This window comes from Methylophaga thiooxydans DMS010 (assembly GCF_000156355.1).
GTDB classification, from domain to species: Bacteria; Pseudomonadota; Gammaproteobacteria; order Nitrosococcales; family Methylophagaceae; genus Methylophaga; species Methylophaga thiooxydans.
The window spans coordinates 36,467-151,809 of record NZ_GG657883.1 but is presented as its reverse complement, the minus strand read 5'-3'; the positions used below and the strand labels follow the sequence as shown (position 1 = coordinate 151,809).

113 protein-coding genes and 3 tRNA genes (1 of these 116 cut by a window edge) are annotated in these 115,343 nt (G+C 45.4%); 51 read left to right on the top strand and 65 right to left on the bottom strand.

Translation table 11 applies throughout. From position 1 onward, the window contains the following. Positions 1 to 1,233, bottom strand: partial view of an EAL domain-containing protein gene (locus MDMS009_RS00980; protein WP_154646935.1) — the 5' portion only. The gene continues 1,104 nt to the left of window position 1, outside the view; 1,233 of the gene's 2,337 nt are visible here — the first part of the coding sequence; its start codon is at positions 1,231 to 1,233; the stop codon falls past the left edge of the window. 202 nt (positions 1,234 to 1,435) lie between these two features. Here MDMS009_RS00980 and MDMS009_RS00975 point away from each other — a divergent pair, with 202 nt between their 5' ends. From MDMS009_RS00975 to MDMS009_RS00955, 5 genes are all read left to right on the top strand, one after another. Then, on the top strand, positions 1,436 to 1,990 hold the full coding sequence (locus MDMS009_RS00975; RefSeq protein ID WP_008289977.1) for a glycine zipper 2TM domain-containing protein: 555 nt from the start codon (positions 1,436 to 1,438) through the stop codon (positions 1,988 to 1,990). A gap of 12 nt (positions 1,991 to 2,002) precedes the next feature. Further along, complete coding sequence (locus MDMS009_RS00970) at positions 2,003 to 2,407, top strand: c-type cytochrome (protein ID WP_008290014.1); 405 nt, start codon at positions 2,003 to 2,005, stop codon at positions 2,405 to 2,407. Between the two features lie 85 nt (positions 2,408 to 2,492). Then, the gene (locus tag MDMS009_RS00965; RefSeq protein ID WP_036313402.1) at positions 2,493 to 2,783 is read left to right on the top strand and encodes a PepSY domain-containing protein; all 291 of its coding nucleotides are present in this window, start codon (positions 2,493 to 2,495) and stop codon (positions 2,781 to 2,783) included. Between the two features lie 6 nt (positions 2,784 to 2,789). Next, a complete protein-coding gene (locus MDMS009_RS00960; protein ID WP_008290115.1) occupies positions 2,790 to 3,473 on the top strand; it encodes a response regulator transcription factor in 684 nt (227 codons plus the stop codon). After that, positions 3,430 to 4,812 (top strand): ATP-binding protein, encoded by a 1,383-nt coding sequence (locus MDMS009_RS00955; RefSeq protein WP_237700443.1) that lies wholly within the window; start codon positions 3,430 to 3,432, stop codon positions 4,810 to 4,812. The genes MDMS009_RS00960 and MDMS009_RS00955 overlap by 44 nt, the downstream gene beginning before the upstream one ends. On the opposite strand, the gene yjgA is transcribed toward MDMS009_RS00955, so the two are convergent. The 5 genes from yjgA to MDMS009_RS00930 are packed head-to-tail and all read right to left on the bottom strand — an operon-like array spanning position 4,809 to position 9,572. Next, positions 4,809 to 5,333, bottom strand: coding sequence for a ribosome biogenesis factor YjgA (yjgA, locus tag MDMS009_RS00950; RefSeq protein ID WP_008289871.1), 525 nt, complete (start codon positions 5,331 to 5,333; stop codon positions 4,809 to 4,811). The genes MDMS009_RS00955 and yjgA overlap by 4 nt on opposite strands. Before the next feature lies 1 nt (position 5,334). Next, a complete protein-coding gene (locus MDMS009_RS00945) occupies positions 5,335 to 5,751 on the bottom strand; it encodes a secondary thiamine-phosphate synthase enzyme YjbQ (protein ID WP_008289938.1) in 417 nt (138 codons plus the stop codon). Further along, positions 5,751 to 6,794: an anthranilate phosphoribosyltransferase gene (locus MDMS009_RS00940; RefSeq protein WP_008290072.1), complete on the bottom strand. Its 1,044-nt coding sequence runs from the start codon at positions 6,792 to 6,794 to the stop codon at positions 5,751 to 5,753. The genes MDMS009_RS00945 and MDMS009_RS00940 overlap by 1 nt, the downstream gene beginning before the upstream one ends. Further along, positions 6,794 to 8,815 carry an NAD-dependent DNA ligase LigA gene (gene ligA / locus MDMS009_RS00935; protein WP_008290065.1) on the bottom strand — a complete coding sequence of 674 codons (2,022 nt, stop codon included), beginning with the start codon at positions 8,813 to 8,815 and terminating at the stop codon, positions 6,794 to 6,796. The genes MDMS009_RS00940 and ligA overlap by 1 nt, the downstream gene beginning before the upstream one ends. After that, the gene (locus tag MDMS009_RS00930) at positions 8,799 to 9,572 is read right to left on the bottom strand and encodes a cell division protein ZipA (protein ID WP_008289956.1); all 774 of its coding nucleotides are present in this window, start codon (positions 9,570 to 9,572) and stop codon (positions 8,799 to 8,801) included. Before MDMS009_RS00930 ends, ligA begins: the two co-directional genes overlap by 17 nt. A 59-nt stretch (positions 9,573 to 9,631) precedes the next feature. On the opposite strand from MDMS009_RS00930, the gene queF reads away from it, so the two are divergent. Together queF and cysZ are read left to right on the top strand one after the other, a co-directional pair. After that, positions 9,632 to 10,021: a preQ(1) synthase gene (gene queF, locus MDMS009_RS00925; RefSeq protein ID WP_008290012.1), complete on the top strand. Its 390-nt coding sequence runs from the start codon at positions 9,632 to 9,634 to the stop codon at positions 10,019 to 10,021. Between the two features lie 107 nt (positions 10,022 to 10,128). After that, positions 10,129 to 10,863: a sulfate transporter CysZ gene (gene cysZ, locus MDMS009_RS00920; RefSeq protein ID WP_008289975.1), complete on the top strand. Its 735-nt coding sequence runs from the start codon at positions 10,129 to 10,131 to the stop codon at positions 10,861 to 10,863. A 13-nt stretch (positions 10,864 to 10,876) separates the two neighbouring features. On the opposite strand, the gene MDMS009_RS00915 is transcribed toward cysZ, so the two are convergent. From MDMS009_RS00915 to MDMS009_RS00890, 7 genes are all read right to left on the bottom strand, one after another. Further along, positions 10,877 to 11,077, bottom strand: coding sequence for a (2Fe-2S)-binding protein (locus MDMS009_RS00915; protein ID WP_008290029.1), 201 nt, complete (start codon positions 11,075 to 11,077; stop codon positions 10,877 to 10,879). A gap of 126 nt (positions 11,078 to 11,203) precedes the next feature. After that, positions 11,204 to 11,353 carry a DUF3096 domain-containing protein gene (locus MDMS009_RS15980; protein WP_008290033.1) on the bottom strand — a complete coding sequence of 50 codons (150 nt, stop codon included), beginning with the start codon at positions 11,351 to 11,353 and terminating at the stop codon, positions 11,204 to 11,206. Positions 11,354 to 11,489: 136 nt separating this feature from the next. Continuing rightward, entirely contained in the window at positions 11,490 to 12,032 is a 543-nt protein-coding gene (locus tag MDMS009_RS00910) for a cytochrome b (protein WP_008290091.1), read from the bottom strand. 39 nt (positions 12,033 to 12,071) lie between these two features. After that, positions 12,072 to 12,623: a hypothetical protein gene (locus MDMS009_RS00905; protein ID WP_008289842.1), complete on the bottom strand. Its 552-nt coding sequence runs from the start codon at positions 12,621 to 12,623 to the stop codon at positions 12,072 to 12,074. Between the two features lie 656 nt (positions 12,624 to 13,279). Further along, positions 13,280 to 13,609, bottom strand: coding sequence for a DMT family transporter (locus MDMS009_RS00900; RefSeq protein ID WP_008289963.1), 330 nt, complete (start codon positions 13,607 to 13,609; stop codon positions 13,280 to 13,282). A 408-nt stretch (positions 13,610 to 14,017) separates the two neighbouring features. Continuing rightward, complete coding sequence (locus MDMS009_RS16645; RefSeq protein WP_052298132.1) at positions 14,018 to 14,308, bottom strand: GNAT family N-acetyltransferase; 291 nt, start codon at positions 14,306 to 14,308, stop codon at positions 14,018 to 14,020. 38 nt (positions 14,309 to 14,346) lie between these two features. Further along, positions 14,347 to 14,841 (bottom strand): hypothetical protein, encoded by a 495-nt coding sequence (locus tag MDMS009_RS00890; RefSeq protein ID WP_008289961.1) that lies wholly within the window; start codon positions 14,839 to 14,841, stop codon positions 14,347 to 14,349. Positions 14,842 to 15,220: 379 nt separating this feature from the next. On the opposite strand from MDMS009_RS00890, the gene MDMS009_RS00885 reads away from it, so the two are divergent. The 4 genes from MDMS009_RS00885 to MDMS009_RS00870 all read left to right on the top strand — a co-directional run bounded on the left by MDMS009_RS00885 (position 15,221) and on the right by MDMS009_RS00870 (position 18,033). Continuing rightward, positions 15,221 to 15,715: a hypothetical protein gene (locus MDMS009_RS00885; protein ID WP_008290112.1), complete on the top strand. Its 495-nt coding sequence runs from the start codon at positions 15,221 to 15,223 to the stop codon at positions 15,713 to 15,715. Further along, positions 15,715 to 16,002, top strand: coding sequence for a hypothetical protein (locus tag MDMS009_RS00880; protein ID WP_043887697.1), 288 nt, complete (start codon positions 15,715 to 15,717; stop codon positions 16,000 to 16,002). Before MDMS009_RS00885 ends, MDMS009_RS00880 begins: the two co-directional genes overlap by 1 nt. A gap of 107 nt (positions 16,003 to 16,109) precedes the next feature. Further along, positions 16,110 to 17,231 carry a hypothetical protein gene (locus tag MDMS009_RS00875; RefSeq protein ID WP_043887695.1) on the top strand — a complete coding sequence of 374 codons (1,122 nt, stop codon included), beginning with the start codon at positions 16,110 to 16,112 and terminating at the stop codon, positions 17,229 to 17,231. 58 nt (positions 17,232 to 17,289) lie between these two features. Then, a complete protein-coding gene (locus MDMS009_RS00870) occupies positions 17,290 to 18,033 on the top strand; it encodes a hypothetical protein (protein WP_043887693.1) in 744 nt (247 codons plus the stop codon). On the opposite strand, the gene MDMS009_RS00865 is transcribed toward MDMS009_RS00870, so the two are convergent. Further along, positions 18,017 to 18,286 carry a hypothetical protein gene (locus MDMS009_RS00865; RefSeq protein WP_237700442.1) on the bottom strand — a complete coding sequence of 90 codons (270 nt, stop codon included), beginning with the start codon at positions 18,284 to 18,286 and terminating at the stop codon, positions 18,017 to 18,019. The genes MDMS009_RS00870 and MDMS009_RS00865 overlap by 17 nt on opposite strands. A gap of 253 nt (positions 18,287 to 18,539) precedes the next feature. Here MDMS009_RS00865 and MDMS009_RS00860 point away from each other — a divergent pair, with 253 nt between their 5' ends. Next, a complete protein-coding gene (locus MDMS009_RS00860) occupies positions 18,540 to 19,247 on the top strand; it encodes an SDR family NAD(P)-dependent oxidoreductase (protein WP_008289911.1) in 708 nt (235 codons plus the stop codon). 440 nt (positions 19,248 to 19,687) lie between these two features. On the opposite strand, the gene MDMS009_RS00855 is transcribed toward MDMS009_RS00860, so the two are convergent. The 6 genes from MDMS009_RS00855 to MDMS009_RS00825 all read right to left on the bottom strand — a co-directional run bounded on the left by MDMS009_RS00855 (position 19,688) and on the right by MDMS009_RS00825 (position 26,979). Then, positions 19,688 to 20,728, bottom strand: a complete 1,041-nt coding sequence (locus MDMS009_RS00855; protein ID WP_008290046.1) for a YHYH protein — start codon at positions 20,726 to 20,728, stop codon at positions 19,688 to 19,690. A gap of 108 nt (positions 20,729 to 20,836) precedes the next feature. Continuing rightward, positions 20,837 to 21,397, bottom strand: coding sequence for a dihydrofolate reductase family protein (locus MDMS009_RS00850; protein WP_008290104.1), 561 nt, complete (start codon positions 21,395 to 21,397; stop codon positions 20,837 to 20,839). A 540-nt stretch (positions 21,398 to 21,937) separates the two neighbouring features. After that, entirely contained in the window at positions 21,938 to 22,663 is a 726-nt protein-coding gene (locus tag MDMS009_RS00840) for a hypothetical protein (RefSeq protein ID WP_052298138.1), read from the bottom strand. A gap of 86 nt (positions 22,664 to 22,749) precedes the next feature. Then, positions 22,750 to 24,537 (bottom strand): ATP-binding protein, encoded by a 1,788-nt coding sequence (locus tag MDMS009_RS00835; RefSeq protein WP_008290060.1) that lies wholly within the window; start codon positions 24,535 to 24,537, stop codon positions 22,750 to 22,752. Between the two features lie 136 nt (positions 24,538 to 24,673). Then, on the bottom strand, positions 24,674 to 25,363 hold the full coding sequence (locus tag MDMS009_RS00830; RefSeq protein ID WP_008289922.1) for a hypothetical protein: 690 nt from the start codon (positions 25,361 to 25,363) through the stop codon (positions 24,674 to 24,676). Positions 25,364 to 25,794: 431 nt separating this feature from the next. Next, positions 25,795 to 26,979: a pyridoxal phosphate-dependent aminotransferase gene (locus MDMS009_RS00825; protein ID WP_008289980.1), complete on the bottom strand. Its 1,185-nt coding sequence runs from the start codon at positions 26,977 to 26,979 to the stop codon at positions 25,795 to 25,797. Between the two features lie 470 nt (positions 26,980 to 27,449). On the opposite strand from MDMS009_RS00825, the gene dksA reads away from it, so the two are divergent. Further along, a complete protein-coding gene (dksA, locus tag MDMS009_RS00820; protein WP_008290108.1) occupies positions 27,450 to 27,872 on the top strand; it encodes an RNA polymerase-binding protein DksA in 423 nt (140 codons plus the stop codon). Positions 27,873 to 27,967: 95 nt separating this feature from the next. Here dksA and MDMS009_RS00815 read toward each other — a convergent pair whose 3' ends face one another. The 3 genes from MDMS009_RS00815 to MDMS009_RS00805 form a co-directional block, all read right to left on the bottom strand. Beyond that, positions 27,968 to 32,011: a translocation/assembly module TamB domain-containing protein gene (locus MDMS009_RS00815; protein ID WP_008290000.1), complete on the bottom strand. Its 4,044-nt coding sequence runs from the start codon at positions 32,009 to 32,011 to the stop codon at positions 27,968 to 27,970. Continuing rightward, positions 32,011 to 33,759: an autotransporter assembly complex protein TamA gene (locus MDMS009_RS00810; RefSeq protein ID WP_008289873.1), complete on the bottom strand. Its 1,749-nt coding sequence runs from the start codon at positions 33,757 to 33,759 to the stop codon at positions 32,011 to 32,013. The genes MDMS009_RS00815 and MDMS009_RS00810 overlap by 1 nt, the downstream gene beginning before the upstream one ends. 86 nt (positions 33,760 to 33,845) lie before the next feature. Further along, positions 33,846 to 34,763: an AraC family transcriptional regulator gene (locus tag MDMS009_RS00805; RefSeq protein ID WP_008290038.1), complete on the bottom strand. Its 918-nt coding sequence runs from the start codon at positions 34,761 to 34,763 to the stop codon at positions 33,846 to 33,848. A gap of 154 nt (positions 34,764 to 34,917) precedes the next feature. On the opposite strand from MDMS009_RS00805, the gene exaC reads away from it, so the two are divergent. The 4 genes from exaC to MDMS009_RS00785 all read left to right on the top strand — a co-directional run bounded on the left by exaC (position 34,918) and on the right by MDMS009_RS00785 (position 39,372). Continuing rightward, a complete protein-coding gene (gene exaC / locus MDMS009_RS00800; RefSeq protein WP_008289941.1) occupies positions 34,918 to 36,438 on the top strand; it encodes an acetaldehyde dehydrogenase ExaC in 1,521 nt (506 codons plus the stop codon). A 134-nt stretch (positions 36,439 to 36,572) separates the two neighbouring features. Continuing rightward, positions 36,573 to 38,537: an acetate--CoA ligase gene (acs, locus tag MDMS009_RS00795; RefSeq protein ID WP_008289988.1), complete on the top strand. Its 1,965-nt coding sequence runs from the start codon at positions 36,573 to 36,575 to the stop codon at positions 38,535 to 38,537. Continuing rightward, positions 38,537 to 38,938: an RNA-binding S4 domain-containing protein gene (locus MDMS009_RS00790; RefSeq protein WP_008290073.1), complete on the top strand. Its 402-nt coding sequence runs from the start codon at positions 38,537 to 38,539 to the stop codon at positions 38,936 to 38,938. Before acs ends, MDMS009_RS00790 begins: the two co-directional genes overlap by 1 nt. Before the next feature lie 2 nt (positions 38,939 to 38,940). Continuing rightward, positions 38,941 to 39,372 carry a MazG nucleotide pyrophosphohydrolase domain-containing protein gene (locus tag MDMS009_RS00785; RefSeq protein WP_043887691.1) on the top strand — a complete coding sequence of 144 codons (432 nt, stop codon included), beginning with the start codon at positions 38,941 to 38,943 and terminating at the stop codon, positions 39,370 to 39,372. On the opposite strand, the gene MDMS009_RS00780 is transcribed toward MDMS009_RS00785, so the two are convergent. The 4 genes from MDMS009_RS00780 to MDMS009_RS00770 all read right to left on the bottom strand — a co-directional run bounded on the left by MDMS009_RS00780 (position 39,369) and on the right by MDMS009_RS00770 (position 42,169). After that, on the bottom strand, positions 39,369 to 40,190 hold the full coding sequence (locus MDMS009_RS00780) for a formate dehydrogenase accessory sulfurtransferase FdhD (RefSeq protein ID WP_008289845.1): 822 nt from the start codon (positions 40,188 to 40,190) through the stop codon (positions 39,369 to 39,371). The two genes, MDMS009_RS00785 and MDMS009_RS00780, sit on opposite strands and share 4 nt — an antisense overlap. Beyond that, positions 40,183 to 41,190, bottom strand: coding sequence for a GTP 3',8-cyclase MoaA (moaA, locus tag MDMS009_RS00775; protein ID WP_008290101.1), 1,008 nt, complete (start codon positions 41,188 to 41,190; stop codon positions 40,183 to 40,185). Before moaA ends, MDMS009_RS00780 begins: the two co-directional genes overlap by 8 nt. Before the next feature lie 12 nt (positions 41,191 to 41,202). Continuing rightward, positions 41,203 to 41,427, bottom strand: coding sequence for a YgaP family membrane protein (locus MDMS009_RS15975; protein ID WP_081443573.1), 225 nt, complete (start codon positions 41,425 to 41,427; stop codon positions 41,203 to 41,205). A 70-nt stretch (positions 41,428 to 41,497) separates the two neighbouring features. Next, positions 41,498 to 42,169 (bottom strand): Bax inhibitor-1/YccA family protein, encoded by a 672-nt coding sequence (locus tag MDMS009_RS00770; RefSeq protein WP_008289959.1) that lies wholly within the window; start codon positions 42,167 to 42,169, stop codon positions 41,498 to 41,500. Positions 42,170 to 42,327: 158 nt separating this feature from the next. On the opposite strand from MDMS009_RS00770, the gene MDMS009_RS00765 reads away from it, so the two are divergent. The 3 genes from MDMS009_RS00765 (at position 42,328) to MDMS009_RS00755 (ending at position 43,794) form a co-directional block, all read left to right on the top strand. Next, positions 42,328 to 42,417, top strand: a tRNA-Ser gene (locus tag MDMS009_RS00765). Positions 42,418 to 42,842: 425 nt separating this feature from the next. Beyond that, the gene (locus MDMS009_RS00760) at positions 42,843 to 43,268 is read left to right on the top strand and encodes a hypothetical protein (protein WP_043887690.1); all 426 of its coding nucleotides are present in this window, start codon (positions 42,843 to 42,845) and stop codon (positions 43,266 to 43,268) included. A gap of 139 nt (positions 43,269 to 43,407) precedes the next feature. After that, positions 43,408 to 43,794 carry a hypothetical protein gene (locus tag MDMS009_RS00755; protein WP_081443572.1) on the top strand — a complete coding sequence of 129 codons (387 nt, stop codon included), beginning with the start codon at positions 43,408 to 43,410 and terminating at the stop codon, positions 43,792 to 43,794. On the opposite strand, the gene cmoB is transcribed toward MDMS009_RS00755, so the two are convergent. From cmoB to tsaB, 3 genes are read right to left on the bottom strand one after another with little or no spacing between them, the layout of a single operon-like run. Further along, on the bottom strand, positions 43,791 to 44,762 hold the full coding sequence (gene cmoB / locus MDMS009_RS00750; protein WP_008289970.1) for a tRNA 5-methoxyuridine(34)/uridine 5-oxyacetic acid(34) synthase CmoB: 972 nt from the start codon (positions 44,760 to 44,762) through the stop codon (positions 43,791 to 43,793). The genes MDMS009_RS00755 and cmoB overlap by 4 nt on opposite strands. Further along, positions 44,759 to 45,493 carry a carboxy-S-adenosyl-L-methionine synthase CmoA gene (gene cmoA, locus MDMS009_RS00745; RefSeq protein WP_008289889.1) on the bottom strand — a complete coding sequence of 245 codons (735 nt, stop codon included), beginning with the start codon at positions 45,491 to 45,493 and terminating at the stop codon, positions 44,759 to 44,761. Before cmoA ends, cmoB begins: the two co-directional genes overlap by 4 nt. Next, entirely contained in the window at positions 45,493 to 46,173 is a 681-nt protein-coding gene (gene tsaB / locus MDMS009_RS00740) for a tRNA (adenosine(37)-N6)-threonylcarbamoyltransferase complex dimerization subunit type 1 TsaB (protein WP_008290068.1), read from the bottom strand. The genes cmoA and tsaB overlap by 1 nt, the downstream gene beginning before the upstream one ends. Before the next feature lie 271 nt (positions 46,174 to 46,444). On the opposite strand from tsaB, the gene MDMS009_RS00735 reads away from it, so the two are divergent. Continuing rightward, entirely contained in the window at positions 46,445 to 46,684 is a 240-nt protein-coding gene (locus tag MDMS009_RS00735) for a hypothetical protein (RefSeq protein ID WP_036313510.1), read from the top strand. Here MDMS009_RS00735 and MDMS009_RS00730 read toward each other — a convergent pair whose 3' ends face one another. From MDMS009_RS00730 to MDMS009_RS00705, 6 genes are all read right to left on the bottom strand, one after another. Further along, positions 46,685 to 47,257, bottom strand: a complete 573-nt coding sequence (locus MDMS009_RS00730; RefSeq protein WP_008290032.1) for a YceI family protein — start codon at positions 47,255 to 47,257, stop codon at positions 46,685 to 46,687. Beyond that, complete coding sequence (locus MDMS009_RS00725) at positions 47,254 to 47,817, bottom strand: cytochrome b (protein ID WP_008289899.1); 564 nt, start codon at positions 47,815 to 47,817, stop codon at positions 47,254 to 47,256. The genes MDMS009_RS00730 and MDMS009_RS00725 overlap by 4 nt, the downstream gene beginning before the upstream one ends. Positions 47,818 to 47,896: 79 nt before the next feature. Continuing rightward, positions 47,897 to 50,071 carry a YgiQ family radical SAM protein gene (locus MDMS009_RS00720; protein ID WP_043887689.1) on the bottom strand — a complete coding sequence of 725 codons (2,175 nt, stop codon included), beginning with the start codon at positions 50,069 to 50,071 and terminating at the stop codon, positions 47,897 to 47,899. 78 nt (positions 50,072 to 50,149) lie between these two features. Then, positions 50,150 to 50,740 (bottom strand): L,D-transpeptidase family protein, encoded by a 591-nt coding sequence (locus tag MDMS009_RS00715; RefSeq protein WP_237700441.1) that lies wholly within the window; start codon positions 50,738 to 50,740, stop codon positions 50,150 to 50,152. A 69-nt stretch (positions 50,741 to 50,809) separates the two neighbouring features. Next, a complete protein-coding gene (locus MDMS009_RS00710; RefSeq protein ID WP_008289916.1) occupies positions 50,810 to 51,616 on the bottom strand; it encodes a spermine/spermidine synthase domain-containing protein in 807 nt (268 codons plus the stop codon). Then, on the bottom strand, positions 51,616 to 52,434 hold the full coding sequence (locus tag MDMS009_RS00705; RefSeq protein ID WP_043887688.1) for a DUF3530 family protein: 819 nt from the start codon (positions 52,432 to 52,434) through the stop codon (positions 51,616 to 51,618). Before MDMS009_RS00705 ends, MDMS009_RS00710 begins: the two co-directional genes overlap by 1 nt. A gap of 161 nt (positions 52,435 to 52,595) precedes the next feature. On the opposite strand from MDMS009_RS00705, the gene rpe reads away from it, so the two are divergent. Genes rpe through trpC form a run of 6 tightly spaced genes read left to right on the top strand, consistent with a single transcriptional unit; the run spans position 52,596 to position 57,890 of the window. Then, on the top strand, positions 52,596 to 53,288 hold the full coding sequence (rpe, locus tag MDMS009_RS00700) for a ribulose-phosphate 3-epimerase (protein ID WP_008289904.1): 693 nt from the start codon (positions 52,596 to 52,598) through the stop codon (positions 53,286 to 53,288). Between the two features lie 9 nt (positions 53,289 to 53,297). Then, the gene (locus tag MDMS009_RS00695) at positions 53,298 to 53,966 is read left to right on the top strand and encodes a phosphoglycolate phosphatase (protein WP_008289940.1); all 669 of its coding nucleotides are present in this window, start codon (positions 53,298 to 53,300) and stop codon (positions 53,964 to 53,966) included. Positions 53,967 to 53,975: 9 nt separating this feature from the next. Then, positions 53,976 to 55,472, top strand: a complete 1,497-nt coding sequence (gene trpE, locus MDMS009_RS00690) for an anthranilate synthase component I (RefSeq protein WP_008289960.1) — start codon at positions 53,976 to 53,978, stop codon at positions 55,470 to 55,472. Positions 55,473 to 55,477: 5 nt separating this feature from the next. Further along, positions 55,478 to 56,056 (top strand): anthranilate synthase component II, encoded by a 579-nt coding sequence (locus MDMS009_RS00685; protein ID WP_008290019.1) that lies wholly within the window; start codon positions 55,478 to 55,480, stop codon positions 56,054 to 56,056. A 7-nt stretch (positions 56,057 to 56,063) separates the two neighbouring features. After that, positions 56,064 to 57,077 (top strand): anthranilate phosphoribosyltransferase, encoded by a 1,014-nt coding sequence (gene trpD, locus MDMS009_RS00680; protein ID WP_008290070.1) that lies wholly within the window; start codon positions 56,064 to 56,066, stop codon positions 57,075 to 57,077. A 12-nt stretch (positions 57,078 to 57,089) separates the two neighbouring features. Next, positions 57,090 to 57,890 (top strand): indole-3-glycerol phosphate synthase TrpC, encoded by an 801-nt coding sequence (trpC, locus tag MDMS009_RS00675; protein WP_008290042.1) that lies wholly within the window; start codon positions 57,090 to 57,092, stop codon positions 57,888 to 57,890. On the opposite strand, the gene crp is transcribed toward trpC, so the two are convergent. Beyond that, positions 57,887 to 58,570, bottom strand: a complete 684-nt coding sequence (crp, locus tag MDMS009_RS00670; RefSeq protein WP_008289991.1) for a cAMP-activated global transcriptional regulator CRP — start codon at positions 58,568 to 58,570, stop codon at positions 57,887 to 57,889. The two genes, trpC and crp, sit on opposite strands and share 4 nt — an antisense overlap. A 117-nt stretch (positions 58,571 to 58,687) precedes the next feature. Between crp and MDMS009_RS00665 the strand changes: the two genes are divergently transcribed. The 4 genes from MDMS009_RS00665 to MDMS009_RS00650 are packed head-to-tail and all read left to right on the top strand — an operon-like array spanning position 58,688 to position 61,416. Then, on the top strand, positions 58,688 to 59,107 hold the full coding sequence (locus MDMS009_RS00665) for an OsmC family protein (RefSeq protein ID WP_008290103.1): 420 nt from the start codon (positions 58,688 to 58,690) through the stop codon (positions 59,105 to 59,107). Beyond that, entirely contained in the window at positions 59,097 to 60,737 is a 1,641-nt protein-coding gene (locus tag MDMS009_RS00660; RefSeq protein ID WP_008289987.1) for a DUF885 domain-containing protein, read from the top strand. The genes MDMS009_RS00665 and MDMS009_RS00660 overlap by 11 nt, the downstream gene beginning before the upstream one ends. Continuing rightward, positions 60,737 to 61,129, top strand: coding sequence for a VOC family protein (locus tag MDMS009_RS00655; RefSeq protein WP_036313540.1), 393 nt, complete (start codon positions 60,737 to 60,739; stop codon positions 61,127 to 61,129). Before MDMS009_RS00660 ends, MDMS009_RS00655 begins: the two co-directional genes overlap by 1 nt. 5 nt (positions 61,130 to 61,134) lie before the next feature. Next, a complete protein-coding gene (locus MDMS009_RS00650; protein ID WP_008290001.1) occupies positions 61,135 to 61,416 on the top strand; it encodes a YcgL domain-containing protein in 282 nt (93 codons plus the stop codon). On the opposite strand, the gene mutS is transcribed toward MDMS009_RS00650, so the two are convergent. Beyond that, a complete protein-coding gene (mutS, locus tag MDMS009_RS00645) occupies positions 61,413 to 63,968 on the bottom strand; it encodes a DNA mismatch repair protein MutS (RefSeq protein WP_043887740.1) in 2,556 nt (851 codons plus the stop codon). The genes MDMS009_RS00650 and mutS overlap by 4 nt on opposite strands. A gap of 16 nt (positions 63,969 to 63,984) precedes the next feature. On the opposite strand from mutS, the gene MDMS009_RS00640 reads away from it, so the two are divergent. The 8 genes from MDMS009_RS00640 (at position 63,985) to MDMS009_RS00605 (ending at position 70,542) form a co-directional block, all read left to right on the top strand. Continuing rightward, complete coding sequence (locus tag MDMS009_RS00640) at positions 63,985 to 64,485, top strand: CinA family protein (protein WP_008289867.1); 501 nt, start codon at positions 63,985 to 63,987, stop codon at positions 64,483 to 64,485. A 54-nt stretch (positions 64,486 to 64,539) separates the two neighbouring features. Then, entirely contained in the window at positions 64,540 to 65,583 is a 1,044-nt protein-coding gene (recA, locus tag MDMS009_RS00635; RefSeq protein ID WP_008289995.1) for a recombinase RecA, read from the top strand. Continuing rightward, positions 65,580 to 66,029 (top strand): regulatory protein RecX, encoded by a 450-nt coding sequence (locus tag MDMS009_RS00630; protein WP_043887686.1) that lies wholly within the window; start codon positions 65,580 to 65,582, stop codon positions 66,027 to 66,029. Before recA ends, MDMS009_RS00630 begins: the two co-directional genes overlap by 4 nt. After that, a complete protein-coding gene (gene alaS, locus MDMS009_RS00625; RefSeq protein WP_043887684.1) occupies positions 66,019 to 68,622 on the top strand; it encodes an alanine--tRNA ligase in 2,604 nt (867 codons plus the stop codon). Before MDMS009_RS00630 ends, alaS begins: the two co-directional genes overlap by 11 nt. 2 nt (positions 68,623 to 68,624) lie before the next feature. Then, the gene (locus MDMS009_RS00620; RefSeq protein WP_008290114.1) at positions 68,625 to 69,842 is read left to right on the top strand and encodes an aspartate kinase; all 1,218 of its coding nucleotides are present in this window, start codon (positions 68,625 to 68,627) and stop codon (positions 69,840 to 69,842) included. Positions 69,843 to 70,085: 243 nt separating this feature from the next. Next, positions 70,086 to 70,271 carry a carbon storage regulator CsrA gene (gene csrA, locus MDMS009_RS00615; RefSeq protein WP_008289966.1) on the top strand — a complete coding sequence of 62 codons (186 nt, stop codon included), beginning with the start codon at positions 70,086 to 70,088 and terminating at the stop codon, positions 70,269 to 70,271. A 55-nt stretch (positions 70,272 to 70,326) separates the two neighbouring features. Beyond that, positions 70,327 to 70,416: transfer RNA gene (locus tag MDMS009_RS00610), tRNA-Ser, on the top strand. A gap of 49 nt (positions 70,417 to 70,465) precedes the next feature. Continuing rightward, positions 70,466 to 70,542: transfer RNA gene (locus MDMS009_RS00605), tRNA-Arg, on the top strand. 318 nt (positions 70,543 to 70,860) lie between these two features. On the opposite strand, the gene hisI is transcribed toward MDMS009_RS00605, so the two are convergent. Beyond that, complete coding sequence (gene hisI, locus MDMS009_RS00600) at positions 70,861 to 71,265, bottom strand: phosphoribosyl-AMP cyclohydrolase (RefSeq protein ID WP_043887682.1); 405 nt, start codon at positions 71,263 to 71,265, stop codon at positions 70,861 to 70,863. A gap of 59 nt (positions 71,266 to 71,324) precedes the next feature. Here hisI and MDMS009_RS00595 point away from each other — a divergent pair, with 59 nt between their 5' ends. From MDMS009_RS00595 to MDMS009_RS00570, 6 genes are read left to right on the top strand one after another with little or no spacing between them, the layout of a single operon-like run. Then, positions 71,325 to 71,765: a SufE family protein gene (locus MDMS009_RS00595; protein ID WP_008290074.1), complete on the top strand. Its 441-nt coding sequence runs from the start codon at positions 71,325 to 71,327 to the stop codon at positions 71,763 to 71,765. Then, positions 71,762 to 72,901: an NAD(P)/FAD-dependent oxidoreductase gene (locus MDMS009_RS00590; RefSeq protein ID WP_008290020.1), complete on the top strand. Its 1,140-nt coding sequence runs from the start codon at positions 71,762 to 71,764 to the stop codon at positions 72,899 to 72,901. The genes MDMS009_RS00595 and MDMS009_RS00590 overlap by 4 nt, the downstream gene beginning before the upstream one ends. Then, positions 72,895 to 73,893 (top strand): arsenic resistance protein, encoded by a 999-nt coding sequence (locus MDMS009_RS00585; RefSeq protein ID WP_008289951.1) that lies wholly within the window; start codon positions 72,895 to 72,897, stop codon positions 73,891 to 73,893. Before MDMS009_RS00590 ends, MDMS009_RS00585 begins: the two co-directional genes overlap by 7 nt. Further along, on the top strand, positions 73,890 to 74,450 hold the full coding sequence (locus tag MDMS009_RS00580) for a gamma carbonic anhydrase family protein (RefSeq protein ID WP_008290058.1): 561 nt from the start codon (positions 73,890 to 73,892) through the stop codon (positions 74,448 to 74,450). The genes MDMS009_RS00585 and MDMS009_RS00580 overlap by 4 nt, the downstream gene beginning before the upstream one ends. A 4-nt stretch (positions 74,451 to 74,454) precedes the next feature. Then, positions 74,455 to 76,476 (top strand): threonine--tRNA ligase, encoded by a 2,022-nt coding sequence (gene thrS, locus MDMS009_RS00575; RefSeq protein ID WP_008289907.1) that lies wholly within the window; start codon positions 74,455 to 74,457, stop codon positions 76,474 to 76,476. After that, a complete protein-coding gene (locus tag MDMS009_RS00570; RefSeq protein WP_008289930.1) occupies positions 76,469 to 77,842 on the top strand; it encodes a dihydroorotase in 1,374 nt (457 codons plus the stop codon). Before thrS ends, MDMS009_RS00570 begins: the two co-directional genes overlap by 8 nt. Before the next feature lie 36 nt (positions 77,843 to 77,878). Here the strand turns inward: MDMS009_RS00570 and ydiJ are convergent, their stop codons facing one another. Next, positions 77,879 to 80,962, bottom strand: a complete 3,084-nt coding sequence (gene ydiJ, locus MDMS009_RS00565) for a D-2-hydroxyglutarate dehydrogenase YdiJ (protein WP_237700440.1) — start codon at positions 80,960 to 80,962, stop codon at positions 77,879 to 77,881. Between the two features lie 67 nt (positions 80,963 to 81,029). Between ydiJ and MDMS009_RS00560 the strand changes: the two genes are divergently transcribed. Further along, positions 81,030 to 81,911 (top strand): LysR substrate-binding domain-containing protein, encoded by an 882-nt coding sequence (locus MDMS009_RS00560; RefSeq protein ID WP_008289847.1) that lies wholly within the window; start codon positions 81,030 to 81,032, stop codon positions 81,909 to 81,911. A 219-nt stretch (positions 81,912 to 82,130) separates the two neighbouring features. Here the strand turns inward: MDMS009_RS00560 and MDMS009_RS00555 are convergent, their stop codons facing one another. From MDMS009_RS00555 to amrS, 3 genes are all read right to left on the bottom strand, one after another. Next, positions 82,131 to 82,466, bottom strand: coding sequence for a YegP family protein (locus MDMS009_RS00555; protein ID WP_008289885.1), 336 nt, complete (start codon positions 82,464 to 82,466; stop codon positions 82,131 to 82,133). Positions 82,467 to 82,684: 218 nt separating this feature from the next. Continuing rightward, a complete protein-coding gene (locus MDMS009_RS00550) occupies positions 82,685 to 83,179 on the bottom strand; it encodes a DUF2726 domain-containing protein (RefSeq protein ID WP_237700439.1) in 495 nt (164 codons plus the stop codon). A 103-nt stretch (positions 83,180 to 83,282) separates the two neighbouring features. Then, a complete protein-coding gene (amrS, locus tag MDMS009_RS00545; protein WP_043887678.1) occupies positions 83,283 to 84,380 on the bottom strand; it encodes an AmmeMemoRadiSam system radical SAM enzyme in 1,098 nt (365 codons plus the stop codon). 85 nt (positions 84,381 to 84,465) lie between these two features. On the opposite strand from amrS, the gene amrB reads away from it, so the two are divergent. After that, complete coding sequence (gene amrB / locus MDMS009_RS00540) at positions 84,466 to 85,254, top strand: AmmeMemoRadiSam system protein B (RefSeq protein WP_008290011.1); 789 nt, start codon at positions 84,466 to 84,468, stop codon at positions 85,252 to 85,254. A 1-nt stretch (position 85,255) separates the two neighbouring features. Then, entirely contained in the window at positions 85,256 to 85,807 is a 552-nt protein-coding gene (gene amrA, locus MDMS009_RS00535; RefSeq protein ID WP_193345544.1) for an AmmeMemoRadiSam system protein A, read from the top strand. A 29-nt stretch (positions 85,808 to 85,836) separates the two neighbouring features. On the opposite strand, the gene MDMS009_RS00530 is transcribed toward amrA, so the two are convergent. The 8 genes from MDMS009_RS00530 to MDMS009_RS00495 all read right to left on the bottom strand — a co-directional run bounded on the left by MDMS009_RS00530 (position 85,837) and on the right by MDMS009_RS00495 (position 95,399). Then, positions 85,837 to 86,604: a TIGR01458 family HAD-type hydrolase gene (locus MDMS009_RS00530; RefSeq protein ID WP_008290006.1), complete on the bottom strand. Its 768-nt coding sequence runs from the start codon at positions 86,602 to 86,604 to the stop codon at positions 85,837 to 85,839. Between the two features lie 80 nt (positions 86,605 to 86,684). Beyond that, positions 86,685 to 88,010: a DASH family cryptochrome gene (locus MDMS009_RS00525; RefSeq protein ID WP_008290040.1), complete on the bottom strand. Its 1,326-nt coding sequence runs from the start codon at positions 88,008 to 88,010 to the stop codon at positions 86,685 to 86,687. Between the two features lie 73 nt (positions 88,011 to 88,083). Further along, positions 88,084 to 90,039 carry an amylosucrase gene (locus MDMS009_RS00520; RefSeq protein ID WP_008290111.1) on the bottom strand — a complete coding sequence of 652 codons (1,956 nt, stop codon included), beginning with the start codon at positions 90,037 to 90,039 and terminating at the stop codon, positions 88,084 to 88,086. A gap of 26 nt (positions 90,040 to 90,065) precedes the next feature. Further along, a complete protein-coding gene (locus tag MDMS009_RS00515; protein WP_008289848.1) occupies positions 90,066 to 90,941 on the bottom strand; it encodes a carbohydrate kinase family protein in 876 nt (291 codons plus the stop codon). Further along, entirely contained in the window at positions 90,938 to 91,795 is an 858-nt protein-coding gene (locus MDMS009_RS00510) for an HAD-IIB family hydrolase (RefSeq protein WP_008290106.1), read from the bottom strand. The genes MDMS009_RS00515 and MDMS009_RS00510 overlap by 4 nt, the downstream gene beginning before the upstream one ends. After that, positions 91,792 to 93,945 carry an HAD-IIB family hydrolase gene (locus MDMS009_RS00505; RefSeq protein ID WP_008289892.1) on the bottom strand — a complete coding sequence of 718 codons (2,154 nt, stop codon included), beginning with the start codon at positions 93,943 to 93,945 and terminating at the stop codon, positions 91,792 to 91,794. The genes MDMS009_RS00510 and MDMS009_RS00505 overlap by 4 nt, the downstream gene beginning before the upstream one ends. Positions 93,946 to 94,175: 230 nt before the next feature. After that, positions 94,176 to 94,796 (bottom strand): 2OG-Fe(II) oxygenase, encoded by a 621-nt coding sequence (locus MDMS009_RS00500; protein ID WP_008289998.1) that lies wholly within the window; start codon positions 94,794 to 94,796, stop codon positions 94,176 to 94,178. A gap of 36 nt (positions 94,797 to 94,832) precedes the next feature. Next, positions 94,833 to 95,399: a gamma-glutamylcyclotransferase family protein gene (locus MDMS009_RS00495; RefSeq protein WP_008289923.1), complete on the bottom strand. Its 567-nt coding sequence runs from the start codon at positions 95,397 to 95,399 to the stop codon at positions 94,833 to 94,835. Between the two features lie 148 nt (positions 95,400 to 95,547). Between MDMS009_RS00495 and MDMS009_RS00490 the strand changes: the two genes are divergently transcribed. Then, positions 95,548 to 97,458: a cytochrome c/FTR1 family iron permease gene (locus tag MDMS009_RS00490; RefSeq protein ID WP_154646933.1), complete on the top strand. Its 1,911-nt coding sequence runs from the start codon at positions 95,548 to 95,550 to the stop codon at positions 97,456 to 97,458. 54 nt (positions 97,459 to 97,512) lie between these two features. On the opposite strand, the gene MDMS009_RS00485 is transcribed toward MDMS009_RS00490, so the two are convergent. Both MDMS009_RS00485 and MDMS009_RS00480 read right to left on the bottom strand, forming a co-directional pair. Continuing rightward, positions 97,513 to 99,636 (bottom strand): molybdopterin-containing oxidoreductase family protein, encoded by a 2,124-nt coding sequence (locus tag MDMS009_RS00485; RefSeq protein WP_008290107.1) that lies wholly within the window; start codon positions 99,634 to 99,636, stop codon positions 97,513 to 97,515. Between the two features lie 108 nt (positions 99,637 to 99,744). After that, positions 99,745 to 100,920: a trans-sulfuration enzyme family protein gene (locus MDMS009_RS00480; protein WP_008289929.1), complete on the bottom strand. Its 1,176-nt coding sequence runs from the start codon at positions 100,918 to 100,920 to the stop codon at positions 99,745 to 99,747. Between the two features lie 382 nt (positions 100,921 to 101,302). On the opposite strand from MDMS009_RS00480, the gene MDMS009_RS00475 reads away from it, so the two are divergent. Further along, positions 101,303 to 101,644 (top strand): cupin domain-containing protein, encoded by a 342-nt coding sequence (locus tag MDMS009_RS00475; RefSeq protein ID WP_008289969.1) that lies wholly within the window; start codon positions 101,303 to 101,305, stop codon positions 101,642 to 101,644. Between the two features lie 60 nt (positions 101,645 to 101,704). On the opposite strand, the gene narL is transcribed toward MDMS009_RS00475, so the two are convergent. Both narL and MDMS009_RS00465 read right to left on the bottom strand, forming a co-directional pair. Further along, on the bottom strand, positions 101,705 to 102,343 hold the full coding sequence (gene narL, locus MDMS009_RS00470) for a two-component system response regulator NarL (RefSeq protein WP_008289879.1): 639 nt from the start codon (positions 102,341 to 102,343) through the stop codon (positions 101,705 to 101,707). A 23-nt stretch (positions 102,344 to 102,366) separates the two neighbouring features. Then, the gene (locus MDMS009_RS00465; protein ID WP_043887676.1) at positions 102,367 to 104,187 is read right to left on the bottom strand and encodes a histidine kinase; all 1,821 of its coding nucleotides are present in this window, start codon (positions 104,185 to 104,187) and stop codon (positions 102,367 to 102,369) included. 48 nt (positions 104,188 to 104,235) lie between these two features. Between MDMS009_RS00465 and MDMS009_RS00460 the strand changes: the two genes are divergently transcribed. Beyond that, entirely contained in the window at positions 104,236 to 105,636 is a 1,401-nt protein-coding gene (locus tag MDMS009_RS00460; protein ID WP_008290004.1) for a PAS domain-containing protein, read from the top strand. Between the two features lie 41 nt (positions 105,637 to 105,677). Here the strand turns inward: MDMS009_RS00460 and MDMS009_RS16570 are convergent, their stop codons facing one another. The 10 genes from MDMS009_RS16570 to folE2 form a co-directional block, all read right to left on the bottom strand. Next, a complete protein-coding gene (locus tag MDMS009_RS16570) occupies positions 105,678 to 105,806 on the bottom strand; it encodes a hypothetical protein (protein WP_008289854.1) in 129 nt (42 codons plus the stop codon). Between the two features lie 37 nt (positions 105,807 to 105,843). Next, positions 105,844 to 106,890 carry a heme-dependent oxidative N-demethylase family protein gene (locus tag MDMS009_RS00455; RefSeq protein WP_008289864.1) on the bottom strand — a complete coding sequence of 349 codons (1,047 nt, stop codon included), beginning with the start codon at positions 106,888 to 106,890 and terminating at the stop codon, positions 105,844 to 105,846. Between the two features lie 11 nt (positions 106,891 to 106,901). Continuing rightward, on the bottom strand, positions 106,902 to 107,855 hold the full coding sequence (locus MDMS009_RS00450) for a PDR/VanB family oxidoreductase (RefSeq protein WP_008290084.1): 954 nt from the start codon (positions 107,853 to 107,855) through the stop codon (positions 106,902 to 106,904). Further along, entirely contained in the window at positions 107,852 to 108,454 is a 603-nt protein-coding gene (locus tag MDMS009_RS00445) for a dimethylamine monooxygenase subunit DmmA family protein (RefSeq protein ID WP_043887675.1), read from the bottom strand. Before MDMS009_RS00445 ends, MDMS009_RS00450 begins: the two co-directional genes overlap by 4 nt. A gap of 61 nt (positions 108,455 to 108,515) precedes the next feature. Next, the gene (locus tag MDMS009_RS00440; RefSeq protein ID WP_008290090.1) at positions 108,516 to 109,667 is read right to left on the bottom strand and encodes an aminomethyltransferase family protein; all 1,152 of its coding nucleotides are present in this window, start codon (positions 109,665 to 109,667) and stop codon (positions 108,516 to 108,518) included. A 259-nt stretch (positions 109,668 to 109,926) separates the two neighbouring features. Beyond that, the gene (ribH, locus tag MDMS009_RS00435; protein WP_008290088.1) at positions 109,927 to 110,403 is read right to left on the bottom strand and encodes a 6,7-dimethyl-8-ribityllumazine synthase; all 477 of its coding nucleotides are present in this window, start codon (positions 110,401 to 110,403) and stop codon (positions 109,927 to 109,929) included. A gap of 93 nt (positions 110,404 to 110,496) precedes the next feature. Then, positions 110,497 to 112,203 carry an APC family permease gene (locus tag MDMS009_RS00430; protein WP_237700438.1) on the bottom strand — a complete coding sequence of 569 codons (1,707 nt, stop codon included), beginning with the start codon at positions 112,201 to 112,203 and terminating at the stop codon, positions 110,497 to 110,499. Between the two features lie 101 nt (positions 112,204 to 112,304). Next, positions 112,305 to 112,622: a quaternary ammonium compound efflux SMR transporter SugE gene (gene sugE / locus MDMS009_RS00425; RefSeq protein ID WP_455429477.1), complete on the bottom strand. Its 318-nt coding sequence runs from the start codon at positions 112,620 to 112,622 to the stop codon at positions 112,305 to 112,307. A 221-nt stretch (positions 112,623 to 112,843) separates the two neighbouring features. Then, complete coding sequence (ribBA, locus tag MDMS009_RS00420; protein ID WP_008290102.1) at positions 112,844 to 114,004, bottom strand: bifunctional 3,4-dihydroxy-2-butanone-4-phosphate synthase/GTP cyclohydrolase II; 1,161 nt, start codon at positions 114,002 to 114,004, stop codon at positions 112,844 to 112,846. Between the two features lie 10 nt (positions 114,005 to 114,014). Next, complete coding sequence (folE2, locus tag MDMS009_RS00415) at positions 114,015 to 114,803, bottom strand: GTP cyclohydrolase FolE2 (protein ID WP_008289979.1); 789 nt, start codon at positions 114,801 to 114,803, stop codon at positions 114,015 to 114,017. Positions 114,804 to 115,343 lie beyond the last annotated feature (540 nt).

Here is a 115,343-nt window from a genome sequence, read left to right as displayed (position 1 = left end):
ATCGCCGGCAATATGACCACAGGTATCGTTGATAACTTTAAATTGGTCTAAATCAATAAAACAAAAAATATGCTCTTCTGTAGGCCGGTCATTCACTACTTTTTGTAAATAGGTCTCTAAACTTGAGCGATTGGGTAAACCTGTCAACGTGTCATGTGAGGATTGATGTTTAAGGTCTTCGTGTAGCTTGTGTTGCTGCGTCCGATCTTGTGCCTGCACAACAATATATTCAATGCCTCCGGTTTCGTTACGAACTGAAGATAACGTCGCTTGTAACCAAATAGTATTGCCAGCTTTATTGAAACACCGGCTAGTGGTTGTATATTGATTAATATCGCCGGCCAATAATCGTTCATACTGAGCACTAACCGTAAAGGAATCATCCGGATGCAATAAGTCAGTCATCGTTATGTGCGTTAGTATTTTTTTATCATAACCAAATAATTCGCAAGCCACATTATTTACATCAAGAATAAAAAAGTCTTCGTCCATTATGATCATCGGCACACCCGCTTGCTCAAAGGTGTGCACGAGAAAGGCCTCTTTTTCTCGCAGTTCCTGTAACAAAATCGATTGAGATTTATTAATATCGGTCAGATGAGCAACAAGACTGGCATTCTCGTGGCGTAAAGTAAGACTTTCAAGCAGGCGTTGGTGAAGGGTTTTTGTTAGCAATAGCACGGCAAATAGATAAACCAATGTTGTGAGTGACTCAAGTTGAAACCCAGCCATAGATATAGCGGCTGAAACAGGTAGAACCATCGGAATAACAAAGGCACTGAAGCTTCGCATACTACTCAAATGGGAAAACACAGCACCGGCCGACATGCCACCAATGACAAGTGGAATAATCATTTGCTGATTTAACGTATTACCGCTATCAAATAGCCAACCTAGGCTTCCCCATATCAGACCGCTAACCATCAGAAATGAGGCATATAGGTTTTCGTAAATTTGTGCAGAGGAGCTTGATACTGTTTGCTGAAGTTTTCGTTTTAAACGCACCACAAGCATTAAACGCATGCCACTTATCAGAACTGACATCACTGCCCAGCCCACAATAAAGTTGCCGGGCATAGCAGAATACAGGGCTATTGCAGTGATCAGGCTGATCACAGTATTAGCTATGATTGCTGTCACACCCTGCTGTAACAAAATGTTCAGACGCATGATGTTGACGTTATCAACATCAAGGGCACGGACTTCCTTATTCATGCGAGTGGCTGTGTTCAATTTAACTCCGGTTAAACACGAAACAATGATCCTTATTTGTGAACTTCATCACAGCCAAGCAGTTAATCACAGACCGCCTTTTTAGCCATGTGAGGTAGTTCACACTTTTTAAAATAATCAAAAAAGATTTCAAGCATTCAGTATTGGTTCAGTTTTGCTTTGCTAATGTCTACACAACAGCTAACTATAGAGGAGAGCTGTCATGACAAGCACAATCAAAACCTTAACCGTGTTCAGTAGCTTAATGTTGGCAGCTTCCGCTGCCATGGCTGGTGACCGGCACTATGATAGAGACTATCGTAATTACCAAGCAACTGAAAAGGCGCGTGTCACTCACGTAGAACCGATCTATCGCACTGTGACCATCACAACGCCACAACAAGAGTGCTGGGATGAACCCAGACGGTCACGACGTGATCATCAATCATACACCAGCACAATTGCAGGTGGCATTGTTGGCGGCGTCATTGGTAGCCAATTTGGTGGCGGTAAAGGTAAAACGGCATTAGCCGTAGCTGGTACATTACTGGGGGGCTCAGTGGGACGAGACTGGGAAGCCCAAAACAGAAACTATCAAACAAGTTACGAAGAGCACTGCAGAGTGGTAGAGCGTCAGCATCGTGAACAGCGTATTGATGCCTACGAAGTCAGTTACCGTTATAACGGCAAGCGCTACACTACGGTGATGGATCATCACCCGGGAAAATTTATTCCCGTTGATGTTCATGTCGAACCTCGTCACCGTCGTTATTACTGATCAGGTGTTGTGATGAAACTAAACCGCATTACTTCTACATCCTTATTGTTGTTAGCGGCTGGTCTTATGACCAGCCTGCCAACCTTATCGCAGGAACGCCCCTACACCATCAAAAATGGTAACCAACTTGATGCTGATAGTTACAACGGTTTCAAACTTTACCGTAATTGGTGTGCACGTTGCCATGGTACCTACGGACAAGGTTTAGCAGGACCCGACCTGGCAAAAAGCCTCAACAATATTACTCGAGATGAATTTATGAAGACGGTAGCTCAAGGCAAAGCCGGCTCGATTGGCAGCATGCCGGCTTGGCAATCTAACGCTGCCGTGATGCAAGGTCGTGAACAGATTTATAGCTATCTTAAAGCTCGCGCAAATGGTGATCTCGGCCCCATAAAACCAGAGCTATCCAAATAATGCTTTATCGATTAAACAGAATGGAAACTTGCGTTGACAGCAGATACTGTTATAACTACACGCAGACTAATGTTAAGGTTGACTGATGTTGAAATATAGCTATCTGCTGCTTGCGCTTTGCTTGAGCGTGCCGGTGCAGGCTGATGAACTGCCGCCGTATGAGAATGCCCCAGGTAACAGTATTAATGAAATAGAGTTGCCATTGACGCGACATACTGCAGCAGAATTAGCAAAGGTCGAAACCAATGGAAAAATTCTTTCTGTCGATGAAGAAAGTCGTGATAATAAAGTCATCTTTCGTATCAAGGTCTTGCACAATAATGGCAAAGTTAAAGTTCACCGTATCGATCGTGATACCGGTCATGCAGTTCCCTGAGTAGCTATGCGAGTTTTAGTAATCGAAGATGAAGTTCATTTGCGTGAGCAAATTGAGCAGCAACTCAAGCAGCAAAATCTAACAGTCGATGCTGTCAGCGATGGTGAAGAAGGCTTGTTTATGGGATCTGAATATCCCTATGATGTCGCCATCATCGATCTTGGCCTGCCCAAATTATCAGGCATCGACGTTATCCAACAATTGCGTCAACAAGGCGTGGACTACCCTATTTTGATCCTCACAGCCCGTGGTCGCTGGCAGGATAAAGTAGAAGGGTTAGAATCAGGTGCTGACGATTATCTGGTCAAGCCATTTCATTTTGAAGAGTTACTGGCGCGACTCAACGCACTCTCCCGTCGAGCTTCAGGCTGGGCGAACCCAACCTTATGCTGTGGCCCTATTTGCCTCAATCCAAGTACGCAACAAGTGACCAAACACGATCAAGTCATTGATCTCACCGCCTATGAATACCGTCTTTTGCACTATTTACTGCTGCATGCGGGTGAAGTAATTTCAAAAACAGAGTTGACGGATCATATCTACGAACAAGACCAGGATCGTGATAGCAATGTCATCGAAGTCTTCGTCAAGCGTTTGCGTGGCAAACTTGATCCCGACAAAGCATTAAATCCTATCGAAACCTTGCGTGGCCGCGGATACAGACTCAATCTACCTCGTGAAAGTATTTAATCTGTCCTTATCCACCCGGCTGTTAATTGCCGTCAGTCTGGTGTTAACTGCCTTTCTGGGACTGTCCGCGATCAGTCTGAATAATGCATTTGAAAGCAGTGCTGAATCAGAGCAAAAGAAACGTCTCAAAAACTACATTTACACCTTATTAACAGCGGCTGAACTCAATGAGCAGGGCGAGCTCATTATGTCGAATGATCTCGCTGAGCCTAAGTTCTCTATTCCTAACTCTGGACTTTATGCTCAAATCACCAATGAGAGAAAAATTATCTGGCAATCGCCCTCCGCGCTTGGTCACTTTTTAGTCTTGCCTTTTAACCCCGGCCCATCACAAGAACACTACGCCGTAGTTGATATGGATGCCGGCATTACATTACAAAATTTAGCTTTCGGTATCGTCTGGGAAACAGACACCGGCGAGGAAATTGATTACACCATTAATGTCGCTGAAGATATGAGCACATTACGCGAGCAAACCGCGGGCTTTCAACGCAGCCTGTGGTATTGGCTTGGCGGCACAGGCTTGATGTTATTGATAGCTCAGTGGCTTATTTTACGCTGGAGTTTACGCCCTCTACATGATGCGGCTGTCGACTTACATGCGATTGAAACCGGTGAACACCGTCGCCTTAATGATCAGTACCCCAAAGAGTTAAAGCAGCTCACCAATAACATTAATGCATTACTGGATCATGAAGAATCACGGCGCCTTCGCTATAAGAATTCACTTGCCGATCTTGCTCACAGTCTGAAAACGCCGTTGTCTGTCTTTAGAGGTGAATTAGCAGGTAGCCGAGATTTGAATGAACTCAAGCAGACTGGCTATGAACAGCTAGACCGTATCAGCACCTTAGTAGATTATCAGCTGCAACGGGCTTCTACCGAAGGTAAAAGTAGCCTACTTGCACCGGTGTCATTAGGCGAAATCATTCATAAAATTATCAGTAGTCTAGATAAGGTATATCAAACCAAACACATCCGTTGCCAGTGCGAAATTGAACGCGATGCTTACATCCATGCCGATGAAGGTGATATGTATGAATTGTTAGGTAATTTACTCGAAAATGCCTACAAATATTGTCATTCTCAAGTTCACATTATTGCCCGTAGTGTGAATGACACCATCTTTATTCGTGTGGAGGATGATGGCGCTGGTATTCCCATGCGTGCAGAAGGTTTCGTTATCAAACGCGGTCACCGTATCGATACACAAGCCGAAGGTCAGGGCTTGGGCCTCGCTATTGTTAGCGACATCATCATGGCCTATGAAGGCAATATCAACTTAGAACGCGGGCACCTTGGCGGTGCCAGCTTTGTGATTGAATTACCGCGTCATTAACCTTGCTGTTGTGACTGCAAATAGTGGAATAACTGACGCGCCGCTTTAGGCGGTTTATTTTGCTTGGCTTCACGATCTGCATTTCTGACTAACTGACGCACATGTTGCACGTCAAAGTCCTCAAATTCGGCAATGAGCTCTCCGTAGACAGCATTATCGCCTGCCAGTAAGCGATCACGCCATTGTTCCAATTGGTGAAACTGCTTCACTTGCCCCTGATGCGGCAACTTGAGTAAATCCACGTTACGCCTGATATCGGCATGATCTTCTCGCGCTAAGATGCCACCAATAAAGCCAACTTGACGTTTCAAGGCACCTTTACTCATGCTTTGTGCTTTGGTTATCGCATACAACAAGTCTTCCGATAAACTCAACTTTTCCAAATCTTTTGCTGATAAATCCATTAACTCTTTACCGAGGTCTTTTAATGCGTCAAGTTCACGCTTAACCTGTGATTTACTTTTTTCCAGATCCCACTCTTCTGACCAGTTTTCATCTTGGTCACCTTCAAATTCAGACATATTATTCACCTTGAACTGTCACAATGACGCGACGACGTTGTGGATGGGTACGATGTTCCCACAAATAAATTCCCTGCCAAATCCCTAAATCACACTGACCACCACTGACTGGTATGGTTAGATCTGGATTTGTTAACACCGTTCTGACATGGGCGCTCATATCATCAGGACCTTCGTCCTGATGACGAAACATCGGGTCACCATCTGGCACAATGTGTTGCATAAAGGTTTCAAGATCATGCCTGACATCGGGATCGGCATTTTCACATAGCATTAACGAGGCGCTAGTGTGTTGCACAAAGACATGACAAGTGCCTGTTGAAATACCTGATTCAGCGACCAATTGTTGAACATCTTGGGTGATATTATTAGTGCCACGGCCTTTATTGCTGTAGGTAAGCGTTTGTTGATAAACCATTAATAAATTCCAGAATCAAAATGAGTCTTGGCTTTGCCTGTGTTGATAATCGTCCTCACATGGTCAGCCGCTGCTAGTTGAGAGGCAAACAAGCCTGTGTGCCATAAAGCAATGGCGGCACCAAATACCAAACTGTCATAGGCTGGCCCGGTTTGTCCTGATAAGGCCTGTAAACCTTCTTCAAGAGTACGCTCTGCCGTGACCGTATCATCGACCTTAACACCACGCGTATCTTGCTTGATGCCAAACTGTTGTGGATCAAGCGCACAGGTCAGCATGTCACCATTAATCAATTGGTGATTGTTTGAAATATCACGCAGCGTCGGCACAATACCCCCTTCTAGACCTCTGGCAATAAACGCTGAATCATAACCAAACGCCTCAGCCAGCCAGCCCAGAATCGCAGGATATTCTTTATGCACAAAACCGATAGCTAAATGGGTCCTGCCTTTTGATTTCAGTGGCATCACCATTTTTTCCAAAGTCGCCAGGCTCGGACGTTTGATCATCTGTGTACGCAATGCTTGCAAGGCAAACAATTTCGGGCTCGCTTGAGATTGATCAATATAAGCCCAGCCTGTTTCTGGCTGGTTAATGACCTGTTTGGCAGCAACCACATTCTGGTTAATGTCATACCCGGCTAACGCCAGAACTTGGGCGTGGGTGACACCAAATTTGGGCCCCATTTCAAACACGCCCTGAGAAACAGTCGGTAAACCAGCAGCGGCTAGCACAGCCGGCAAAAACGCAGTAACAGGACAATGACGGTTAAAGCCGTTGTAGGGATCAGCAAAAATAAGTAATTCATCGGTATCGGTTTGCTGTTGCTCCGTCACCGATTGCAGAGCTTGCAAAATCCCCAGATTTTCTTCGTTAGTCTCCCGCTTCATACGCATTGCAATAAAGAAAATGGCAGCCCTGACCGGTTCCGCTTCACCGTTCAAAATTTCTATTGTTGCAGCAAAGGCTTCTTCCTGCGTTAAGTCTTTACTCAAGTGTGGGCCGGTAGCTACTTTTTTGATTGCATCTGCAATTGCTGTCATTATTTTTCCTGTTTTAACCATTCAAGCAGCATTGCTTCATCAACAACACTTATATCCAGCGATGCGGCTTTTGTTAGCTTGGAACCGGCGTCAGCACCCGCGACAACATAATCTGTCTTTTTAGACACGCTACCAGCCACTTTTGCCCCTAAGGCGAGCAACTTTTCTTTGGCCTCACTGCGTGACATTTGCACCAGCGTACCGGTCAACACAATCGTTTTGCCACTCAACGCTGAATCAGAATGACTTTTTTCTTCTTGTGGCCAGCTCACCCCTACGTCAATAAGACGGTTGATGACTTCAAGATTGTGTGGCTGTTGAAAGAAAGTCTCGATGTGATGCGCCACGATGGGTCCGACATCCTCGATCTCCACCAACGCTTCTGAGTCTGCTGCTTTCAATGCATCCAAATCGGCAAAGTGCATGGCTAAAGATCGTGCCGTTGCTTCGCCGACTTCTCGTATACCCAAGGCATATAAAAATCGTGGAAAGCGTGTTTGTTTCGAAGCTTTTATAGCACGCACTAAATTATCAGCTGACTTTTGCCCCATACGTTCCAGACCAGCGAGTTGCTCAACTGTTAACACAAATAAATCAGCCGCATCTTTGATCAATTCGGCATCGACCATTTGTTCTACTAATTTGTCGCCAAGACCATCGACATCTAAGGCTTTGCGTGAGGCAAAATGTTTAATCGCTTCTTTACGCTGGGCAGGACAAAACAAGCCGCCACTACAGCGTGATACCGCTTCGCCCGCTTCTCGCTCTACATCAGAACCACAAACAGGACACTGAGTCGGCATGACAAACTCACGCACGGTGTCAGTGCGTTTACTGAGTATCACTTTAACGACTTCGGGAATAACATCACCGGCGCGACGCACAATGACCTGATCACCGATACGAACGTCTTTACGACGAATTTCATCCTCATTGTGCAAGGTCGCATTACTCACCGTCACGCCACCGACAAAGACCGGCTTAAGTCGCGCAACGGGTGTCAATGCGCCGGTTCTGCCCACTTGGATTTCAATATCCTCAATCGTGGTCATCTCCTCTTGCGCGGGGAATTTATAGGCTATTGCCCAACGTGGGGCTCTCGAAACAAAGCCCAAGCGCTCCTGCAAAGCCGTGTTATCAACTTTTAAGACAACGCCATCAATATCATAGGCAAGACTGTCTCGCCGTTCACCAAGCTGCTCAATATAACGATGACAGGCTTCTAGACCTTCTAGTTTTTTCAATTCTGGTGAGATACGACAGCCCCAGTTGGCAATCATACTCATTGCTTCTGTGTGGCTTGCGGGTCGCGCTGCACCTTCAATATATCCGATACCGTAACAGTAGATTTCCAGAGGACGTGTCGCGGTGATTTTTGAATCTAATTGCCTTAATGACCCTGCCGCCGCATTGCGGGGATTCACAAACACTTTCTTATTATTATCAAGTTGGCTTTGATTTAATCGCTCAAATCCGTCTTTAGGCATAAATATTTCGCCACGAACTTCAACAATCGCAGGTATATTGTCACCGCTAAGCTTTAGTGGAACAGATTTAATTGTGCGTACATTGGCAGTCACATCTTCGCCATAATTGCCATCGCCGCGTGTCGCTGCTTGCACCAAAACACCTTGCTCATAACGAATACTGATTGCTAAACCATCAAGCTTAGGTTCTGCAGCGTAGATTTGTGGTTGATCAGTGTTCAACCAATCACGTACACGCTTATCAAAGGCCGTTAAAGCCTCCTGATCAAACACATTGTCCAGCGATAACATCGGCATCGCGTGTTCGATTTCAGCGAACTTGTCTAATACTTCGCCCCCCACACGCTGGGTCGGCGAGTCAGCTGTTAATAACTCAGGGTGTGTCTGCTCTAATTGTTGAAGCTCACTGAAAAGTCGGTCATATTCAGCATCAGGAACTTCAGGGTTATCAGTCACATAATAGAGATAATTATAGTGATTTATCAGTTCACGCAGCGTCGCAGCACGTTGCTGAACCTCAGTTGAAATAGTCATTCGGAATTTGGTTACTCTCTGCTTGTTCTGCCATTTGGTATTCGAGAATACGTGCTCGCATTGACTCTAATAAAGCATCGCTGACAGGCTCGCGGGTTTCATCACACAACACACCGCCCAGCTCTTCATTCATTCCGCGAGCGGTATCCAGCAAATCATCAAACAGAGCCATGCCATTAACCGGACCGGGCAATTTGGCAAAGATCAATAAACCTGGCGTTGTCATAGATACGAACTTATCTGGCAGCAAAGTACCGGGATCGAGAATATTAGCCACACTGAAAAGCGTTTGTTTTTGACTTCCCGCGGTTTGTCGATGATAAATCTGCATATCACCAAACCGGAGATCATGCTGTTCTAAGGCGGCTTTTACCGCTTTACCGGTAAAGGCTTTTGACTCAGGTGCCATGATGGTGAAGGCAATCACCATATCCCAATCCTGTGGCTGCCCTGCCTGTTCATCTTGTGAAGCCGCTGCTGTTTCTTTGCTTTCAGAGGCTTCGTCAAATAAGTCAGGCTCAGCGGGACCTGTGTCAGTCAAACGCTCATCGTCAGACGTCGCGTCATCCTGACTATGCAACTCTTGGTCAAAAAGTGCGTCAAAGCGCTGTTGGAATGAATCATCCGCTTCGGTATCTTCAATTTCCAACTCGCGTTCAAATTCATGCGCGCGCTGCTGACTGCGTTGATTCGTATACCAACTAGCGGCAATAAACGCCAAGACAATAACAATGGTAAGAACAATAATTTCTAGCACTTAATTTAATCTTTCACTTAAGAGATAATGTCGTTTTTTAAATCAACCTGAGATTGTACATGTCCACTCTACCAAGCAAACAACTGGAAACCTTCGATAATGCTACACCGGAACGTGATTATAGCATTCACATAGAGACACCTGAATTTACTTGCCTATGTCCTAAAACCGGCCAACCTGATTTTGCCACGATTAAACTAGATTATGTACCCGATGAAAAGTGTGTTGAGCTGAAATCGTTCAAACTATACATCTGGTCATACCGTGATGAAGGCGCATTTCACGAGAAAGTAACCAACACAATTCTTAATGACTTGGTTGAAGCTACCGATCCGCGTTTCATGCGTGTTACCGGTGTTTTTAATGTTCGTGGCGGTGTTTATACCACTGTTGTCGCCGAGCACCGTAAAGAAGGTTGGGTGCCACCAACACCCGTAACCCTACCTTAAGCTTCTCATGATTCTGTAGCCCGATGTCGTCTGGCATCGGCTGCATTGTCACATTGTTTTTTTCAGCTTCGGTCTGATAAACACGCTAAAAATAACGTGAGGTCAAAATGCAGAATATGGTCAAAGGCGCACGCTATTTAGTTCAGGGGTTTAGCCTTATCAATCAGCCGGGGATTCGTCGTTTTGCGTATTTACCCATGCTTATCAACACGCTGTTATTTAGTGTGGCTCTCTGGTTTGGGCTGAGTAATTTTGGTGGCTGGTTGGATGCGTTAATGCCAACATGGCTTCCCGCTTGGCTGGAAAGTATTTTGACCTGGCTTATCTGGCCTTTATTTATACTGTTATTAGCCATTATTGTCTTTTTTTCATTTTCCGTTATCGCGAATATTCTCGCGGCACCATTCAACGGTATTCTGGCCGAAATGGTCGAGAAAAAAATGACAGGAGGTTCACCACCTGACATGCCATGGGCACAGCTGCTCAAAGACACGCCCAAAATGATCTTCAATGAATTGCGTAAAGTCACTTATTTACTGATGTGGGTTTTACCCTTATTGATACTATCATTGATTCCGGGACTCAACTTATTTGCCCCGCTACTCTGGTTACTCTTTTCTAGCTGGACTTTGGCGCTCGATTACCATGACTACCCGATGGGAAACCATCAGCTTGCATTTCGACAACAACGTGAGTTGCTAAGACAAAATCGTGGTTTGGCATTAGGGTTTGGTGGTGCCACCATGTTGGCAACCATGATTCCTATTCTGAATTTTTTAGTCATTCCCGCTGCGGTGGCAGGCGCTACCAAGTTGTACTTAGAAAATATACAACAAGACTAAGGCTCGGTTTCGCTTACAATTCAGCGATATATTGATCCAGAATCGTTTCGATATCCCACTCACAGGATCCACAGCCAGATAAAGCTCCTGTCTTGCGGGAAATCGTATCGGCATCCACGATCCCCTGCTCAATGAGACTATGGATCTTACCTCGCGTTGTCCCACTGCAATCACAAATTACTTCATCTAAATTAGCTGCACTTTTCTCAGTCATCACTACATATCTATCAAAACCTAACCACTATTATCGCTCAATAGTTCTTCCGGTAACACTTTGTCGCGTTAATAACGCCGCTAGCGTTATAGATGCCTGAACAATCAGGCATCTATTTAGCTAAGTTCAAGGGGTAATATTGATGTTGGCACCAAACAAGCCAACCAAGCCAATAATAATTAAATAAAGTGCCACGATATAATTCAACAAACGAGGCATCATCAGCACAAGAACACCGGCAATAAGTGACAACAAAGGGGTTAAAGAAATTGTCATTGTTTTCTCCTTGGCAACTAAATGAACGTGAAGTATGCCTGTGATTGACAATCAGTCGCAAGGAACTTATTAGCATTATTCAGACAAAAAAATGGGCCCCGTAAGGCCCATTCTCTGTTCAAAACTTGAACTATTTTTACCAGCGAAGCATGCGACGTACAATACCGTCGTTTCGGAATGCGTGGTAAATCGCACCACTCACATGCACCGCAATAATCCCTAACAATGCCCATGCAGCATAGGTATGCAGTTCACCCCAAAATTCATTCATTTCTTCATCAGGGGCAGCAATGCGAGGGAACTCAATCGTCCACCAAAAGACTGTGTCCCAGCGTGTATGTGCCGATGACAGGTAACCTGTCACACAGACAGACAAAACCAGACCGTAAATCAACACATGCGCCAATATCGCCATCCAATGCATAGATGGCGTCATATGCGTTGAGTCCACGGGTGCTGGTCGATACTTAAGTCGGACGTAGAGCAGCATCAAAATTATAATGACTAACGTGATACCAATGTTTTTATGCAGTTGGAATGGGAATGCCCGAAATTGCAGTTCAGGTGACGGCAAAGGTAAGCCCATCATCCACCAACTGGAGATAAATAAGAAAAATATAGAAACAGCCAGTAACCAATGCAGGATTACCGCTGTTCTGTTAAAACCTTGTCTTTGCATAACAGCTTCCGTTTATAGTTCGTTGCAATGATTGGAGAATTAAGCATTCGCCTGCGTATGTCTGCCAGCAATCGCCCCCACCAGTAACATCAAGTGGAGAACAAACCAGAGCAGAATACCGCCAAGATAGACTTCACGCAGAGTCGGCCCGGTGTTGACTACCGCAGCAAACTGCAACAGATCAACAATGGCCAGACCGGAAAATACAGCCACTGCTGCCACGGAAGCTGAGGGCGTATAATTCACCAGCGCACCACCAATGATGATGGAGATAAATGCGAGTATTGCACCAATACCAGCCAACGTCATTTGAGCACTAGGGAACCAATCGGGAGCAGATAAAGCCATCCCTTTGACATGCTCAATCAAGTATTCACACTCAGCGACACTGATCCCCTCTTCTTCCAGTTCTTCTGGCGGGCAATCAGCCTCAGGCATGACGCCACTTGCGGGCATATGCTCAACAATAACCGCTTGCTTCATGGCCTCGTTACCATGAACGGCAGTTAAGAAAACACCCAACATGATAGCGATAACACCAAGAATACTGGCCCATGCCGGGGTATTATTATTTAATCCTTCAGACACCATACAGCACCTGTCCTTTCGTTGTTATTAATGTAATTTCTCTCTTAATCTGGCTAAAAACTGAATGCTTTCAGGACCCCCTCCTCTCGAAGCAACATTTTCAACTCAGCTGACAAAACTAACATAGCCTGATTAGCCAAATCAAAGGCTGTGACAGAGAAACTCAGCAATGGTTCATTGCCCAAGTTTTATGATCACAGGGTCTGCCAGTTTGATATTTGTCAGCTTGATTTACGGGTTAAATGTTCGCTCGACCGCTTTCCCACTAGGCTCATCGAACTCCCAGAGCGCCACGTTTCCATGCATTAAGTGACAACAGATTTGAATGTAATATTCAACCAGCGTTTCTTGCCGTTATCACTCAGATCTCTGAAAATGAATTTTTATGGAACCGTAGTGGAGCGACGAGAAAATAGTGCATCGCTTCATTGCAGACAGTGAGTTTGGTACGGGGAATATTGTCGTTGTGCGCCGTCGATTTATGCGCTTTCACTCGAGTCGACAGAAAGCTTGAAATGCATTTCTAGTTTCTGTTCTGCCTACATAAGCATTTAAGACGATGCCAGCGCTCTGGCACACCCACTCAAGGATTTTGTTATCTAACTTTCGAACTAAGCTGCCCTAGCCAAACAGAGGTGATGCTTAAACGACGCGTTAGACTAATGGCTAATTGTTTTTGAAAACACATTGATTACCACGACGCCTAAAATAATCAATCCCATGCCGATAATTGCCGGCATATCGGGAGTTTGCTTATATAAGAGAAAACCAACAAGCGCCACCAAAACGATACCAACGCCAGACCAGATTGCATAAGTGATGCCTATGGGTATTACTCTTAGCACAAGGGTTAAAAAGTAGAACGCAATACAATACCCAACAACGACAATGACGCTTGGGACTAACCTTGTAAATTCTTCTGATGCTTTTAAAGCACTCGTCGCTGCAACTTCGGCAATAATGGCAATGGCTAAATATAAGTAGGTCATTTTATTCTCATTGTATTGGTCTAATGCCAAACAGAGCTGCACAAATGTAATGCTGGCTGGCTTGAATGTTGTGGCTATGTACCCTTTGGTTTCGAGGCTAGTGTACTCCATTTGCATATTGCCACCTCTTAATTTGAGGCGGTAAATTGAATTGAACCAAACTCACCTGAACACTCTACCGCGAGCATGACAACATCAATTGCTAGCACGATCTTTATCGATACAACAGTCTGCGAACATTATTTGCCAGAATGCATCACAGTGAGATAAGTGTCGCCTTGAATGACATATTTTATCCACTTACCTGCATCACTTGATATTCGTCATCAGAGTCCGTACTAATGGAAGTGGTTTGCCACCCTCTTGTCTGATAAAACGCGAGTGCTTTAGTATCCGCCGAGATGCATTTTAATGTCGCTGGTCGTCCAATCTTAGTAAGACCGAAGGTGAGGAAACGAGAACCAATTTCTGGTCCGAGAACTTTGGTAATACATAAAGATGATGGATAAAATTATCCTGCTCCCATATAGAGATGAAGCCAACCACACGGTCATCCAGCGTTGCAACCCAGACTCGCTCTCCGTCTGTATCCTTTTGAAAGTCATCGAAAATAACATCCTCGGGGTTTAACAAATGAAAAGCCTCGCTTCGTGTCTGGAAGTAGACATCACATAACGCAGCAAGGTCACTTTCCCTCATTTCAGGATTACTATGCCTGCTTGTTGGAGCATAACGCCTCACTCAGCCGCGGCGTCAGCGGTCGGCAGCGCTAATTCATTAGCTGATAGCTCATTCAGTACTTCTAACTCTCCCTCTACTGTTATAAGCGGCTTGGTTCTAGAACACGTGCTCGTTGCGTAATAACCGTCTTCACCTGCTCCATCAAGATAGAGTAGATAGGTTTCACCTTCCGCGAAAGCATAACCACACATACCTTTCGCCGTGTTGATTCTGGTATGGAACAACTTGCCGTGGCTACCCTTCCATGACTGAATCTCGTTGAACTGAGTTATCTCTTCGCCCCACGCCATATCACTGGGAATCGGCTCACCGGATGACAGCACTTCTGTAAGCGGATTTATGCGTATCGCCTGAGCTAAAACAACCGAGTCCACACGGCTAAAAGACTGGTTTACCGCCTCCTTCAAGGGGAGCTCATCGAAAGCACAAGAGCAAGCAAACCCCGCAGTTGGAACTAGCAAGACCGACAATGTCAGTACCGTTTTGATCATGATTATTCCTGGGTTCACGCAACTATTACTTACCGATCACGAGTTAAGGGGAGCTTTTACCGCGTACCGAAAACCAGCGTGAAAACTCAATGTAGCAAGGATTTCCATTCAACAAACGGGTTACAACCTCTCATATTAAGCACTCTGGTATACACGCCCAACATTACCATTCTCACTTTTCCTGAAGCCTTAAACTTGACTCGCTGGTGAACAAAAGCAATATCTTGATACTGACCGGCAGTCGCGAGTGAGCTAATATAATGCCATAATCAAAGCGCTCAGCGACTGCAGAACAACTCAATGGAAGTCATATTTGTCACCAGATTTGTGTGGCTCAAAGCTTGGGCTGATAACTAATTTACACTCAATAAATGGAATTATGTTGAAAACACTCTTGCTCGCCACATTACTACTGCCAGCGTTTGCACAGGCTCAATCATTTGATTTCGACTCGGTTAATGGCGTTGTCATTGGTCAAAGTATTGAACAGCTCAAGCAACACTATCCACAAGCCAAAACGGCTGAAAACCAAATCAACACGGAGTGTTACTACGTTGAAATTCCTGAAATTGAAGGTGTTCAATGGATGGTTATAGATGGCATCGTTGCTAGAGCGGATATCCCAACATCATATAAAAGCCCAACGTTACCCGTTGTCTCAGCGTTTATTACAGGCCAACTAACACCAGAACAAGCGGCCAGTCGCTATGCAAACATCGAACTGGACGACCATGAGTACCAACAGGGCTATCGCGTGAGCTTTATTAATGCGAACGGCGATCGCGCCGTAGTGGCAGATTATGTGAACAGCATAGTAGAAAATGTTCGCATCGGCTTAATTCCGGCTGCGATGTTTATCGAGGGGTGCGCCTAATGAAACTCTTATCTCACCTAGCGTTGTTGTTAGTCTCTCTGCTGCTCGTCTCCTGTGCACATAAACAAGGCGGTGCATGTGAATACCAAGCCATTAACGAGCTGATTGAAATCACAGCTTTACAGCAAAATTCAGTAGAGACTACGGGGAGTGTTATTGAAAATTTTGACCGTAGAGATTTTGACACAACACCAGCCATTGGCGAGCGTTACCGCGTGCAAGGGAGACAACTTATTCGTGGAAGCTGCACACCGATAACTGATCTGCAATTAACTAAGATGCAATAAACAACGCTCTACTGCATCAACGCTACAATCGTGTTAACGACGCAAATGCCTATCCTGATAAGTCGTTTTTGCGAGTTTCACAGCTATTTTTTACTCAGGAACAACCATTGAAAATCGCGCTTAGCTTTATCCTTGCAGTAATGCTTGCCTGGGGATCTGACCATAGTTTCGCCATGGATAATGATCCCGCCTCACTCACGAAACACATAGAAACGCTACAGGGTATCTACGGACAATATCGTGACCGACACGGAAAGCCCTTATCCCTTCCATCGAGCATAAAAAACCGCTACCAATCACTGTCAAGTGACCCCGCACCATCACAAAACGAAGTCTCAGATTTTACCCAAGAGGTTCAGCAGAATATCGCAGACTTCATCGAAGCTGAAAAAGTCAGTGATAAAACCAATAGAACCTTAGATCTGTTTTCAATGAACCTGTTAAAACTCGGCATGAAGTCGGAACTGCCTGTAAACATCAAAGCCATTGATGCAAGCTACTTCGACATAATCGAAAGTGACACGTTTACGGGGGGCGATCTTTTAACCTACCATCTGCGTTACCAAATGGCACTCTCTGACTATACCGAAGACGCGTTTAAAGCTCTGGAAGCACGACAGACAGTGATGCGTCTTGGACGTAAATTGGACATTAACGCCGCGAAGCTGGCTAGCGCAGACACAGCAGGCATCGCCAAAGACACCGAAAAATTTATAGCCGCCATGAACGAGGCGGAAGATCTGACAAAACAACAGAAGTGGTCTGCTGCCACGCATGAGTTTGAGCAAGTCCTCATCTTAGCCAACCAGCTTGCCACAAAGATAGAAGAAAAACTGGTCCAGCGACACGCGACAAAAGTGACCGAACTGGAAGCGCTCAACACAAAAATCAACCGGCTAGAGAAGAGGATCGAAGGCTACGCAGACGATTTCAAAGCCCCCTGCCAAAAAACTATCGTTGATTACTCCTGTGCTGAGCAATGCCCGGAGCGACGTGAATGGGACGTTATTTTTAATCACTATAAAAATGTCCCTGACTACCCATGCCTGTCTCAATGCAACAATGCCCAACAAGAAAAGCAAGCCTCATTCGATCAGGAACAAGCAGCCTGCTTCGATGAAAAACGCCGTATAAAATCAAAAGGCCTGCAGCTTATTTCTGAAAGAGATAGCTTGCTCAATAATCAGAATCGTCTTTTAGATGAACTTCAGGACTTGAGTCGGCTTTAAACGCCGGATAACTCTCGGCCATGAGAAAATATCAACCATCGTTAAAATTAAGCCCATTATGAACAACACACGCGATCGCTTCTTAACATTGTTTTTTGTTCTACAGATAGCCGCTTGCGTGCCAAGCGTCAGCAAAATCTATAATGGGCCAGAGGTGACAGGAACCGTTGTTCGTCTGTCTAATCTCACGCCTGTCGCCAACGCCAGAATCTCCTACGAAGGCAGCAGTTCATCGTCAAGCGACATCTCATTTACTGAATCAAACACTCAGGGGCAATTCACGCTTATCCCCGTTGCAACGACAAAGCTGGAAATACGTATGCCTGCTCACATGCTCACGCATACAGTCATTTATACGCACCATGCCAGCTATGGAGCATCGGCTGATGTAGTACAGAGCTTATGGATGAACAGAGAATATGAACAGGTGGATGTGGGCACTATTATCCTTGATGATAACCCCACCGAATACGCATCACCCTTAGTTGAAAACGGTGTCGATATTAAGTCGCTGAAAAATAACCTGCAAACGCAAAGCCTGCTTGGTCAATGCAATTATGATGAGGCTACCGGTGCCATTAACAAATTAAATGTTGTCCGGAAACTCGCCAGTCACATCGCTCAAGCAAAGTCAGATGGTACTGAGCCCAAGATTGCCAGCGCTTACCTGCAAACTATGAAAGAAGGAACACAGGACATCTGGTCGCATTTGATTGCCAGCTGCAATAATGGCAAACCATCCGATAAACTAAAAAAGCTAAAGTCACAGGTAGTTGCAGAACTTGTCACGGACACGCTTTAGAGACTTCATCGAGTTCACAGGGATAGCAGCTACGAATGTCACTTCCGCTATACGTATTGCAAACCTGACCTAACTCATCATCCACTATGAATGACCGCTCTAGGGAAGAGGCGTAATAGTGAGTAAAATCCGTAGCTTGATCTTTGAATCTGGTCGTTAGCGCCCTGTCATCAATCACCTGAAATAAATCATCTACCGTCACAATAGACTGATAAAACGCATCGTCATCAGCGGCCAAAACAAACTGTGGCACGCTCAATAAGAACGAACAACCAGCTAAATAGCTTATTACGTTCAACCCCATTCGCCCCGTCATATTGCCCTCCTCACAATTTAGTTTCCTTTCTTCGCCCTGAAACACTGCTGATTTTCATATTTATTAGAAATTGTTTCCCCGAACCATTAACTTTAAATAAAGCAAAGCCTGAGGCATCTGCAGGAATTTCTTGTTAGCTTCGTTGTTTATATAGGTTATTGGTATTCGACTTTTTTTCATAAGGTGAAGCATGAAAATACTTATCGTCGGTGGTTCGGGGGGAATAGGTTCTTCACTTGTTTCATCATGTTTAGATTATTACCCAGAAAGTGACATTATCGCCACCTATAACACTCATCCCGGGGACATTCATCACTCTCGCCTACAGTGGCGAAAACTCGATGTCACGATCGAAGATGATATAGAAAATTTATCAAACGATTTAGGTAGCATTGATTTGCTGATAAATGCTGTCGGTTTCCTGCATTCGGAAAGTCAAAAACCAGAAAAAACAATCAAAGAATTCGACCCAACTTTTTTTCAGCATAATATCAACATAAATACACTGCCAAGCATCTTATTAGCAAAGCACTTTATGACGTCTTTGCGATCTAATAAGACCACTCACTTCGTCGCGTTTTCAGCAAAAATAGGTAGTATCGAAGATAATAGAATGGGCGGATGGCTAAGCTACCGAGTGGCCAAGTCAGCACTTAATATGGCGATGAAAACTATCGCCATCGAATGGTCTTTAAAAGTGCCTAATTGTTGTGTTATTTTATTTCACTCAGGCACGACAGATACTCAACTATCGAAGCCATTTCAGAAAAATTTACCCGTTGGGCAACTTCATTCTACAAACCACACCACCGACGCACTATTAGACATCATAAACAGCTCAGCTCCAGCCGACACGGGAAAGTTTATGAGTTACAACGGCTCAGAGATTCCTTGGTGAGTGAGCAGCTAACGCGTGATTAATGGGCAAAAATGCATGACTACCAGGATGCTCATTTGCACGAGAATTCAAAGGAAAACGCTAAATTTCTCTTTAATTCGCTTTCTCAGTATTTAGGCTCTGACATCATTCTGATGCCTTTATCAGATCGACTGTATACCGAAGGCGTTTATTTTTTCTGCCCGATCTTTATCACACACTCGTTAAACTCTGGGCTGCCTTTTACGTGTCCGACAGATTCACAGTAGTCGCCAAAGAGTTTTACAAGCTCAGGAGTGGGCTCTGATGAACTACAGCCGGCAAGCAGCAAGCACACCACCCAAAAGCTCAACGCATGTATTATCTGTTTCATCTAAAAGCCCATGTCTCATGATTCGTTCAAATACGGTGTTTATCGACCTAATAGACTGCTATAAAAAGCATTATTGATTGAAATGTAATCACTTTTCTTCGGGTTTCTCTGCATGAGCATCGCGAGGAGGATGTCCGGTTGGATGTGCTCCATGAGGCGGTCCTTCAGGGCGAACCGTTTCTCCGCGGAAGCACTCAATGAACTTATTCTCGCTTGGGCTTGCAGCATGGTAGTGATAGCCTCTGACTTCATCAGTTTGACCACGGCACCCATCTAGTGACTCTGCTTCTTCACCCTCTAAATTTTTCAATGCATAAATAGCATAACCATCTGATGCATAGCCTATTAGTGGCGCGTGCCCATCGTCACTCGTCAATTTATCAGTGCATCCCGTCGTAGAATGATAGTGGTAGCCTTGGTGAACGTTGATGTGTCCACCACAATCATCGAAGGCGGCTATCGTATAAGCGCCTAAAATGGCATCAACAGGTGCCGCCGCAGATAACTCGGTTCCGTCTAGCGCGATACCCACAGTGTGTACTCGACCTACGCTTTCAGCAGGGATTGGTGTGGTTGGAATGAGGAAGCTACGAGAGAAATTATCATCAAGATACGATAACTCGCACTCAATACAATTTTGCATATATTCTTCTTCAACATCTGGCTTTGCTGCCCCTAAGCAGGCTTCTTTTGTTGCGGTATAACGCACCTTATTTGTCTTCGCGTCATAAACCATCCATTTTTCGTCGCCATAATACTCACCCAGCTTGAGAATGAACTCTCCGGTGATGTCGACCAAATCGCCAGTGCCCTCTTTACTAAACCAGGCACCACTTACATCAGCACCATCGCTGGTTGTTCTGGGGCAGAAAGGCCCCGGTGCTCTTCCTGCTGGCGCACCATCAGTGACGAGCTGGTAACAAGTCGTTTTTGTACCTTCACCGGTTTCACAATCAACAATTTTTGGCTCCTGGATAAATGCGTCCTTTGCGAACATAGACATATCCATACCTTTAGAAACATTTTTTTGTGTCTCTACGTTATCAGAGGAGTCGTTACATCCAACTATTACCGTTAGCGCAGCAAATACAGCAGTACCGATGAGTGATTGGCGACTTAATAAATTCATAATTTTTACCCTTTTTTTCAGCTCATTCAAAACTACTGATTTCAATTTGAAATTTATAATGCTTTTAGCAAAAAAGCCACGCTTTTCGGCGTCGCTTGCCTAGACTTCTTATAAATAATTTACGCTGTACTTCTCTTGAATGAAATCATTCGGAAAGACTACAGCTTCAGAATTTTCAAGCTTTACTCTCTGACTAAGATTCCCGAAAAGTGGAATACCGTCACCTAAAAGCACAGGAGCTTTTGTAATGGTCATTTCATCAATGAGTTTGCTGTTTAGAAAGGATGTGATGGTTGAACCACCATCGATATAGGCATGTTTGTGGCCGCCATTCTCCAACGCCAAAATTAAATCTTGGATGTCGCCAGAGTAAAGCTCTATTTTTCCAGAAAGGTTTTCTGGCGCTTCTTTTATTGTGTTACTTAATACAATTATGCGTATGTTTCCGTAGGGCCACTGCTCGGGTGTTAAGTTCATACTGGAAATCATTTCCATGCTTTTACGGCCCATAATCATGCAGTCTACCGAATCCATGAAATCTCGGAAGCCCATATCTTCAGATCCCATATCAGCTCCCAAGTTGCCTGCCGTATGAAGCCAGTCAACTTCGCCATCAGGTGTTGCGATGTAGCCATCGGCACTTGTTGCTATATATACAGAGCATTTCATATTTCAACTCTTTTGTAGGATGCTAGGGATTACTTATAACAGCGACAAAAGCGGACGTATTTTAAGTTAAAAAAGCGAGAAAGAAGCAGCTTAAAACCGTTCCGCTACTTGTGATTATTACTAGCTTGGACAAATTGCATATAAATCCGTATACGGAGACTTAATGTCTACGCTGAATTCTGGCTCGGTGGTGCATTTTAAGTGGTAAGCATAAGAAGCAATGATTGACTGCACTTGATCAGGCGAAAACTTCCTAGGCATTTTCTCATATGGCAGACTCATTCGAATCTGTGTGTGATCTTGATTTATATAGACATTTGAAGCGTTATTATCAAGAAGCGACCAGTTTTGCTGTGGCTGGGTGGTGCAAGCAATCATGGATAGTGATAGAAAAATTAACAGCGTACTTTTGATCATGCCTCATCCTTGTGATGACTTATAACGCCTTGCTAAGCGGCAATAAAATAGTTGGCTAAAATTAGCGAGGAACGAGCAAAAGCCAACTGTTTTTTTGTCCGTTTAAGCAACTTGTTAGCTTCTTTATGTGATGCGTAAAGGCTCATATACGACCTTTGCGAAATCTACTTTTAATTCATTGATAAAAGGAGCTTCATAAGCTCTGGCATCAAAACCTTTAAACTCCACCCCTTTTTCTTTTAATGCAGTGAATGCTCTACAAACAGCTGATATAAAAATAGGCATAACATTCACATAAACCTGCTTGATTGGATATCGTTCAGACTCAGCCTTTTGCTTTATATCTGAAAAATTTAACTCGGAACCAAGCTGACTTAAGAGCTTCTTACGATTCTTGCTCCCCATTCGTGACTCAATATAGGGAGACTGAAGGCTTTCATCTATTCTGAGGTAAAAATCTTCAAGCTTATAGAAGTATCTCATTCTAGCTGTCGAATCTAAAACATCATAACCAGCAAGAAGAAACTCTGCTCCGAGATGTTTTTTATAACCTTCGTTCAGAGCCATATTGTGATTCCAGCTTTGAAATAGAAGGTGGTCACGATGATGTATAGCATTACGCATTAGAATTATTGCGGCAGTATCCCCATAAGAGAAATAATCGAGATCATCTTTAGTTACATCATATAAGCTGTGAAATGCCTCTAGCTTTGCCTCGAAGGCACGATCCAGATTTTCAACAGCTTCTTCAATATCAATAGTTTTTAGTCTTTGAAAATCCATGTGTGTTTCAACATAAATTCTCATTGAGTTGGCTAGTTTCTTTATTGCTTGTTCTTTAATGTCCACAAAACTCTCTTGGAAGCTAACGCCGCGCTCTGCGGCAAGTTTGTAGCGCAGCGGAAAACTTGTCCGACAGCAGTTCCTTGTTAGCTCTAGCTGCATCGCTGCAATATTTCATTAAACCAGCCTAGAATTTCTCCATCTGGGTCCCTTCCATCAAGTCTTTCTTTAGTCATTTTCTTGGCTGCAACTCGATTTAGTCTTCTTTTTGCTGTTCTATCATTCACTCCGAGAGCAGCGCCTACGAGCGACGGCACATCACAGTCATCTGTATAAGTAACACTTATATTTAGCGCTTCTTGAATCGCATCTGGATGGAGATAGTTTTCGGCTTCCCGCTTGGACGTGATAAATGCTATGGAGCCATCGCCTCTAGCATTTACTGCGTCACATGTTTCTTGATATTTGGGTGGGTTCTGATCATCGCGATCATAAATATGCACTTCTGGCTTCCCGATATTTTTAAGGTAGTGGCCATTAACCCAATCTCTAAGAGTGTCTCCACCCAAGGGAAGTAATACTATTCTTGGATCATTTTCAAAGTCAGGGGCCATATGACCTTCATCGAGTAAAAGTGCCGACAAATTTTTGAAGAACGCTATGTCATTTGGCCCTTCAACGCAGACTATCACCTGCGCCCTGCTATCAGGAAGAACACCCAAGTCTTTAGCTATAAGCTTAAATACATCATCTTGATTAGAGTTGACCTCAATCTCACCATCTTGATTCTTGAAAATATGTCTTATGGATTTGATTGGCAATTGCTCAGCGAGTGCTGGAACATGAGTAGTAATAACTATTTGGCATCCATCTTTATCAGCCATTTCAGAAAAGGCTTCAACGAGTAGCTTTTGTTTATCGGGATGTTGAGAATTTTCGGGCTCTTCAATAGCGTAGATCACACCTCGATCCTGATATTCTCGCTTAATGCGTTCCGCCTCTGCTTTAAAAAAGCTAATCAGAACCAATCGTCTTACTCCGCTACCTCTTTTGTTTATGGGGATATCATCGTCTCCAGCTAAGGACAACTTAAAAATACCTTCCCATTTTGGATCTGCCTTAAAGTCAGGAGTAAGTGACATGGCGAGTTCAGGGTCTAAATCAGCCAAATGCGACAAAGTGCTATTTGCGACCGTAAGAGCTCTTTGTTTGACTTGATCTTTAATATCTTCTAACTGTGGAGATATATCCTCAATTGCTTGAGATATTGCCACTTTCATTGGGTCTTGAACTTCGGCTTCCTCATCAGTGCTAGGTCTATCTGCTCTAAATAGCGCAAAGTGCGGTAAGTGGTTCTGAATTTGTTCTAAAATAGCTTTTCCATCTTCTTTCGATAAGGCTACAGATTGTTCTTTAAGCTTTAGATCACCAACAGCGTCATAAATAGCCTCTCGCAAGCTTACATTAGATCTATTGTCCTCCGCTGCTATTCCTAGCGACTGAGCAATAGATTTCAATTCATCATTCTTTTTTAAAAGAATTCCCTTGGCATTCCTTGCACTCGGATGGACACAGTTTGCCATATAGGCTCCGGACCCTTTTCCTTTTTTGAATACCTTCGATAACGAAAGTGTCCCACCATCGGTTAACAAATACTCTCGATCCAAGCTTGTTACAGATGTGGCATCAAGCACTATTTCTTGTGGCAGCTCCTCAAACTCACAGGTGATAATCACATCTTCATTTTCACCGGCATAGACACATTTATCCCCAGCTTCATATTTGCATAGCTTATGGCCAAAAAATATTCCTAGCGCATCGAGTATTGATGTTTTCCCAACATCATTTCTTCCAATCAGGCCTGTCATATTGCTGAAAGATATTTCCGTTTCTGTCTGGTAGGCTCGAAAATTTTGAACTTTAAGTTTCTTGAGCTTCATATATCTTCCTTATGGCTGAATTCTTTTTGGGGGCTAACGCTTGCCATCACCGGCGGAAAAACCGGAGCGAAGCGGCGTTTTTGGCGTCCGGTGGATGGCCTGGTTAGGTTTTTGGACCATCAGCCAAGGCACCGGGTCACACTTTTTTGATCATTAATTCGAGAAAGTCATCCTGTTGCTGGCCATCGATAAAGCTCCACCGAGCGAGAATGCCCCACAAGAAATTGCCCACGTACTTCACAGGATCGTCCGTGTATGCACTAGAATTCTTTAACCTGTTGATATTTTGGTTTAAGAGCTTAAAGGAGCTATGGACTCTCTCGTCCTGGATGGCGACATTGTTCAGTACATAATTGACTTCGGAAGCCAGCAGTTCCATTTCGAAAAGCAGGTCCTGGAGGAAGTCATTCCGATCATCGAGACCGTTAAGCGCCTCGTACCAGCGCTGCTTGCCATTCGCGTCAAAATACGCTTTGAACTCAACGTGGTCACACAGCTTTTTGGGTAACTTTGACTCGTGGGTGCCAACAGAACTAAAAAGTAACACCTGAATCACTGATTCCTTAAACTGTTGATAGTGCTGACTCAAGTTATCCCGCAGCAATTTCCGGCGCTTTGCCTCTGGGTATTGAACTACCAGGGCCCAAAAAAAGAAGCTTCCCAAGTAAGCAACGGACAAGCTGAAGATAATTGAATTTCCGATGTGCAATGAATGTAGTATTGGCTCTATCCACGTTCCCTGAAGTGGAGAAATGACAGGTTCAGAAGCTCCAGAGAAGAGGCCAAAGGTCGCAAAAATAGCGAGCAAGATCAGAAAATACTTCACGGTCGGAATTTTTCCACGAACAGCAATACTCCTCTACAAACCTAACAGCCTGTTAATGAGGCCGCTGGCCTCATAATAAATAATATCTGGCGGCCTTTTAATTCTTGAGACGAAAAAACCAGAGCATCGCTAAGCCTCTGTAAATGTGATAAAAATAGACGAATGGTTTGTTTTTGAGAAAATAAAACAGAGCCGACAATACGGAATATTGTCTTGTTTAAAGTAGAGTTATTCAGGGATGAGGTCACTTCCATGCAACAAAAATCTTCATTTCTTCAATCCATTGAGTCAATGATACGAGTTGAGTGTGATAGCCAGCGCACCATGAGCAGTTGTCCTTACTTGACTAGATATTTTCATATTCTTTCAACATAAGCAACATCCCCCACAATTAGCTGATGCTGATAACAACTGATGTTTATGCACCAAGCTTAGCTAAAGCGTTTGATTGTCTGGCCTACCCTTTCAGCTGCTTCCAGCAGCCTTTCTTCGCTGGTGGTGTAAGCAAACCGGCAGTGGTGTTCTGCCTGAAAGTTGCCAAAATCCAGCCCCGGCGTAATGGCAACGCCAGCTTCTTTCAGCAAATAGCGTGATAACGCCATGCTATCCGGAACCTTGTCATTGAGTAATTTTGAACAATCGGCATAGAGGTAAAACGCACCTTGGGGAGTTACTGGCAAGGTGAAGCCAAGTTGTTTGAGTGCTGGCAATAAGGCATCACGACGCTGCTGAAAAACCTGTCGTCGTTGTTCCAAAACATCTAGCGCGTTTTGTTTAAACGCAGCCAGTGCTGCATATTGCGACATGGTCGGTGCAGCTAGGTAAAGGTTTTGTGCCAATTTATCCATGACCTCGGTGTAGCCTTCTGGTACAACTAGCCACCCCAGTCGCCAGCCCGTCATGCCAAAAAACTTAGAGAAGCTGTTAATAACAAAGGTCTGAGCATCAATGGCTAGGGCTGAGGTAGCTTTAAATCCATCATAAGTCAGGCCATGATAGATTTCATCTACGACTAGTGTGCCCTGTTTTTGTTTGACGGCGTTGGATAGTAACTCCAGTTCTTCTTTGCTGAGAACGGTGCCCGTTGGATTGGATGGCGATGCGAGCAACGCCAGACTGGTTTTATCATCCCAATGCTGCTCAATGTGATCAGCAGTTAATTGATAATTTGAGGCGGCGGTGACTGGCACAGCATTAATGTCGCCCTCAACAAAACGGGCAAAGTGGCGGTTACAAGGGTAACCGGGATCAGCCAACATGACTTTTTCGCCCTGCTCCAGCAACGCGCCCATGACGAGAAGTAATGCACCTGAGGCGCCTGGTGTGACGACGATTCGCTCAGGGGAAATATCAAGCTGATAGTAGTCCTGATACCAGTTGGCAATGGCTTCACGCAACTCAGGTAAACCTAAAGCTGGCGTATAGTGCGTCTTACCTGCTTTAAGCGCTTTTACACCCGCTTCAACAATTGGCTCAGGGGTGTCAAAGTCCGGCTCCCCTACTTCCATGTGAATAATGTCTTGCCCTTGGCTTTGCAGCTGTTTTGCCTGAGCCAGAATATCCATAACATGAAAAGGAGAAATTGCTGCTGCCCGTTTTGCCATTCGTTTGGTCATTGTTATCTCTTGAAGGTGCCGTTATTACTGGTTTAGGCCTGATTTACTCATCTTCTTCATGCCCTACTGTTATGGCTAATTGGCATAAATAGTTAGTCCTAAAACAGCACATAGTCTAAGCCACTCATGATCAAAGTGATAATGCTGTGCTTCTTGCAGCCATCGGATGAAATGCAATAAATGAAAAAAAGTCTCGTCTTAACGGTAAAATTGTGGCAACGTTGTTAGAACGAGTTTTAGCCTGAAAAGCAGTCAAGACCGGCATCGAGCCATGCGCGATTACGGTAAAAGTGCAGCTTGAAGCGATTCATTATTCAACATAGTGACAGGTATCGAAAATAACCGATTTTAATTGCTTTATTAGGCATTTTTGGTAATCGACATACGTTAAAATAGTATATTAGTTTTGCACGAGCGGGGTTCATCTGGTATAGATTCGCCCTTGGTTTTAGAAAGTATGAGGTTTGAACATGGAAAACACACTGGTTGAAGCTAAAATTACTCCTTATCAGGAGGAAGCTGGTGAGGAATATATGAACGATGCTCAGGTAGAGCATTTTCATAATATATTGATGACCTGGAGAGCACAGTTACGCGAGGAAGTCGATCGTACCGTTCATCATATGCAAGATGAAGCGGCTAACTTTCCTGACCCTAACGACCGTGCGACTCAGGAAGAAGAATTTACGCTGGAGTTACGCACACGTGACCGTGAACGTAAGTTAATCAAGAAAATCGACGAGTCATTAATTGATCTGGAAAAAGGCGACTATGGTTTTTGCGAATCATGTGGCACCGAGATCGGTATTCGTCGTCTTGAAGCACGCCCTACGGCGACGTTGTGCATTGATTGCAAAACATTAGACGAGATTAGGGAAAAGAACCGCGTCTGATGAACAACGGATACACGTTGTTGCAGAGCATAGTAATGCTTTAAAACCTCATACGCACAAAAAGAGCCCTGCTAGCCAGGGCTTTTTTTTGTCTGCTATTCCGGTACGCCTCGCTCATAGGAATAAAGCAGATCAACGCCACTTTCAGTACCAGACTCGGCTTTTAACGACCAAATCTTGCTTAATTGATAACGCAGCTCTACGGTACTCACCGAGTCAAACACACCAATGCCATAGCTCAGGTATATTTTGGGTGAGAGATATTTACCCACTTGCAAAGCAGCATTATCAGCACTATCGCCCTGTACTGAAAACTCATCTAAGCCAAAGGTACTGGCAATTTGGTCGCCCATCATTGCACCATTTTGCAGTCCAAGCCCTGAGGCCGCAGAGGCCAGAATGGCTGCATCGGTTGCACTGGCCTGTTCTAAAGGCTTACCCAGCAGAATATAGGACAAGATATTATCCTGAGTCATATTCGGTTCAGAGAATAGGTTTGCTTGTGGCGATGAGGCATAGCCTTCGATATGTAAACCGGCTTTATAGTCTTTACCGACTCTGACGGCTTTGATATCCAGCTCTGGGTTATCAATCGCGCCGCCTGCAAAACGAATACTGCCATCATCCACTTTTAATAACTGACCATAAGCAAGATAACTACCGTCTATAATCTTAATTTCGCCATTGCCCAGCAAAATGTCATTGGTATTACCACTGACACGTAAATCGCCTGCTAATCGCCCTTGAAAGCCCATCGCTTTCAGTTTGACCTTATCACCAAGGATGATCTTGATATCAAGCTCAGTGGTCGGGCCAGTCTGCTTTGCAACAGGTTCATCGCTGATAATCACCACATCCCGACTCGGACTGACCGTTGAATTAAACTGGGTGGGTTCTAGTTCTGCCTCTGGAATATCCACCCTGCCCGTCACTTTTGTCAGTTTTGGAGTGACCAGTATGGTCAGATCAGGCTCTGCAATAACTAAGGCTTCTGGGGTGTTCATAACAGTGAATTGCTGGGCTTTTAAGGCTGTTTTCAACGCCCAATCTGCATCGTTCAGGGTAAAGGTGCCATCACCATTCAACTCGCCTTGACCAGACCTAGCTTGATAATCAAATACGACCTGATTCAGGTTGCCATCAATATTCGCTTCAATTTGTGTTAGCACGATACCCGCATCAACAATCGCTACTTGGCCATCACTTAAGCTTGCTTTGCCCTGAATCTGCGGCTGGGAGGTAGTACCTGAAATCGCAAGGTTAAGATCAAACTGACCACTCAGATCCGTAAATGCGGGATGAGACAACTGCAACGCTGATAAATCCTCAATGGCGGTAGTCATTTTGCCATTAATCGCTGATGGGCCTTTATTTTCGATCAGTTGTGCCAAAGCAACCGTCTCAAAATCAGCGTCAACGGCTGACACGCCATCTACATTTGGTTCTAAATGAAGGCTAGCCTGAGTTTTTTCAGCGTTTAGTTGATAGCGTAGCGAAGTATTGTTTAAAGCAATCGGCTTTTGCTGATTTAAGGCGCTTTGTTCAAGCTTTAGCACCGCATCATCAAGGAAAATTTTGCCTTCGCCTGTAATCGCCTCGCCTTTGTTGGCTATGGCATTAAAGTCACCACGCAAGGTGCCTTGTAATTGCTCCAACTCAACGGCAAAGGCCTCAAACAAGCTAAGTGGCAACGCACTAAATTGGCCTGAGGTTTGCCAGCCGTTCTCATTATTATCTGCTGCCAGGCAAAATTCACCGTTAGCTGAGGCCCAGCAGTGCTGGGGAATATACTGCTCAGTGGCACTTATTTTCAGTTCACCTTGCTGTTGTAATGACCATTTACCGGCTTTAGTATTCTCCAGATTGAAGCTAGTTAAATTACCTTGCCATATTGCTTCGTTCAGCCCGCCTGAGGCAGCGATTGCCAGTGTCATCGCTTCTGATTTTACATCAACCGTAATGTCATGCTTTTGCTGCTTTCCTGTCAGATCGAGCGAGAGTGATTCAATGGCTAATTCCGGTAATGTCAGCCCTGTCACGTCGATGTGTGTATCAAGATCAGCATTGTCCGACATAGCAAGATTGATCTGCCCACTGATCGTTTGTGCCTCAATATCTTGATAACGAATATTGTCACCGGATATTTCGGCTTTTATTTCGGGCGTTTGCTTACTCCCACCGATACTGCCTGAGGCATTCATCCTGCCGGCAATATCGGGGTAGAAGTCTTTTAAATCAGGCGATTTAAGCAACCAGTCAAACGCGATGGTGTCTTGCTGCATTTGGCCGTTGGCTTGCAATGAAGAATTACCGGACTGGAGCTGTAGTTGCTTAACAGTGAGTAATGCCTCGGTGTAATCAATCTCACCGCTCAGTTTGAGTGGACGTTCTCGCAACGTGCCGTCAATAGCAATATCACTTGCCTTAACATGAATGTCGGTCTCAGGCTGATTATTGACCCGTAGCTTTGTTTTACCTGATAGTGCGCCTGGCCAGTCAGCCAATAATACGCCGGGGTTCATCTTATCGAGACTCAGTACGCCATCGATCAGCACTGTTTCAGACCACAATAATTGACCTTGATAAAACAGCTTGCCATCAGCAAGGGCAATATCAACGCGAGATTGTTCAAACCCTTTGTCTATTTGGCCTGATGCGTTGGCATCGACATTCATCGCGACACCATCAACCAGTAGATCAGCCTGAGTTGTGAGGCTTAGTAGCTCAGGGGTGCCATTCAAGGTTATCTGACCTTGTTGTAGTTCAACCGCTACCGTTGTCAGTGACGCAGGCAATTTCATCCCCTGCCAGTCAGCATTGAGTTGATATTGCAGTGGTGCTTGTTGCCAGTCTAACTGGCCATCTGCGGTTAATTTACCGTCAAAACCATCAACTTGCAGTTGTTTGATTTGAATAGCGGAATCAGTCCCTTGGGTTTGAGCAGAGACACTGAGTTGTTGTTGCTCGACCTCAAGCGCTGTATCGACATTCAGCACATAGTCAGCGGCAGTTCCTGAGAACATCACGGTACCGTTAGCACTTTTGCCGATGATATTCTCCCCGACTAATGGCCATTGCAGGTTTTGCCAAACGGCTTCTAAATCAGCACTCGGCATCTCGTCTTGTAGACTGATATCGCCCGCTATTTCAACATGACTCTGCTCTGAAACGCTCGCTTTGCTGTTGATGGTCCACACCGAGAAATCATCTGATTCAATAGCTGCGGTTAATGCTAATGGCGGTAAGTCAGCATGCTCTACCGTGCTGACTAGATCGGCTGTTAACGCCGTTAAATCACCTTGTGCTTTTAAGCTAAAAGCTTTTAGCTGCGTTTGCTGTTCAGGAACAATTGCCGCTATATCAATAGCATCAGCATCAACGTTAAGCGACCAATGCAGATCAGACAATACATCGGTAATTGTGGCCGATTGTTTGGATAACAACGGTTCACTCAGTGTTTGCGTTAGCGCTAGCTGCTCAATATCACCTTCTAGTCGACCGACAGCCTGAAACGGACTCGATAAAGCCTGTTTCACATCAATGACATAGCCAAGATCGGTTGTATAAGGTGATTGCAAGCCCAGATTGCCCTCAAGTTGTAGAGCAATATCATCACGTTCAAGCTGCAATTTCTTGATATTCAGTATGTTGCGCTGCACTGTTAAAGCGCTACTTAGCTGCTTTACCAGCACTGTTTTTTCATTTGTAACCGATATCGTTTGCAAGTTATTGACTTGTAGTTCGGCAATCTCGACCCGAAGCGGTATGTTCACCTCAGGCAAGGTGATGGCCTCTGTTGGTGCATCTTCTTCGTTTGACTCTGCACTGTAGAGATTAATGTCATTTACTGTGAGACGTTCGATGAGCAAGGTTGCTTTTAACAATGCTGCCGGCTGCCAATTCAAGGTCAGCTCAGCCACCTCAGCAACCGTTGTATCGTCAGTTTTATAGACAATACCCTGTAACTGGATAAAATCGATAAGGCGGCCTTCGGCATGCTCAATCTGTAGCTCAGGGAGAATACGTTGAGTGAGTGAAACCGCAGTTAGTAAGCCTGACTGAGTGGAAACTAACCAAGCGAACAGGCTAACAAGCAGAACAACAACAATTAAAATCGACCACAGAAACTTACGCCGCATTAAAGATCCGGTCCTATAACAATGTGTAAACCAATAGGCTCGTCGGAATCAGACAGACCTTTTGCCAGATCCACACGTATTAAACCAACCGGTGAACGCCAGCGAACACCAATGCCTATGCTGTATTCAATCGGATCACTTAAACTATTGTATGCATTACCAAAGTCAGTGAAGATTGCTCCGCCCCAATCACCGAGAAACATGTTTTCATATTCCAGACTACCGACAGCGAGGTAACGGCCACCTTCTACTTCACCATCATCGCCTTCTGGGCCCAACGATTGATAGTCATAACCGCGGATACTATTATCACCACCGGCGAAGAAACGCAGCGAGCTAGGTAATTGTTCAAAGTCACTTACCTCAGTAGCACCAATGGCAGCACGCGTGATGATGCGACTATTTTCACCAAAGGCTCGGATGTACTTACCGCGAAGCACCACTTGGCCAAAGGTAATATCTGATAACACCGCTTCCGAAGCACCGGACAAGGCAAGTGATAAACGACCACCGTGGCGCGTATAAAGCGTGTTATCAGCCCAGGTTCTGCTCCAGGAGACACCGGGAATGAGCAATAATGCTGACTCACTGTCGTCGGAAACATCAAAGTCTTCTTGCAACACTTTTAGTGAGCCGGTTTCATCCCAGCCCCAGCGTTGCCGCTTGTAATAGCTACCTATCGCAAAAGACTCGCTTTCGCTGGTATCCGTATCAACTTGTTTATATTCTGTATTGAAGCCAACGGTGTTTATCGTGTCACTCCAAAATGGCATGACGTAGTCCGCAGACAGGCTGTTTTCCACTTGCGATAGTCTTGCATCCGCATTAATACGATGACCACGATCATTCACATAGCGATTTTCCCAGCCTAAGGCTAAACGCGCCCCCGTATCAGTGCCATAACCAACACCGGCAGTGTAAAGATGTTTAGGCTTTTCTTTCAATTCAAATTCAAGCGGGACTTTACCGTCGTGCCTTTCATCACGCTTGGTTCGTATCGACACCACATCAAAATAACCGCTGTTACTAAGACTGCTTCTAAACGCGAGAACGTTGGCGTCAGTATAGGGATCGCCGGCATCAAATGGCTGAAGCTTTGATAATAAATGCTCCCCTATCACCGTCTCAGGAAAATGTATTTCATCGAACAGGTATCTTGGCCCAGATTTATAATATAAATAAATACCTGCCGCTTTATCCTCAGGTGTTACCTCAATTGAAGTTTTGGTGAATTCGCCATCAAAATAACCACGACTTGCCGCCAATCGTAGGATGGCTTTTTTGGCACTTTCATACTCTTGGTGATTGAGTTGTTGTTCTGGCTGCAGCGTAAAGTCAGCCAATAAATCGGTAAAGGCTGGGTCCGTTTGTGCTTCACCACTGAGTTGAATATCGACGTTTTTGAGCAACACAGGTTCACCCAGCTCAATAGCATATAAGGCTGTCCATGTATTTTCAGACTGCTGCAGTTCACCTGTAATCGTAGGATCATAGTAGCCATACACGGTGAGCATCGTTGCCAATTCTTCAAAGCTGGCGTCATGAAGCTTTTCAACATAGCGTTGACTGATTCGCTCACTGTTTTTATGGCGTTCTATGGTGAGACCGTTACGTAAGGTCTCTGCCATCGTGTTTTCAACACCGGTTATTTCAACAGACAAGCGCGTCTCTTCTTGTGCCTGAATCGTCAGGCTAAATAGAAGACAACATAAAGCAAGAAACTGTGAGATGGCTAAGGTAATCGGCAAATGAGTATCCGTGTTGAAAGTCGTATAACAACACCATTATGACAGCCCTAAGCAGGCTTGCCGATGATTATAGAAAGATCCAATAATTAATTATTAGTGGTTTTCTGGCGGTATGCGCTTGGTGCGCAGCCAAAGAAGCGAGTAAAACGTCGACTAAAATGACTTAAATCATTGAAACCAAAGCTGTAACAGGCGTCGGTGACACTTTTACCTGCTTGAATGGCCTCTGCAGCTGACTTCAAGCGCAGTTGCTGTTGAAATTCACCCGGTGTGCAACCTAATTGCTTTTTAAACTCGACGTAGAGTCGACTGCGACTCATGCAGGCTTTACGACACAGTTGCTCAATATCTAATGGCGCAGCAAGATTTTGTTCAAGGCAATGTATCGCTGCGGTAATCCCTGATGCATCAGGCGCTTGCTGACAGTAACTCAACAACACATCCCTGCCTTGTTCGCGTAATAAACGAATCACTAGTTCTGTCACACTCAAATCGAGCATGATTTCTTTATCAGGATTATCGGCGGTATAGAGCATCACCATTTTTTCCAGTAACTGCTGCGTATCACCGGTATGGTGTTTATGAATAATTTGCGGACGATATTCCCAGCTATGGTCAACAATGTCTAGCGTTGTCAGGTCGCGCATACGCTCAGATAAACTATCAATGCGATCTTTTGATATTTCTATTGTCAAACACGTAGTCGGTGCCGATTCATTGGCATCAGGAAAATCAATTTCAACATAGTCGCCGGGAGGCAGTACATACGACTCATGAGGCAAAAACAGTTGGCCCTGCTGATGATGCAGATCATGCATTACCTTACGGCCACTGACCATGCCACAGAATAAAAGTTGATCTGCAGCCAGACCAACGCCTTTGGCGGCACGGTATGTGTCGTAAATACTCAGCTCTGAGTCTGGCCCCGCAAAACGAAGCTTATTCTCGACCAGTAATTGTCGTTTTTCTCGTCGTTTTGCTAACGAGAGTTTCTCAATCTGCATCGTGTTATCTTTAATAGTGTTGTAATAAGATTTTGGAACTCTTCTGGACTGTAAGTCAAGTAATTGAGAATTACAGTCAAGCACAATGATGAAGCTCGGATTTATCCTGCATCATTACTTATATATAAATTATTAGACAGAGAGAGATAAAAACATGATCTACGCAAAACCAGGAACTGAAGGTGCCGTCGTCAACTTTGACGCGCGCTATGAAAACTTTATTGGTGGCAAATGGGTTGCCCCAGTTAAAGGTGAGTACTTCGATAATATTACGCCAGTCACCGGCGAAGTATTCTGCCAAATCCCAGAATCTACCGAAGAAGATATTAATTTAGCCCTTGATGCGGCGCATGCCGTCAAAGATCAATGGGGCAAAACATCAGTTCAAGAACGCTCAAGAGTCTTGCTGAAAATTGCTGATCGTATTGAAGAAAACCTCGAAATGCTCGCTGTTGCGGAAACATGGGATAACGGTAAAGCCGTCCGTGAAACGCTAAATGCTGACGTGCCGTTGGCGGCAGATCATTTCCGCTATTTTGCCGGCTGCCTGCGTTCGCAAGAAGGCACCATGGGTGAAATCGATGAGAATACCGTTGCCTATCACTTCCATGAACCTTTAGGTGTTGTGGGTCAAATCATTCCGTGGAACTTCCCATTACTGATGGCAGCATGGAAACTGGCACCCGCGCTGGCCGCCGGTAACTGCGTTGTCATGAAACCAGCGGAATCAACACCGGTTTCTATTTTGAAATTAATGGAAGTTATCGGTGACTTATTGCCAGGCGGCGTACTCAATATCGTCAACGGCATGGGTCGTGTTGCCGGGGAAGCATTAGCCTCTAGCACACGTATCGCCAAAATCGCTTTCACAGGTTCAACACCTGTCGGCTCGCACATCATGAAACGTGCGGCAGAAAACATCATTCCTTCCACGACAGAGTTAGGTGGCAAATCACCTAATATCTTCTTTGAAGACATCATGAATCAGGAAAAAGACTTCATTGAAAAGGCTGCTGAAGGTATGGTCCTGGCTTTCTTTAACCAAGGTGAAGTTTGTACCTGCCCTTCTCGTGCATTGATTCAAGAAAGCATTTACGACGAATTCATCCAAATCGTAATGGAACGCGCCAAAGCAATCAAACGTGGTAACCCACTGGATACTGATGTTCAAGTCGGTGCTCAAGCATCTCAAATGCAGTTTGAAAAAATCTTGGGTTATGTTGATATCGGTAAAGCAGAAGGTGCAGAAGTCCTGATGGGGGGTTCTGTAGAACAATTAGGTGCTGAATTCGACAGTGGCTATTACATTCAGCCAACGCTGATGAAAGGCCACAACAAAATGCGGATCTTCCAGGAAGAAATCTTTGGTCCGGTTGTCTCAGTCACCACCTTTAAAGATGAAGCTGAAGCATTGGAAATCGCCAACGATACCGAATTTGGCTTGGGGGCCGGTTTGTGGACCCGTGATATGAACCTGGCATACCGTATGGGACGAGCCATTCAGGCTGGTCGTGTATGGACTAACTGTTATCACGCCTACCCCGCTCACGCTGCCTTTGGTGGCTACAAAAAATCGGGTGTTGGTCGTGAAACGCACAAAATGGCGTTGGAACACTACCAACAAACCAAGAATCTGCTGGTTAGCTATAGCACCAGTCCGCTGGGTTTCTTCTAGAAATCAACTAAACAAATCACTCTCCCTTAAGTTCACTCGCTTTTGGGGGAGTTTTTTGTGTCTGCTTAACACGCCATCTCAACCGTTGTACAGTGGTACTCTGGCTGAACATAATAATGAAAAGGTGTCGCTATATGGCTCAAGAAAATATCGAATCAACCTTACACGAAGACCGTCAATTCCCCCCCAGCAAAGCGTTTGTTGATACGGCTTCACTGCATGCAGAACAGCTTGAAGCGTTGTATCAACGCGCTGAACAAGATCATGAAGGTTTCTGGGCAGACGTTGCCCGTGCTGAAATTGATTGGAAACAACCTTTCGCAAAAACACTAGATGACTCCAATGCACCACATTACCGCTGGTTTCCAGACGGCAAACTGAATGTGTCGTACAACTGTCTGGATCGCCAATTAGAAAAAAATGCTGATAAGACAGCCATCATATTCGAAGGCGAACAAGGTGATGTTGAACACATCAGCTACCGTGATCTTCATCAACGGGTATGCGTCTTTGCTAACGCGCTGAAGGCTCAGGGTGTTACCAAAGGTGACCGGGTTGTTATTTATATGCCAATGATCACCGAAGCGGTGATTGCGATGCAGGCTTGTGCCCGTATTGGTGCAATTCACTCGGTCGTGTTTGGAGGTTTCTCTGCTTCATCATTAAAAGACCGCATTGAAGACACCGGTGCAAAACTGGTTATTACTGCCGATGGTGGTCACCGTGGTGGCAAAATCGTTGAGCTGAAAAACACCACCGATCAAGCGCTTGATGGTGCGTGTGACACGGTCGAAACGGTTATTGTGTTCAAACGTACCGGCCATGATGTGCGAATGAATCCAAGCCGTGATGTCTGGTGGACAGACATCACGCGTGATCAACCCGACACCTGTGAACCAGAGTGGATGGATGCTGCTGATCCGTTGTTTCTGCTCTACACATCAGGCTCGACCGGTAAACCCAAAGGTATTCAACATGGCTGTGGTGGTTACTTGCTTAATGCCATTACCTCGATGCGTTGGGTGTTTGATATCCAAGACAGCGATGTTTTCTGGTGTACTGCTGATGTGGGCTGGATTACGGGTCATACCTATGTTGCTTATGGTCCGCTTGCCACAGGCGCAACCCAAGTTATCTACGAAGGTGTGCCAACCGTACCGGATGCGGGCCGCTTCTGGGATGTTTGCCAACGTCATGGCGTCACTATTTTCTACACGGCACCTACTGCTATTCGGGCTTTGATGAAAGTGGGTGATGATGTTCCTAAAGGTTACGATCTGTCTGCATTACGTTTGCTAGGCACCGTAGGTGAACCGATTAATCCTGAAGCCTGGATGTGGTACTACAATGTCATTGGTGGTGGTCGTTGCCCTATTGTCGACACCTGGTGGCAAACCGAAACGGGGGCTCATATGATAGCCCCGGTTCCAGGCGTGACGCATGCTAAACCGGGCTCCTGTACCCGACCATTACCGGGTATCGATGCCGCCATCGTCAATGATGATGGTGAAGAAATCACCAAAGCAAATCAAGGTGGTTATCTGGTAATACGCAAACCTTGGCCATCCATGATCCAAACTATTTGGGGTGATGACCAACGCTACAAAGATACTTACTGGCCCTATTTCGATGGTAAGTTTTACCTCGCAGGTGACAGCGCTCGTCAGGATGTCGATGGTTTCTATTGGATCATGGGACGCATTGATGATGTGCTAAATGTCTCTGGTCACCGACTGGGCACCATGGAAATTGAATCCGCTTTAGTTGCTCACCCTAAAGTTGCTGAAGCCGCAGTTGTGGGTCGTCCCCATGATGTTAAGGGTGAAGCGGTGTTTGCTTATGTGGTGTTGAAAGGTGAGCGACCTGAAGGTGGTATCGACGATGAGATGACGCAAGAATTGCGTAATTGGGTGGGTACTGAAATTGGCCCTATCGCCAAGCCGGATGATATTCGTTATTCGGACAATCTACCTAAAACCCGTTCAGGTAAGATTATGCGCCGTCTGCTTCGTGCTATTGCCAAGGGAGAAGAAATCACGCAGGATACTTCGACACTAGAAAATGAATCGATATTACTGCAACTCCAAGGTAAGGCTTAATGGCGAAACAGGACACAAGTTCTGAATCACAACGATTAGATAAATGGTTATGGGCTGCGCGGTTTTATAAAACCCGCAGCCTTGCCGTTGAAGCCATCAACGGTGGCAAAGTTCATCTCAACAAGCAACGTGCCAAACCCAGCCGTACGGTGCGGGTTGAAGATACTCTGACTATCTCAAAACCACCTTACGAATTTGAAATTATTGTAGCGGGTCTCAATCTGCAACGACGTCCAGCGACAGAAGCGCAACAACTCTATCAAGAAACACCTGATAGCCAGAAAAAGCGTGAAGCGTTGCGTGAGCAAATCAAAAACGAGCCATTAGGCTTCCGTCAGCAAAAAGGTCGCCCTAGCAAGCGGGATCGACGTCACATCATCAAGTTCACTCGTCAAACGTAGCGATGTCAGAAAAAGAATTCATACTTAACCGGGTAGATTGCGATCAGAAGGATACCCTGGCGTTTGCTGTTGCTATGCAGAAAAAAGCAGCGGAAATAGGCTTTGACTGGCCTGATATCAGCGGTGTCATCGACAAAGTTCAAGAAGAACTTGATGAGTTAAGACACGAAATCAACAACCATTCGGCTAAAAGTCTCATTCAGTCTGAATTAGGCGATTTGATGTTTGCCTGCTGTAATCTGGCAAGACATCTTGATATTAATCCTGAGCAAGCATTGGCGGGTTGTAACCAGAAATTCTATCGTCGCTTTAATTATGTTGAAACCCGTGTCAGTGCTGAGGGAAAACGTTTTTCTGATTATAGTCTGACTGAATTAGACAGCTTCTGGGATCAAGCAAAACAACTGGAAAAGCTCGACGAAATAGACAGTTAGTTTGCCGTTTGTGGCAACTGAAACGCTTCGATACCGTTATAGACGAGAAAGTGTCGCCCCTTAGCTCGTGCCACCATGCCAATACCAATCTGCTGTGCTAGTTTAAGCCCCATCTCAGTCACACCAGAGCGTGACAATAGTAACGGTACTTGCATCTGAGCGACTTTGATCACCATTTCGGAGGTTAAGCGCCCCGTTGTATAAAACACTTTATCGTGACCTTTTATATTATTCAGCCACATCCAACCTGAAATCGCATCTACTGCGTTGTGCCTACCAACATCTTCGACAAAAATCTGAATATCAGTGCCTTCACATAAAGCACAACCATGCACGGCCCCGGCCTGCTTGTACATTTCATTGTATTCGGTCAAAGCCTTCAACACCGCATAAAGTGACTCAGCACTGAACCTTGGACACTGTAGTTTCAGATCAGATAAAGAGTCCATCACATGACCGAACATAGTGCCCTGCCCACAGCCGCTGGTTACCGTTCGTCGTGATGTTAATTCGTTGATATTATCTTTTGGTGTTCGTGTCGTGACAGCAACGGCCTCAACATCCCAATCAACCTGTATGGACTCAATATCATCAAGCTTATCCACCAAACCTTGATTACGCAGATAGCCCAGTGTCAACAACTCAGGTTGAGCCCCTAGCGTCATCAAAGTAACAATTTCAATGGTATTGAGATATATCGTCAGAGGACGTTCACCAGTCAAAGCCATTTCTCGGCTTTCACCGTTTTCGTTAATAACGGTTGTTTTGTGTAGCCGGTGAATACCAGCATTGGTCATTTGCGGTTGGTAGTTAACCACCCGTGACACTCATATGCCGGAAAATAACCGGTTTTGCTTCAATATCAAAGTCATGACCTTCCGGTTTGATATCCATCGATTTCACAATGGCAGACTTAAGTTTGTCCATATCGCCCGGATGGCGTCGAATAATGTCACGCAGGTCCATAGAGTGCTCTTGGCCTAAACAAAGCAAGAGACGCCCTTCTGTTGTCACCCTGACACGGTTACACGTGCTACAGAAATTATGGCTATGCGGTGATATGAAGCCGATACGGCTATTGGAACCAGCGACTTGATAATAGCGTGAAGGTCCGCCCGTTTTGGCAATACTTGGCTGCAAATCAAAGCGTGTTTGTAATGTCTCTAGCACTTCGTCACTAGAACAATAACTCTCGCCGCGTTCATGATCGACGTGCCCTAATGGCATTTCTTCTATGTAAGAAATATCCATCTCGTTATCGATGGCAAATTGCGCCAAATCGATAATTTCATCTTCATTACGACCTTTCATGATGACCGCATTGAGTTTAATGCGTTTGAAGCCGGCTTGTTTTGCCGCATCTATGCCAGCCAATACTTGCTCAAGCTCGCCCGTTCGAGTCAAGGCTTTAAACTTGTCGGCTTTCAGGGAATCCAAACTGATATTGATACGGTCTACACCGGCTTTAACTAGCGCCTCAGCATGTTTTGGCAACTGAGAGCCATTAGTCGTCAGCGTCAGCTCATTAAGCGCTGTATCATGCTTTAACTGCCCTATTTGCTCAAATAACCAATCAACATTGCGGCGAATCAGTGGTTCACCACCGGTAATACGTACTTTTTCCACACCGAGTTCGCAAAAAGCACGCATCAGAAAAACGATTTCCTCTAATGTCAGCAACTGCTCACGTGGCATGAACGTCATTTCTTCGTCCATGCAATAGACACAACGAAAATCACAACGGTCGGTGATCGACATACGCACGTATGTCACTTGCCTTCCAAAGCGATCCACTAATTGTGTTGGTAATGAAGTCATTTCTGTATCCGTTTATTTACCGGGCTGTTGTTGATCCGGCAAGTCACAGGTTTTATCAGCAGTGGAGAAGCCAAATAATGCATAACCACCACAACGGCCCGTCAGACCGTTAAGCAATAATGCAGCTCCTAATAAGAACCAGAACCACCAACTCTGATAATACAACGCAACCATCATTATAACTACGCCAGAGAGTATCCGTAAAAGACGATCCCATTTTCCTAAGTTTATTTTCATTATTGTCTCCATAAAAATAAACCCCGCGAAGCGGGGTTTACTTAGAAAACAGTTTGATTCAGTTAGTTCATCAATCGTCGCCAGCAAAGGCACCCAACAGATGTAACAAACTGGTAAACAGGTTGTAGATACTGACATACAGCGTTACCGTCGCCATTATGTAGTTAGTTTCACCACCATTTACGATTTGGCTTGTCTCAAACAAAATCAGACCTGCCATCAGTAATACAAACATCGCAGAAACCGCGAGTGACAAACCGGGCATTTCGAAAAACACAGCGGCTAAGCCTGCGAGAAAAGCGACCAAGATACCGACAAACAGGAAACCGCCCATAAAACTAAAGTCTTTCTGACTTTTTACTGCATAGGCAGATAAAGCAAAGAAGATAATGCCAGTACCGCCCAGCGCCTGCATTACAATTTCATGGCCATTAGGCAGGCCTAAATAAGCATTAACAATCGGCCCTAATGTGAAGCCCATAAAGCCTGTTAGAGCAAATACAGACACCAAGCCCCATGCGCTGTTGCGCAACTTAGCCGTCAGGAATAACAAACCAAAGTAACCTACCAGCGTTAAGATTATTCCAGGGTGCGGTAAATTAAATGCCATAGACAGGCCTGCTGTCATAGCACTGAATACCAGCGTCATGGCTAACAAGCTGTAAGTATTTCGCAAAAGCTTGTTCGTCTGTAAAACTGACTGTTGCGAACGTGCGACAGTCGATTGTGCGTTGTAATCCATCAGTATGTCTCCGTAACTAAAGTTGATGAAATATCTCAAATGCAATGACAACATCCTACTCTATAAGTTCTAAATGGCAATAGAATTACACGAGAGACAATTAATTTTGTTTTGACGGTTGTGTTACAAGGCCATGTTATGTATTATTTCGCATCTTCGGAGGGATGGCAGAGCGGCTGAATGCACTGGTCTTGAAAACCAGCAAGGTTTAACGACCTTCCAGGGTTCAAATCCCTGTCCCTCCGCCAAATATAAGCCCTAAGTCATTGCGACTTGGGGCTTTTTTGTTTCTACTGCGCCAACATGCTAATGGCCATTTCTAACGGTCTGCTTGCTTACACATTTACGTATTAAAAAATAGGCTGGCAGCCATATCCTATGCATTGCTTTCTGCTAAATGCTCACTCATTGCCTTGCTGGTAAGTATTCTCATAAAGATGGTTATGTCTGCGGGACAATCTTAATAATACTGGGCAATTTTGTCGCGATGTGATTTTCAGTTAGTTGAAGAATTTATTCTGAACTATATCCGGAATAACCAACTCGCAGAATATCTAAAGACATACCCGAGCTTATATCCTTCGCTTCTACCACTTCAGCATTTCTCCTCTAGCAGAAACTCTGTCTGGTACTTTACTGTCCATGCTGTATCAGTCACTGCAAGGAGCAAGGGATGCAACAGCTTGTCGGAGGGTTAGTAATGTGGGCAGCGAGCCTGAGTCATTACCCGGAGCCGGAGACGCCTCCTAATGTGCTTGCGGTCCCTCACGAACAGCTAGAAGAGATACTTTGTGGAGGGCAACGGTGTCATGCAGTTGCCTACTATGATCACGAATCGGCTTCCATCTTTTTTGATGAGTCTTTAAACCTGAATGACAGCATTACAGCAAAAAGTTTTGTTGTTCATGAAATGGTGCATTACCTGCAACATCAAGCAGGAAAAATGACAGAGATGCCAATGCCATGTAAGGAAAGGATCGCACTTGAACGAGAAGCCTATATCACTCAACAAAAATATCTAAGGCAACACCACACGCTCACTTATCAAGTTCAAACAGCCTTGCGTCTCCTTGGTAATATCTGTAAAACGAATGAATAAATTAGAACGTTGTGACGCAGTTAACGGTAACATTCAGTCGGTTTCGGGAAAAAACTCCCGACTTAATAGGATGATTTGCTCATCCGTGAAAATGCCAACCGTATTTTAATAACATACCCGTATTCCATAATGAAACTATATGTCGTTTAAAAGGTTACGTTTTTTGGGGGTTACCTCAATAACCGCTTTCGTATTTATCACCAGTGCTGACGCTTCCCTCGATTTGCTCGCGGGCGTTGAGGCCGGTATTGATACCGAAACGTCGATGACAACGAGTGATCTGCAACAAACACAAAAAGTGCTATCAACCGAAGCGCTTGGTACACGTCATTATTGGTTAAATGAACAGACGGGCACAGCTTATGAGATCGTCATTGATCATCATTACTCCTACGGTCACTACCCTTGTCTCGCTTATGAACTCACGATTAAAAAAGAACAATTCACTGAAGTGAAGTCATTGGATGCTTGCAAAAATAGCAGTGGTCAATGGATTTCTATTTCCTCTGGCGCAACCACTCTCTAGGGCGCAGTTGCGATAAATACGCCTCGCATGGGCGCCGGATAACCTTCTATGGTTTTAGTGTTGTCCGTAGGGTCGAGGTAGTCAGCTAAAGATTCAAACGTCATCCAGTCAGTACGTCGCTGTTCATTAAGAGACGTCACATTTTCATCAACACAGCGCACATTCTTAAAGCCACATTTACGTAGCCATAACATCATGGTTTCAGCTGACGGAATAAACCAGGTATTTTTCATCTTGGCGTAGCGAGTTTCTGGCATCAATGTCATGCCTAGCTCACCCTCAATAATGAGCGTTTCCAAAACCAGTTCACCTTTCGGACGTAAGCAGCTTCGCAACTCCATTAAATGTTTCAATGGTGAACGTCGGTGATATAACACACCCATTGAAAAAACCGTATCAAACAACGACAAATTTTCCGGCATATGTTCGATGCCAATGGGTAAGACAAAATGTTTATCACTTTTAATAAAGTGCTGCATTAATTGGTACTGCATGGTGAACACAGCCGTCGGATCAATGCCAATCACTAATTCAGCCCCTTCCCCTTGCATACGCCAGCCGTGATAGCCGTTGCCGCCTCCGACATCTAGTACACGCCGGCCGTGTAAGGACTGAATGTGTGGTAAGACACGATCCCACTTCCAATCTGATCGCCACTCCGTATCAATGTCGATACCCAACAGGCGATACGGCCCTTTACGCCAGGGATGGAAGGTTTTGAGCAAGTCCACCAAGGTTTCCCTCGGAAAGCCGTCCAAATCGCCTTCTGTACCAATATCGACACGGTTTTTTAATTCCATTGTTGATAAATCAACATTGGGCAACGCATTTAACGCTTCTTGCCACATAGGCATTTTACCGTGACGTCTCACTGACAACTGCGTTTCTATTTGGCTTTGTAACTGTTCACGCCACGCCGATAAGCCCATATCATCCAGATAATTGAAAAGCGGTTGATAGACGCTCATTTAACCGCCACCAATGAGACAAAGTTAAAACACTGGAACCATTTTTCGGTGAAAGTAAATCCAGCTGACTGTAATCGATGTAAATGCGTGTCTAACGATTCAGGAAGTAGCACTTTTTCCAAGGCTGAGCGTTTTTGACTGATTTCCATGTCGCTATAGCCATTGTCGCGTTTAAAGTCATGGTGTGATTCGATATGAAATTGATTGAGCTGCGTGTCATCAAAAGCTAACTTTTCTGACAAAATCAACACACCACCGGGCTTCAACCCGTCGTAAATTCGCTGGACTAAGGCTTGTCTCAACTCAGTCGCAATAAACTGTAAGGTGAAATTCATGACCACCACAGACGCATTATGAATTTCAATATCAGCGATATCGGCACAGATAAGATCAACTGGGGTTGGGGAATCGTCGTTTGCAGTGAAAACCAGTTTGGCTTTATCAATCATCGCCTTGGAGTTATCCACTGCGAGAATAGAGCATCCGGAGGCGTTAATGCGTTGCTGCATCGATAGACTAACAGCCCCTAAAGAACAGCCCAGATCATAGCAATAGCTATCCGCGACGGCATATTTAGATGCCAAAATGCCGATATTCGAAATCAATGTGGCATAGCCAGGAACGGAGCGTTGAATCATGTCTGGAAAGACGTTCACCACTTTCTCGTCAAAACGAAAATCGACCATCTCGTCTAAAGGGGAAGCATATATATCATCCTGCTTAGTGACCATTATTGCTCACCTTTCTTTTTAGCCACATTGTCTCGTAAGTAAACAGGGACAGCCTGCTCAGCAGAAATTGTTTGTCCCTTTTGAGACGCTGCAAATGCAAGCTTGGCAATCGCCGCAGCCGTAGGTAGTAAAGCTTGTTTGTCACTGATGTTCTGGGAGAAATTTTGTGTTAATACTACGCCGTACTCATCCCACCCCGTACCCGCTGCAAACCACTGCGCATTATCGGCAGGGTGAAATTTATCTGGCGCACACACTTGTTCTTCGTCTAGCTTTTCTGCCAAACCATTCTCTGCAACAAAGTGGGCAGCGTAAACTTCGCCCATTCTGGCATCCATGGCAACGGCTATCCGCGTTGCCGCATGATTATCTATAGCGAGCTGTGCTACTGCTGCCATCGTCGATACAGGAATGACAGGTAGTTGCCGTGCAAAGGCAATACCTTGTGCAACACCAACACCAATTCGTACACCTGTAAAAGAACCCGGGCCACGCCCAAAAGCGACAACATCTATATCCGCTAATGTGCATTTTGCTTCAGCCATAACGGCATCCAACATGCCCAGAATCTTTTCTGAGTGACCACGTTGGGTTAGTTCTGAACGCTCGAAAATTTTGCCATTTATCATAACGGCGGCAGAGCACATTTCTGTGCAGGTATCTAATGCAAGAATATTCATAAAATGCGGTATATCAGGTCATTTGGCTGTAACAACACAACATTATAATGCAAGCGTCTGATTCAAAGGAGTTAATCATGGCGCTGATTATTGATTTAATTTACGTTTTCCGTGAATTGATTAAATTAGTCTTTGTTGTTATCACGTCCCCTTTCGGCTTGGTGGGGAGTTTGCTGATGCTGGGGAGTAGTTATTAATAAGCAGGTTATTTTTTATTTAATTCAATCTGTTATAGCATGGTGTTGTCAGATCAGTTTCAGGAGAGATCGATATGGCAACACAACATTTACAATCACTTGAGTTAGCAGCACAGGGCGACTGGGATGGCGCACATCAAATAATTCAAGTTTATGATGATAATCTCGCTTGTTTGGTGCATGGATACTTGCATCGCATAGAAGGCGATAATGGCAATGCTGCTTACTGGTATCAACGCGCCGGGCGTTCATTACCAGCAAACAGCTTGCATGAGGAGTTTGACCAGCTTTATACGCTAGCTAAACAAATTTGATTATTGTCTAATACCTTCAATAGAAAGCGTTAAATAGACTTCCTGTGATGCCGGTCCCAACATGCTCACATCAATACCATAATCGGCAATGGTGAATTTTGTTTCACCGACAAAGCCTGCGCGGTAACCACCCCATGGATCGTCGCCCTCACCCACTTTTTCAACAGGGAAACTGAGTTCTTTGGTAACGCCATGTAGGGTGAAATCGCCAACCACGACTAAACTTCCGTCTTCCATCTTATTGAAAGACTTCGACTTGAATGACGCTTGCGGATACTCCGATGTTTCTAAAAATTTCTCACGAAGATGTTTATCACGCTCTGCAAAATTGGTGTCGACACTAGCCACATCTATCGTGACATCAATGGTTGACGCTTCAGGATCATCTGCATCGTAGCTAAATGTGCCAGCAAAATCGTTAAAACGACCACTCATCCAGCTATAGCCTAAATGCTGGATTCGAAAATCAACAAAAGCATGTGCTTTTTCTGTATCGATCACATAGTCCGCAGCCTGAGCGGGTAATAATGCCGATAAACCCAGCATAGACATTGCCAAAATAGTTTTCTTCATTCAAGTTCTCCTGTGTTAATTCCGAGCATGCGTTTTAGTGTTGCGTCTTTATCTATAAAGTGATGTTTTATCGCAGCCAGCGCATGTAGAGTTGCCAAAGCGATAATGAAATATCCGCTCCATAAATGGATCAGCCCGGCAGGGTCAACCCAATGTGATTTATCAGAAAATAAAGCGGGAATAAGAAGCCAGTCAAAGAGGTTGAGACTGTCACCTTTAGCTGTGACCATAACGTAGCCGCTGATAAATAGAGCAAGGATTGAGAGATTCATCAACTTATGTACGAGTTTAGCAACAAGGTGTTGCCACAGCGGTGTAGAGCGGATATCAGCGGGCGATTGTCGAAACAGTGTCCAAACCCAGCGCATGATGACCAGCAATGCGGTGATAATGCCGATACCCTTGTGCCACCACGGTGCCTGATAATACCAGTCGTCGTAATAGCCCAAATCGACCATCCATAGGCCTGAGACAAATAACGCCACCGTAAAGACGGCGATAAACCAGTGTAAAGCTATGGAGAAAAAATCATAGCGCCGTTCAACTTGTTTCCAGTGCATTGCATTCCTGTGCGTAACTCAGTATTCATCAACAGACCAAGTTCAAACCGAAATGTTTCTCAAATAAGAAAAATAATTATTATCGACGACGTCTAGCCGGCTTAACTTTTCCTGGACGCGTGTGCTGTGTTTTAAATTGACCGCCTTTGTTTGGCGTTTTGGCCTTGCGAGTAATACGCTTACCTTCAGCCTTGCCGCCGGTTCCTGCTGGCTGCCAAGAAGGAATCAAATGCTTCTTACCGTTACCAATCAGATCGGCTCGTCCCATTTTCTTCAGCGCTTCCCGCAGCATCGGCCAATTTTCGGCATCGTGATAACGCAAAAAGGCCTTGTGTAAGCGTCGTATTTTTATGCCTTTAGGTACAATGATATCACCGCCCTTCCGTCTGACTTTATGCAGTGTATCTTTGCCTGAGTGATACATCGCTGCGGCGGCTGACATCGGTGACGGCAAATATGCCTGAACCTGATCCGCGCGGAAACCATTGCGTTTCAACCACAATGCCAGATTCATCATATCGTTATCGGTCGTGCCTGGATGTGCGGCAATAAAGTACGGGATCAGATATTGTTCTTTACCGGCTTCTTTCGAGTATTTATCAAACATTTGTTTGAATTTGTCATAGGTGCCGATACCAGGCTTCATCATTTGCGATAAAGGCCCTTCTTCAGTGTGCTCTGGTGCAATTTTCAGATAGCCGCCAACATGATGCGTGACCAGCTCTTTTACATATTCAGGTGACAAAACAGCCAAGTCATAGCGCAAACCTGAAGCAATCAGGATTTTTTTAATGCCCGGTAATGAACGAGCACGCTTATACAAATTGACGAGTGGCGTGTGGTCAGTATTGAGGTTTTTACATACGCCGGGATACACGCACGATAAACGCCGACAGCTTGACTCAATTTCTGGGTCATTACACGCCAATCGATACATATTGGCTGTCGGACCTCCCAAATCTGAGATCACACCGGTGAAACCCGGTGTAGTATCACGAATCGCTTCGACTTCTTTAATAATAGAGTCTTCGCTACGGCTCTGGATAATGCGTCCTTCATGCTCGGTGATCGAGCAGAAAGTACAGCCACCAAAACAACCGCGCATGATGTTGACCGAAAAACGGATCATTTCATAAGCGGGTACATTCATTTTGCCGTATAAGCTATGCGGCACACGACTATAAGGCAGGTCAAAAACTGCATCCATTTCTGCTGTTGTTAATGGAATCGGTGGTGGATTCAACCATACATCCTGATTGCCATGCTCTTGAACCAGTGCCAGTGCATTGCCCGGATTAGTCTCCAGATGCAAAATACGTGAGGTATGTGCATAGGTAACCGGATCGTCTTTCACCTGATGATAAGCTGGCAGGCGAATCACTGTACGGTGTGCGTTTCGTGGTGAAACACGGTGAATTTTGATGACATTGCCCGCCGTTTTCTCGGCTTTGTCTTGTTCGGTCTTCGCTTTTTCTTCGGCGCAGCTCTCTTCTGTCTGCATTTGATACGGATCAATCGGCGGGTTTAATTTGCCCGGCGTATCCACCGAGGTGGAGTTCTTTTCCCACCAACCTTCTCGTTGACCTGGCTTCGTTGTATACGCCGTGCCACGAATATCGGTCAGTTCTTTAACGGATTCGCCAGCAGCTAATCGATGGGCAATTTCAACCACCTGACGCTCACCATTTCCGTACACCAGCAAATCTGCTTTCGCGTCCATAATGACACTGCGACGCACTTTCTCGGACCAGTAATCATAGTGGGCAATTCGTCTTAAACTGGCTTCAATCCCGCCGATAACAACAGGCACACCTTTAAACGCTTCACGGCAACGCTGGCTATACACCACCACACTTCGATCGGGTCGCTTACCACCCTCGCCACCGGCAGTGTAGGCATCGTTGCTTCGGATCTTACGGTCAGAGGTATAACGATTGACCATCGAATCCATATTACCGCCGGTTACACCGAAAAACAGATTCGGTTTGCCCAGCTTTTGAAAATCCTCGGCGCTGGTCCAGTCAGGTTGGGAAATGATACCGACGCGAAAACCATGAGACTCCAGTAAACGCCCAATCAAGGCCATACCAAAACTGGGATGGTCTACATAGGCATCGCCAGTCACGATGATAATGTCACAGGAATCCCAGCCGAGCGCATCCATCTCTTCTCGAGTCATCGGCAACTCGGGTGCGACACCAAATCGGTGGGCCCAAAATTTGCGATAGGAAAATAGATCAGGCGCGGCTTGCATAAGTCCTCGGGGAATAGTCGGTAGAAACGCTAATTATTCTACCAAATTCAATTGCCTAACCGTGATTTTAATTAGCCGTTACTCAGTAATGGTGACTTGAGTGCCTTTACTGATGTATTTAGTGAGTTGTTCTATCTCGTCATTACGCAAGGCGATACAACCTTTTGTCCAGTCGGCAATTTCGTGGATTTCAATCTTGTCTTTAGTTTCAACACCAATACCATGAATACCAATGGCACCACCGAGAGGCGTGTTTTGCGGCGGTAAATTACCGAAAATATGGGCATCCAGAATTTTACGGTATTGCGCTTTACTGATGCGATCTTCCTTCAAAGCCGTGATGGCATCTCGCACACTCGGATAGTCAAGCTGAATAAACATGTGAAAACGGTCACTGTCACGTACTTGCGTGATGTGATATTTACCCAATGGCGTCAGTCGATCGCCTGATTTCATTTTGGCCTTTCTACCACCGCTGCCCAGCGCCACATGGAAAGAACGCAGAACTTCACCGTCTTTTTGTATCAGTAGCCGTTTTTCAGAACGCTTAATCACCAGTTCATAATTGCCTGTTGCCTTAACAGGCTGCTGCCAGACAAGCAGACTTAGACACGCCAGCATGACAATCAAACTACGATTCATACCTGAAACTTTCACAGCAATGTTCAACGTTTTATGCCCTCATCTGGCGCTTTTTTTTGAGCTAATACTATCAAATCAATCCTTTTCAGCAATAGCTCAGGCGAACAACCGGCTGATAAAATTACGGTTTTGTCGAATCAGATTCTGCAACGCTTTGGGTAGATTAACTTGATAGCGCATTTCCCAGTCATCGACTTTGCTGCGTAGTTGTTTCAACTGTGCATGACTGACATCGAAATTTGTCGCTAAAGCAATCACATTGCCTTTATTTTCTACAGGCAGGATCATGGCGCGATTATCAAAGCTCTGGTTAATACGCTGCATAGTGGTATTGAAATTAGCGCGCTCACTCCCCCACAGATTGATGCTGAGAACGCCATTCGCTGTCATGATTCCTGCACAGGCATCAAAAAATGCCTGCACGCCAACACTCGCGGCCATGCCGTTATGGTCATAGGCATCGACTAACAACAAGTCATAACTTAAATCCGTGTCATAAAAGCAGCGACTTACATGCAAGTAGCCGTCACCTAACTGAATATTAAGATTCGGATTGTCTGTTGGCACCCCAAAATAGGATTGCGCCACATCAATCACATCTTGCCGGTATTCAATCACATCAACCTGACAGTCTGGAAAGTGATGGAGCAAAAACTTCACCACCGAGCCGCCACCAAGCCCGACCACCAAAGCTCTGCGTGGTGTCGGGTTGAGTAACAGGCTTCCCATCATCGCTTGGGTATAACTTAATTCCAATGCATGTGGCATGCTGATTCGCATCGAACTCTGGCGAGGGAAGGTACCAAAATGCATCGAACGACTGTCACCTGTATCCACTACTTCAATGACACCTTCGTCGGTTTGCGACTGATGCACGACCATGCCATCACCATATAAACGCATCAGCTTGTTGCTCCTTGAGCAAACGCTTTGTATAGCCAGTTTCTAATCAGATTAAAAACTGGCTGTTCAAAACCATTAAAGTTACTTGTTGCACCCGGAATTTGGCGTTGTGAATATTGCACCACATTCTTCCGCATCATTACGGCTCGTTGTTGCACGTTTGTTGTCTCTTCATATGCTGAAGCTGAAAGCGTTATATCCAACACGTATTGCGCTTCGGGAGCTGTCTCCGCTTGCCACTCAGGACTTATCCAAATTAGCGCGTTATCCTTACCCACTTGCGCGATGGCGGTAGCCGATAACTCAGCACTTTTCCCCATTGCAATAATAACGGTTGGTCCAGGTTGCTGTGCATTGAGATAAGCGACCGCAGCGGCAACTCGTCCAGCATTATCATCATCGCTTGTTGTCGCACTTTCACCCACTTCTGCTTCTGAGGTCGTTTCGATTTGGGCGACTGGTTCTTCATCATTAGCGTTAGGTGACAACAGCAGTTGCGGTTGATACGGATAGCTCAATGCCACCGTCATTGTTGACCAGCCTGACTCTGCCAGCCGTACACGTAACGTGTGAACCAAATCGTAGCTATCAATGCTGCCATCTTGGTCAGGAAGAATCAGTACTTTACCGTAATCACGGCCGGTTTTATCAGCCACAAACGTCGCATCAAACACCTCGTCACCGAGCGGTAGCGTCATATATCCCTCGACATGTCCGGCCTCCGCCTGCATGGACTGCGGCGTTGATTCTGCTACCGTGCCAGACTCAGTATCAGTGGCAAAACCATTGGTCACAAAGGTCGACAACAGTATCGTCAAGCATGAATTAAAGAGGATTTGCAAATCTTACCCCGCATCGTTAAATGTACCTGCATAAGTATAATCACAGCAGATTGATTTCAAAAGCTGAAAAATGAGCACTGATACGGTAAAGTATCGGGTTTACACAGAATTTCTAAACCGATTTAAGAGAGACAAAAATGGCTGAATTTAAAATTGCTCCATCAATTCTTTCCGCAGACTTCGCACGTCTGGGCGAAGAAGTTGACAACGTACTGGCCTCAGGTGCTGACATTGTTCACTTTGACGTGATGGACAACCACTACGTTCCTAACCTGACAATCGGCCCCTTGGTCTGTGATGCGTTACGTAAACATGGCGTTACTCATGAAATCGATGTTCACTTGATGGTGAAACCTGTTGATCGCATTATTCCTGATTTTGCCAAAGCAGGTGCATCATTTATCACCTTCCACCCGGAAGCATCAGAACACATCGACCGCAGTCTGCAATTAGTCAAGGCTGAAGGTTGTAAAACCGGTCTGGTATTCAACCCGGCTACGCCTTTATCTCTGGCAGAACATGTGCTGGATAAAGTTGACCGTATTTTGTTGATGTCTGTTAACCCAGGCTTCGGCGGCCAGAAGTTCATCCCTCACACTTTGGATAAACTGCAACAAGCACGCAAACTGATTGATGCTAGTGGCTATGATATCGATCTGGAAATTGATGGTGGCGTTAACGTCAACAACATCCGTGAAATTGCTGAAGCAGGTGCGCGTACATTCGTTGCAGGTTCAGCGGTATTTGGTGCTGCCAACGACAACGATGCGAATAAATACGAAACGGTCATTGCCGCACTTCGCGAAGAGCTGGCTAAAGCCAACGTATAAGATTTTCGTATGACACTGAAGAAACCTTCAGTTGTGCTTATCGATCTAGACGGCACGCTGGTCGACAGCGTGCCGGATCTAGCTTGGGTAACAGACCAAATGTTGGACTCTTTTAACCTTCCCCCGCGCGGCGAAACGAAAGTACGCAAATGGGTAGGGAATGGTGTCAAAAGCTTAGTTAAACGTGCATTAACCGATCAACTCGACGGCGAGCCTGAGCCAGACTTGCTTGATAAGGCCATACCCGTTTTTATGTCGCTCTACGAACAACATGCATGCGTAGAGAGCACTCTTTACCCAGGTGTAAAACAAGGCTTGGCATGGTTAAAGCAGCAAAGAATTCGGTTGGGGTGTGTCACAAATAAAGACGCACGTTTTACACTACCCATTTTAGATAAACTGGGGATTCATGATGACTTTGATATTGTCATCAGTGGCGACACCTTGCCACGGAAAAAACCGGATCCCGCTCCGTTATTACACGGGGCAGAATTTTTCGGCGTAACGCCGGATAAGGCAATGATGATTGGTGACTCAGTCAGTGATGTGAAAGCCTCACGAGCCGCTGGTTTTAGCATTGTCTGCGTGAGCTACGGCTACAACCATGGTGCGGATATTCGAACTATGGAACCGGATGCCGTAATTGATACTTTTGCAGAGCTGGAAAGCTTATTTTAGAAAGAAGCGATGAAACAGTCCGAATTCGAACAACTTGCCACTGAAGGCTACAATCGCATCCCGCTTGCCCGAGAAGTGTTGGCTGATCTTGATACACCACTCAGCACCTATCTTAAACTAGCAGATGCCCCCTACACTTATCTCTTCGAATCCGTTCACGGCGGCGAGAAGTGGGGTCGTTATTCGATTATCGGCTTGCCCTGCGAAACAGTGGTCAGAATACAAGGCCATGATGTCTCCATTGAGCATCAAGGCAAGGTTATTGAAACCACAACAGCTGACGATCCTTTAGGCTGGGTAGAAACCTTTCAGCAGCGCTATAAAGTGCCTGAAATCGGTCAACTGCCAAAATTTAATGGTGGTCTCGTTGGCTATTTTGGCTACGACACAGTGCGTTATGTCGAAACTCGGTTAGGCGATGCACCTGCATCCGACCCATTAGCCTGTCCCGACATTATGCTCATGGTGTCAGATGAACTCGTGGTTTTCGACAATCTGAGCGGACGCTTATATCTTATTGTTCATGCCGATCCAGCATTGGAAAATGCCTATCAGAACGGCCAGGATCGCCTTGACGATTTAGTTAAAACACTGCGCACAACCACACCGAAATTCCAACACAGTGCGCAGCGCAGACAAGTTAATGAAAGCGATTTTGTGTCTGGCTTCACCCATGATGGCTTTATTGATGCCGTAGAAAAAGCCAAGCAGTACATCACCGATGGCGACATTATGCAGGTGGTTCTATCGCAACGCCTGTCAATTCCTTACGCAGCACAACCGATGGATTTATATCGTGCGTTACGCACCTTAAACCCGTCACCGTATATGTACTACCTCAATCTTAACGATTTTCACGTTGTTGGTTCATCACCAGAAATTCTGGTGCGGATGGAAGATGAAGAAGTCACCGTCAGACCGATAGCAGGCACCCGCCGACGTGGTGACACGGAAGACGAAGATATCGCCTTCGAACAAGATTTATTGGCTGACCCGAAAGAGCTGGCAGAACACTTGATGCTGATTGATCTGGGGCGAAATGATATTGGTCGCGTAAGCCAGACAGGCACAGTAGAACTGACCGATAAAATGGTCATCGAGCGCTATTCTCACGTCATGCATATCGTGTCGAATGTGACAGGTAAGGTGTTACCCAACATGTCAGCGATTGATGCATTAAAAGCGACGTTTCCAGCAGGTACAGTCAGTGGCGCCCCGAAAGTTCGCGCCATGGAAATTATCGATGAACTCGAGCCAGTTAAACGTGGTGTTTATGCGGGTGCTGTTGGGTATCTATCATGGACCGGTAATATGGATACGGCCATTGCGATTCGCACCGCCGTTATTAAAGATGAAACCTTACATATCCAAGCGGGTGCCGGCATCGTATATGACTCGATGCCTGAACTTGAATGGAAAGAAACCATGAATAAGGCCAGAGCGATTTTCAGAGCCGTGGCCATGGCAGAAGCCGGTTTAGAAGCCGATCCGCACGCAGAAGGCTAACAAATATGTTGTTAATGATTGATAACTACGACTCCTTCACCTATAACTTGGTGCAGTACTTTGGTGAGCTCGGTGAAGAAGTTCAAGTCCACCGTAATGACAAAATCACCATTGCAGAAATTGAGGCCCTTGATCCAGATAAGATCGTTCTTTCGCCCGGCCCGTGTACACCTAACGAAGCCGGCATTTCTATGGAAGTCATTAAGCACTTCGCCGGCAAAAAACCATTACTCGGTGTGTGTTTGGGCCACCAGTCAATCGGTCAGGTATTTGGTGGTGAAATTGTTCATGCCCGTGAAATTATGCATGGCAAAACATCCAAGGTATTTCATAACAATACCAGTGTGTTTGAAGGCCTGAATAACCCGCTGGAAGCGACGCGTTACCATTCTCTGGTCATCAACAAAAATAACTTACCGGATTGTTTTAATATCACCGCTTGGACCGAAACCGAAAACGGTGATTTGGACGAAATCATGGGCATTGAACACAAAACCCTACCGATTGAAGGTGTCCAGTTCCACCCTGAATCAATTTTGACCGAACAAGGTCACGAACTGCTGAAAAACTTTCTAAAAAGATAGGCTCGTCATGGATATTCAATCAGCATTAAAAAAAGTTATGCAGCATGACGATCTGACGGCTGACGAAATGACGGCTGTGATGAATCAAATCATGACCGGTAACGCGACCTCCGCCCAAATTGGTGGTTTTCTGATCGGCCTCAACATGAAAGGTGAAACCGTCACCGAAATCGCTTCTGCCGCCGGCGTTATGCGCTCACTGGCTACACCCGTTGCAATTGACGGTGACCATGTTGTCGATACCTGTGGCACTGGTGGTGATGGCGCGAGTACGTTTAACGTATCAACCGCAAGTGCTTTTGTTGTGGCCGCAGCGGGAGCCAAGGTAGCAAAACATGGTAACCGCTCTATCAGCAGCAGTTCAGGCAGTGCGGATGTGCTTGAATCAGCAGGCGTAAACCTCGAACTGACTCCCGAACAAGTGAAACACTGTGTTGATTCAATCGGCGTCGGCTTTATGTTTGCTCAGAAACATCACGGTGCCATGAAGCATGCCATCGGTCCGCGTCGTGAAATGGGTGTGCGTACCATCTTTAACCTGCTTGGCCCGCTCACCAACCCTGCCCGTGCAGCACATCAAGTACTGGGCGTATTTGATGAAAAGTGGGTTCGCCCCATGGCGGAAGTATTACAAAAATTGGGCAGTGAGCATGTCTTAGTGGTTCACGCTCAAGATGGTCTCGATGAAATCAGTATAGGTGCCGAAACCCATGTCGCTGAATTAAAAGACGGCACTATTGAATGTTATTCCATCAAGCCGGAAGATTTTGGCATGACGCGCAGTAGCATCAGTCAACTTACAGTTCAAAATGCCCATGAAAGTTTGCAATTGATCAAAGCTATTTTCTCTGGCGAAAAAGGTCCTGCCCGTGACATTGTGGTGCTGAATGCTGGTGCTGCGATCTATGCTGCAAATATCGCAGACACCTTGTCCCAAGGTATTGAAATGGCGAATACCGCTATAGACAATGGTGTCGCCATGCAAAAACTTAACGCCCTGATTGTTACCAGCCGAAGCTAGAGCTAAAAAATAATGTCTGAAAACACACCCGATATTCTGGTCAAAATCCTTAAACGTAAACAGGAAGAAATTGCCGAGCGTTCTGCCAAAATTCCACTGGCGATCATGCAGCAATTAGCGGAAGCCGCTGATCCTGTGCGCGGTTTTGTCGAATCCCTATCTCAAAGAATCACCGATGGTGACGCTGGCGTTATTGCTGAAATTAAAAAAGCATCACCGAGTAAAGGACTGCTTCGAGAAGACTTTAAACCTGCTGAGATAGCAGCCAGTTATGAAAAACACGGCGCGGCTTGTTTATCGGTGTTGACGGATCGTGACTTTTTCCAAGGTCATGAAGAGTTTCTACAACAAGCACGTAGAGCCTGCGCCCTACCCGTTATTCGTAAAGATTTTATTATCGATCCCTATCAGGTGTTCGAGGCAAGAGCGATCAGCGCAGACTGTATTCTTTTGATTGTTTCTGCTCTGGACGACAACCAATTAGAGCAACTGAGTCAATTAGCGATTCAATTGGGTATGGATGTCTTGGTTGAAGTTCATGATGTAGACGAGTTAGAACGTGCATTGGTCTTGAACTTACCACTTATCGGTATTAACAATCGCAACTTGCGCACATTCGAAACATCTCTCGACACCACCTTAAACTTATTATCACGCATCCCAGACGGTCATATTGTGATTACCGAAAGTGGTATACACACACCGGAAGATGTAAAGCTGATGCGTGATAACAAGGTAAATGGTTTTCTCGTTGGTGAGGCCTTTATGCGTGCTGAGGATCCCGGTTTAGCGCTGAGTCATTTGTTTTTCTAGAGCTTTTTAACAACGGGGTTTTTGTGTCGATTGGCTTCATCATAGACCACCACCGTTTTGCCGTGCGCCCAGATTGTGCCGTCTTCTTGCAACTCTTTAAGAACACGCCCGACCATTTCGCGTGAGCACCCCACCATACGACTGATTTCCTGACGTGTGATTTTGATTTGAATACCTTGAGGGTGGCGCATTGCATCAGGTTGTAATGCCAGTTCTTGTAACGCTGCCTCAACACGGCCTGCCACATCAAGAAAAGCCAAGTCTGTCGCTTTTCTTGTCGTCGACAATAAACGCGAAGCCATTTGCTCTCCGATGGTATAAATCAACGTCGCATAACAATTTTTTAACTGGGTATCTGCCAGAGTTCGTAGTTGCTGATACGACACTTCTTCAGTACGAACATCTGTTTTCGCTCTGATAGTAACCATTCGGTCACCCACTTCAGAAAAGAAACCAATCTCACCGATAAAGTCACCTTGGTTCAGATACGCCACAATCAGCTCTTCACCCTCTTCATTTTCCATGCAGACGGTGACAGAACCTTCGCGAATGTAATAGAGTGTGTCGGCTGGATCGCCGGGACGAATAACAATGTTTTTAGCTGGATAAAATTTGCTATGGCATACGTGGAAAAAATCGGCTAAGCCTTCTTCAAGCGCTTTATGTTTATGGTATTCCATTCAATATCCTAGTTAAAAACCGGTGACGATTATACAGCTGTAAGCGGTTATAATTCGTTTTCAATTTCACAAATATGGCAAAATTAAAGTCATTTATCAACTTTGGGAAGTATTTGAATGAAAGCAAGAGTGAAATGGGTAGAAGATGTCATGTTTCTGGGCGAGTCAGGCACAGGCCATACCGTAGTAATGGATGGTCCTGAAGAAGCCGGTGGTCATGGTACCGGTATGCGCCCAATGGAACTGCTTCTGCTCGGCATGGGAGGTTGCACGGCGTTTGATGTTATTGAAATACTGAAAAAGTCACGTCAGGATGTACATGATTGTGTAGTTGAAATCAATGGCGAACGCAGTGAAGAAATCCCCAAGGTTTACACCAATATTCACGTTCACTTCAAAGTGACAGGTCGTGATATTAAATCGAGTTTTGTCGAACGTGCTATTACGATGTCGACCGAGAAATATTGTTCCGCGACATTAATGATGGCAAAAACAGCTACCATCACCCACGACTTTGAGATTATTGATGTCGACTGAAACCCGTCAACGCTTTGAATGCATAGAAGACAGTTATTTAAAGAGCTGGTGTCAATTTAACCCTGAAGCTGCTCTCGATGCGGGTGTTGAAGACTCAGCCGGCGAACTCACACCGTGTGACGATACCAGCCTGGGTATTCAACTGGTTCTGAACGAAAAATGTCTGACCGCATTGGATGAGATCGATCCTGAGCAGCTAGATTCACAGCAACATATGCATTATCAGATTCTTCGTGGTTGGGCCTTATTGGAACACCACGAACTGATGGAGCATGATTGGCGTTACCGAGAACCTGCACGTTTTTTGCCCATTAATGCCCTGCACCAACTAACGATTAGGCCACTTGAAACGTTTAATCAAGCCCTACTCTCTCGGTTGCAACAGATCCCTCATCATCTCAGAGAAGCCAAAACCTATCTCGACACAGCACCGGAATTGATTCCCCCTGCCTGGCTGGAAATGACCACACAAGAATGTGAGTCAGGCATTGATTTCTGTCATCACTTATCGCAACATCCACGCGTACGTCAGGCGATTTCAACCCAAGAGGATATCGAACCGGCACTGCAACAGGTATCAACGTCGCTGGAAGCCTTTCATCACCACTTACAACGCCTCAATGGCAAGGCGAAAGGTGATTTTGCCTGTGGTCGTGAGCATTTTGAACGTCTGCTGAACTATCGTCATTTCCTTCCGATAAATGCACAACGTTTACGTCAATTTGGTGAACAGTTATTCGCGGACACAAAAGCACAGTTGGACAAAGCCATTGCTGAATCAGGGCTAACTCTTGAGAAAATAAGAGAAGATCACCCCACTTCTGCTGAGTTGCTGGATTGTTATCAAACTGAAATGCAGGCCGCCAAAGACTTTTTAAAATCGCATGATTTAGTCTCCATGCCAGGCCGACAACATCTCACTGTGGTCGATACTCCGGCCTTTTTACGTCACCAGATTCCTTTTGCAGCCTATCTTGATCCAAGTATTGCGGATCTGAGTCAGAATGCTTTTTACTACGTCACCCCTGTAACTTGCGATACAGAACTGGCAGAACATAACTACGCCGCCATTGCCCAAACCAGTGTCCATGAAGCGTGGCCCGGACATCATTTACAATTTGTCACAGCAAATCAATCCGAACAGAGCAGCAGTTTGCTACGTCGATTATTTCCCTGTGCCACATTGTATGAAGGCTGGGCTTTGTACTGTGAACAAATGATGTTGGAACAAGGTTACGAACGCTATCAGGGCCAAACCGTTGTGATGTTACGTGACAGACTATGGCGCGCATTACGCATTATCATTGATGTCAATCTGCATACAGGGAAATGGGATCAGCAACAGGCCATTGCCGAGATGGTTGAGAAGCTCGGTTTCAGTCAAGAGCAAGCCCAAGCTGAATGTAACTGGTACAGTCTCGCACCAACTGTTCCGATGAGTTATGCGGTCGGCTGGGCGCTAATTAACGCCCTAAGAGACATTGTAAACCCTGCTGATAGTGCCGAATTAAAAACCTTTCATGACAAACTTCTAAGCTGTGGTTCTGTCGCATTACCACTGGTAATTGAAAATCAATTTGGTAGCGCTATCTGGCAACAGTGTTGTCAGCACGTGTTTGGAGACGACTAATGCAAAGACCCGGAAAAACCGGCGGAATGCGTCATGTGGCGCTTTTTGTGGAAGATTTGGCAGCATGCGAATTTTTCTATGTGCACTTACTTGGGATGGACGTCGAATGGCGACCTGACGATAACAATGTTTACCTCACATCAGGTAACGACAATCTGGCGTTACATCAGGCTGACACCAAGCCCGCCAGTAGTGAACAACAACGTTTGGATCACATCGGATTTATCATTCCAACGATGGACGAAGTTGACGACTGGTTTGCTTTTTTAGAAGCGAACAATGTTAAAATTCGCAACGCACCTCGCACGCATCGTGATGGCGCGCGTAGCTTTTATTGCTATGACCCAGGCGGCACTGTAGTGCAGATTATTTATCATCCCCCCATTTCTTGAGCATCATGAAAACCTACATTTACAAAAGCACTAAAAAAGAAGAGTTATATCTTTATATCGTCAACAAAGATGATTTCTCAGCCGTACCGCAAGAGTTATATGACTCAATGGGGAAAGAGCCGGTTTTTGTTATGGAACTCGCGTTAAGTTCGGACCGTCCGCTGGCACGTGAAAATGTCGATCAAGTCATTGAAAACCTAGAAAATCAGGGTTTTCATGTGCAAATGCCACCACGCCCAGAAAAACTAGGCGAGTTTAACAACCCGAAAAAACAACACCTGCACTAAGCATCTAACTGACGTCGAAGCTCATAAAGCACATCCAAGGCCTGTTTGGGACTAAGTTCATCAGGATTCACAGCCTGTAGGCGTTTTTCCCATTCAGGTTTACTGGGTACAACAAATAAATCAGGTTGTGGCTGGTTTGCCTCATCGTCAGCTTGATAGCGATTTTGTTCAAGCTGCTGTAATTTGACCCTAGCCGCGGCAATGACATCATCGGGAACACCCGCCAGTTGCGCTACTTGCAATCCATAGCTTTGATTGGCAGCCCCGTCTTTTAATTGATGTAAAAAGACAATTTTGTCGCCATGCTCAATCGCGTCCAAGTGCACGTTACGCGCTTTTTCGAATAAAGCAGGTAACTGCGTCATTTCAAAATAGTGGGTGGCAAACAAGGTGTAAGCACCAATATCACGAATCAATTTTTCAGCACATGACCATGCCAAGGCTAGACCATCAAAGGTACTGGTCCCCCGGCCTATCTCATCCATCAAGACCAAACTGTGTTGTGTCGCATTATTTAAAATATTGGCCGCTTCGTTCATTTCTACCATAAACGTCGAACGACCTGATGCGAGATCGTCGGAGGCACCAATCCGGGTAAACACCTGATCAACGGGTCCAATAACCGCTTTCGTTGCAGGAACATAGCTTCCCATATGAGCCATCAACACAATTAGTGCCGTTTGGCGCATATAGGTCGATTTGCCCCCCATATTGGGGCCGGTAATGATCAACATGGGTTGTTCGCCACTAAGCTTTAGATCATTGGCACAAAAAGGATGTGGCTGACAGACTTCAACCACCGGGTGACGACCATTCTCGATATGAATGCCAGGCACATCAGAAAATGACGGTGCCACATAATCTAAGGTTTCTGCACGCTCAGCAAGGTTCGCCAAAACATCCAACTCGGCTAGAGCGGCAGCCGAATGCTCTAAAGCTGCCAACTCGGGCGCTACCCGATCAAATAAGCCATCATAAAGCGATTTTTCCAACGCCAAGGCCTTTTCATTGGCACTTAACACCTGCTCTTCAAAGGCCTTCAACTCAGGCGTGATATAACGCTCTGCATTTTTCAGAGTCTGCCTGCGAACATATTCTGTCGGCACGTCAATATCATGCGCTCGACTCAGCTCGATAAAATAGCCATGCACTTTGTTATAGCCCACTTTTAAGGTACTAACACCAGTGCGTTCACGCTCTTCTTTTTCTAACTTATCGAGGAAGCCACTCGCGTTCTGATGCAAATCTCGCAAATGATCCAACTCATTATTAAACCCTGGCTTTATGACACCACCGTCACGAATTAACACCGGCGGCTCATCAATAATCGCTGTTTGCAGTAAAGTCAGTAATTCAGAAAACGTGCCAAGCGTGCGATCAAGATGCCGGATATGCAAACTGGTCATTGGCTTGAGCAACTGATGCATTGCAGGCAATATTTCCAGCATTTGCCTGAGATGCATAAAGTCACGTGGTCTGGCAGTTCGTAAAGCAATACGCGTGAGAATACGTTCGATATCACCCAAAGAACGCATTAAATCGTGACAGTCCGTGAAATGGTGCTGGTCTATAAACTGCTGAATAACCTCTTGGCGTTGGCGTAATATTTTTTGATCACGCACTGGTCGCATTAGCCAGCGTCGCAACATTCTGGCGCCCATCGGCGTCGCCGTTCTGTCCAACACTGATATCAGCGTGTTTTCACGCCCTCCTGAAAGGTTTTGCTCTAATTCCAGGTTTTTACGCGATGGCGGATCCAGCTTAATACTGTCTCTGGTGAACTCAACATTGATGCGTCTTAAATGCGGTAAAGCAGTTCGATGTGTTTGCTGTGCGTAGTTGATAAGACAACCCGCCGCTTGAATGGCAAGATCAAGCTCATCACAACCAAAGCCTTTCAGGTCGGTTGTATTGAAGTGTTCACAAAGCCGTCTGTTGGCTGCTTTTTGTTCAAAATGCCATTCAGGCAAAGCACGTAACTGCTTGGCAAAAGCCCCGAAGTCATCTAATTCGGTATCACTGATCAGAATTTCAGCAGCTTGTAAGCGTGCCAGCTCCGCCTGTATGTCAGATAAAGAATCCAACTCTGAGACAACGAAACGTCCACTACTGATTTCAGCGGAAGCGAGACCATAACGTCCCTTATTATGACTGACAGCCACTAAGAGATTTTCATTACGACTGTCGAGCAAGGCTTCTTCAGTCAATGTACCCGGCGTGAGCACTCTGACTACTTCGCGCTCTACGGGACCTTTGCTTTTGGCCGGGTCACCTATTTGCTCACAAATAGCAACCGATTCACCTAATTTTATCAAGCGCGACAAATAGCCATCCGCAGCGTGATATGGCACCCCGGCCATCGGGATCGGCGCACCATTACTACTCCCCCTTGCCGTCAGTGTGATATCGAGTAATTCGGCGGCTTTATGGGCATCATCAAAAAACAATTCATAGAAGTCGCCCATCCGATAAAACAATAAAAATTCAGGGTGTTCTGCTTTGATGCGCAGATACTGCTGCATCATTGGAGTATGATTTTGGTTTTGAGTCATCGGCATAGTTTATATCATGCAAAACATTTCTGACGCATCACTCCACCAACTCGTTGAGGAAATTGCTCAACTTTTAGTCAGCCAACAAAAACATCTCGTCACAGCGGAATCATGTACCGGCGGATGGGTAGCCAAATGCTGCACTGATTTGGCAGGTAGTTCAGCCTGGTTCGAACGTGGCTTTGTCACCTATAGCAATGAAGCAAAAATTGAAGAACTTGGCGTTGCCCCAGCCACCTTGGAAAAAAATGGCGCTGTGAGTTTGTCAGTGGTAGAGGAGATGGCGCTCGGTGCAATGGCGCACTCGAATGCAGACATGTGTGTCGCAATAACAGGAATCGCAGGGCCCGATGGCGGAACAGCCGAAAAACCTGTCGGTACGGTCTGGATAGGCTGGGCAATGCAAAATGCAGGTGTTCACAGTATCTGTTTTCAATTCGCTGGTGACCGTAACACCATCAGGAAACAGGCCGTTTTTGAAGCCCTGACGGGGATCGTCAAAAACGCTAGAGACTAACTGCTATCTATGGGATAATCGATGATTTACACAATCTAGTTCAGGGGTAGCTCAATGGACGACAACAAGAAGAAGGCACTCGGTGCAGCACTGGGACAAATCGAAAAGCAATTCGGTAAAGGTGCCGTCATGCGTATGGGTGACGCTGGTGCAGCCCGTGATATTGCCGCTGTGTCGACCGGCTCAATCGGCTTAGATGTTGCCTTGGGCATTGGCGGTTTGCCTCGCGGCCGTGTGATCGAAATTTATGGCCCTGAATCATCTGGTAAAACCACATTAACCCTGCACGCCATTGCTGAAATGCAAAAAATGGGCGGCACGGCAGCATTTGTCGATGCGGAGCATGCGCTTGACCCTGTTTATGCAGAAAAACTCGGTGTAGATATAGATGACTTACTGGTGTCGCAACCTGATACTGGTGAACAAGCGCTGGAAATCACCGATATGCTGGTACGCTCTGGCGCAGTGGATATTGTTGTCGTTGACTCTGTTGCTGCCTTAACCCCAAAAGCTGAAATTGAAGGCGATATGGGTGACAGTCACATGGGTCTTCAAGCCCGCCTGATGTCTCAAGCCTTGCGTAAGCTAACGGCGAATATCAAACGTTCGAACACCTTGGTTATCTTTATTAACCAAATCCGTATGAAGATCGGTGTCATGTTTGGTAACCCTGAAACCACCACAGGCGGTAATGCATTGAAATTCTATGCCTCTGTTCGTCTTGATATTCGCCGAATTGGTGCTATCAAAAAAGGTGATGAGATTCTGGGTAATGAAACTCGCGTCAAAGTCGTTAAAAACAAAGTGGCGCCACCTTTCAAACAAGTCGAGTTCGATATCCTCTACGGCGAAGGTATTTCACGTGAAGGCGAACTGATTGATCTGGGCGTGTCACAAAACCTGGTAGAGAAATCAGGCGCTTGGTACAGCTACAACGGAACGCGTATTGGTCAAGGTAAAGACAACGTGCGTGCATTTTTGAGAGAAAACACAGAAATGGCGGCTGAAATCGAAGCGAAAATTCGTGAAGCTATGTTGCCTAAGAAGGTAAAACCGGCTGACACTCAACCACCCGTCGAGAATGATGTAGAAGCGTGAAACAATCTACCAGCGCGCGAGCGGTAGGCTACCTAGCTAACCGAGAACATAGTGCACTGGAGTTGTCTCGCAAACTGCAAAAAGCCGGCTTCGACCAAGTAGAAATAGAAGACACCATCGCACAGTTACAACAAGCTGGTTTACAAAGTGATGAACGGTTTGCAGAAAGTTTTGTAAGTTCGCGCGCTAACCGGGGGTATGGCAGTGTGCGAATCGGCATGGAATTGAAAGAACGTGGTGTAAACTCGGATATCATCACGACAAGTCTGCAGCAGGCAGACATAGACTGGTTTGCTTTGGCCATAGAAGTCCGCTGCAAACGTTTTGGGGAGCATAGTCCAGATGACTTTAAAGATCGCGCAAAGCAACAGCGATTTTTACAGTATCGGGGCTTTACTCATGAACAAATAACGGAAAGTTTTAATTTAACCAACAATGAAAAGTAGCGCTGATTTACGCAAGTTGTTTCTCGACTTTTTCGCAAGCAAGGGCCATGAAGTGGTTGCCAGCAGTCCGCTGGTTCCCGCTAACGATCCTACCCTGCTATTTACCAACGCTGGTATGGTGCAATTTAAGGAAACCTTCCTTGGCCAAGAAACCCGTAAATACACTCGTGCAGTGACTACGCAGCGTTGTGTACGAGCCGGTGGTAAGCACAATGACTTGGAAAATGTCGGTTACACCGCCCGTCACCATACCTTCTTTGAAATGCTCGGTAATTTCAGCTTCGGCGATTACTTCAAACGTGAAGCAATTCAATATGCTTGGGAATTTTTAACCGAAACGCTGGCGCTACCTCCAGAAAAACTCTGGATAACCGTATTTGAAGAAGATGATGAAGCCGCTGATATCTGGCTTAAAGAAATCGGTGTATCAGCTGATCGCTTTTCACGAATTGGTGCCAAAGATAATTTTTGGTCAATGGGTGATACCGGCCCATGTGGTCCCTGCTCTGAAATCTTTTATGACCATGGCGAAGACATTGCTGGGGGTCCTCCCGGCACACCAGAAGAAGATGGCGATCGTTACATCGAAATCTGGAACCTGGTCTTTATGCAATTTGATCGTAGCGCCGATGGCACACTGACACCCTTACCCAAACCGTCCGTTGATACCGGCATGGGATTGGAACGTCTCGCGGCTGTTCTGCAACACGTCCACAACAACTACGAAATTGATTTATTCCAACATTTGATCGAAGCGATTCAGGCGCTTTCTGGGACAGAAGATTCGAGTAACTTCTCATTACGCGTTATCGCCGATCACATTCGTTCTTGCTCGTTTATGATTGCGGACGGTGTTCACCCTTCAAACGAAGGCCGCGGCTATGTATTACGTCGGATTATTCGTCGCGCAATACGTCATGGCCACAAGCTGGGACTTAAAGAAGCATTCTTCCATAAATTGGTGCAGCCCTTAGTTAATGAAATGGGCGATGCATTTCCAGAGTTGAAACAAGCACAAGCGTTAGTTGAAAAAGCTTTACTGCAAGAAGAAAACCGTTTTGCCGATACCTTAGACAACGGCTTGCGTATTCTTGATCAGGCCATTGAAGATATGGGCGATAAAGAGATTCCTGGTGAAACTGTTTTTCTTCTCTATGACACCTATGGGTTCCCTATTGATCTGACAGCAGACATTGCCCGTGAGCGCGGTTTAACGATTGATATCGCAGGCTTTGAGCGAGCAATGGAAGCACAGCGAACTCGTGCACGTAGTGCCAGCCAGTTTGCCGGTGGTTTATCAGAGCAAATCGCTATTGATGGTGAAACGGCGTTCTGTGGTTATTCACAAACACAAGAAACTGGCACCATCACAGCCATCATCGCTGATGGCGAACATGTCGACCAACTCGAAGCAGGACAAGAAGGCGTATTGGTATTAGATCACACGCCTTTTTACGCTGAATCTGGCGGTCAGGTTGGCGACCATGGCGAAATAACCAGCGATAACGCCAGTTTCACTGTCAGCGACACACGTAAACAAGGTAAAGCGTTCACACATATCGGTCGCTGTGAACATGGTCAATTCCACGTTGGCCAAAGCGTCACCGCTCAAATCGATGAAAGTAATCGCCAAGCCACTGCTTTGAATCACTCGGCGACGCACTTATTACATGCTGCTTTACGCAACGTGTTAGGCGACCACGTCATGCAGAAAGGTTCTTTGGTTGATCCACAACGTTTACGGTTTGATTTCTCTCATTTTGAACCGGTTACCCCTGATCAGTTGCATGACATCGAACGCATGGTAAACCAACAGATTCGCCTCAACCATCCGGTAGACACCAAACTTATGGCGATTGAAGAAGCTAAGAAAAGCGGCGCCATGGCACTGTTTGGTGAAAAGTACGATGATGAAGTTCGAGTCCTTAGCATGGGCGATTTTTCGATCGAACTGTGTGGTGGTACGCATGTTCAACATACCGGTGATATTGGCTTACTTAAAATTACTGCTGAAGCCGGTATCGCATCCGGTGTTCGCCGAATTGAGGCTGTAACCGGTGATAAAGCACTCGACTACATCGACACCACGCAATCGACCTTGAATCAGGTATCTGACTTACTCAAAGCCAAACCAGACAATGTTCAGGACAAAGCCGCTTTATTAGTTCAACGTAGTCGTGAACTGGAAAAAGAGCTGGAAAGCCTGAAAGCAAAACTGGCCAGTAGCGCTGGCGATGATCTTGCTAACTCAGTACAAGAGATCAATGGTATTAAAGTGCTTGCTTCATCACTCGAAGGCGCTGATGGTAAAGCATTACGTGAAGCTGTTGATCAGTTGAAAAACAAACTGGGTACTGCAGCCATTGTACTCACAGCAGTCAAAGACGAAAAAATCACAATTATTGCTGGCGTTACTAAGGATATTACCGATAAAATCCGCGCCGGAGATTTGGTTGGTCATGTTGCCAGCCAAGTTGGTGGTAAAGGTGGCGGTCGTCCTGACATGGCGCAGGGCGGCGGTAATGAACCTCAGAATCTGGCAGCGGCTCTGGCATCTGTCACCGACTGGGTCGGATCTAAGCTGGAAAACTAAGCATGTCTCTTATCGTACAAAAATACGGCGGTACGTCCGTAGGCTCAGTTGAGCGCATAAAAGAAGTTGCCAAAAAAGTCATTGATTTTCGCAATCAGGGGCACGATGTTGTTGTCGTTGTTTCGGCCATGAGTGGCGAAACCAACCGACTGATTGATTTGGCAAAACAACTCAACGATCGACCGCGTGGTCGCGAGTTAGATGTGCTTTTATCAACCGGTGAGCAAGTCACCATTGCATTACTGAGCATGACGCTACAACAAATGGGTATGGCGGCAACATCTTACACCGGTAGCCAGGTTCGTATCCTCACCGATAATGCACATAACAAAGCCCGTATCGTCGAGATTGATGACAAAAACATACGCGCCGATTTAAAACAGGGAAAAGTAGTCGTTGTCGCTGGGTTTCAGGGCTGTGATGATAATGGCAATATCACCACACTTGGACGTGGTGGCAGTGATACCACTGCTGTTGCGCTTGCCGCGGCACTCAACGCTGACGAATGCCAAATCTACACTGATGTCGATGGCGTTTACACCACCGACCCCCGCGTCGTGCCTGAAGCTCGACGTTTAGATCACATCACCTTCGAAGAAATGCTGGAAATGGCCAGCTTAGGTGCAAAAGTGTTGCAAATACGCTCTGTCGAATTTGCGAGTAAGTATAACGTGCCGTTAAGAGTACTCTCCTCCTTCACCGAGGGTGGCGGTACACTCATCGCGGCTGAGGACCCATTAATGGAACAAGCTCTTATTTCTGGTATTGCATTTAATCGCGATGAAGCCAAACTCACCATTCTAGGTGTACCGGATCATCCCGGTGTCGCGTCACAAATATTGGGCCCGATTGCGGCTGAAAATATCGAAGTCGATATGATCATTCAAAATACGGGGCATGACGCAACGACAGATTTTACCTTTACTGTGCATCGTAACGATTACCAATCAGCGCTAACCATATTGCAACAAACAGCTGATAAGCTTGGCGCACGTGAAGTCAATGGCGACGAACATATTGCAAAAATATCTGTGGTTGGAGTGGGTATGCGTTCGCACGCGGGCATTGCCAATAGCATGTTCACAGCACTTGCTGACGAAAATATCAACATCAGCATGATATCAACATCAGAAATCAAAATTTCTGTTGTCGTTGATGAGAAATACCTAGAACTGGGTGTGCGAGCGCTACACAAGGCTTTCAACCTCGAACAGGCCTAGGCGTATCAGCTTTAGTCACAGTTTTGTAATAATTTGTGTCGCGAACAACATAAGTTACTGATAAAATAGGCACAACAAGGGATATGTACAGCCATTCCTATTGTCAATGATAAAAGAGACAGCAAGATCTCTAAATAAACGTTACACCAAATAGAACAAGGCACGAGGCCTGTGTATCAGTGAAAGGAGTCTACATTTTCTCCTGGGACCTCTGCCTGATTTTGAGAGTAAAGGGGAAAAACAATGTTAATACTTACACGCCGAGTTGGCGAATCACTAATCATCGGTGACGATGTCGTTGTCAACGTCTTAGGCGTTAAAGGCAATCAAGTCAGAATCGGTGTTGACGCACCAAAAGATGTCACAGTTCACCGTGAAGAAATCTACGATCGCATTCAGGCTGAAAAAGATCACCCAAATGCCGGTTAATTTCATCTTATCACTAGCCAAATAAATATCATCTGATATACTAGGCGGCTTTGATGGAGAGCTGGCCGAGTGGCTGAAGGCGCGCCCCTGCTAAGGGCGTATAGGTTTACCCCTATCGAGGGTTCGAATCCCTCGCTCTCCGCCATAAAAGTTATTGCAGACAAGCTCAAATGTCAGTATAATTAACTGTTTTAGCGCCCGTAGCTCAGCTGGATAGAGTACCTGGCTACGAACCAGGCGGTCGCACGTTCGAATCGTGCCGGGCGCGCCAAAAAACAAATAAATTAAGCAGTTATCGTTAAGTCGATAACTGCTTTTTTTATGTCTGACATCTTGTTCTGCACAAGTTGCTATATAACGCAGAGTCATCTTAACCCTCTTAGCTCTTGTAATATATAAATTAGCGTCCATTTAAGATAGACCAACACCACCATTTACATGATAGCTACTATTTCGATTCTGGCAGCTACCCATCTCCCCCCCCCTTGCCACACATTTAGTTTGGGCACTTGACCAGACTAAAATCGCGAGCGGTCTAATTTCTTTTGTCTCGTGTGTTAAACCGCAAGCATCCTTATCCTCTCGGCCTCTATATAACCGGTTCGCTTATGACAACCACTCTGTCATCTTGAATCTCGTTATAAAAACAATTTTTCCTTCCCGTATGGCACGCCCCCCCTACCTGATCTACCAATAGAAGCACTGCATCACCATCACAATCCAGGCGGAGGGTCTTAAGCTGTTGATAATGTCCAGATGTCTCTCCTTTACGCCACAAGCTCTTTCTTGACCTCGACCAGTAACACACACTTCTCGTTTGTATCGTTTCAACTAAAGCATCTCTATTCATCCACGCCAGCATCAACACTTCTCCAGTGTCATATTGCTGTGCGATGGCATTGATCAACCCCTGATGATTCCACGGCAAGCTATCTAGCACCTTCGTCAAATTGAGCGAATCGCCGATAACACCTTCTTCTAGTCTTTTAATCATGGTTTTACTTTTTTTAAAATGATATGATATATCATATACTATTTAATAATAATTTGGATATGACATCTGACTCCGCTCAACAGATACAGCTAAAAATTGTTCAGGATTTTCAAGTTTTAGGAAATTGGCAGCAACGATATGCCTACCTAATTGATATGGGCAAAGCATTAATGAAGCACGGAAAACATTTGCGACTAGACAAGTATCGCCTTCATGGTTGTCAGGCCAGTGTCTGGCTCAAAAGTAGTTATGACAATCAAACAGTGGTCTTTACCGGAACCAGTGACTCGATCATCGTCGCCGGTATGATGGCTTTGTTATTCAAAGTGTATTCCGGACAAAAAGCCAGTGACATTCCCGCCATTTCCCCTACTTTTCTAACTGATACCGGCTTACTAGACAACCTGTCGTCACAACGCGCTACTGGTTTGCAGCTCATGTTGGAACAAATGCAGGAGATTGCAATGCGGCTTGAGCATAAACAAAGAGAAAGTCGATGAGTACCTCTTGCGAAAACTATGATGTCGTTATCGTCGGTGCCGGCGCAGCTGGACTAGGTATGGCGTTAACACTACAAAAACTACCTGGCTTGTCCTTTACCGTACTTGAAGCGGGTGATGTCGGTGAATCATTTCGTCGCTGGCCTAAGCAAACCCGTTTTATCACACCATCCTTTTACAGTAATCCCTATGGGCTAGCTGACTTAAATGCGATAAGTGAATTCAGCTCTCCAGCAGTTTATTGCCAGACAGAGCATCCCACAGGCCAGCAGTATGCCGAGTACCTTAACAAGGTCGCTCAGCATTTTTCAGTACCGATTCAGACGCAATGCCAAGTTATAGACGTCAGTAAAAACACGCCTCATGGCTTTTGTTTGCAGACACCAAACGGAGCCATTTATACGCAATATTTAATCTGGGCAACGGGTGAGTTCCAATTTCCCGATTTAAGCCCTTTCCCTGGTGCTGAGCATTGTCTTCATTATGCCCAGGTGAGTGACTGGCAGGACTTCCAAAGCGACAGCTATGTTGTTATCGGTGGATATGAAAGTGGTGTTGATGCCAGTGTGAACCTGGTTGAGCAGGGTCACCATGTTCATCTGCTTGTGGAGCAAACAGACTGGGAAAACACTCACACTCTCGACCCCAGTCTCACTCTATCTCCTTACAGTCTGGATAGAGTCCAACAGGCATTGCGAACTCAGGCTCTCACCATCCATTTCGGTGTACATGTAAAGGCTGTTACCGCACCTGAAGACAATGTTTTTTCCATTCATGCCAGTGATGGTCGTGTCTGGCAGAGCCAGTCGACACCGATCTTAGCGACGGGTTTTCTTGGCGGGGGTGGAGCTCAACAAATACAGGCGCTTTGGGAGTGGGGAGAAGATCATCTTCCGCTGCTTAGTGAGGCAGATGAGTCCACACGCACGCCGGGTTTATTTTTAATTGGACCGCAGGTAAACCATGAATCGCAACTATTTTGTTTTATCTATAAATTCCGACAACGATTTAGTCATATCGCCAGCCTCCTCGCTCTGTGTCTGTCGTTGGATGACAGTAGCTTAGAAATAGACTCAGGTTCTGGTAACTGGGGTCCTTTCGGTAATACCGAATGTTGTGGAGATTGTGAATGTTAAAAACCCTTACAGCTACTTCTAATAATGGTCTGGGGTTAACCGCTGCGTTACTGATCGCCAGTATAGGCATCGGCACCTTAGCTGGATATACCACACCGACCATGGCTAACTGGTTAAATAGCTACACAGATATCACGCTGTTTGTTTTGATTAGCTGCCTATTTATCAGTGTACGCTTTGATGGTCTAAAAAAAATTCACAGAAAGCTCTCACTCGTGCTCATTGCGTTGGTAGCAAACTTTATCATTGTGCCTTTAATCGGCTATAGCATCGCCTATTTCTTACTCGATAGTTATCCATTGTTCATGGTCGGGCTGATGATTTATTTCATGTCTCCCTGCACAGACTGGTTTCTGGGCTTTACCCGGATTTGTCATGGTGATGCCTTGCTCGGCTCGGCGCTGCTTCCCATAAACATGCTGGTTCAGCTACTTCTTTATCCTTTTTATGTGTACTTGTTTTCACACAATGTGGTTGAACTCGGGAGCGATGTAATCTGGACCAACCTGCAACACTGGTTCATGGCACCACTGGTAGTTGCTGTATTAGTCAGAGTAGCGCTTCACTTCATACTGACTCCCGAAAGGTCGGTACTTTTGTCTGACAAAATCAATCACTGTATTCCGTTGATAATATCCTTACTAATAATGCAAATTTTCGCCGGTAATATTGATGTACTGCTTGCACACGCATACATCGTTCCCTGGCTTCTTTTATCTGTCCTCTGTTTTTTTGTCAGCACCTTTTTTCTCAGTGAATTGCTCAGTAAAGGGTTGGGACTGGTCTACGCCGAACGCGTATTACTAACCATGACTATCGCCGCACGCAACGCACCGTTGATGCTGGCTATCACCATGGCTGCCCTACCCAATCAGCCACTCATTTATGCTGCGATCATTATCGGCATGCTGTTGGAATTTCCACATCTCACTGCACTCAGTCATTTATTACTTCGTTCCCAAACATCCACCTCAGAGAAAACAGTTACATGATAAGAAAAAACCCAAGAGGCGATTTACCTCAAGTTCATCCCGGTGCTTTTATTGACCCGACAGCGGTCATATGTGGCTACGTGATCATTGAAGATAATGTATTTATTGGTCCCTATGCCGTTATCCGTGCAGATGAAATTGACAGTGAAGGCCATATTGAACCCATTATTATCGGCGCCCATTCCAATATTCAGGATGGCGTTGTTATTCATTCAAAATCCGGGGCCAAAGTCACCATTGGGCGGCATACATCGATTGCTCACCGGGCAATCGTGCATGGCCCCTGTGAAATCGGTGATGGTGTATTTGTTGGGTTTAACAGCGTGTTGTTTAACTGCACATTGAGTGATGGCTGTGTTGTCCGTTACAACGCGGTCGTCGATGGTTGTCACTTACCACCGCGCTTTTATGTGCCGTCTACTGAGCGAATTGGTCCCGACACTGATTTAAGTCAGTTCCCAGAAGTTTCCAGTGATGCCAGCTCATTTTCGGAAGATGTCGCGAGAACCAATAACGACTTAGTTCAAGGTTATAAAAATATTCAAAATGAGTTTTAATAAGATGATTACTGCCAACTCTAGTACAAATACAGCCATTAAAATCAGGCTTCCAGATGGTAGTCAGCGTACATTCGACAGACCAGTCTCAATTCAGGGAATTGCCAAATCCATCGGTGAAGGTCTAGCTAGATCAACCATTGCAGGCAAAATAAACGGCGAACTACATGATGCCTGCACCATGATTCATCATGATGCCGATGTCACTATCATCACGCCCAAAGACCCTGAGGGCATCGAAATCATCCGCCACTCTACCGCGCACTTATTCGGTCATGCCGTCAAACAACTATTTCCGGCAACCAGAATGGTGATTGGACCGGTAATCGAAGATGGTTTTTACTATGATATTGACAGCGAACACCGTTTCACACCGGACGATCTGGCGAGCATACAACAGCGAATGGAGACATTGGCTAACACCGCTTACGATGTAGTACTTAAAAAGACACCAAAAGCTGATGCCAGAGCTTTATTTGAAGCTCGAGGCGAGACTTATAAAGTCCGTCTTATTGACGAGATGGATGATGACGTGAAAAACGTCGGGCTTTACTATCACCAAGAGTATGTTGACATGTGTCGTGGCCCCCACGTGCCCAACATGGCTTTCTGTAAAGCATTTAGTTTAACCAAATTAGCCGGCGCTTATTGGCGCGGTGATGCCAACAATGAAATGCTACAACGCATTTATGGCACTGCTTGGTCTGATAAAAAAGCCCTGAAAGCTTATTTACACCAAATGGAAGAAGCAGAAAAACGAGACCATCGCCGTTTGGGGAAACAACTGGATTTATTTCACTTTCAAGAAGAGGCACCTGGCTCGGTCTTCTGGCACCACAAAGGTTGGCAAATTTTACAGGAGCTGATTGCTTACCTTCGTCGCCGTCAGCAGCAGGAAGGCTATATTGAGGTTAACTCCCCCGATGTAATGGATAGAAGTCTGTGGGAAACCTCCGGTCACTGGCAAAATTATCGGGACCATATGTTTACCACTGAAACCGCTGATGGTCGTTTTTTTGCCCTAAAGCCAATGAACTGTCCCGGCAGTGTTCTTCTTTATCGCCAAAATCTCACCAGTTACCGTGATTTACCGATACGAATGAGCGAGTTTGGCAAAGTCCATCGTTACGAACCCTCCGGTACTTTGCATGGGTTATTACGAGTCCGGCATTTTACCCAAGATGACGCGCATATCTATTGCACACAATCTCAGATGCAAGATGAGTGCATGAGTGCGATTCGTTTCATTTTGGATGTCTATGACCAGTTGGGTTTCCACGATATCAAAATCAAACTCTCAACCCGTCCCGAACACCGTATTGGTACTGATGAAACCTGGGATCTGCTTGAAGAAACCTTAATTGAGTCCCTTAATGAGTTAAAGCTTGATTACCAGACTAACCCCGGCGAGGGTGCGTTTTACGGCCCCAAACTCGAGTTTGTTTTGCAAGATGCCATCAAACGTGATTGGCAGTGTGGCACCTTACAAGTGGATATGAACCTGCCTGAACGCTTTGATCTGGACTATGTGGATAACAATGGTCTGAAACAGCGTCCGGTTATGCTTCACCGTGCCCTGTTCGGTTCACTGGAACGTTTTATTGGCATTTTGCTGGAACACTACGAGGGCAAATTACCCGTTTGGCTGATGCCTATTCAATTGGTTATTTGTGCTATCAGTGATGCAAATGCCACCTATGTTGAACAACTCGCAACCGTACTTCGCTATCACGGCTTACGCGTTAGCACTGATACCCGTTCAGAAAAAATAGGCTACAAAATACGCCAGCATACATTGCAACGTATCCCTTATATCGCCGTTGCCGGTGATAAGGAGCAAGCGTCTAATACGCTCTCCATTCGTCAACAAAATGGCGACACAATGGGCTCATTATCCATCAAGGAAACCATCAACACTCTCTCTGAGGCTGCACAAAAACCAGATGAAGCCAGCTATTACAACCTGATGCAAAGTACTTTGAACCACTTGTTATCTTCAGCTACTGTCGATCTAAATAATGCGTGACTCCACCACACCAGCACAACATGCCGACCTGTTAATCACGGGTGGCACAGTGATAACACCATCAGGGGCGGAGGTAATCGATATTGCCTGTCATAATGGCCGCATTATCGCTCTGGGTCGGTTAGCCAATAGTTGGTCAGCCGATTCCGTAATCTCTGCATCCGGCTTACACATACTTCCGGGGGTAATGGATACTCAGGTTCACTTTCGTGAGCCTGGTTTGACTCATAAAGAAACCATTGAAGCTGGTACCCGCGGCGCAGTATTAGGGGGTATTACAAGTGTTTTCGAAATGCCTAACACTCACCCCCTAACTCTCACTGAAGATGATCTGAAAGCTAAACTGGATATTGCTACTCAGACTGCCTGGTGTGATTTTGCTTTTTACATGGGCGGCTCAGCAGTCAATGCCGAACAACTAGCCCAGCTTGAGCGGTTGCCGGGTTGCTCTGGTGTCAAGGTGTTTATGGGAAGTTCGTTTGGTGATTTGCTTGCCGATGATGAGACAGTGTTAAAACGTATTCTATCCTCCGGACGACGTCGTGTTGCCATTCATGCCGAAGACGAACAACGCCTGACACAGCGCCTCCACATTGCCGAATCCGGGCAGGGTGTTGTTATGCACCCGGTCTGGCGTGATGTCGAGAGCGCTTTACTTGCCACTCAACGGATTATCACCCTATCTCAGCAGACCGGGCGTCCTCTGCATTTGCTGCATATCAGCACAGAAGAAGAAATGGCGCTACTTGCTCAGCATAAAGATCACGTTAGTGTGGAAGTTACACCACATCATCTAACGCTGTCTGCACCAGAGTGTTATGAACGCCTTGGAACACTGGCGCAAATGAACCCTCCGGTCAGGGAGTCTCGTCATCAGCAAGCCTTGTGGCAAGCTATCAATAACGGCATTGTCGATGTAATAGGCAGTGATCACGCTCCTCATACACTGGCAGAAAAGTCACAGACCTACCCACAATCACCTAGTGGCATGACTGGTGTACAGACATTACTGCCAATAATGTTGAATCATGTTCACGCGGGTCGACTAAGTCTGCAACGGTTGGTTGATTTAACAAGTGCAGGACCTGCACGCTTGTTCAACCTTCGAGATAAAGGTCGTATCGCTGTAGGCTATGATGCCGATTTTTCTGTCGTTGATCTGAATGCGGTACGCACGATAAATAATCAGTGGATTGCAAGCCAGGCCGGCTGGACACCCTACGATGGTGTTGTTGTTACAGGCTGGCCTATTCATACCATTATCCGCGGCAATATCGTTGTCAGGGATGAAGCCTTGTCAGATATAAAACCCACTTCACGACCGATTCGTTTTCAGGACAGCAATGACGTGACAGCTGCTCCTTGAAGAAAATGCCAAGATCACTGATAAGCTCTCTTGCTTTCAACGCTGTTTGTTTTGCGTTTTAACCGATTCAAGAAGCACCTGAATGGGGTGTCTTAGACGTCGTTGTTTCAAACGCTTCACTTGTGTTTGGCAGGAGTAGCCGGTGGCAAGAATCTCGTGCTCATCCTCAGCCGCAATTCGCTTCTCCCATGATTGCTGAAAGATGGTTCGCGAGGTTTCAAGATTGCGAAGCTCATGACCGTATGTGCCTGACATACCACAACAGCCGACCTCGGGCATACTTAAAGCCATGCCCCTACGCTTGAATAAGGTTGGCCAAATCGCTGCACTCGTGGGTGCATTGGTTTTTTCAGTGCAATGCAGTAGTAATTGATAATGTGTCACTGCCTGTGTGTCGACAGACTCAGGTAAATTTTCCAGCAACCATTCTTGCGGTAATAGAACCTCAGGCACCACAGCAATATCAGAAACAGCCTTATACTCCTGACGATAGACGAGTGTCATCGCCGGGTCCAGCCCGACAAAGGGAATATTCAATTGAGCTAATGTATTCAGCTCCGCTACATTTTTGCGAGCTGTACTGGCAAAGGCATGTCTGAAACCTTGTACATGCAATGGTTTGCCATTTGGCTGATACTTTGCCAGCCAAATAGTAAAGCCCAGGCTGGTTATTAACTCTATCCAGTCGTTTAGTAAGCTGGTGTCAAAAAAACGGGTAAAGCAATCCTGAACCAAAATGACACTGCGTTTTCTCTGCTCATCCGACAGTTGGCCCATCACTTTGCTATTAGCCATTTTCACATTGAACTGCTTTAGCACTGAACGAAACTGTGGATGGGAATCATCAAATAGGGGTGAATCCACCATACCCAGACCTTTGGCGATATAACGTCTGGACCAGCGATGCTGCATGATAGCGTTATACACAGCAGACAATTTCGCCAGGTAAGGCATGCTGAACTCAAGCGATGCAATCAAATAATCCCTAACAGGCCGATGGTAGCGCTGGTGATATAACTGTAAAAAACGAGAACGTAAATCCGGAATATTGACCTTTACCGGACATTGTCCAACGCAGGATTTACAGGCTAGGCACCCCGACATGGCGTCGTATACTTCATGGTTAAAGTTATCGTTATAACGTCGTTTTTTACCTACAAAGCGCAATACTTTATGCCAGTTACCAGCTTTAGTATCCTGCTGCTCTAAAGCAAGCAGGTTACGACCCTGCCCTTGCTGAAGTCGTATCCATTCTCGCATCGCAGAAGCCCGTCCTTTAGGCGAGTGCACACGTTGACGGGTGGCTTTCCAGGATGGGCACATGGCGTCATTCAAATCATAGTTATAGCAAGCGCCATTGCCGTTGCAGTGCATGGCAGCGCCATAGCTTTGCCAAGTGGCAACGGGGATCTGACGGTCAAATTCTCCACGTAATGGCACCTGATCAATTTTCAGCAATTCAGTCGCTGAAAGACCTGTTGGCGTGGCTATTTTACCGGGGTTTAATTGATTGTCAGGATCAAACAATGCTTTGACTTGCTGAATAACCGGATACAAAGAACCGAAAAACTGAGGCACATACTCAGAACGTAACCCTTTTCCATGTTCCCCCCACAATAAGCCACCATAGCGTGACACCAGTTCAACAGCAGCATCGGTGATCGGACGAATCAAGGCAGACTGAGCCGGATCTTTCATATCCAGCATCGGGCGCACATGCAAAACACCGGCATCGACATGACCAAACATGCCATAGTCGAGATGGTGACTGTCAAGTAATGCTCTTAACTCAGAGATAAATGCAGCAAGGTTTTCCGGCGGCACTGCCATGTCTTCTATGAATGGTTGTGGGCGCGCTTCTCCATCAGTATTTCCTAACAGTCCCACTGCTTTTTTACGCATTTCATAAACACGCTTTACCGCCGCTTCGCCTCTGGCCAGCGTATATCCGATACGCTTGTCATTGTCATGTGTGATCGCAGCCAGAAACTGACTGACTTCGGTTTCGACATGCTCAGCGCTTTCACCACTGAATTCAATCAGGTTTATGCCTTGTACTAAGGTATCTCCAGCAGGGAAAAACTCAACGACACGCTCCCAGACACTATCCTTCTGAGCTAACTGAAGCACTTTTGAATCGATAGTCTCAATGGATAAAGGTTGATGATTGATCAGGCGTTTTGCATCATCCAGGGCGCCCATAAAACTCGCATAACGCATGTTCACCAGCATGGTGTATTGCGGAATCGGCAGCAGATTTAATTTCGCTTCTACGACAAAGCCCAGTGTACCTTCCGAACCACAGATAATGTTATTAAGATTGAATTTCCCAGCATCACTCAAGTGGGCCAGGTCGTAGCCGGTGAGACATCGGTTCAGTTCTGGAAAAGTCGTTTTAATAGCTGCTTCGTTAGCATGATACAACTCATACAAAGAACGATATAAATCGCCTTCCTTATCTGTCTTTTGTGATAACTGTTGTGCGTTTTTTAATGAGACAGGCTGACTATGCAGGCAGTCGCCTCCAACGAGTACTGTGTCTAGTTCAAGGACATGATCGCGTGTTTTGCCGTAAACACAGCTCCCCTGACCACTTGCATCGGTGTTAATCATGCCACCAATCGTCGCGCGGTTGGACGTTGACAGCTCGGGAGAGAAAAACAAACCGTAGGGTTTCAAAAAAGCATTCAATTGATCTTTGACAACACCTGCCTGAACTCGCACCCAGCGTTCTGAGACGTTGATTTCAATAATTTCATTCATGTGTCGTGAGAGGTCGACGACAATGCTATTCGTCAGAGATTGACCATTGGTGCCGGTACCACCGCCTCTCGCCGCTATAACAACCTCTCTATAAGCATCCTGCCCCAGTAGCTTTCCAATTAACCGCATATCAACGACAGACCTTGGAAAGACTGCTGCCTGAGGAATTCGCTGATAAATGGAGTTATCCGTTGCCAGTACGGTTCGTGTGGCATAGTCCGTTTGAATCTCTCCCTGAAAACCTTGCGCTGATAAAGCATTCAGAAATTGTTGTTGCAGCGGTTCAATCGCATGCATGGCTGTCAGGCTAGAAATCGTCATAATTGATGAATAATGCTCACAATAATTGATAGGCACTTATAATAATCTACTAAAATAAGCTATATTTAAAACGACTTATCAACCAGACACATGAATATTACTCATGAATATACGTCATTTAACGCCTTCAACTTCATTGCTACTGGCATTCGAGGCTGCTGCCCGTTATCAGAGTTACAGACAAGCAGCTGATGAGCTGTCAGTCACACAGAGTGCTATCAGCAAACAAATCCATTCTCTGGAAACACATCTGAACTTGAAGCTGTTTGAAAAAGTAGGCAGAAATGTAGAACTCACTGATGCCGGCAAACGTTACTACAGTGACATCAAACAGGCACTCGGGATAATACGCAATGCGACCCTGCAAGCTCTGACGTATCATTCGAAATCGAACGTTTTAAACTTAGCGGTCTTACCGACTTTTGGCTCCAAGTGGCTATTACCAAAATTGCATGATTTTTATCGGGCTCATCCAGAATATACGATTCATATTCTGTCTCGGATCGGTGATATAGACTTTGATCAGACTGACATTGATGCCGCCGTCACTGTCGGTACAGGAGACTGGAGAAACATTTGTGCACAACCACTTCTGGAAGAACAACTGGTTGCGATAGCATCGCCATCCATCACTGAAACTGGAGCACCAAACCCAGCCTGGCTGACTCAGCAGAGCCTGCTCTCTGTTAATAATAATATGGCAGCCTGGAACCAATGGTTCGAGAGCCACCAACAAAATATAAACAGCAAAAAATCAGCACCAAGCTTTGATGTAACAGCACACTTGATTCAGGCTGTACGGGCCGGTCTTGGTGTGGGTCTGGTTCCTATCAATCTCATTGAGGACGAACTGCAGCGTGGCGAATTGATAGTCATTGGTGATGCCATTCCCAGTCAGCGTAGTTACTATCTGATATATCCGGAACGCAATATGGCTTTACCCGCTCTGAGCGCATTTTCTGAGTGGCTGGAAAAGTTGAATTAAGCTTCAAACTAAGTGCAGTAACGTATACACGCCAGTAACTCACCATATTCTGAAGGGGAGTAATACTATTGCCTTTTTTTCTCACCCAGAGCCGAGTATCTCGCTTGCCTCGCCTAGCAAAAAACGCGACGGTCGTGAGTTCAATCGGTATCGGTCACACCATTTAAAGCATATAAATCGAGACTCAGGTATAGGGTCGAGCTGACTTAATATTCTCGTCTAACTATCGACTTCTTCCACTCTTGCCTCTGGTGCATTTTTCTTCACTGATTCAATACCATTATCGCGACCGGAGGCACTTTTATATGTTTGACTGGTGCCGATAACTTGGTGATTGGCGGCTTTGATATTAAACCTGAAACCGCCTGAAGCTGTTTCTTTCTTTTCATACCGGTCATCATCAGCGGCATTTTTCTTAACGGACTCTATGCCATTTTGACACGCTGCTTTTGAGGAGTAGCCTTCACTGGCCAGAATGTTCTCCCCATTCCCTGCTTTTAATCTAAACCGAAACTCAGCTGCTTTATCTTGATATATTTCAAACTTCGCTGCCATGGTATTACCCTCTTTGGTTGGTAAAACATAGAATCCGGATTTTTTTCAAAAATAGCCCTATTTTCAGGCAATTACAAGTTGAATTTTTATAAGGTTTGGTGACAGACTCCGCTATCAAATTAAAAAAATGATAGAAAGCCTTTTCACTCGTGTATCGAAAAAGCTCAGGGATAGGGACAAACCTAATAAGAAGAAAGGCGGATAACTCCGCCTTGTTTTTATGAGTTCTCTAGAACAATTTTGCGTTCGTGTTCGGCTTTATTTGCAACAGGTTCCAAGTACACTTTGACCGCATCAGTCTCACTGTCATCGTCAAATTGAATGGTGGGTTCCAATGCTGACAGCACTTTCTTTTTGAGCTGAGCCGAGTCCAGGGCAGTTTCTTTTGAAAAGTGCAGTAAGGCTAAGTTAGCTTGTTGACAGGTTGTTGTTAAGAGGTTGGCCTGTTCTGTGTCTTGTTCTTTGTCGAATTGCACGACACAAGCAATGCGACCATTTAAGGCATCCAGCAGAACAAAATCCACACTGCTTGCTGCTATTTTTTGTTGCAAAAGCCTACTCGCCTTATCATCAGCTTTGAATTTCAAACTGACCAGATCAGCCAAATGTACACGTGGGAGAACTTCAAAGTCACCTTTCACCGCATCTACTAACCGTTTCTTGAACTCACGTTGTGAGCTATCAAGTAACACGGTCCGCTTTTGTATTTTCATGGATGCCGTCGTTTTTTTTCTCGAAAATCGAATCAGCATCCATGCTGAAATAAGAAACAAAATCGCTATAACGGCTATAAGCTGCATATCACTACTCTCCAAATCATACCTCTGTCATGTTAACTAGCTGGCGTTTTCGTCCCCACTCGCCCGGTGATGAGTCAAATACACCGACGCAAATACCACCACAGCTCAAACAACAGCCGTGAGGATCCAATTGCCATTCTGCTATTTGATACCAATCTCTGCCGATGACTAACCCGCCACAATGCTGACACCATGTGCTGTCAGCATATTTGTTATGCATATTACCGACATAAACGTGATGTATTCCGTTATCCAGTGCAATTTGTCGTGCTTTTATTACGGTTGCCTCTGGCGTCATCGGTGTATTCTGCATTTTCCAGTCAGGGTGAAATACAGAAAAGTGCATCGGTACATCCGGTCCCAAATTATCTACTACCCATTGAGACATTGCTTGAATTTCTGCATCACTATCATTTTCACCAGGTATGAGTAATGTGGTCAGTTCAAACCAAACCTGCGTCTCGTGTTTAAGGTATTTCAATGTTTCTAATACTGGCTGAAGATGTGACCCTGTAATCTTGTGATAAAACCGCTCAGTGAACGCTTTTAAATCTACATTTGCTGCATCCATATACTGATAGAACTCAGCTCTTGGTTCAGGGCTCACATACCCAGCCGTGACCGCCACAGTATTGATGTCTTTTTCATGGCAGGCTTGTGCCACATCAATAGCATATTCATGAAAAATAACGGGATCATTATAGGTAAAGACAACACTTCTACAGCCAAGTTGTTGGGCTTTGTCAGCAATTAACTCTGGCTTGGCGTCGGCCAAAAGTGTATCCATCTCACGTGACTTGCTTATGTCCCAGTTTTGGCAGAACTTACATGCCAGATTACAACCAGCCGTCCCAAAAGAGAGAACAGGTGTACCAGGCAGAAAATGGTTCAACGGTTTTTTTTCAATCGGGTCGATAACAAAACCACTGGAACGTCCCCAGGTCGTTAATACAATCTCGCTATTAACATTCGCTCGCACAAAACATAGACCACGCTGACCTTCGTGCAATTTACAAAACCGTGGACAGAGATCACACTGCACGCGCCCATCTTCTAAGCCATGCCAATAGCGGGTTGCAACGAGATGATCGAACGGGGGGGATATATGCGTCATTTTGCCACCTATGCGAAGCAGATATTGCAATCTAATTCAGCAAAGTCGATACTGACAATATTACGCTGATAAGCGGAGGATTAACATGGAAATCGTTCGCCCTAATGCAGTAGCAGGCTTATTTTATCCAGCTGATGCCGTTAAGCTCAATAAACAAGTTGCGGCGGATATGGCAGCCTGTCATGCCGACCCTTTACTCTCCCCAAAAGCATTGATTGTTCCCCATGCTGGCTATATGTATTCTGGCGCAGTAGCGGCCAGTGCTTATCAACACTTAAAGCCGCTTAAAAACATTATCAAACGCGTTGTGTTAATTGGTCCATCGCATCGTGTTCCCTTCGACGGGCTGGCAATATCAACTGCCGATTGGTTTGAAACACCGCTAGGACTTATCGCTGTAGACCGTCAGGCAGAAAGTCAGATTATCGCCATTGATGGTGTTATTGCTCTCGAGCAAGCACATGCACGTGAGCACAGCCTTGAAGTCCAATTGCCGTTTCTCCAGTTTCTACTTGATGATTTTAAAATTGTGCCTATTGTGGCCGGGCATGCTAGTCCAAAGGTAATCGCCAAGGTTTTAGATAAGCTTTGGGGTGGGCCCGAAACGCTTATCGTGATCAGTTCCGATCTCAGTCATTACCTAGACTACGATAGTGCTCGTGAGGCTGATGCCGAAACCTCACAAGCCATTATCAATCTGGATAATCGACTTATTGATGGCTACCATGCTTGTGGTAGTGTCGGTATCAATGGCCTGATTCTGTATGCGCGTCAGCATAATCTGCACGGTCATATCCTCGATTTACGAAATTCGGGTGACACCGCTGGCAAACGCGACAGTGTGGTCGGCTATGGTGCCTATTTGTTTCAATAAAATGCTGCCCGATTCTGATCGCTTCTTACTCAAAAAAATTGCGCGAGATGCCATTCACTACGGTCTAGCCAATGATACCCCCATGCCTCTGGACACAGGCTGTTTGCCAACCAGTGTGCTTGAAAAACAGGCTAGTTTTGTCACTCTTTTTATCGCGGGAGCATTACGTGGTTGTATTGGGTCGTTAACGGCTGTTTACCCATTGGCTGAAGATGTCGCGAAAAATGCCTATGCTGCCGCATTTCGTGACCATCGTTTTGAGACGATTGCAGAACCGTCTGTTGCTGATTTAGAAATTCATATTTCGGTACTCAGCGAACCTCAAATCATTCCATGTAACTCTGAATATAGTTTGCTAGAGCAGCTTCACCCCGGACGAGATGGTTTGATCATTGAAGATGGTCAGTACCGAGCCACTTTTTTACCTGCTGTCTGGGATGCGATTCCAAGTCCTGAACGCTTTGTGCATGAACTTAAACGCAAAGCCGGTTTAGATAAAGATTACTGGTCAGCGACCCTTCTCTGCTACCGTTACCACACAGAGACTTTTTAAAGACGGATGTCATTAAGCTAACGTTAGTCTTAAGCGCCATCTTCAGTTGTTTCTATGTAAGTTGCTACGGCCTCAACCACCGTTTCCGCTACTTTCGCAGTTTTTAATTTTTCTTCATCCTGTGGCAAAAATTTTCCCGTCCGTACTAAACAGGCATGAAGCCCCGCATCAACCGCGCCCAACACATCAACTTCAACATCATCGCCTATCATTAACACCTGTTCAGGCTGTAAGCCCATAGACGACACAGCAGCATGGAAAAACCCCTCCGCCGGTTTACCTAAAATTTCTGCTTCAACATTGGCTGCATATTCTAATGCTTGGATAAAAGGGCCTGCATCTAACTGCAGTCTACCTGATGATTTAAAGTAGCGATTGCGTCCTATCCCTAACAAAGGGGCACCATCCATTAGTAATGAAAATGCACGATTAAGATGTTTGTAATCAAATCGTTCTGCGGCATCAGCCACAACCACAGCATTTGGACTGCGTTGATTGAGCTCGTTAAATTCGGGTATCAAATCAGGATGGATCAGAAAAAAAGGTCTTAGATCACGCTGCATACAGACATGTTTAACGGCAACAGGTGCAGTAAAAATATCATCCGCCTGTACGTCAAAGCCCATCTTTTGCAGACTCAGTAAGATGGCCGTGCTGGTCGAGCGCGACGTGTTGGTAACAAAACGCATTGGAAAACGTTTTTTTTGCAGTGCTTGTATCAGCTCTACTGCGCCGTTTACGGGGACGTTATCAACATGCAGAACGCCGCTGATATCAAACAAAATCGCTTTAATCATCACAAAATCCTCCCTTTTGTGAAAGCGATGTCTTCAGTATGCGCTCTGGCTAGAGAAGTCTCAACTGAGGCTGGAGGTTTTTAATCACGTTTATACGGCATAATCGGCCAATCCGCAGCATCGACAGAATCCAGGCGAGGCGCTGTCACCTGCCCTTTCCATTTTTGAATGAAGGTTTGTTGTGGGTCGTATTGGCGTTGCTGCTTGTCAATGTTAAAGTGGCGTCCCCCTCGCGGATCAGCACCGACACCAGCGATATACTGCCAATTTCCCCAGTTGGCAGCCACATCATAATCAATCAATTGTTGTTCAAAATAGGCGGCGCCGAAACGCCAATCCAGTTCCAACTCATTGATAAAGCAACTTGCGACAATCTGTCGCCCGCGGTTAGACATATAACCGGTGTCATTGAGCTGCTTCATTAATGCATTGACCAGTGGGTATGGTGTGTTGCCATGTGCCCATTTTTGATAGCGCTCCGGGTAAAAGCAGCAAGTAATTTTCTTTTTGCCTAAGCCTTGCGGACGGAATAGTTTGTGGCGATAGCGAAACGCATACCACTGAAAATATTCTCGCCAAAGTAGCTCAAAGAAGATCCAATACGTCGACTCATTGGCGGTATGTGTTTTTTCGAACTGTCTCAGCTGTTGCAACAGTCGTTTTACTGATAGCGATCCGTTTGCTAACCAGGCAGAAAATTTCGTTGAATGTGACCAATGATCAAGGTCGTTACGAAGCAGCTTATATTGAGCGGGATAGTCGCTACTGAAATAGGCTTCCATATGCTCAATGGCAGCCTTCTCACCGCCTGTGAAGTGGTCTTGGCTGTTGCGGTAAGTTGGTAAAGGCAGGGTATCTTCATGAAGCTCAGAAACGGGTACAGCCAAGGTTTTAGGCATTTGAACCGGTTTATCAATGGGCAATGACTCGACAATTTTTCTAAACTGGCTGAACGTATCAGGTAAAGACGTCAAATCAAACGGCAGCTGTCGTTGTTGAAATAAACTATGCGTCCAGTACGAATCAAATTGTACACGTGGGAAATCGGCTCTTAAGTGTTGCCATTGCCTGTTTTCATAGACACCGACATGATAACTGCGATACACGTGGTTAACGTGGTACTTGCTAAGTAGCTCTGAAATGATCGCGACGGGATCACCTTTCATCACAATAAGTTGCTGGCCTCTAGCCTCAAGCGTGTGTTGCAGGTCATTCAGGCTTTCCAAAAGAAACTGTCTTCGCTTGTCACCCAACGGCTTGGCGTTGAACCCTGTTGGTTTATCCCAAAAGGTGTCATAACAAAATAAGCAAATCAGGCGATCACAATTAAGGCTTGCTTCCAGCAACGCTGGGTTGTCATGAACTCGTAAGTCGTTGTTAAACCAGAATAGACCTGTTTTACACATTGGATGCTCTCTATTAACCCCGTCGTTTGACCATAACCCAATTCGTATTGCTTAAGCGTGAAAGAAACATTCCTCAGTTTTGTTGAAGCCAATAAAAGCTAAACGCCGGAATTACCAGCGTGTTATTAAAAATATCTGGCCGTTGACCCGAGTAGAGATCCATCACCTCACCATATTGGGGGTCGCCCCAGCCAACTAGCTGATCAACTTTTAAATGTTGTGGCTTGTCATTGAAGTTAGCAACAACCAACACACGGTCGAATTGTTGGGTAACGCTGTAACGTTCAAAAACAAATAGATGCTCATTACCGACATCGATTAACTGTCTGTTGTTGAAGTCGGCAAAGACGTCGATTTCCTTGCGTACCGCAATCATGCGTTTTAAAGCAGTAAAGATTTCGTATTGATAGTTTCCCGGTTGATTGCGTAGCTCAGCTTTGTCCCAATCAACGACAGGTCTGTGAACCCAGCGAGAATCACCTTTCTTATGAGGATCATCAAGATATGACACGTCATTAATCGTGCCCACTTCATCGCCATAATAAAGCAGCGGAATACCGCCGAACGACATAATCAGACTATGCAATAACAAAATAATTTTGATGGCATCGGCTTCAGCTTCCAAATCCCCTACTTCAACGGCATACTCTAGTCCGACCAGCGAGGCTAACGATCCAGATATCCTTGCATCCCCGGTTTTTTCATTTTCACCAAACGGCAAACCACGGGCATGAGAATCATCGAAACGCCCCATAAAGTAGTCAATTAGAAACTTACGATGACCACGCGGCTCATAGCCCACAATTTCAATATCTCGATCATCGAAGCCAAGCCCGATATCGTCATGACAACGGATATAATTTAGCCAAGTCGCACGTTCTAACTTAACCGGCAGACTTTTAATGCCTTGGTTGAGCAACTTCGCATTTTTCGTTGCCACCGCATCCCACATTAACGCCATAAACGTCGCGTTGTATGCTATCTCGCACTCTTTGGCGATCACGGCATCTTCGCCAAAATATTTGGTCACCTCAACAGGTGCCACGATTGCTTCTGCGATGTATAAAACGCCAGGAGCTGTGACCTGACAACAATCTTTAAGTAATTGTAAAATTAAGTGAGCCTCACGCTCATTCTGGCAAGTACTACCAATTTTTTTCCACAAGAATGCCACGGCATCAAGTCGCAGAATATCGGCGCCCTGATTGGCCCAGAATAAAATAACATCCAGCATTTCGATGAATACAGCCGGATTAGAATAATTAAGATCCCACTGGTATTCATTGAACACCGTCATCACCCATTTCCCCATCTGCTCATCCCAGGTGAAGTTACCCGGTGATGTTTCAGGAAATACTTCAGGCATGCTCTGTTCAAACATGTCGGGAATATTACGGGTTTCAAAAGTATAGTAATAATCTTGGTGTTTCTTATCGCCCTGACGCGCTTTTTGTGCCCATTCATGCTCATCAGACGTGTGATTGAGCACCACATCCATCGTCAGCAGCATATCTCGCTCATGCATGGCTCGAGATAAATGCAACAAATCGTCAATCGTGCCGGCTCTCTCGTCAATTTCGCGAAAATTGCTGATCGCGTAACCACCATCACTACTTCCTTGCGGGCATTGCATGATGGGCATAATGTGCACCATATTCACGCCCAGTTCCTGAAAGTAATTAAGATGGCTTTCCATCCCTTTCAAATCTTTGGCAAAACCATGGCTATAGAGCGCCATGCCTATCCAGTTTTGACTGAGAAACCAATTATGATCTGCTTCACGCTCAATATCCCGCTGACGCAAATCTTCAGGACGGCGAATATACTGTTTGGCCATGGTTTCAACCAGCTTTTGAGCTTGTGTCTGGAAGTCCTCTCGGTCACCGTAGAGTCGGTCAAATAAAGAATGGATCGCGTAGAAATTCGCACCGAGTCGGGTGTAGAAATAACGCAAATCTTGCTTGGAAACACCCGCTTCTATTTCGTTAAGAATATCGTTTAAGAGTGTATGTGCTTGCTGCTCGTACATTTATGTGAATTCTTATATTTGTATTATTAGTTATTGATAATGTTATAGAAGTTAGCATCTTTACTTGTTGCGCCTCGTAGGCCGACAACCTGTGACGCAAAGTGTTGTGCCTGCGCTAAAGCATGCCTAATCTCCCAGCCAGCCAGTAAGCCGTGAATATACATAGCAGTGAAGGCATCGCCGGCACCGACGGTATCGATGACCTGATTCGAAGCAGTAGGCTTGATTAAATGAAACTCACCGTCTTGATCTCTGACAATCGCCCCTTTTTCTCCACATGTCACAATGAGCTGATCGAGGTGATAGTGACTGTGCATCCGTGTCATATCCTGATGCAAATCTGCTGATCGAAATCCCAGTTCACCAAGCTCATCCTGATTGAGTTTTACCCAACGCGCCTGTTCTAACCAGTGGCATATATCTTCTTTTTGCCACCACGGATCACGTAAATTCACATCCACAAAAATATCTAAACCAGGGCTTTCAGTTAGCTTTTGTAAGGTGTGATGACTGATCTCACTTCTTGCGGCTAACGAGCCATGATAGAAAAGCCCTGTTTGCGGTGGCGAGTCAATCAAACTGTCAGCAATAAAATCCCACGCACTCTCGGTGGCAATCTCATAGCTCGGCTCATTGTCATCGATGGTAACGTTGACACGCCCCGTGGGATGTTGATTGTCTAGCTGTACCCAGTTGGTATCCATGCCCCAATTCTTCATCTCGGCAAGAATCGTATCTCCCAGCGTATCGTTACCCACTCGGCTAATAAATTTTGGTGCATCACCAAAAGCCTGCAGATGCCACGCTACATTAAACGGTGCGCCGCCTAATACTGACTCTCCGTCAGGAAAACAATCGAATAATGCTTCACCAAAAATAGTCAATTGTGTTGTCTGATTCATGTGATGTTTTCTGTTTTGTCCTGATGACGAAATTGTGGTGCAAAGTGCTCCACCCCTTGTAACACTCCCGCAGCGTAATTGCCGTTATTATCTTGCGCCTCACTGTGGGCCAGATACAAGGCTGAACTATGGCCATTGTGCTGTGATAATTGCAACGCTGCCTGTTTGATTTCTGCACTGGCATTGTCCACAAGAACGGATTGAATGCGGCTAGTCAGCACCGGTAAATCATTACCACTGTCACCGGCAAAAACCACGTCACTGAGGGCATAGCCGAGTTTCGCTTGTAAAAACTCAATGGCATGCAGCTTGGTGGCGTGCTTAGGCAGAATATCCATTAAGCCGATATTTTTGGGTTCATCGACGCTCCATAACACACTGGCATTAACGCCTGCCTCTGTAAGCAATGCTTCTACCTGCGCTATTTTGCTGTCTTTATCCAGATAGAGCGGTAGGTAATAACTCAGTTTATGGGTGTTTTGCTTGCTGCTTTCCTGTAAGCGCAATTCACTGACCGATTTAAGCAACTGTTTTAGTTGCGAATGCGTTTTACCATTCCAATCTTGATCTATTTCCGCTTCCCAGTCTGCCATCTGTTGCCAGGTGCCATTCGCAACGTGATATATCTTGGTGCCGACATCGGTAATCGCATAGTCAGGTAGCGGTAAGGCATAATTTTTTATTGCCCGTTTTACTAGTGCCACATGGCGCCCGGTAACGTAGGCCAGTTTGACATCCGAGCGCTGGCAAAAAGCACTGAACTGTTTACGCGCATCGGCAGGTTCCGGTTGAAAACCATTTGGGATAACGGTTCTATCCATGTCTGTACAAAGCAAAAGTTTGGGATCGCTCATGGTAAGGCTTTCTGCTGTTTAAGGTGGTTGAAAAACTGATAATGTTCTAGTGCTTCTAGAATACCGGCAGCAAAAGGTTTCTCAGCCAGATATATGCCCTCCGTATCACCTAACTGAGCTAATTCTTCATTGTGCCTATTTGCTACTACCGCAGCTAAGGTATTACCACGCATCATATCTTCATCAGCTCCCGAGCCGCCAGCAACTAAAATGCGTTCCAGCGGAATCTGCCAACGATCAGCAATAAAACGTAAGGCCATGCCTTTTGACGCACGGATTGGCATGATATCGAGGTACTGACCAAAGGCGAGCTGGGCATGAACAGCCTGCTCTTCCTGATGCAACATACGTTTAATGTCTTCAAAGTCAGCGATATCAGGATCGATGTAATAACTCAGTTTAAAACGACTTTGCTCTGACTTAGGCTGGCGTTCAAGTCCAGCATACTCGTCTAACCAAGGTCGTATTTTGTGGGGCGTCCAGTGGTAATCAATATGCTGCGCCCATGCTCTGTCAGGGGTCAGTTTAGGGGCATAGTAAATTTCGGTACCCGAACTGGTAATCAGAATATCAGGCTCTGGAATCCGATGTTTTTTCATCAATCGCAGCGCCACATCCAGTCTACGCCCGGTTGCGATAACAAATTTGGTGGTTTTGCGGTGCTCGCGAAGAAGACGAATCAGCTCCTGCAGAGACACATCATCACCAACCAGATTCAAGTCCAGATCACTCACAATGGCTGACTCAGCATAGACCTGACTGGTTCGCTCAACCGGCCGCCGCTGTAAGAACTCATCGCGCTGGGCAATCGGTTTCACTAACTGAATATAGCGTTTTGCGTGCGCCTGCCAAGAATAATGTTCGGTGACGCCAGCCAAACCTTGCTCAGACAACTGTTGCCAATGAGCATTATCCGTTAGCAATTTTAATAAAGCCTCAGTTATCGTTGCTGACTCCAACGGGTCAATCAGGTGACCGTTATGACAGTTACCAATTATGTCTCTAGGACCACCATCCTCTGTGGCAACGATGGGCAGGCCTGAAGCCGCTGCCTCAATTAATGTCAGTCCAAATGGCTCGGTCAATGCCGGATTGACAAAGACACCGCCTGACGCCGCTGCAATGCGATACATCATCGGCACCTGATCTCGCTTGTGATGCTTGGGCATCGCGACTTTTCCATAAAGATCGTATCTATCTATCGATACCAGTAACTCATGAAAGACCTCTTGCGCGCCCTGCTCTAAATCATCAATGTCATCGCGGTTACCGGCAATAATAACGAGATTGGCTAACTGCTGAAGTTTTTCTGACTCGCCATAGGCTTCAATCAAAACATTAATGTTCTTACGCTTATCCGGCCGTGACAAGGCCAGAATAATGGGTTTACTTGGCTCAGTCAGGTGTTGAGTCAGTGTGGTAAATATCGGGTCATCCAGCTCATTACCCGCGGGCGGTTGGAATTGCTTGATATTTGTACCTGGTGGAATAACGCGCATTTGATCGGGCTGATAATGATCGTATACCTCGTATTGTTCTTCAATCTCTTGATGGGTACTGGTGATAACACGCTCAGCGGTGGCCAATGTAATCTCTTCGGCTTCTACCCGACGAGACATGTTATAGAGCTTTTCGATTTGCTCCGTACTCAATCCACTGGCAAGCAAGCGTCGGCGTTTCACACGTCCCAGGGAATGGCCTGTGTGTACTAAGGGAATACCAAGTATATTGGCGACATGCGAACCGACCAAACCAGCGTCAGCATAGTGGCTGTGAATCAAATCGGGAATGTGCCCTTGGTGCCTGAAAAAGTCCGCCAGCGAATCGGCAAAGCCATCAAGGTGATCCCATAAATGTTCTTTGTAAATATATTCCTCAGGACCTGCATCAATCCTCACAACACGTAATTTATCATTAAGCGTTTCTATCGGTTCAGCATAGTCAGGATCAATGTTCTCATCAATGATACGCCGGGTAACAAGATCGACTTGGGCGACTTCTGGTAATTCAGATAAGGCTTGTGCAAGCTCTAACACATAAAGCGTTTGCCCCCCCGTATCTGCATCGCGTCCCAATTCAAGGTTTTGTCCACGAATCAGACCGTGCACACTGATCAAGGCGATATAGATCTTCCCCGGCTTGTCGCTCATAAAGATTGATTCTCCGATGTTGCTATCCGTTTTCAACGGCTAAACGCATGTATGAATTCAGTCTATGACCAAACGATAGCATTACGCAATCACAGGACTATGACAGTCGGTTAAAAATAAGACTGAACGAAAAGGTTATATCGACGTTGATACAACGATTGCATTTGTGACCGGCTTTCTCTACCGGTGTTCCACCAAACATGAAATCTGGCAGGGTGTAGACACATAATTTATTTAAACAAGGATTTCAGCTTTGCACTTAGTCCGTGAAAGAAACGATGTTTATTGCCAGCCGCTTCGCTGGTCAAAAAGTTGATCTGAATTGATTGCCTTTTCCCTTCGAAACTGGGGTAGCCGTGCCAACAATTATCCGTCACTTTAAAGGCTAATAAACTGCCCGGGCCAGGGGCGATTTCTTCGACGTAATCTTCCATATCATCGGCACTGCGTAAAATCCGGAGCTTACCTGTTTCAGCCTGCCAGTCATCATTGAGATACAGCAAAATGGTCGCGACTTTTGTTTTAGAGTCGGTGTGAATACGGCCATCTTTTTTACGTGAATACCCGCGTAGCGTAACCATCATCGGTAAATCCATTACCGCAACATCAAACTTATCACAGATAATTTGACGAAACTGAGGCGTATCCAGAGAATCGATTAGTTGTTTAAATGCTGGCCCGGTTGCCACATCATCGACATTGTAGCTACCGCCGTCATCGATCGAAGGAAAATCTCGGATAACGTCGCTGACATACTCAGGATCAATAGCCTGCGCTACCGAAAAATAGGGGTATGGATCTGTCTTCAGTGGTGATGCGGTTAACGCATCCAGTTTCAGCACGTTTTGCATAATTTTGTAACAAAAAATTGATAGCCTGTAAGGTTATCATGTCCCATCTCGGTCAGAAAGCGCTTTATCGCCCAAGTCATGGATTGCCATTTCTCGTTCAGCACGTTCTGTATCGCTATCAACTTCAGCCTCAACAGCATTAATCTGCTCTATGTATTCAACGGGTAAGTGATGTTCTTTAGCCCCGATCAGAACATGCTGTTTGTACCAGTCGAACGGTCTGAGCTCAGTATCAATGTCGGTGGCAACGTAGGTATATGCTTGCAAGACACGATCGTGTTTATCAACCACGCAAACCTGCTTGATTGCATAGCCATGCCCCACTCCTTCTATGTCGTCCAGATGCCATTTATCGCGCATAGCGATGTTATAAATGATGCCTTCAACCCAATCTGACGACGCACCGGTATACCACGCGTCACATTTTGCCGAACCGTCAACGTGGCTACGTTTGTGAAACCGCAATTGATGCTTGTAGAGTTGTACTCGGCAATATTTTTGCGCAGAAGGCACACGTTGAAATAGACGGGAAAACGCCATATTAGAACCGTAGGCAAAATACAGACAGCGCTGAAGTTTATTCGTGTCGGGCTGATTGCTCATGATTGATGCACCTCTGTTTCAGCAGTATAGTAGCTTGCTTACATATATTGACTCATTGAGGTGACTAACGTTTATAATGATAGTGATTCTCATTAACAGTTAATTTGCGACAAAGTCAGCAATTTAGCGACATTTGGAGCCACCCATCGTGTTTAAACTCGGCGTATTTTTTAAGTCTGGTCTCGTTGCCAGTCTCATGACCTTATCATTTCTTATCAGCTTCTCTGCACACGCTAACGAAGCACAAAGTGATACGCGTCAACTGATGCAGATTGCAGAATACATAAATGTAGACTATCGCGAAGCCATCAAAAATGGCGAAATCATTAGTCAGGGTGAATACGACGAAATGCTCGAATTTTCTGCGCTTGCCGTAGAAAAAACTCAAAACCTGGATGGTGGCAACGCTGCAGTTGAAGCCGCCTTAAAACTACAAACGGCTATTAAAAACAAGCAAGAACCCGCTGATATTGAACCAATCACCGTTGAACTGCGTCATCTGTTAATGGACATTGCACCAGCGGTTACCTTAAAAAAATCGCTATTACCCGCGACGCAAACTCATGCTTTGTTTCAACAAAACTGTATCGCTTGCCATGGGGCTAAGGGGCAAGGTGACGGCCCACTCGCTGCCTCGTTGGAACCGACTCCGACGGACTTCACTGATAAAGCCCGCGCGCACAGTCGTTCGTTAGTCGGTTTATACGACGCCATTACCAATGGTATTGATGGCACCGCAATGGCTGCCTTTTCTCAGCTCAATGATCAGCAACGCTGGTCTCTCGCTTTTTACGCAGGCAGTCTTGCATTTACTGAGAGTGAACAAGTCTCACAAACCCCGACAGGCATGACCATGCAGGACTTTGTCAGTCATAGCCCAACGACCCTGAACAAGCAATTTCCCGCCATTAATCTGGCATCGATTGAACAACTACGTGCCAACCCTTCGCCATTATTCGCCGCGGCAGATCCCTTAGCAATGGCCAAACAACAGCTTGAAGCTTCGCATAAAGCGTATCTTGCTGATGAATTCAAACAAGCCCAAGCGTTGGCCGTTAGTGCTTATTTAGATGGCTTTGAACTGGCTGAAAATGCGTTAGATGCGTATGACACTCAACTAAGAAAAGATATCGAAGCATCTATGATGCAATTCCGCCAGTTAACAAGTCAGGCTAATCAAGAAACAGCACTTGCCGAGACGTTAGAGCAAGCCGATGCACAGCTGACACAGGCACAAAATATGCTCTCAGCCGATACCTTGTCAGAGTCAACGTTATTCACGGCAAGTTTTATCATTTTATTGCGCGAAGGCTTGGAAGCCCTGTTAGTCGTGTTGGCTTTGGTTACAGTGTTAGTAAAAACTGAACGTCGGGATGCCGTTAAATTCGTTCACACTGGGTGGATATTAGCGATTGCCGCTGGTTTTGGTACATGGTGGGTCGCACAACATCTTGTCAGCATCAGTGGCGCCAGTCGCGAAATTATGGAGGGTGTTGCGGCTCTGTTGGCAGCCGTTGTACTTTTTTACGTGGGTTTTTGGATGCATAGCAAAACCAATGCTAGTAATTGGCAAGCCTATATCCGCGACAATATTCACCGCCATCTGAGCACTGGCACGCTATGGGGTATCGCTGCTCTGGCTTTCATTGCTGTCTATCGTGAAGTGTTTGAAACCGTGCTGTTTTACCAAGCATTGCTAACCCAATCATTACCCTCTCAGTTTATGTCGGTCGGGACTGGCTTTATTGCAGGTATTGTCGTGCTCGCGATAATTGCCTATTTAATGGTCAAATTTTCATTACGCCTGCCGATTAGAAAATTCTTTTTGTTCACAAGCTATTTAATGTTAGCGCTGTCATTTGTATTAATTGGTAAGGCTGTAGCCGCGCTGCAAGAAGCGGCTCTGGTCTCCATGTCGCCAATGCCAATCAATCTCGACATCGCATGGCTGGGAGTTCATCCAACATGGGAAGGAGTTCTTGCGCAACTGCTCGTCGTGTTGGTGTCATTGATATTACTGTTAGGGTTGCCCTCTTTCAGCCAAAACAAAACAGCATAAGAAACAAAAAAGCCCGCTTTAAAGCGGGCTTTTTTTATCCAACCTAACCCAGTGTTAACTGGCAAGCTCAACCTGCACTAAGTTATCCGTGAACGTGGGAGCGTGCCCCATATCAACAAACTCGGCAGAACTCACACAGTTGACAGTACCTTTGTTAAGTTGGCGCCAATAGCCAAGCGTGGCGACAACAATCCCGCTACTAACATCATCCGTAATCTGAGCCTTGCCCTCGAATCCACCGCGGTCATTAAAGACACGCACAGAATCACCGTTTTGGATATTTCGCAAATCAGCATCCGTGGCACTGATCAGCACAAATTGCTCACCCTGCTTTTTAATTTTGTCATCAATATTGGCGTAACAAGAATTCAAAAAGCCGTGACTTTTGGGCGATATGATATTGAGTGGGTACTTTTCAGCCAACACAGGATTGGTTTCGGGCGTTTCTCGCGATGCCACATAATCCGGCAGGCTATCTAATGCCTCACCAGGTTGGAAACCTTCGTACATTTGGCGGAATGGTGGCGCCACAAAGTTGGTTGCCCCTTCCACCTCGAAGTGACACTTGCCCGTTGGTGTTGGAAAGTTACCTTGCTTATGCGGCGCTCTGTCGTCTTTGGTGCCGACTTTCAGTCTGGCAAAGCCATGTTCTCGCAATGAGTTCAAATCAATACCATCACAAGCGGGAGAGTCCCAGTCAACATAATGTTCTAAACACTCACTGTCTGACCATTTGAAATTCTCTTCTTCGTAGCCCATTTTCGCTGCGAGGCGACGAAAAATTTCATTGTTAGGTATGGCTTCGCCGGGTGATTCGACACATTTCGCATTATAGGTCAGATATAAGTGTCCCCATGACAGCACCATATCTTCCAGTTCAGCCCCCATTGACGCTGGCAAAACGATATCAGCATACGATGCCGTATCAGACAGGAAATGCTCAGCCGACACCAGAAATAAATCATCACGCATCAAGCCTTCAACAATCTTATCCGTTTCGGCCGCTTGGGTAACCGGGTTCGCATTCCAGCACATCATGGATTTGATCGGCACATCCAATTCCATTTCACCGTTAAGAGCGCGACCAATTTGAATCGCATTAATAACCGGCGTGCCTTCTGGAATAAGATCAGGGCGCGAAATCACATCAAACTTGTAAGGGTGCTCCCACACCGGAAATTGCAACGCGCCACCGCCAACATGACGCCAAGCACCGGTTAAAGCCGGTAAGCAGGTAATGGCACGAATCGCTTGTCCACCACCATAGTTGCGTTCTAATGCGACCCCCAGACGAATAGCAGCGGGCTGTGTCGTCGCAAACTCACGTGCCAATTGACGAATATCATCTGCCGCGACACCGGTAATTTCTGCAGCCCACTCCGCCGTGCGTGATTTTGCTCGCTCAGCTAAAGCCTCATAGCCGTGCGTGTAGTTATCAATGTAGTCCTGATCCTGCAAACCTTCTTCAATAATGGTGTGCATCATTGCCATCGCCAGAGCACCGTCCGTTCCCGGTTTCGGTGCGATATGCCAATCCGCTTCTTTGGCAGTGCGCGATTTGTAGGGATCAATCACGACCACTTTCGCACCTTTTTTCTGAGCATCTTTAACGATATGCCAATGATGTATATTCGTGCTAACCGAGTTACAGCCCCAGATAATGATGTATTTGGAATGAGTAAAACTTTCAGGATCAACGCCTGCTGTTGGGCCAACGGTTAATAACCATGCTGTACATGAGCCTTCACCACAAAATGTGCGTTCACAGACTGTAGCGCCCATCTTATTAAAAAACGCATCACCGCCATTCAGGCCATGTACCAAGCCTTGATTACCTAAATAGCTGTAAGGAATGATTGCTCGTGGACCATGCTCATCAATAATGGCTTTCCAGCGCGTGGTAATTTCATCTAGCGCCTCATCCCAGCTTATCTGTTCGAATTGACCCGAACCTTTAGGCCCGGTTCGGCGCATTGGGTGCAGTAGTCTATCTGGGTGATAGTGACGCTTTTCATAGTCTTTGAGTTTGACGCAGAGACCGCCTCGCGTCATCGGATGTTCAGAGTTGCCTTTTACTGAGGTGAGTTTACCGTTCTCAACCTCATACACCATCGAACAAGTATCGGGACAGTCGTGGGGACAACCGCCATGGTGCGTGGTTTTTAATACACTGGCCATAATGCCTCTCTCCTATTACATTCTGATTTTTATCGTTTTATTATTATTCTCACCGACTATACACCAGATTGGAACGGGAATTTTGCCCGTGTTTTTATTCTTTTTCATTTAGCGAATAGCGATGAATGCCTGCTCAAAATCATTTATCAAATCAGTTGCTGTCTCGAGGCCAACGGATAGTCGAATCATCGCGCCGCTGATGCCGGCATCACGCAAAATATCTTCAGACATACCATGATGTGAGGTTGTCACCGGTTGTGTTGCCAGACTTTCGGCACCACCTAAGCTTGGCGCTAAAGCGATAAGCTTGAGCGAGTCCACACATTGTCGTGCAGCTTTGTCACCGCCTCTCACATCGAAACTCAACATACCGCCATAGCCCTGCATTTGCTGGTTAGCGATGGCATGACCTGCATGCGAAACGAGTCCAGGGTAATAAACGGTCTCGACCGCAGGATGTTGTTCAAGAAATTGAGCAATGATCAAAGCATTCTGGTTATGCCTTTCAACTCGGAGTGGTAGCGTCATCAAGCTACGCTTTAATTTATGTGCAATTTCAGCAGAAATTGTTTGCCCCAGACTTTTACGCCAGCCATTAATGATCGTCATATTGTGTCGGCTGCCACTCAATACACCAGCAGTCAGATCACTGTGGCCACCAAGGTATTTAGTCGCACTTTGCATGCAAAAATCGGCTCCCAAAGATAAAGGTTGCTGATTAATGGGGGTTGCAAAAGTGTTATCGACTGCCACTAATGCATCATATTGATGTGCCAATTCAGCCACCTGTTTGATATCAATAACCGCCAACGTCGGATTGGCTGGCGTTTCAAACAAAACCAGTGATGCCCCCTGCTGCAAGCTATTTTCCAGACCCGCCTTATCATCTGCTTTTAAAAAGGTGGTATTGATATTCAATTGCTTGCAGTAAAGCGAAAGCAACTCAATGGTGCCGCCATAGATTTCACCTAAACAAACAATGCCTTTTTGGCCAAACGCCAAACATAACGATGAAATCGCAGCCATACCGGAGGCAAATGCCAGCGCCGCTTCTGCTTGGTCTAATTGAGCAAGCCGTTGCTCTAAGGACGTCACAGTCGGATTCATACCATAGCGGGTATATAACGCACCTTGCTTTCTACCTTCCACCACATCCAATAAAGCTTTTGTGTCCTCAAAACAAAATGTTGTCGTGTCATACAAAGGCGTGAAAGGTGAGCCATGGGCATCGTGTGTGTTCCCAGCATGGATTGCTGTGGTCATATAGCGTGTAAAATCACTCATTCTGCACTCCTCTATATATTAGTCTGTTGGCTGAGTGGTAACTTAACTAATCACCAAACCAGGTCAGCCAGGCCATGAACGATAATCTTTACCTACGGTGAGAGTAGGATTTGTTGTTCACAAAGTCCATGACTCAATATTGTCAGCTCTTTCGTGTGGGCATGTTTGCTACTCAAAAAACAGGTAATAACAACGACACGAATCACTTATTGCTAAACACGGTTTTCTGAAACCTTGCTGTTTTTAGCTATCAAGCGTCAAAAACAGTCTTTATTTTGATGTTAACTACTACTTTAAGAGTAAGCCTTCCTAATGATTGTTGGTCTGTTGAAATGGCGCTTTAATGGCGATCGTCTAATCGACAAAACTTAGGAGATTAAAAATGAAATACATTCCACAGGCTATTGCAGCTGAACAACCATCAATGGGTGTCGACGGCGTTAATGCAACGTTGGGGGATACAGTCATCTCTGATAGCAAAGATAAAACACTGTGTGCAGGTTTTTTTCACCTCCACAAAAGTGACAAACCGCTTGTCTATACATATGACTATGAAGAAATGAAAGTCATTGTTGATGGTGAGTTTGTTATTTCTGATGAGTCAGGCCAAAAAGTCACAGCCAAAGTCGGTGACGTTTTCTATTTTGGTGATGGTGAAACGATTACCTTTGAAACACCAAACAAAGGCGTAGGATTTTTTGTTGGACAGCGCAAACCGCTATAACTGACAAAAAGGCTCATGAAAAAGGCCGCTAGTGAGTCCCCCTCACTAGCGGCCTTTTTTTTATTTCTGCTGGTGTTTCCAAACCGCTGCTTCAAGGCGACTAGTCAAATTCAGCTTTCTGAGAATATTCTTAATATGCACTTTCACCGTGGTATCACTAATACCCAGTTTACGTGCGATATTTTTGTTATTCATCCCCTCAGCGAGACAATCCAGTATTTCATTTTCTCTATCCGTTAGCCCAGCATCAGCCTGATTGACTTTAGTGTCTGGCTCTGACAATGCTTTTTTCAACACCTGAGTCAAACTATCCTGCAGAACGGTCACCCCCACTGAAGCCTTCATCAGATTGGCTCGCAAATCTTCCGGTTCCATATCTTTCAAAAGATAACCATCGGCACCAATCTTTAATGCTTCCATCAAATCATCTTCTGAATCGGACACTGTCAATATGACATAGCGTGTTAGCAAATCCGTCTGTTTAAATCGTCGTAAGGTTTCCAGGCCATCCATGCCTCTCATGTTAAGATCCAGTAACACCAAATCTGGTTGAGTTTGTTCAGCTAACTCCAAACCTTCCTGTCCGGACGCTGCCTCACCAACCACTTCAAAATTGGGATCATCTGAAATAATTTGACTGACACCTTTTCTGAACAAGGGATGGTCGTCGATTATCATTACTCTGATTATGTTTTGCATTTTTTTATCTCAATGTCTTATCGTTATTGTGCCATTTTAGGCATAAATGAAAGTCGAACACGAGTACCACCAAAGCGTCTCGCCATTACCTCGACATTGCCTCCCAACGTCTGTGCACGCTCTTTCATAATCGCTTGACCATGATGGTCATAAGTATCAGATGCTGGGTGAAATCCGACCCCGTCATCATCAATAGTCAGCTCTACTTCGCCGTTTTTCTGAAGCAGCATTAATATCGTCACATTGTCTGCGCCTGAGTGTCTGACTATGTTCGATAACGCTTCACGAACAACATGAAGAATGTGAAATTCTTCATTCACTGTCAGTCTACAGTTCACTAAACGATTATCGAAACTAATAACCAATTGCGATCGCTGTGAAAATTCATCAATCGTTGCCTGAATTGCATATCCCAATCCACGTAAGTCCATGTGAACCCGGAATGTTGTTAATAATTCACGCAACTCCCGGTATGCATTATCCAGCCCCTCACGTAGCTCCTTTACGACGTCATCTTGCTGCGCGCCCGATTTAGCTTGCAGTCGCGCAACCTGTATTTTCATAAAAGACAGCGATTGCGCTAGAGAGTCGTGCAGCTCTCTGGCGATGGCGGCACGCTCTTCCAATACCGCCAGCCGGCGGCCCTCTTCATCATGACTCTGAAACTTCGTCACCATAGATAATAGTCTGGTCGTGATTTCGAGTACTTTAACTTCAGAGTCTTCCAGAAACCGACCTTCATCCATTTCCACCAGCAACACACCAACCCCATTACTGATGCCAGAAAAGGTCATTCCCATACAACTCACTTTTTCACCCTCAGGATTTGTATAGTCATAAGTGATGCTACCGGTCTGGAGTAACTCCTTAAAGATTTTTTCTGTGAGGTTGTGGGGCTTTTGATGAGAAAAGATAATTCGCTCACTGGAGATAACCGCAGCGTCATCGGTATAGATAAGTGCTGTATTACTAAAACCGAGTGAGCGTTCAAGCGAATACAGCATTTTCAACATAGTTCGTTCACTAAGAACGTCTTCACTGACACTCTCGATGAAACGCAATATAAAATCCTGTGCACGGATTAAAACACGCGTATGTTCACTGGTTCGATGAGCCCACGTGACCTCTGATTCGTAACTTTGCACTTTGGCAGACAACTGTGAAGCACATTGTTCCAGCACAGCAAATTCATCCGTCGCGTGTCGGGGTTCTGCGTCATGAGGTTTGAGCGCTATGAACCGTAGAAGATTATCAAGCCTCTCGACTAAAACCCGTCTAGCGCCGAGCGATAAGGCGACGATACAGCTAAAAACAAAAATCAGACTGATTGCTTGTAACAACCCAATAATTGACTGCTTTGTCTCACTATCCCGATGCAAAGCCAGCGTTAACTCATCATAAGATTTCGCAACTCTGTCTGCGATACGTAACTGCCCCGCCGCACGCAGATTCAAAGTGGCAATATCTGCAAAGTTTTGTTGTTCACGCTCGACTTGTCGCACCGCCGCCACAACATCTGGGCTATCTTGCCTGAGCATCCACAAAACATCTGGATCGGATGTATCTAATGCCTGTTGCTGCATCGCTTTCAGCGTTTCACCGGCCTTATCACCATTATCTGAATCTAGGTTAGCAATCTGGCGGTGCCAATAAACCTTTTGAATTGCAATCTTCTCTAGGGCTGCCTGGCTTGAAGGGATATAATCTAGTAAAAAGATTGTGCCTGCCTGCATTAACAAAACGGTCAGTGAGATGCATAACAACAACAGCATCAGCTTGGCATAGAGTGTTCGCCGACTAAAGCTATTCAAAAAAGCCGTATATCGTTTATATATGACTTTCATTGCTGACAGCACACCTTGTTTACACACCGATTACCGAAGGTTGTCGTCATGAGTTTAATTTTATTCTGTCTCGTCATGTTGAGTGTATTGTTTGCACTTGTTTTTGGCTTTTGGTGGGACAGCTCAGCCCCTTTCAAAGTCCATATTTCTATTCTTGCTTCTGCATTAGCTCTTTTTCTGTCTGCCATTTTAATCATCAATATCTATCCAAGAATCCAGCGTCGCGCATTAGCTTCTGAAAAGCATAAAAAACTCGATAATGCGGCTTGGGGACAAGACATTTCCACTAAATTATCAACGCCAGCTGCTGTTATAGAAGGATACAACATAAAATTCGCTAATAACGCCTTTCTCAATGAGTTAGGGCTGAAAGGGATGCGTGAGTACATCACAGATATGCCACTGACTAACCTGGTTCACCCTGGCAGCCATCAGGCGCTTAATAAAATTATTACTCAAAAAAGTGAGCATGAAAGCAGCGAAACGACCTTACTCAGAATGCTTTATGTTGATGGTACAACTATTCCGGTTCACGTGTCTTTCTCCCCCCTAGGTCAAGATGACCAGGCAAATCAATTTTTATTACAATTCTCCACCACCTCGACCAGTGAACAGGCCAAGAGCTCTTCCTCACAAGAACTGACCTATCACATGTTGATTGACCGAATTGAACAAATTATTTTTCAAATCAATGTGGATCAGGAAATCATTTTTCTCAACCCATCATGGGAAAGAATTCTCGACTACAGCAGTAGTGAAAGCCTCGATAAATCATTATTTTCTTTCATTCACCCTGAAGACCAACCCTTGGCTGAAGCGCGACTAAAGGCGCTTACCGAGGGGAAACGCCAACAATCTCAGTTTGAGTTACGTTTAATTGCAAAAAACGGTCACTCGCATTGGTTTGAAATGCGCGCCTCAACGACATCTAAACTAAAAGGCGAGCGCACAAGTGTCATGGGTACGCTTGCTGACATTAGCCGTATGAAGTCAGCGACCGCAGGCCGTAAAGCCAATGCCCGCAGCGCCACTAATATGATTATGCCCAATATTCCTTGTATGCTTTACCGCTGCAAAAATGACCGAAACTGGACCTTCGACTTCGCCAGTGAAGGCTGCCTAGAAGTCACCGAGTATCAAGTCTATGAGGTGACTAACTCCGCACAATTTAACTACATGCAACTCATATACCCTGATGATCAACAACGGGTTTGGGAGCATGTTCAAGAACAAATCCATAAACAACAGAGCTTTGATCTTGTTTACCGCATCATGACCCGCAGTAATCGCATTAAATGGGTATTACAAAAAGGTAAAGGTGTTTTCTCAGGTAGTGGGGAGTTACTGGGTCTGGAAGGTATCATCATTGATTTAACTAGCCAGGATCACACTGAACTAAAAGATGGCATAGCCCTGATGTGTCACGAACAAAAGGACAGAGCGGAATAAACCGCCCTATCCTTCGTTATATCTTTCGACTTGATAAGTGTTTATTGATAAAAGGGGATAATTGCCACCTTTTCCCATAACGATACGAGCTCTTGCCACGCTGCAATGACTGGTAAAAAAACAATCATCAGCATTGTTTTACCTACTATTTTCTCTTGATTTTGCATCATCGCTTACCCCCACCTTCACACAAATTTGCTAGCTTACTTACTCGGGATGAGTCCCTAAGCCAAGGTCCGCACCATCGTCCAATGGTGCCAAGAAATCAATAACGGTCTGACGGTAGTTGTCCAAGCCTTTGTATTCAGACAGATCCGGATGTAATTGTTTAAGTACGCGATGCAAGCGTTTGCCCCATCGCGGATAAGTAATCAACTCATTCAGACTGATAAGATAGCCGCGTACACTAAATGCAATCGCATTGCTTCTCGGTAGGCGGAATAAGGCCTGTAACTCGACCCGCAAGTAAACCTTATCACCGACATTTTCAGGCGTGACAGAGGCGTTATCAGGTCCCCAGAATGGATAATTTTCTGGTGACGTGTCCAGACGTGGATTTATCGTCATGGTCCAGTTAAGTCGGCGTACCGGGCTGCCATACTGCAAATGCAACAGATATTTCAATGCGCGATCAAAAATACCAATTTCATTCGCTTGTGGTACCGGACCATGCCATTCTTTAAATGACATGCCTGCATCAAAAGCCATTGACCAATCCGCTTGGCTTGTCACCATGCCCATATCGGCAAATAGATCGTCATCACGCTGGTCAAGAATGATCCAGTCACCTTGCACTTGGCGGGAGATATATTCAAAGGGTTGCATTGGTAAGGTGGCTTCATCACCGAACACAAACGTTTGATCAATACCGAGTGGTTTATTCACCCAGTGCCAGTTGTCACCATCTTTTTGTAATTGAAAATGTTCGGGATAATCCTTTGACAAGGAATCCATCATTAATTCAACCATGTCCCATTGTGCATCCATCATATGAGGCAACGCAGTGTAACGATCCGGATCTTCATCCAGCACTATACGGCGATCTTCACATTCAGCTATGTAGTGCTCATCCACATCAATGCCGTGCTCAAACACGGAACCGGCAGCGCCCGTTCCTTCACCGTGCATTTCAATATTGACGCTATACATGTATTCATCTTCCGCAAAAGGAAAAGGAAAACGACGAATAGCTTCAGCGGAGTTCGTGTAGGTGTAATCGTCACGAAATGTTTCTTGTTTAAATTGCGTATTCATTATTTAAATCCTCAAAAATCAAGCACTAAACGGCTACACTTAGCACGCGAGACGCAAGGCATAATGCTGTTGCCTGAGGCTTTTTCAGCATCGGATAAGTAGTGATCGTTGTGCATAATCACCCCATCACATTCGAGTACTTGCTGTTCACATCGACCACAGGCACCACCACGACATAAAAATGGCGCATCAATACCGGCCTCTTCCATTGCTTCCAGCATGCTCATGTCACCTGGCACAACGAGTTCAACACCGGACTGCTTGAGCTGCACTTTGAATTCATCGCCGATAGGCGGCGCAGTAAACTCTTCGCTATGGACATGATTCTCAGGCCAACCCAATTCTCTAGCATTAATATGCAAGGCTTTTACCATTGGGTCTGGGCCACAAATATAGACATGGGTACCTAATGGTTGATGACTAAGTAAGTCAGGTATATCGAGTCTGCCGCCTTCACTTTCGACATAGAAATGCACGCGGTTTCCACACATTGCTTCTAACTGTTCACGAAATGCTGCATTTTCTGGTGAACGATAGGCATAGTGGAGTTCATAGTCATAGCCAAGTCGATTCAAATCTGCAATTTGGGACATAAATGGCGTGATACCGATACCGCCAGCTATCAAAATATGGCGGCGACCCATTTTAGAAATCGCAAATAAATTGACCGGATAGGTAATTTGCAAGCGAGAACCAGGTTTTACCTGTTCATGCATGAAAACCGATCCGCCACGTGAATTTTCTTGTTTACGAACCGAGATATGATAACTGTCTGTGTTAGCAGTTGAGCCCATCAGAGAGTAAGGGTTACGGTGAATACGACCATTGATATTCATCGATACCACCACATGACTGCCACCAGAAAAGTGTGGCAATGGCTCACCATTTTCTTGAACCAATGTGAAATGCTTAACAACGTCCGTCACTTGCTCCACATCAGCGACTTTCACATTTAAAATACTCATGGGTAGATCTCCTCTTTTGCCGGAATGTTGCCAGGCTCTTCGGCATCGACCATCACACCCATATAGGCGCCAAGACGACGTGAGAAATGATCCCGAACAAACAAGTGGCGACGACAGCCATCACACTCGTGAATACTGAAGTGCACATCTTTACTAATGGTTTTACAGTGAACGCAATACACTGAGCGAGCTAAGGTGCCGCAGAGTTCTTTAGCAACATTGTTGTCTTGAACGCCATACTCCTTCAGTACTTCCAGGACAGCCCAAATAAACTCTTCACTGCCAGCAACATAAAACTGCGTTCCCATAAGACAGTCAGGTAGTTGCTCCTTGAGTGCTGCTAACGCCGCTTGCTCAGACTCACAAATTTGTAAGCCCTCTGGAACCAGCGTTTGAATAATGTCAGCGTATTTCTTTGACGCCGACTTATCATCGGCAAACAACAACTTGATTGGCTCACGAGGGCACATTTGCTGAAATAATTTCAATACAGCTAAGCCACCGTCACCCTGTGCAACAACGACATGACCGGTAGCGAATTGACGCCAGACCAGCGAGTCATACAGGGGCTTACTTCTAATCCAATATCCTCTTTCCATGTTTGTTTCCTCATCTTGAAGTCCGAGCGACTTCCCTGTCGCTACAAGGACAAGGTTTATGCTATTGGTCTGGATGAGTGCGCAAGCGCATCGGGTCATAAAAAGGTGTTTTCACGACCTGGGCTTTCACCGGCGTAGCACCTGTTACGACAACTTGATTTCCCAGTTGAGAGAACTCAGGTTTGATATGCACCATGGCAATAGATTTCATTAAATATTGGCTAAAGATGGCACTGGTGACTTCACCAATTTCTTTACCGTCTTTAATGATTTTGGCGCCAATTTCAACAGCCTCACTGCTTTGACAAACCAAGCCTGCTTGCTTAAAGCGTTCGCGGCCTTTTAAGTTGGTCAACGCCTGTTTACCGATATAGTCACCTTTTTTATTAAGGTCGATACACCAGCCCATATTGACTTCCCACGGCGTGGTGTCGCCTTCCGGCATGTCATAAGGGAAAAACAATAGCGCAGCTTCAACACGGGTTAAGTCGAGCGAGTCCCATGACGCTGGAATAGCACCATAGCGGTGACCTTTTTCCAGAATACTGTCCCACAAATGAACCGCATCGTTTGCACTGCAATACACTTCGTAGCCGCGTTCACCGGAATAACCACCACGTGAAATCACCACTTCGCAACCAAACAAGGTGGTTTCGACATGCTTAAAGTAAGGAAGCGTTTTCAGGTCTACATCGACGACAGGATCGAGAATATCGACTGACTTAGGCCCCTGCAAAGACAGGATATGTACATCATAATCTTGCGCAATTTGGACGTCATGACCTTCAGCCAGACGGGCTAAGGTATCTTGCGTTGCACCACTACCATGGGATAAACGATAGGTATCTTTGGCATCACAGATAACCATGATGTCATCAACAAGGGCACCGGCTTCGTTGACTTCAGCTGCCAGTCGGGATGTTCCGGGCTCAAGTTCAGTGACATCAATGGCCACTAGCTGATCTAAAACTTTTAACGCCGATGGGCCAGTCACATTGACAATATTCAACGCGGATACATCATAAAGGCCCGCACGTGTTCTGACGGCAACCACTTCGTCATTGACATCAGTATGGTAACTCCATGGAATAGGCATACCATTCCAAGTGTCACCATCCAACTTAGAGCCAAGCTCTTTATGGCGGATATTAAGTACCGAGTTGCGTGTCACAGCAGACTCAGGTTCGCTGATAGTTTGGGTTGAATTACTCATGGCTCTCTCCGGTAATAATAAAAAAGTAACCTCAGGAAAGAACATATCTAAATCAGAAACACTCCGAAATTCCTATGATGGAGTACTCCCTTTTGAGTAATTCAGGGGGGATTTTGAGAAAGTGTTGGGATTAAATAAGCGTTTGATAAGCTAGAGAAAATAGCCATTTTGGGGCAGTTTTTATCAATAATGAAGATTTGCTTTCAGAAAGCAGGAGCAATAGTTATCACTATTGCTCCTAATACAGCATGAACTCGCGCTAATTCCGGCCAAGGCTTTTTAGTGCCTGAATCATTTCCATAACGACTTGAGCTGCCTCAGTACCTTTGATAGTCATTCTGGCTATCGCCTGCTCTTCATTTTCAGTCGTCAAAATTGCATTGGCAATGGGTATACCTGTCTCAATCTGAATATCTGAAATACAACGCGCAGACTCATTAGCAACAATCTCAAAATGATACGTATCACCACGAATAATACAGCCGAGGGCAATCAGACCATCAAAGGATCCCGTCAATGCCATTTCATGCAGCATTAATGGGCTTTCCAGCGCGCCGGGCACAGTCATCACAGTAATATCTTTTTCGTCTACCTGACTTAATAGCAATTGCGACTTACAAGCACTGAGTAACGCATTACCAATTTCCTGATTAAAGCGAGACTGGACAATACCAATTTTCAAACCTTTGCCATCAATATCATCGCGAGTGACGGCCTTTTCTAGATCTGTTGCCATTAAAATTCCTCTTTCTTTATTTCAATTTCTTTATTCATATCCTGAACACGATAAAGATCGTTCAGAACACCATGTGGTTCTATTTCAATACGTTTAACTGATGGCGTAACGAATCACAGCTATCGTCATCACACCCGCAACCAAAACAATGTAGGGTAACGCTCCTGCTCGCTTTTCTGCTTTCGCCTCGCCACCAAGCTTCATATCATCCAACATCGCTTTGGGAAACTTGCCTTTATCGACAACATAATGACGCCAACAAAATATCGGAATAATTAAGGCGGCAACAATGAAGCCACTTATTAACGTACCAGCGCCCCATATATTCGCACCCAAAGCCATCAGAGCCAAGTTTACAAATGCCAATACTCCACCTATTGCCATCAAAATATTCGGTGCACGATAGGGTCTGTCCCATTGCGGTCTATCAATTCTGTGAATCCAACCGGCATTGAGGTTAAGAAAGTTGAAGATGATATAGCTGACATTTGACGCTGCCAACAAAAACACATAATCAGACAAACTCAGCAATAATAAGTTAACCACTAAATTCGTCCACATGGCTCGGGTGGGTGCCCCATTATCATTTACATGGGATAAATACTTCGGTAGTAAGCCATCGACAGCACCTTGATATAAGGTCCTGGATGACCCTGACATCGCCGTCATGATGGGTAACAATAATGCCAGTACTAACATCACCACAAAGAAGTTCATCAATATGGCACTGCCGCCTAAGATTCCGGACAAGGCCTTAGCGACGCCCATACCACTGTAGATTTCGCTTGCTAACATACCGTCATAAACAGCAGGTGAGACAACACTGCCAGACGAATCTAAGGTTTCCATCTGAACTAAATCACCTAAACCCAGGTGCCCTTGAAAAGCGAGTGGAATCAGTGTGAACGCTATCAAGCACAATAAACCGGAAAACAATATTGCCTTAAACGTATCTGTCCGCGGATTTTTAAATTCGCGGGTATAACAAACAGCTGTTTCGAAAGCATACGTAGACCATGCCGCAATAAATAACCCACCGGCCAACAGTATCCAGCCATTTAAATCCCACTCACCATCAATCACATAGCCACTATCATCAAACGCTAATGGCTTGAGGGGAAAGAAATGCTCTGAAGGCATATCGCCTGTCAGAATAGGAATTAAAGCAAGTAACAGGAGTGGAATGAGACTCGATAAACCAAGGATCATGGTGGCTTTTGCTGAGCGCAAAATACCACCATTTTGAATGGCAAAGACAATAATCATCAGTGTTGCACCAACGATAAAAGTCGCATTCACCCTGAGTGTCAGATCGGCTTTCAAAAAACTAAGATCCAACAACGTTATTTGCCAGGTATTAATGACGGCATCAGCGGGAAACAGCGTCGTCAGAATGTAGCCCGCCGCTAATCCCGAGCCGATAGCTAACACCGGCGCCCATGCAATCCAGTTACACCAAATCGATAATGGCGGAATGAGCTTACTGTAATTTATCCAAGCCACGGCACCATATACAGATGTGCCTCCTGACTTATGGGGAAATAAACCCGCAATTTCCGCGTAGGTAAATGCTTGAATAAAACCGAAACTGATGGAAATTATCCATACAATCCAGGCAGGTTTACCAACGGTTGCGGTAATCGCTCCCATTGAGAACAGGACTAAGGCCGCAACACCACTCGCAACCCAGAATGCACCAGTCCAATCAATACTGCGATGGAGTGAAAAGTGACCATCCACCGGGCTAAACCGGCTTTTCGCATCGGTGCTGCTATAGTGACTATCTGCTTTATTCACCACACCGCATACTCATCCATTACGAATTTGCATGTATGGCAAAAAAGATTATTGGTAGTTAACCTGTCTGATACGGCCATGTAAGCTCCCGATATAAACCACGCTCAGCTTGAGAGTTTTAAGCCAATAATGCCAGATATAATCAATGCAACACTAACTAATCTGGCTGCACCTGCTGGTTCAGAAAGATATACGATACCAAAGATTACGGTTCCAACCGCGCCGATACCTACCCAAACGCCATAGGCCGTGCCAATAGGAAGAGACCGCATAGCCAGCCCCAGCAACCAAAAACTTAGTAGTAGAGTAAAAACAGTGAGTAGACTAGGCCATAATCGTGTCAGCCCTTCAGACTGCTTGAGTCCAACAGCCCAGACAACTTCGAGTAGTCCCGCTATCAACAGTATTAACCACGCCATCATTTTCTCCTTTGATGGGGTCGTCCCCGGTGATTCTCGAGCGGTGAGGTCGTCCTCACTTCGTTAATTTTTTACACGTTTGCAGCATGTAATAATTTAAAACCCAGTACGGATAAACTTATCTTTATCACGCCAAGCACAAGGCTGACTTCAGTTATGTTGACTCTTGATTAAGCCAGTATTTCCTGCCTTTTATTTCAGCTTAGCTGAACTAAAGCGCACGTTTAAGCTGATGCTGATCCGACGAGGTTACGTTGTTTTGACTCATCTGGTAACACATATTCATCGACCGATAAATTAAACCCGCCCATAGAAGGTAATTTTCTGGGCCAGGTCATCAGTCGCATCCGACTTACCCCAAGCTCCTTGAGGATTTGTGCACCAATGCCATAATGCCTGAGTTGTGACTCTTGTTCGTAGTGATACTCACCTGACACTTGTGCATTCCAGTCCTGCTCGTCTCCTCGCAGTAACACGAGCACTCCCTCGCCTTGCTCCTGAATAAACCGCATAGCTTCCGCGACACTCCAGGTATGACCATGTCGGTTATTATCAAGTAGATCAAAGTTATTGATGGGCGCATGAACCCTAACAAAGGTCGCGTTTTCTGCTGTCGGTGTTCCACAAACCAACGCAATATGGCTCTGTTCAGTGGTCAAGTCACGAAAACTGAGCATCTCAAAGCTGCCGTATAAGGTGCTGATGTGTCGTTTGTCAGTGAAAGTGACTAATTGCTCGTTACGGTGGCGGTACGCTATCAAATCAGCAATTGTACCCACTTTTAAATCATGTTTCTCAGCGAAGGTAAGGAGGTCCGGCAAACGTGCCATCGTGCCGTCATCATTCATGATTTCACATATCACGGCGGCAGGCTCATGCCCTGCCAACTGTCCCAGGTCACAACCTGCTTCGGTATGACCGGCACGGGTCAACACCCCACCTTTTTGTGCTTTTAAAGGGAAAATATGACCGGGTCTGACGATATCTGAAGATTGGGCATTTTTGGCGACGGCTGCTTGCACAGTACGTGCACGATCTGCTGCCGATATCCCGGTTGTGACTCCTTCAGCAGCCTCAATAGATACGGTAAAGTTAGTCCCCAAAGATGCACCGTTTTTACTCACCATCATCGGTAAATCGAGTTGTCGACAGCGTTGTTCAGTTAAGGTCAGGCAAATCAACCCTCTGGCATGCATCGACATAAAATTAATATCAGCAGCCGTGACTTTATCTGCCGCCATGATCAGATCACCTTCGTTTTCACGGTCTTCGTCGTCCATTAAGACCACCATTTTTCCTTGGCGGATGTCTTCAATGATCTCTTCTATCGGCGATATCTGAGACGGTGCTGTTCGGGGTGAAAATGGGATTGCAGGACTATTCATAGTCGTCTCCTTACATACGATCGATCATGGCGTAGGCTGAATGATTATGTATCGATTCAAAGTTTTCACATTCCACACGAAACCCGTCTATTGCTTCGCTTTTATCCAATGTTCCTGCGATATCTCTGACAAGATCCTCAACAAATTTAGGGTTGTCATAAGCATATTCGGTCACGTATTTTTCATCAGGACGTTTCAGTAAGCCGTACAACTCGCTAGAGGCCTGCTTTTCAACCATAGCAATGAGCTGATCGAGCGTTAAGGTTTCATCCACTTCTACCTCGACGGTAACCAGAGAGCGTTGGTTATGGGCACCATATTCCGAAATTTTCTTTGAGCAAGGACATAAACTGGTCACAGGTATTTCAGCTTTCACCGTCAGCGTAAATTGCTCACCCATTTCAGCTTTTAAGGTCACGCCGTAATCCATCATGCTGGCAACACCAGACACCGGTGCCGTTTTTGATAGAAAAAAGGGAAAACGCATTTCGACATATCCGCTGTCCGCTTCTAGAACAGTCAGCATGGTCTGCATAAACGTTTTCATCGTGATGACGGAAAAAACTTGTCCCGGTTTTTCGAGTAATTCGACGAAGCGAGACATATGGGTGCCTTTCACATGGTGAGGCAAACGCACATACATATTGAAGCTGGCTACGACTCGGATTGGACCCGCATTATCGCTTTCGAAGAAGACTGGATAACGTAATGACTTTATACCAACGTGATCGATGGCTAGCTGGCGTTTATCAGGGGTGTTCTGAACATCTTCCAGCGTAGTGTTAAGTGGCAAATTCATAACGTTTATCCTTATTTTGTAGACGTATCAGCCTCGCGCATCATAGCTATGAAAAAAGGAAGGTGAACTAACCGCTGCCTTAATCGGCACCTGTATTCGTATCCAAGCTGCGGCAGTTCGCCTTCAACGTCCCAACGAGAGAACGGGTTACTAGTCATAACCATAAGGAAGCTAAACCATTTCACTCAACAAACCAATGTTAGGTAAACAATATTTCATATCGTGAAACTTAGTTACATTTACGCATGACCGATTTTGAATGTCAAGGGGTGTGTAAACTTTTTTTCACCATATGAATCTCTGGTTAACTTATGCCTTTTCCTTAGTCTTAAAATGAACTGTTTTTATCAAAAAAAAAGGGATGAACGAACCGCATTAATCAATACCTGTGACATGAATCATGTCTGGTATCTGCGACCGTTCATCCCCAAGATCCAACGAGAGAATCAAATTTGAGGATAACCATGAAGAAGCAATCTAAAATAGTAAATGCAGCTTCAATGTCATTATCCAATTTCGTTCACTGTGCAACAATTCCAA

What these genes read in the sequence shown, in the direction of transcription:
- csrA (WP_008289966.1), top strand. Translation starts at nt 70,086, where the DNA reads ATGTTAATACTTACACGCCGAGTTGGCGAATCACTAATCATCGGTGAC.
- MDMS009_RS00650 (WP_008290001.1), top strand. Translation starts at nt 61,135, where the DNA reads ATGAAAACCTACATTTACAAAAGCACTAAAAAAGAAGAGTTATATCTT.
- MDMS009_RS00755 (WP_081443572.1), top strand. Translation starts at nt 43,408, where the DNA reads ATGTCGTTTAAAAGGTTACGTTTTTTGGGGGTTACCTCAATAACCGCT.
- MDMS009_RS00505 (WP_008289892.1), bottom strand. Translation starts at nt 93,945, where the DNA reads ATGAGCGACAAGCCGGGGAAGATCTATATCGCCTTGATCAGTGTGCAC.
- moaA (WP_008290101.1), bottom strand. Translation starts at nt 41,190, where the DNA reads ATGACTTCATTACCAACACAATTAGTGGATCGCTTTGGAAGGCAAGTG.
- MDMS009_RS00510 (WP_008290106.1), bottom strand. Translation starts at nt 91,795, where the DNA reads ATGAGCGATCCCAAACTTTTGCTTTGTACAGACATGGATAGAACCGTT.
- rpe (WP_008289904.1), top strand. Translation starts at nt 52,596, where the DNA reads ATGGCTGAATTTAAAATTGCTCCATCAATTCTTTCCGCAGACTTCGCA.
- alaS (WP_043887684.1), top strand. Translation starts at nt 66,019, where the DNA reads ATGAAAAGTAGCGCTGATTTACGCAAGTTGTTTCTCGACTTTTTCGCA.
- MDMS009_RS00620 (WP_008290114.1), top strand. Translation starts at nt 68,625, where the DNA reads ATGTCTCTTATCGTACAAAAATACGGCGGTACGTCCGTAGGCTCAGTT.
- MDMS009_RS00835 (WP_008290060.1), bottom strand. Translation starts at nt 24,537, where the DNA reads ATGAAGCTCAAGAAACTTAAAGTTCAAAATTTTCGAGCCTACCAGACA.
- MDMS009_RS00480 (WP_008289929.1), bottom strand. Translation starts at nt 100,920, where the DNA reads ATGAGTGATTTTACACGCTATATGACCACAGCAATCCATGCTGGGAAC.
- MDMS009_RS00655 (WP_036313540.1), top strand. Translation starts at nt 60,737, where the DNA reads ATGCAAAGACCCGGAAAAACCGGCGGAATGCGTCATGTGGCGCTTTTT.
- MDMS009_RS00640 (WP_008289867.1), top strand. Translation starts at nt 63,985, where the DNA reads ATGCAAAACATTTCTGACGCATCACTCCACCAACTCGTTGAGGAAATT.
- trpE (WP_008289960.1), top strand. Translation starts at nt 53,976, where the DNA reads ATGAAACAGTCCGAATTCGAACAACTTGCCACTGAAGGCTACAATCGC.
- cmoA (WP_008289889.1), bottom strand. Translation starts at nt 45,493, where the DNA reads ATGGTCACTAAGCAGGATGATATATATGCTTCCCCTTTAGACGAGATG.
- MDMS009_RS00710 (WP_008289916.1), bottom strand. Translation starts at nt 51,616, where the DNA reads ATGCGTTTATATGGTGATGGCATGGTCGTGCATCAGTCGCAAACCGAC.
- MDMS009_RS16570 (WP_008289854.1), bottom strand. Translation starts at nt 105,806, where the DNA reads ATGATGCAAAATCAAGAGAAAATAGTAGGTAAAACAATGCTGATGATT.
- MDMS009_RS00585 (WP_008289951.1), top strand. Translation starts at nt 72,895, where the DNA reads ATGTTAAAAACCCTTACAGCTACTTCTAATAATGGTCTGGGGTTAACC.
- MDMS009_RS00560 (WP_008289847.1), top strand. Translation starts at nt 81,030, where the DNA reads ATGAATATACGTCATTTAACGCCTTCAACTTCATTGCTACTGGCATTC.
- cysZ (WP_008289975.1), top strand. Translation starts at nt 10,129, where the DNA reads ATGCAGAATATGGTCAAAGGCGCACGCTATTTAGTTCAGGGGTTTAGC.
- crp (WP_008289991.1), bottom strand. Translation starts at nt 58,570, where the DNA reads ATGGAATACCATAAACATAAAGCGCTTGAAGAAGGCTTAGCCGATTTT.
- MDMS009_RS00890 (WP_008289961.1), bottom strand. Translation starts at nt 14,841, where the DNA reads ATGATCAAAACGGTACTGACATTGTCGGTCTTGCTAGTTCCAACTGCG.
- MDMS009_RS15980 (WP_008290033.1), bottom strand. Translation starts at nt 11,353, where the DNA reads ATGACAATTTCTTTAACCCCTTTGTTGTCACTTATTGCCGGTGTTCTT.
- MDMS009_RS00500 (WP_008289998.1), bottom strand. Translation starts at nt 94,796, where the DNA reads ATGCAAAACGTGCTGAAACTGGATGCGTTAACCGCATCACCACTGAAG.
- MDMS009_RS00555 (WP_008289885.1), bottom strand. Translation starts at nt 82,466, where the DNA reads ATGGCAGCGAAGTTTGAAATATATCAAGATAAAGCAGCTGAGTTTCGG.
- MDMS009_RS00495 (WP_008289923.1), bottom strand. Translation starts at nt 95,399, where the DNA reads ATGAGCAATCAGCCCGACACGAATAAACTTCAGCGCTGTCTGTATTTT.
- acs (WP_008289988.1), top strand. Translation starts at nt 36,573, where the DNA reads ATGGCTCAAGAAAATATCGAATCAACCTTACACGAAGACCGTCAATTC.
- ribBA (WP_008290102.1), bottom strand. Translation starts at nt 114,004, where the DNA reads ATGAATAGTCCTGCAATCCCATTTTCACCCCGAACAGCACCGTCTCAG.
- MDMS009_RS00825 (WP_008289980.1), bottom strand. Translation starts at nt 26,979, where the DNA reads ATGACCAAACGAATGGCAAAACGGGCAGCAGCAATTTCTCCTTTTCAT.
- MDMS009_RS00725 (WP_008289899.1), bottom strand. Translation starts at nt 47,817, where the DNA reads ATGCACTGGAAACAAGTTGAACGGCGCTATGATTTTTTCTCCATAGCT.
- trpC (WP_008290042.1), top strand. Translation starts at nt 57,090, where the DNA reads ATGTCTGAAAACACACCCGATATTCTGGTCAAAATCCTTAAACGTAAA.
- MDMS009_RS00530 (WP_008290006.1), bottom strand. Translation starts at nt 86,604, where the DNA reads ATGATTAAAGCGATTTTGTTTGATATCAGCGGCGTTCTGCATGTTGAT.
- MDMS009_RS00520 (WP_008290111.1), bottom strand. Translation starts at nt 90,039, where the DNA reads ATGTACGAGCAGCAAGCACATACACTCTTAAACGATATTCTTAACGAA.
- MDMS009_RS00485 (WP_008290107.1), bottom strand. Translation starts at nt 99,636, where the DNA reads ATGGCCAGTGTATTAAAAACCACGCACCATGGCGGTTGTCCCCACGAC.
- MDMS009_RS00595 (WP_008290074.1), top strand. Translation starts at nt 71,325, where the DNA reads ATGACATCTGACTCCGCTCAACAGATACAGCTAAAAATTGTTCAGGAT.
- MDMS009_RS00850 (WP_008290104.1), bottom strand. Translation starts at nt 21,397, where the DNA reads ATGAAATGCTCTGTATATATAGCAACAAGTGCCGATGGCTACATCGCA.
- tsaB (WP_008290068.1), bottom strand. Translation starts at nt 46,173, where the DNA reads ATGAATATTCTTGCATTAGATACCTGCACAGAAATGTGCTCTGCCGCC.
- MDMS009_RS00590 (WP_008290020.1), top strand. Translation starts at nt 71,762, where the DNA reads ATGAGTACCTCTTGCGAAAACTATGATGTCGTTATCGTCGGTGCCGGC.
- yjgA (WP_008289871.1), bottom strand. Translation starts at nt 5,333, where the DNA reads ATGTCTGAATTTGAAGGTGACCAAGATGAAAACTGGTCAGAAGAGTGG.
- MDMS009_RS00685 (WP_008290019.1), top strand. Translation starts at nt 55,478, where the DNA reads ATGTTGTTAATGATTGATAACTACGACTCCTTCACCTATAACTTGGTG.
- MDMS009_RS00695 (WP_008289940.1), top strand. Translation starts at nt 53,298, where the DNA reads ATGACACTGAAGAAACCTTCAGTTGTGCTTATCGATCTAGACGGCACG.
- MDMS009_RS00910 (WP_008290091.1), bottom strand. Translation starts at nt 12,032, where the DNA reads ATGCAAAGACAAGGTTTTAACAGAACAGCGGTAATCCTGCATTGGTTA.
- sugE (WP_455429477.1), bottom strand. Translation starts at nt 112,622, where the DNA reads ATGATGGCGTGGTTAATACTGTTGATAGCGGGACTACTCGAAGTTGTC.
- MDMS009_RS00445 (WP_043887675.1), bottom strand. Translation starts at nt 108,454, where the DNA reads ATGGAAAGAGGATATTGGATTAGAAGTAAGCCCCTGTATGACTCGCTG.
- MDMS009_RS00965 (WP_036313402.1), top strand. Translation starts at nt 2,493, where the DNA reads ATGTTGAAATATAGCTATCTGCTGCTTGCGCTTTGCTTGAGCGTGCCG.
- MDMS009_RS00945 (WP_008289938.1), bottom strand. Translation starts at nt 5,751, where the DNA reads ATGGTTTATCAACAAACGCTTACCTACAGCAATAAAGGCCGTGGCACT.
- exaC (WP_008289941.1), top strand. Translation starts at nt 34,918, where the DNA reads ATGATCTACGCAAAACCAGGAACTGAAGGTGCCGTCGTCAACTTTGAC.
- MDMS009_RS00880 (WP_043887697.1), top strand. Translation starts at nt 15,715, where the DNA reads ATGAAACTCTTATCTCACCTAGCGTTGTTGTTAGTCTCTCTGCTGCTC.
- MDMS009_RS00440 (WP_008290090.1), bottom strand. Translation starts at nt 109,667, where the DNA reads ATGAGTAATTCAACCCAAACTATCAGCGAACCTGAGTCTGCTGTGACA.
- amrS (WP_043887678.1), bottom strand. Translation starts at nt 84,380, where the DNA reads ATGACGCATATATCCCCCCCGTTCGATCATCTCGTTGCAACCCGCTAT.
- MDMS009_RS00525 (WP_008290040.1), bottom strand. Translation starts at nt 88,010, where the DNA reads ATGTGTAAAACAGGTCTATTCTGGTTTAACAACGACTTACGAGTTCAT.
- MDMS009_RS00815 (WP_008290000.1), bottom strand. Translation starts at nt 32,011, where the DNA reads ATGCGGCGTAAGTTTCTGTGGTCGATTTTAATTGTTGTTGTTCTGCTT.
- MDMS009_RS00960 (WP_008290115.1), top strand. Translation starts at nt 2,790, where the DNA reads ATGCGAGTTTTAGTAATCGAAGATGAAGTTCATTTGCGTGAGCAAATT.
- MDMS009_RS00940 (WP_008290072.1), bottom strand. Translation starts at nt 6,794, where the DNA reads ATGACAGCAATTGCAGATGCAATCAAAAAAGTAGCTACCGGCCCACAC.
- MDMS009_RS00900 (WP_008289963.1), bottom strand. Translation starts at nt 13,609, where the DNA reads ATGACCTACTTATATTTAGCCATTGCCATTATTGCCGAAGTTGCAGCG.
- thrS (WP_008289907.1), top strand. Translation starts at nt 74,455, where the DNA reads ATGATTACTGCCAACTCTAGTACAAATACAGCCATTAAAATCAGGCTT.
- MDMS009_RS00905 (WP_008289842.1), bottom strand. Translation starts at nt 12,623, where the DNA reads ATGGTGTCTGAAGGATTAAATAATAATACCCCGGCATGGGCCAGTATT.
- MDMS009_RS00805 (WP_008290038.1), bottom strand. Translation starts at nt 34,763, where the DNA reads ATGCAGATTGAGAAACTCTCGTTAGCAAAACGACGAGAAAAACGACAA.
- MDMS009_RS00855 (WP_008290046.1), bottom strand. Translation starts at nt 20,728, where the DNA reads ATGAATTTATTAAGTCGCCAATCACTCATCGGTACTGCTGTATTTGCT.
- hisI (WP_043887682.1), bottom strand. Translation starts at nt 71,265, where the DNA reads ATGATTAAAAGACTAGAAGAAGGTGTTATCGGCGATTCGCTCAATTTG.
- MDMS009_RS00970 (WP_008290014.1), top strand. Translation starts at nt 2,003, where the DNA reads ATGAAACTAAACCGCATTACTTCTACATCCTTATTGTTGTTAGCGGCT.
- MDMS009_RS15975 (WP_081443573.1), bottom strand. Translation starts at nt 41,427, where the DNA reads ATGAAAATAAACTTAGGAAAATGGGATCGTCTTTTACGGATACTCTCT.
- MDMS009_RS00465 (WP_043887676.1), bottom strand. Translation starts at nt 104,187, where the DNA reads ATGAAAGTCATATATAAACGATATACGGCTTTTTTGAATAGCTTTAGT.
- MDMS009_RS00660 (WP_008289987.1), top strand. Translation starts at nt 59,097, where the DNA reads ATGTCGACTGAAACCCGTCAACGCTTTGAATGCATAGAAGACAGTTAT.
- MDMS009_RS00770 (WP_008289959.1), bottom strand. Translation starts at nt 42,169, where the DNA reads ATGGATTACAACGCACAATCGACTGTCGCACGTTCGCAACAGTCAGTT.
- MDMS009_RS00870 (WP_043887693.1), top strand. Translation starts at nt 17,290, where the DNA reads ATGAACAACACACGCGATCGCTTCTTAACATTGTTTTTTGTTCTACAG.
- MDMS009_RS16645 (WP_052298132.1), bottom strand. Translation starts at nt 14,308, where the DNA reads ATGAGGGAAAGTGACCTTGCTGCGTTATGTGATGTCTACTTCCAGACA.
- MDMS009_RS00790 (WP_008290073.1), top strand. Translation starts at nt 38,537, where the DNA reads ATGGCGAAACAGGACACAAGTTCTGAATCACAACGATTAGATAAATGG.
- mutS (WP_043887740.1), bottom strand. Translation starts at nt 63,968, where the DNA reads ATGACTCAAAACCAAAATCATACTCCAATGATGCAGCAGTATCTGCGC.
- recA (WP_008289995.1), top strand. Translation starts at nt 64,540, where the DNA reads ATGGACGACAACAAGAAGAAGGCACTCGGTGCAGCACTGGGACAAATC.
- amrA (WP_193345544.1), top strand. Translation starts at nt 85,256, where the DNA reads ATGCTGCCCGATTCTGATCGCTTCTTACTCAAAAAAATTGCGCGAGAT.
- MDMS009_RS00915 (WP_008290029.1), bottom strand. Translation starts at nt 11,077, where the DNA reads ATGACTGAGAAAAGTGCAGCTAATTTAGATGAAGTAATTTGTGATTGC.
- dksA (WP_008290108.1), top strand. Translation starts at nt 27,450, where the DNA reads ATGGAAAACACACTGGTTGAAGCTAAAATTACTCCTTATCAGGAGGAA.
- MDMS009_RS00450 (WP_008290084.1), bottom strand. Translation starts at nt 107,855, where the DNA reads ATGAGTATTTTAAATGTGAAAGTCGCTGATGTGGAGCAAGTGACGGAC.
- MDMS009_RS00735 (WP_036313510.1), top strand. Translation starts at nt 46,445, where the DNA reads ATGGCAACACAACATTTACAATCACTTGAGTTAGCAGCACAGGGCGAC.
- MDMS009_RS00760 (WP_043887690.1), top strand. Translation starts at nt 42,843, where the DNA reads ATGCAACAGCTTGTCGGAGGGTTAGTAATGTGGGCAGCGAGCCTGAGT.
- MDMS009_RS00550 (WP_237700439.1), bottom strand. Translation starts at nt 83,179, where the DNA reads ATGAAAATACAAAAGCGGACCGTGTTACTTGATAGCTCACAACGTGAG.
- MDMS009_RS00455 (WP_008289864.1), bottom strand. Translation starts at nt 106,890, where the DNA reads ATGAATACGCAATTTAAACAAGAAACATTTCGTGACGATTACACCTAC.
- narL (WP_008289879.1), bottom strand. Translation starts at nt 102,343, where the DNA reads ATGCAAAACATAATCAGAGTAATGATAATCGACGACCATCCCTTGTTC.
- cmoB (WP_008289970.1), bottom strand. Translation starts at nt 44,762, where the DNA reads ATGAGCGTCTATCAACCGCTTTTCAATTATCTGGATGATATGGGCTTA.
- queF (WP_008290012.1), top strand. Translation starts at nt 9,632, where the DNA reads ATGTCCACTCTACCAAGCAAACAACTGGAAACCTTCGATAATGCTACA.
- ribH (WP_008290088.1), bottom strand. Translation starts at nt 110,403, where the DNA reads ATGGCAACAGATCTAGAAAAGGCCGTCACTCGCGATGATATTGATGGC.
- folE2 (WP_008289979.1), bottom strand. Translation starts at nt 114,803, where the DNA reads ATGAATTTGCCACTTAACACTACGCTGGAAGATGTTCAGAACACCCCT.
- MDMS009_RS00975 (WP_008289977.1), top strand. Translation starts at nt 1,436, where the DNA reads ATGACAAGCACAATCAAAACCTTAACCGTGTTCAGTAGCTTAATGTTG.
- MDMS009_RS00460 (WP_008290004.1), top strand. Translation starts at nt 104,236, where the DNA reads ATGAGTTTAATTTTATTCTGTCTCGTCATGTTGAGTGTATTGTTTGCA.
- MDMS009_RS00860 (WP_008289911.1), top strand. Translation starts at nt 18,540, where the DNA reads ATGAAAATACTTATCGTCGGTGGTTCGGGGGGAATAGGTTCTTCACTT.
- MDMS009_RS00730 (WP_008290032.1), bottom strand. Translation starts at nt 47,257, where the DNA reads ATGAAGAAAACTATTTTGGCAATGTCTATGCTGGGTTTATCGGCATTA.
- MDMS009_RS00475 (WP_008289969.1), top strand. Translation starts at nt 101,303, where the DNA reads ATGAAATACATTCCACAGGCTATTGCAGCTGAACAACCATCAATGGGT.
- MDMS009_RS00580 (WP_008290058.1), top strand. Translation starts at nt 73,890, where the DNA reads ATGATAAGAAAAAACCCAAGAGGCGATTTACCTCAAGTTCATCCCGGT.
- amrB (WP_008290011.1), top strand. Translation starts at nt 84,466, where the DNA reads ATGGAAATCGTTCGCCCTAATGCAGTAGCAGGCTTATTTTATCCAGCT.
- MDMS009_RS00785 (WP_043887691.1), top strand. Translation starts at nt 38,941, where the DNA reads ATGTCAGAAAAAGAATTCATACTTAACCGGGTAGATTGCGATCAGAAG.
- MDMS009_RS00885 (WP_008290112.1), top strand. Translation starts at nt 15,221, where the DNA reads ATGTTGAAAACACTCTTGCTCGCCACATTACTACTGCCAGCGTTTGCA.
- MDMS009_RS00570 (WP_008289930.1), top strand. Translation starts at nt 76,469, where the DNA reads ATGCGTGACTCCACCACACCAGCACAACATGCCGACCTGTTAATCACG.
- ligA (WP_008290065.1), bottom strand. Translation starts at nt 8,815, where the DNA reads ATGACTATTTCAACTGAGGTTCAGCAACGTGCTGCGACGCTGCGTGAA.
- MDMS009_RS00515 (WP_008289848.1), bottom strand. Translation starts at nt 90,941, where the DNA reads ATGAATCAGACAACACAATTGACTATTTTTGGTGAAGCATTATTCGAT.
- MDMS009_RS00665 (WP_008290103.1), top strand. Translation starts at nt 58,688, where the DNA reads ATGAAAGCAAGAGTGAAATGGGTAGAAGATGTCATGTTTCTGGGCGAG.
- trpD (WP_008290070.1), top strand. Translation starts at nt 56,064, where the DNA reads ATGGATATTCAATCAGCATTAAAAAAAGTTATGCAGCATGACGATCTG.
- MDMS009_RS00720 (WP_043887689.1), bottom strand. Translation starts at nt 50,071, where the DNA reads ATGCAAGCCGCGCCTGATCTATTTTCCTATCGCAAATTTTGGGCCCAC.